General features: G+C 75.1%; 70 protein-coding genes, 2 tRNA genes, 1 pseudogene and 1 riboswitch. Of the genes and pseudogenes, 41 read left to right on the forward strand and 32 right to left on the reverse strand.

Annotated features, from left to right (window positions below):
• Positions 1–376: 376 nt before the first annotated feature.
• Positions 377–1,636, reverse strand: a pseudogene (locus AB0442_RS21785) (SpoIIE family protein phosphatase); the annotation flags it as partial.
• Between the two features lie 178 nt (positions 1,637–1,814).
• Positions 1,815–3,137 carry an FAD-dependent oxidoreductase gene (locus AB0442_RS21790; RefSeq protein ID WP_366164720.1) on the reverse strand — a complete coding sequence of 441 codons (1,323 nt, stop codon included), beginning with the start codon at positions 3,135–3,137 and terminating at the stop codon, positions 1,815–1,817.
• A 426-nt stretch (positions 3,138–3,563) separates the two neighbouring features.
• Here AB0442_RS21790 and AB0442_RS21795 point away from each other — a divergent pair, with 426 nt between their 5' ends.
• The gene (locus AB0442_RS21795; RefSeq protein WP_366164629.1) at positions 3,564–4,367 is read left to right on the forward strand and encodes a helix-turn-helix domain-containing protein; all 804 of its coding nucleotides are present in this window, start codon (positions 3,564–3,566) and stop codon (positions 4,365–4,367) included.
• A 221-nt stretch (positions 4,368–4,588) separates the two neighbouring features.
• On the forward strand, positions 4,589–6,601 hold the full coding sequence (locus tag AB0442_RS21800; protein WP_366164631.1) for a sigma-70 family RNA polymerase sigma factor: 2,013 nt from the start codon (positions 4,589–4,591) through the stop codon (positions 6,599–6,601).
• Between the two features lie 114 nt (positions 6,602–6,715).
• Here AB0442_RS21800 and AB0442_RS21805 read toward each other — a convergent pair whose 3' ends face one another.
• Positions 6,716–7,420: a DsbA family oxidoreductase gene (locus tag AB0442_RS21805; protein WP_344628196.1), complete on the reverse strand. Its 705-nt coding sequence runs from the start codon at positions 7,418–7,420 to the stop codon at positions 6,716–6,718.
• A gap of 141 nt (positions 7,421–7,561) precedes the next feature.
• Positions 7,562–8,998, reverse strand: a complete 1,437-nt coding sequence (locus tag AB0442_RS21810) for an MFS transporter (protein WP_366164633.1) — start codon at positions 8,996–8,998, stop codon at positions 7,562–7,564.
• A gap of 172 nt (positions 8,999–9,170) precedes the next feature.
• Here AB0442_RS21810 and AB0442_RS21815 point away from each other — a divergent pair, with 172 nt between their 5' ends.
• On the forward strand, positions 9,171–9,689 hold the full coding sequence (locus AB0442_RS21815) for a MarR family transcriptional regulator (RefSeq protein WP_366164634.1): 519 nt from the start codon (positions 9,171–9,173) through the stop codon (positions 9,687–9,689).
• A 78-nt stretch (positions 9,690–9,767) separates the two neighbouring features.
• On the opposite strand, the gene AB0442_RS21820 is transcribed toward AB0442_RS21815, so the two are convergent.
• Together AB0442_RS21820 and AB0442_RS21825 are read right to left on the reverse strand one after the other, a co-directional pair.
• Positions 9,768–10,271, reverse strand: a complete 504-nt coding sequence (locus AB0442_RS21820) for a universal stress protein (RefSeq protein WP_363545873.1) — start codon at positions 10,269–10,271, stop codon at positions 9,768–9,770.
• A 151-nt stretch (positions 10,272–10,422) separates the two neighbouring features.
• Positions 10,423–12,555: an asparagine synthase-related protein gene (locus AB0442_RS21825; protein WP_366164636.1), complete on the reverse strand. Its 2,133-nt coding sequence runs from the start codon at positions 12,553–12,555 to the stop codon at positions 10,423–10,425.
• A 778-nt stretch (positions 12,556–13,333) separates the two neighbouring features.
• Here AB0442_RS21825 and AB0442_RS21830 point away from each other — a divergent pair.
• The 8 genes from AB0442_RS21830 (at position 13,334) to AB0442_RS21865 (ending at position 22,553) form a co-directional block, all read left to right on the forward strand.
• Positions 13,334–14,755, forward strand: coding sequence for an MFS transporter (locus AB0442_RS21830; protein ID WP_344628482.1), 1,422 nt, complete (start codon positions 13,334–13,336; stop codon positions 14,753–14,755).
• Between the two features lie 62 nt (positions 14,756–14,817).
• Positions 14,818–14,881 (forward strand) — tRNA-OTHER (locus AB0442_RS21835).
• A gap of 370 nt (positions 14,882–15,251) precedes the next feature.
• Positions 15,252–16,829: a TROVE domain-containing protein gene (locus AB0442_RS21840; RefSeq protein ID WP_366164638.1), complete on the forward strand. Its 1,578-nt coding sequence runs from the start codon at positions 15,252–15,254 to the stop codon at positions 16,827–16,829.
• 444 nt (positions 16,830–17,273) lie between these two features.
• Complete coding sequence (lhgO, locus tag AB0442_RS21845) at positions 17,274–18,545, forward strand: L-2-hydroxyglutarate oxidase (RefSeq protein ID WP_366164639.1); 1,272 nt, start codon at positions 17,274–17,276, stop codon at positions 18,543–18,545.
• Between the two features lie 50 nt (positions 18,546–18,595).
• On the forward strand, positions 18,596–19,426 hold the full coding sequence (gene trmB, locus AB0442_RS21850; protein WP_363545862.1) for a tRNA (guanosine(46)-N7)-methyltransferase TrmB: 831 nt from the start codon (positions 18,596–18,598) through the stop codon (positions 19,424–19,426).
• Positions 19,427–19,566: 140 nt separating this feature from the next.
• The gene (locus AB0442_RS21855; RefSeq protein WP_363545859.1) at positions 19,567–20,838 is read left to right on the forward strand and encodes a PrsW family intramembrane metalloprotease; all 1,272 of its coding nucleotides are present in this window, start codon (positions 19,567–19,569) and stop codon (positions 20,836–20,838) included.
• Between the two features lie 76 nt (positions 20,839–20,914).
• Positions 20,915–20,988, forward strand: a tRNA-Met gene (locus tag AB0442_RS21860).
• 512 nt (positions 20,989–21,500) lie between these two features.
• Entirely contained in the window at positions 21,501–22,553 is a 1,053-nt protein-coding gene (locus AB0442_RS21865; protein WP_366164640.1) for a hypothetical protein, read from the forward strand.
• Here the strand turns inward: AB0442_RS21865 and AB0442_RS21870 are convergent.
• The 3 genes from AB0442_RS21870 to AB0442_RS21880 all read right to left on the reverse strand — a co-directional run bounded on the left by AB0442_RS21870 (position 22,517) and on the right by AB0442_RS21880 (position 24,693).
• Complete coding sequence (locus AB0442_RS21870; RefSeq protein ID WP_366164641.1) at positions 22,517–22,870, reverse strand: hypothetical protein; 354 nt, start codon at positions 22,868–22,870, stop codon at positions 22,517–22,519. The two genes, AB0442_RS21865 and AB0442_RS21870, sit on opposite strands and share 37 nt — an antisense overlap.
• Positions 22,871–23,284: 414 nt before the next feature.
• Entirely contained in the window at positions 23,285–23,995 is a 711-nt protein-coding gene (locus AB0442_RS21875) for a sensor domain-containing protein (protein ID WP_366164643.1), read from the reverse strand.
• An 83-nt stretch (positions 23,996–24,078) separates the two neighbouring features.
• The gene (locus AB0442_RS21880; protein ID WP_366164645.1) at positions 24,079–24,693 is read right to left on the reverse strand and encodes a GNAT family protein; all 615 of its coding nucleotides are present in this window, start codon (positions 24,691–24,693) and stop codon (positions 24,079–24,081) included.
• A gap of 96 nt (positions 24,694–24,789) precedes the next feature.
• On the opposite strand from AB0442_RS21880, the gene AB0442_RS21885 reads away from it, so the two are divergent.
• Positions 24,790–25,677 carry a hypothetical protein gene (locus AB0442_RS21885; protein ID WP_366164647.1) on the forward strand — a complete coding sequence of 296 codons (888 nt, stop codon included), beginning with the start codon at positions 24,790–24,792 and terminating at the stop codon, positions 25,675–25,677.
• A gap of 76 nt (positions 25,678–25,753) precedes the next feature.
• Here the strand turns inward: AB0442_RS21885 and AB0442_RS21890 are convergent, their stop codons facing one another.
• On the reverse strand, positions 25,754–26,524 hold the full coding sequence (locus AB0442_RS21890) for a M23 family metallopeptidase (RefSeq protein ID WP_363545841.1): 771 nt from the start codon (positions 26,522–26,524) through the stop codon (positions 25,754–25,756).
• 7 nt (positions 26,525–26,531) lie between these two features.
• Positions 26,532–26,694, reverse strand: a riboswitch (cyclic di-AMP (ydaO/yuaA leader).
• Positions 26,695–26,919: 225 nt separating this feature from the next.
• On the opposite strand from AB0442_RS21890, the gene AB0442_RS21895 reads away from it, so the two are divergent.
• The gene (locus AB0442_RS21895) at positions 26,920–27,210 is read left to right on the forward strand and encodes a YiaA/YiaB family inner membrane protein (RefSeq protein ID WP_366164648.1); all 291 of its coding nucleotides are present in this window, start codon (positions 26,920–26,922) and stop codon (positions 27,208–27,210) included.
• A gap of 26 nt (positions 27,211–27,236) precedes the next feature.
• On the opposite strand, the gene AB0442_RS21900 is transcribed toward AB0442_RS21895, so the two are convergent.
• Entirely contained in the window at positions 27,237–27,446 is a 210-nt protein-coding gene (locus AB0442_RS21900) for a 4-oxalocrotonate tautomerase family protein (RefSeq protein ID WP_366164650.1), read from the reverse strand.
• Positions 27,447–27,595: 149 nt separating this feature from the next.
• On the opposite strand from AB0442_RS21900, the gene AB0442_RS21905 reads away from it, so the two are divergent.
• The 11 genes from AB0442_RS21905 to AB0442_RS21955 all read left to right on the forward strand — a co-directional run bounded on the left by AB0442_RS21905 (position 27,596) and on the right by AB0442_RS21955 (position 35,489).
• Positions 27,596–28,432 carry an alpha/beta hydrolase gene (locus AB0442_RS21905; RefSeq protein WP_366164651.1) on the forward strand — a complete coding sequence of 279 codons (837 nt, stop codon included), beginning with the start codon at positions 27,596–27,598 and terminating at the stop codon, positions 28,430–28,432.
• The gene (locus tag AB0442_RS21910) at positions 28,432–28,998 is read left to right on the forward strand and encodes a TetR-like C-terminal domain-containing protein (protein ID WP_366164653.1); all 567 of its coding nucleotides are present in this window, start codon (positions 28,432–28,434) and stop codon (positions 28,996–28,998) included. Before AB0442_RS21905 ends, AB0442_RS21910 begins: the two co-directional genes overlap by 1 nt.
• Before the next feature lie 41 nt (positions 28,999–29,039).
• Complete coding sequence (locus AB0442_RS21915; protein ID WP_366164655.1) at positions 29,040–29,225, forward strand: hypothetical protein; 186 nt, start codon at positions 29,040–29,042, stop codon at positions 29,223–29,225.
• 196 nt (positions 29,226–29,421) lie between these two features.
• The gene (locus AB0442_RS21920) at positions 29,422–29,847 is read left to right on the forward strand and encodes a PaaI family thioesterase (RefSeq protein ID WP_366164656.1); all 426 of its coding nucleotides are present in this window, start codon (positions 29,422–29,424) and stop codon (positions 29,845–29,847) included.
• Positions 29,848–29,987: 140 nt separating this feature from the next.
• On the forward strand, positions 29,988–30,203 hold the full coding sequence (locus tag AB0442_RS21925) for a hypothetical protein (RefSeq protein ID WP_344628307.1): 216 nt from the start codon (positions 29,988–29,990) through the stop codon (positions 30,201–30,203).
• 112 nt (positions 30,204–30,315) lie between these two features.
• Positions 30,316–31,653, forward strand: a complete 1,338-nt coding sequence (locus AB0442_RS21930; RefSeq protein ID WP_366164721.1) for a sensor histidine kinase — start codon at positions 30,316–30,318, stop codon at positions 31,651–31,653.
• Complete coding sequence (locus AB0442_RS21935) at positions 31,637–32,050, forward strand: roadblock/LC7 domain-containing protein (protein ID WP_366164658.1); 414 nt, start codon at positions 31,637–31,639, stop codon at positions 32,048–32,050. The genes AB0442_RS21930 and AB0442_RS21935 overlap by 17 nt, the downstream gene beginning before the upstream one ends.
• Positions 32,047–32,415, forward strand: a complete 369-nt coding sequence (locus tag AB0442_RS21940; protein ID WP_344627444.1) for a DUF742 domain-containing protein — start codon at positions 32,047–32,049, stop codon at positions 32,413–32,415. Before AB0442_RS21935 ends, AB0442_RS21940 begins: the two co-directional genes overlap by 4 nt.
• Positions 32,393–32,995, forward strand: coding sequence for an ATP/GTP-binding protein (locus tag AB0442_RS21945; protein ID WP_344627445.1), 603 nt, complete (start codon positions 32,393–32,395; stop codon positions 32,993–32,995). Before AB0442_RS21940 ends, AB0442_RS21945 begins: the two co-directional genes overlap by 23 nt.
• A complete protein-coding gene (locus AB0442_RS21950) occupies positions 32,992–34,416 on the forward strand; it encodes a cytochrome P450 (RefSeq protein ID WP_366164661.1) in 1,425 nt (474 codons plus the stop codon). Before AB0442_RS21945 ends, AB0442_RS21950 begins: the two co-directional genes overlap by 4 nt.
• Positions 34,380–35,489 carry a cytochrome P450 gene (locus tag AB0442_RS21955; RefSeq protein WP_366164663.1) on the forward strand — a complete coding sequence of 370 codons (1,110 nt, stop codon included), beginning with the start codon at positions 34,380–34,382 and terminating at the stop codon, positions 35,487–35,489. Before AB0442_RS21950 ends, AB0442_RS21955 begins: the two co-directional genes overlap by 37 nt.
• A gap of 85 nt (positions 35,490–35,574) precedes the next feature.
• Here the strand turns inward: AB0442_RS21955 and AB0442_RS21960 are convergent, their stop codons facing one another.
• From AB0442_RS21960 to AB0442_RS21975, 4 genes are all read right to left on the reverse strand, one after another.
• Complete coding sequence (locus tag AB0442_RS21960; protein WP_030271403.1) at positions 35,575–36,159, reverse strand: TetR/AcrR family transcriptional regulator; 585 nt, start codon at positions 36,157–36,159, stop codon at positions 35,575–35,577.
• A 113-nt stretch (positions 36,160–36,272) separates the two neighbouring features.
• Positions 36,273–38,531, reverse strand: coding sequence for a YhgE/Pip domain-containing protein (locus AB0442_RS21965; protein ID WP_366164664.1), 2,259 nt, complete (start codon positions 38,529–38,531; stop codon positions 36,273–36,275).
• A complete protein-coding gene (locus AB0442_RS21970; RefSeq protein ID WP_366164666.1) occupies positions 38,518–39,276 on the reverse strand; it encodes an ATP-binding cassette domain-containing protein in 759 nt (252 codons plus the stop codon). Before AB0442_RS21970 ends, AB0442_RS21965 begins: the two co-directional genes overlap by 14 nt.
• 146 nt (positions 39,277–39,422) lie before the next feature.
• Complete coding sequence (locus tag AB0442_RS21975; protein ID WP_366164668.1) at positions 39,423–39,902, reverse strand: carboxymuconolactone decarboxylase family protein; 480 nt, start codon at positions 39,900–39,902, stop codon at positions 39,423–39,425.
• 50 nt (positions 39,903–39,952) lie between these two features.
• On the opposite strand from AB0442_RS21975, the gene AB0442_RS21980 reads away from it, so the two are divergent.
• Complete coding sequence (locus tag AB0442_RS21980; protein WP_366164670.1) at positions 39,953–41,389, forward strand: PLP-dependent aminotransferase family protein; 1,437 nt, start codon at positions 39,953–39,955, stop codon at positions 41,387–41,389.
• Between the two features lie 7 nt (positions 41,390–41,396).
• Here the strand turns inward: AB0442_RS21980 and AB0442_RS21985 are convergent, their stop codons facing one another.
• The 3 genes from AB0442_RS21985 to AB0442_RS21995 all read right to left on the reverse strand — a co-directional run bounded on the left by AB0442_RS21985 (position 41,397) and on the right by AB0442_RS21995 (position 43,755).
• Positions 41,397–41,540: a DUF6126 family protein gene (locus AB0442_RS21985; RefSeq protein WP_344627452.1), complete on the reverse strand. Its 144-nt coding sequence runs from the start codon at positions 41,538–41,540 to the stop codon at positions 41,397–41,399.
• A 38-nt stretch (positions 41,541–41,578) separates the two neighbouring features.
• Positions 41,579–42,169 carry an XRE family transcriptional regulator gene (locus AB0442_RS21990; RefSeq protein WP_344627453.1) on the reverse strand — a complete coding sequence of 197 codons (591 nt, stop codon included), beginning with the start codon at positions 42,167–42,169 and terminating at the stop codon, positions 41,579–41,581.
• 68 nt (positions 42,170–42,237) lie between these two features.
• The gene (locus tag AB0442_RS21995; protein WP_366164672.1) at positions 42,238–43,755 is read right to left on the reverse strand and encodes an MFS transporter; all 1,518 of its coding nucleotides are present in this window, start codon (positions 43,753–43,755) and stop codon (positions 42,238–42,240) included.
• 102 nt (positions 43,756–43,857) lie between these two features.
• On the opposite strand from AB0442_RS21995, the gene AB0442_RS22000 reads away from it, so the two are divergent.
• Complete coding sequence (locus AB0442_RS22000) at positions 43,858–44,823, forward strand: YafY family protein (RefSeq protein ID WP_366164674.1); 966 nt, start codon at positions 43,858–43,860, stop codon at positions 44,821–44,823.
• Positions 44,824–44,826: 3 nt separating this feature from the next.
• Here the strand turns inward: AB0442_RS22000 and AB0442_RS22005 are convergent, their stop codons facing one another.
• The 6 genes from AB0442_RS22005 to AB0442_RS22030 form a co-directional block, all read right to left on the reverse strand.
• On the reverse strand, positions 44,827–46,560 hold the full coding sequence (locus AB0442_RS22005) for a pyruvate dehydrogenase (RefSeq protein ID WP_366164676.1): 1,734 nt from the start codon (positions 46,558–46,560) through the stop codon (positions 44,827–44,829).
• Between the two features lie 112 nt (positions 46,561–46,672).
• Positions 46,673–49,069, reverse strand: a complete 2,397-nt coding sequence (locus tag AB0442_RS22010) for a glycosyl hydrolase family 65 protein (RefSeq protein ID WP_366164678.1) — start codon at positions 49,067–49,069, stop codon at positions 46,673–46,675.
• A complete protein-coding gene (locus AB0442_RS22015) occupies positions 49,066–49,824 on the reverse strand; it encodes a beta-phosphoglucomutase family hydrolase (protein ID WP_363545799.1) in 759 nt (252 codons plus the stop codon). Before AB0442_RS22015 ends, AB0442_RS22010 begins: the two co-directional genes overlap by 4 nt.
• A gap of 98 nt (positions 49,825–49,922) precedes the next feature.
• Positions 49,923–50,696, reverse strand: coding sequence for a VOC family protein (locus AB0442_RS22020; RefSeq protein WP_366164680.1), 774 nt, complete (start codon positions 50,694–50,696; stop codon positions 49,923–49,925).
• Between the two features lie 115 nt (positions 50,697–50,811).
• Positions 50,812–52,818 carry a carbamoyltransferase C-terminal domain-containing protein gene (locus AB0442_RS22025; protein WP_366164682.1) on the reverse strand — a complete coding sequence of 669 codons (2,007 nt, stop codon included), beginning with the start codon at positions 52,816–52,818 and terminating at the stop codon, positions 50,812–50,814.
• A 213-nt stretch (positions 52,819–53,031) separates the two neighbouring features.
• Positions 53,032–54,018: a helix-turn-helix transcriptional regulator gene (locus AB0442_RS22030; RefSeq protein ID WP_366164683.1), complete on the reverse strand. Its 987-nt coding sequence runs from the start codon at positions 54,016–54,018 to the stop codon at positions 53,032–53,034.
• 356 nt (positions 54,019–54,374) lie between these two features.
• Here AB0442_RS22030 and AB0442_RS22035 point away from each other — a divergent pair, with 356 nt between their 5' ends.
• The 4 genes from AB0442_RS22035 (at position 54,375) to AB0442_RS22050 (ending at position 56,521) form a co-directional block, all read left to right on the forward strand.
• Positions 54,375–54,617, forward strand: a complete 243-nt coding sequence (locus AB0442_RS22035) for a hypothetical protein (RefSeq protein ID WP_366164685.1) — start codon at positions 54,375–54,377, stop codon at positions 54,615–54,617.
• A 38-nt stretch (positions 54,618–54,655) separates the two neighbouring features.
• Complete coding sequence (locus tag AB0442_RS22040; RefSeq protein ID WP_366164687.1) at positions 54,656–54,919, forward strand: hypothetical protein; 264 nt, start codon at positions 54,656–54,658, stop codon at positions 54,917–54,919.
• A 70-nt stretch (positions 54,920–54,989) separates the two neighbouring features.
• Positions 54,990–55,868 (forward strand): hypothetical protein, encoded by an 879-nt coding sequence (locus AB0442_RS22045; protein ID WP_366164688.1) that lies wholly within the window; start codon positions 54,990–54,992, stop codon positions 55,866–55,868.
• Positions 55,802–56,521 carry a VOC family protein gene (locus tag AB0442_RS22050; protein ID WP_366164690.1) on the forward strand — a complete coding sequence of 240 codons (720 nt, stop codon included), beginning with the start codon at positions 55,802–55,804 and terminating at the stop codon, positions 56,519–56,521. The genes AB0442_RS22045 and AB0442_RS22050 overlap by 67 nt, the downstream gene beginning before the upstream one ends.
• Before the next feature lie 217 nt (positions 56,522–56,738).
• On the opposite strand, the gene AB0442_RS22055 is transcribed toward AB0442_RS22050, so the two are convergent.
• Positions 56,739–59,294 (reverse strand): AAA family ATPase, encoded by a 2,556-nt coding sequence (locus AB0442_RS22055; protein WP_366164691.1) that lies wholly within the window; start codon positions 59,292–59,294, stop codon positions 56,739–56,741.
• Positions 59,295–59,571: 277 nt separating this feature from the next.
• On the opposite strand from AB0442_RS22055, the gene AB0442_RS22060 reads away from it, so the two are divergent.
• The 6 genes from AB0442_RS22060 to AB0442_RS22085 are packed head-to-tail and all read left to right on the forward strand — an operon-like array spanning position 59,572 to position 69,838.
• Positions 59,572–61,848, forward strand: a complete 2,277-nt coding sequence (locus tag AB0442_RS22060) for a TOMM precursor leader peptide-binding protein (protein WP_366164693.1) — start codon at positions 59,572–59,574, stop codon at positions 61,846–61,848.
• Positions 61,849–61,864: 16 nt separating this feature from the next.
• On the forward strand, positions 61,865–63,373 hold the full coding sequence (locus AB0442_RS22065) for a SagB family peptide dehydrogenase (protein ID WP_366164695.1): 1,509 nt from the start codon (positions 61,865–61,867) through the stop codon (positions 63,371–63,373).
• Between the two features lie 22 nt (positions 63,374–63,395).
• Positions 63,396–64,208 (forward strand): HlyD family efflux transporter periplasmic adaptor subunit, encoded by an 813-nt coding sequence (locus AB0442_RS22070; protein ID WP_363545770.1) that lies wholly within the window; start codon positions 63,396–63,398, stop codon positions 64,206–64,208.
• Positions 64,209–64,219: 11 nt separating this feature from the next.
• Complete coding sequence (locus AB0442_RS22075) at positions 64,220–66,499, forward strand: NHLP family bacteriocin export ABC transporter peptidase/permease/ATPase subunit (RefSeq protein ID WP_366164697.1); 2,280 nt, start codon at positions 64,220–64,222, stop codon at positions 66,497–66,499.
• Entirely contained in the window at positions 66,496–69,489 is a 2,994-nt protein-coding gene (locus AB0442_RS22080) for an NHLP bacteriocin export ABC transporter permease/ATPase subunit (RefSeq protein WP_366164699.1), read from the forward strand. The genes AB0442_RS22075 and AB0442_RS22080 overlap by 4 nt, the downstream gene beginning before the upstream one ends.
• Before the next feature lie 16 nt (positions 69,490–69,505).
• The gene (locus AB0442_RS22085) at positions 69,506–69,838 is read left to right on the forward strand and encodes a YciI family protein (RefSeq protein WP_366164701.1); all 333 of its coding nucleotides are present in this window, start codon (positions 69,506–69,508) and stop codon (positions 69,836–69,838) included.
• A gap of 166 nt (positions 69,839–70,004) precedes the next feature.
• On the opposite strand, the gene AB0442_RS22090 is transcribed toward AB0442_RS22085, so the two are convergent.
• From AB0442_RS22090 to AB0442_RS22120, 7 genes are all read right to left on the reverse strand, one after another.
• Positions 70,005–70,784 carry an alpha/beta hydrolase gene (locus tag AB0442_RS22090; protein WP_366164703.1) on the reverse strand — a complete coding sequence of 260 codons (780 nt, stop codon included), beginning with the start codon at positions 70,782–70,784 and terminating at the stop codon, positions 70,005–70,007.
• A complete protein-coding gene (locus AB0442_RS22095; protein ID WP_366164705.1) occupies positions 70,781–71,743 on the reverse strand; it encodes a Rieske 2Fe-2S domain-containing protein in 963 nt (320 codons plus the stop codon). The genes AB0442_RS22090 and AB0442_RS22095 overlap by 4 nt, the downstream gene beginning before the upstream one ends.
• Before the next feature lie 2 nt (positions 71,744–71,745).
• Complete coding sequence (locus AB0442_RS22100; protein WP_366164707.1) at positions 71,746–72,993, reverse strand: FAD-dependent oxidoreductase; 1,248 nt, start codon at positions 72,991–72,993, stop codon at positions 71,746–71,748.
• Entirely contained in the window at positions 72,990–74,195 is a 1,206-nt protein-coding gene (locus tag AB0442_RS22105) for a cytochrome P450 (RefSeq protein ID WP_366164708.1), read from the reverse strand. Before AB0442_RS22105 ends, AB0442_RS22100 begins: the two co-directional genes overlap by 4 nt.
• 76 nt (positions 74,196–74,271) lie before the next feature.
• The gene (locus tag AB0442_RS22110) at positions 74,272–75,165 is read right to left on the reverse strand and encodes an ABC transporter permease (protein ID WP_366164710.1); all 894 of its coding nucleotides are present in this window, start codon (positions 75,163–75,165) and stop codon (positions 74,272–74,274) included.
• Positions 75,162–76,064, reverse strand: a complete 903-nt coding sequence (locus tag AB0442_RS22115) for an ABC transporter ATP-binding protein (protein WP_366164712.1) — start codon at positions 76,062–76,064, stop codon at positions 75,162–75,164. The genes AB0442_RS22110 and AB0442_RS22115 overlap by 4 nt, the downstream gene beginning before the upstream one ends.
• 127 nt (positions 76,065–76,191) lie before the next feature.
• The gene (locus AB0442_RS22120; RefSeq protein WP_234443622.1) at positions 76,192–76,560 is read right to left on the reverse strand and encodes a hypothetical protein; all 369 of its coding nucleotides are present in this window, start codon (positions 76,558–76,560) and stop codon (positions 76,192–76,194) included.
• A 320-nt stretch (positions 76,561–76,880) separates the two neighbouring features.
• Here AB0442_RS22120 and AB0442_RS22125 point away from each other — a divergent pair, with 320 nt between their 5' ends.
• The 5 genes from AB0442_RS22125 to AB0442_RS22145 all read left to right on the forward strand — a co-directional run bounded on the left by AB0442_RS22125 (position 76,881) and on the right by AB0442_RS22145 (position 80,924).
• On the forward strand, positions 76,881–78,290 hold the full coding sequence (locus AB0442_RS22125) for a cytochrome P450 (protein ID WP_366164714.1): 1,410 nt from the start codon (positions 76,881–76,883) through the stop codon (positions 78,288–78,290).
• Positions 78,287–79,162, forward strand: a complete 876-nt coding sequence (locus tag AB0442_RS22130) for a methyltransferase domain-containing protein (protein ID WP_366164715.1) — start codon at positions 78,287–78,289, stop codon at positions 79,160–79,162. The genes AB0442_RS22125 and AB0442_RS22130 overlap by 4 nt, the downstream gene beginning before the upstream one ends.
• Before the next feature lie 43 nt (positions 79,163–79,205).
• Positions 79,206–79,391, forward strand: coding sequence for a hypothetical protein (locus AB0442_RS22135; protein ID WP_030271341.1), 186 nt, complete (start codon positions 79,206–79,208; stop codon positions 79,389–79,391).
• A 121-nt stretch (positions 79,392–79,512) separates the two neighbouring features.
• Positions 79,513–80,235 carry a hypothetical protein gene (locus AB0442_RS22140; RefSeq protein ID WP_366164717.1) on the forward strand — a complete coding sequence of 241 codons (723 nt, stop codon included), beginning with the start codon at positions 79,513–79,515 and terminating at the stop codon, positions 80,233–80,235.
• 125 nt (positions 80,236–80,360) lie between these two features.
• Positions 80,361–80,924: a flavoprotein gene (locus tag AB0442_RS22145; protein WP_366164719.1), complete on the forward strand. Its 564-nt coding sequence runs from the start codon at positions 80,361–80,363 to the stop codon at positions 80,922–80,924.
• Positions 80,925–81,072 lie beyond the last annotated feature (148 nt).

An 81,072-nucleotide genomic window follows, 5' to 3' on the forward strand; every position in this document is an offset into this window, starting at 1 on the left:
CAGCGGACCCTCCGGGCGTTTCGCTCTTCCGTGTTTCCAGCTTATCAGATCCGAGCCTGTGCTCTTCACCGACGCGCTTTCTTCACTGCCTTGTCGGAACCGGCCTGACGGCCCGTCCGACGTTTCAAACCTTAGCCGATCCCCGCTCCGAAAAGCGAATCCGGCGCCGGCCCGAAGTGCAATTCCTATAAACGCGCACGCTGAATTCGCACGGGGACGCGACAAGACGCGACCCAGCCCGAGCCGGGAAGTGGTGTTTCAAGGGATTGGCCGCCTCGGGACCGTCCGTGCGGATCGCTCGTCCGGTGCTCCCTGTCAGGCAACTCGGAGAACATTACACGTCGGATCCGTCGGGTTCAAGTGGCAGCTGGAAGGCCAGCACGGCCACGTCGTCGTCGTGCTCCGCGGTGACGCCCATCGCCCGCAGCAGGCGGGCGCAGACGACCTCCGGGCCGCCCGCGGCGCCGGCGAGGGTCCGGGCGAGCAGGTCGAGCCCGTGGTCGATGTCCTCGTCGCGGCGTTCGACCAGGCCGTCGGTGTAGAGGACGCCGGTGGTGCCGGGCAGCAGCTTGAGGGTGTGCGAGACGTGGCTGCCGCTGCCGGTGCCGAGCGGGGGGCCGTTCTGCTCCTCGCCCTGCAGGACGCTGCCGTCGGGGCAGCGCAGCAGCAGCGGCAGGTGGCCGGCGGAGGCGTACTCCAGGGTGCCGGGGGCCGGGTCCCAGACCGCGTAGGTGCAGGTGGCGATCTGGTTGGCGTCGATCTCCATGGCGAGGCCGTCGAGCAGGCCCATCACCTCGTGCGGCGGGAGGTCGAGCCGGGCGTAGGCGCGGACGGCGGTGCGGAGCTGGCCCATGACGGCGGCGGCCCGCAGGCCGCGGCCCATCACGTCGCCGATGACCAGGGCGGTGCGACCGGCGCCGAGGCGGATGACGTCGTACCAGTCGCCGCCGACCGCGGCGTCGGCGCCGCCGGGCTGGTAGGTCGCGGCGACCCGGAGGTCGGCGGGCTGTTCGAGCTTCTGCGGGAGGAGGCTGCGCTGCAGGGTGACGGCGGCCTCGCGCTGGCGCCGCTCGGCCTCGCGGACCCGGGTGGCGGCCTGGACCTGGTCGGTGACCTCGGCGGCGTAGATGAGCAGTCCGGCGGGCGGGCGCGGACCGGGCCGGGGGTCGAGCGTGCCGAGCGGCGGGTCGGCGGGGGCGAGCGGGACGCAGGAGACGTTGTAGTAGCGGCTGCCGGCCGGGCCGAGGATGCAGCGGGCCTTGACGCTGCGGGGTCGGCCGCCGCGCAGGGCCTGGTCCATGAGGGGGAGGACGCCGAGGGCGGCGAGCTCGGGGAGGCCGTCGGCGGCGGGCAGGCCGGCGGTCCGTTCGCCGAAGAGCTCTCGGTAGGCGTTGTTCGCGTACCCGAGCTGGTGGAGCGGGCCGTAGGTGACGGCGACGGGGGCGGGCAGCCGGTCGAGGACGCCGCGCAGCTCGTAGAGCTCGTGGATCTCGCGGTGGTCGAGGGCGGCGGCCGCGGTCTCCGGGTCACGGGGGCCGGGCAGGGGCAGGGGTTCGGTGGTCGTCGAGGGCGGGGCGGACGGAACGGTGCGCCTCGGGGCTCCGGTGAGCCGGGCGCTCCAGCGCATGAGGTTCAACGTCTGCCGCTTCCTCGGGTGTGGGGTTGGGCGGTTTCTGAAGGGTCATCACATGATGTGCTCGGGGCAGCACGGGCCGTGATGATCGGCTGGGCAGATCCTGTCAGGCGGAGGTGTCGTTTCGGAAGTCGTATCGCCGGTCCGGCGCATTCGCTACAGACCGGCGTACGCGGGGGCGCTAGGGGCGCTCCAGGAAGCCCGACTCGAACTCCGCGCGCGGGTGCTCCACGGTGCCGAGCGAGACGACCTCGCGGCTGAAGAGCCCGCCGAGCAGCCAGTCGGTGAAGACCCGGACCCGGCGGTCGAGGCTGGGCAGTCGCCGCAGGTGGCGGGCCCGGTGCAGCCACCAGGCCCGGCGGCCGGTGAGGCGGCCCCGTCGGGTGTGGGCGACGGCGCGTCCGAGGCCGAGCGACGTGGAGCAGTGGATGCGCTCGGGCCGGTAGGCGGCCAGGGCGCCGTGGTCGAGGTCGGCCAGCAGGTTCTCGGCCAGGAGCCGGGCCTGCGCCAGCGCGTGCTGGGCGTTGGGGGCGCACAGCGCACCGTCGGCCGCCGGGTCGGGAACCGCCGCGCAGTCACCGGCGGCCCAGGCGCCGGCGAGCGGGGTGCCGCCGGGTCCGCGGACCTGGAGGGTGGGCAGGCAGCGGACCCGCCCGGTGGGGTCGAGCGGGAGGTCGGTGTCGCGGAGCAACGGGGCGGGCCTCACGCCGGCCGTCCACACGAGGGTGCGGGCGGCGAACCGGCTGCCGTCGGAGAGGGCCATGACCCGGTCGACGGCGGACTCCAGGGTGGTGCCGAGGTGCACGTCGATGCTGCGTTCGCGCAGTTCGGCGAGGGTGTGGGCGGCGAGGTCCGCGCTCTCCTGGGGGAGGATCCGGTCGGTGGCCTCGACGAGCACCCAGCGCAGGTCGTCGGCGGTGAGGTTGTGGTAGCCGCGGACGGCGTAGCGGGCCATGTCCTCCAGTTCGGCGAGGGCGCCGACGCCCGCGTAGCCGGCGCCGACGAAGAGGAAGGTCAGGGCGGCCTGGCGGAGTTCCGGGTCGCGGGTGGAGGAGGCGAGGTCGAGCTGTTCGAGGACGTGGTTGCGGAGGGCGACCGCCTCGCCGACGCTGCCGAAGCCGAGTCCGTGGTCGGCGAGGCCGGGGACGGGGTCGGTCCGGGAGACCGAGCCCGGGGTCAGGATCAGGTGGTCGTAGGCGAGTTCCGCGGGTTCGGCGGCGGCCCCCCGGGGGGCGGTGTCAACCTGGGCGGTCCGGCCTGCGTGGTCGATCCGGGTGATCCGGGCGGTGAGCACGCGGCAGTGCGGGAGGACCTTGCGCAGGGGCACGACGACGTGGCGGGGGTCGATGCTGCCGGCGGCGACCTCGGCGAGCAGCGGGTGGTAGGTGAGGTAGGGCTGGGGCTCGACCACGGTGATCTCGGCGTCCCCGGTGCGCAGTCGGGGGGCGAGCGCCTGTTGCAGTACGAGGGCCGCGGCCATGCCGGCGCATCCGCCGCCGACGATGAGAATCCTGATGGGGCACCCCCTGCCGTCCGTGGGCCGTGTGACCTGATTCACGTCCCGCCGGGACGCCCTCCAATGAGGCAATGCGCGGGGTGCGTTTGTCCACAGGGCGAACGTGATCGAGTGGGTCGGATGTGGCGGAGGTCGCCGCCCGGGGCGGGTGTCGGGACGGCCGGTGGCCGGACGGCGGTTGCCGGTCCGGGGGCGACCGGTGGTAGGAGGTCCGCTTCTGCCACGAACTCGCCTGAACTATGGTCGGATTGTGTCCCCTCAAGGTCGGGGTCGATCGACCCGGCGGCCGACTGGCCGGCGGGGAACTGGGGAAGGGTTAGTCCGCACCTGTTGAGTGGCGGACGGCTTGGGGCCGCACCGGGGGGTGCGGAAGGTTCGGGCGGGCGCCGTCGGTGTCCGCGGGGGAGGGTTGAAGTGACGGATCAGGAGCGTCCGGCCGGCGGCGTGGTGTCGCCGGTGCACGGACGGATCGGGGCGGGCCACGGCTCGGTACCGGAGCAGCGCGGGCCGGTCGGCTCGGAGCTGGTGGTGGCCGGCCCGGGGACGGGTCGGCCGGGTCGGCTGCGGGTGGATGCGCGGCGCAATCTGGAGAGCGTGCTGCGGGCGGCCCGGCAGGTGTTCGGCGAGCTGGGCTACGACGCGCCGATGGAGGAGGTGGCCCGCCGGGCCGGCGTCGGCGTCGGCACGGTGTACCGGCGCTTCCCCAGCAAGGAGGTCCTGGTCCGCCGGATCGCCGCGGAGGAGGTCGCCTGGCTGACGGCGCAGGCCCGCGAGTCGCTGTACGGCGGCGGCGCGGCGTGGGAGTCGCTGGCGGGTTTCCTGGGCCGGGCGGTCGCGTCGGGTGCGGGTCGGCTGTTGCCGCCGGAGGCGTTCCGGTACGCGGCGGAGCTCGGCCGGGTGCCGGAGCCGCGCGGGCCGGAGCCGCGTGGGCCGGAAGCTGAGGCGGAGCCGTCGGGCGGTGCCGGGCCGGGTGCGGCGGACGCCGATCCGCGGTTGCTGCTGCAGTTGGTGGCGGCGCTGGTGGCGCGGGCGGCCGCGGCGGGCGAGCTGCGTCCCGGGGTGACGGTCTCGGACGTGGTGCTGGTGCTGACGGCGGCCGTCCCGGTGCACGCCCTCACGGCGCTCCCGGACGGAGTGGAACCGACGGAGGGTCAACCCGGTGACGCTCCGGCGCAGCGGCTGCTGCAGATCCTGTTGCAGGGTCTGCAGTCGCGCTGAGCAAGGGATTTGGGTCGGCCGGGGTGTCGTCCGCGGTGCCCGTACGAGTGGTCGCGGCAGGTCCGGCTTCCGGCCGGCGCTGTGCTATGCAATCCTTTGCCCGTGCTTGGAGCCATTGTCCCGTTGCGCGGTGTTCCTGCAGCTCGCTGCGGCCGCGCGGCCGCCGTGGCCGCGTGTCCGGCGGCCGGTGCGGCGGCGGATGCGGCTGCCGGGGTGCGGCGGTGAGCGCCGAGGAGCTCGGTGAGCCGGGGTCCGGTGCTGGCCCGTCCGGCCAGGTGCCGGACCAGGCGGGTGCGCCGCTGCGGGAGTCGCTGGCCGGCCGGGTGCCGGGCCAGGCCGCGGCTGGTCTGGGCGGTGTGACGCCGGAGGCCTTCATCGGTGAGGAGCCGCCGGCGCGGGCCGTGGTACCGGCGCCGGCCGATCCGGTGGACAGTGAACGTCCGCCGTCGGACGCCGAGTTGACGGCGCGGGTGCGGGCCGGGGACGACTCCGCGTACGAGGAGGTCTACCGGCGGCACGCGGAGGCGGTGCGCCGCTATGCACGGACGTGCTGCCGGGACAGCTTCACCGCGGAGGACCTGGCGGGCGAGGTGTTCGCCCGTACGCTGCAGGCGCTGAAGGCGGGGCGCGGGCCGGAGTTCGCGGTGCGCGCCTACCTGCTGACGGCGGTGCGCAACGTGGCGGCGGCCTGGGCGCGGACCGAGCGGCGCGAGCAACTGGTCGACGACTTCGGGTCGTTCGCGCAGGGTACGGCGGGCGCGGCGATCGAGTACGACCTGGCGGACCCGGGTGCGGACGCCTGGGCGATGGCGCTGGCCGACCAGCGGATGGTGATGCGGGCGTACGCCGGGCTGCCGGAGGACGACCGGGTGGTGCTGTGGCACACCGAGGTCGAGCGGGAGTCGCCGAAGGCGGTCGCGGTGATGCTCGGCAAGACGGCGAACGCGACCGCGGTGCAGGCGCACCGGGCGCGGGACCGGCTGGCCGCGGCCTTCCTGCAGGCGCACGTGTCGGGCAGCCAGGAGCAGGGCTGCGCGGCGTACGCCAACCGGCTCGGGGCGTACGCGCGCGGGTCGCTGCGCAAGCGGGCCTCGGCGGAGGTCGGCCGGCACGTGCAGGGGTGCGCCCGCTGCACGGCGGCCTGCGTGGAGCTCACGGACATCAACCACAGCCTGCGGGCGGTGCTGCCCGGGGGCGTGCTGCTGTGGGTCGGCGCCGGGTCGTTCGCGAAGGCGGCCGGGGCGGTGCTCGGCGGTGCCGCGGTGGCCGGGGCGGTGGGTGCCGCCGGTGCGGCGACGTCCGGTGGGACGGCCGCGTCCGGGGCGGCCGCGGCGGGCGGTGCCTCGGCGGGTGGTTCGGGCGGTGCGATCGGGGCGGCCGCCGGTGAGGGGCTGGGGGTCGCGGCCAAGGCCGGGATCGCCGCGAGTGTGGCCCTGGCCGCGGCGGCGGTGGCGGCCTGGGCGTTGAGCGGTCCGGCGGACGTGCCGCCGGAGGCTGCGCCGCGGGCGGCCGTGGTGTCGTCGGCGCATCCCCCGGTGGTGGAGTCGCCGTTGCCGGTGCCGTCCGGGAGCCCGTCGCCGGTGGTGCCGCCGGCTCCGCCGCGGCGTTCGCCGCTCGCCGCGCCGGTCGTTCCGTCGCCGGCGGGTTCGGCGACGGAGGAGTCGCCGTCCCCGGTCCGGCCCCCGGAGCCGTCGACCCCGGCTCCCGAGCCGCCGTCCCCGGATCCGACGCCCGCTCCGACGCCCGCTCCGACGCCGACCCCGACCGCGACGCCCGCGCCGCCGCCCACCGCGTTCTGGCTGGACGACCTGCCGTTCGCCGGCTCCGGGCGCCGGGACGCGGAGGACGAGGGCCGGCCGGCGATCCGCCGCGGCGGCGGTTCGCTGGCGCGGCGGCCGGGGCTGTGGATGGCCGGGCAGTGGTACCGGCATGCGCTGAGCGTGCACGTGCCGTCCCGGGTGGCGGTGGACCTGAACCGCAGCTGCACCGCGTTCGACGCGGTGGTGGGGCCGGACGACCTGGCGGTCGGGCGCGGCAGCGTGGTGTTCGCCGTGCTGGGCGAGGACGGTTCGGTGCTGTGGGGCTCCGGCCCGGTGCGGGCGGGCGACCGTCCGGTGCGGGTGCACGCGCCGCTGGCGGGTCAGCGCTCGATCCGGCTGGTCGCGGAGCGGGCGGACGGCGGCTGGGCGCTGCTGGACGTCGCCGACTGGGCGGACGCCCGGCTCACCTGCTGACGGTCGCCGGCTGAGGGCCCGCCGGACGCGGGCGCCCGGCCGTCCGCCGAGGGAGGGCCGGGCGCTGCGGGTGGGTCGCGGAGGTGTCGTAGTGGTGCCGGGGCGGCGCCGTCGTCAGACGGCGCAGCTGCCGTCCGCGCAGGCGGCGGAGTCGTCGGGCCCCGTGCCGGGTGCGGGGACGAGCGCGCCGGTCTCCTCGGCGACCTGCTGCAGGACGCGCAGGAAGGTGTCCGCCTCCTGGCCGCCCTGCACGGCCCAGCGGCCCTCGAAGACGAAGGTCGGCACGGCGGTGATGCCGAGCGAGCGGGCCCGGTCGAGCTGGTCGCGGACCTCGTCGGCGCCCTCCTCGCCCGCGAGGTAGCCGGTGACCCGTTCGCCGTCCATGCCGGCGGCGACGGCGATCGCGGTGAGGGCCGTCCGGTCGCCGACGTCGACGCCGTCGCTGAAGTGCGCCTTGAGCAGCCGCTCCTTGACGTCGGCCTGGACGGCGGCGCCGTACTCGGTCTCGGCGAGGTGGAGCAGGCGGTGGCCGAGGAAGGTGTTGGCGTGCAGGGCGGCGTCGAAGTCGTAGGCGATGCCCTCGGCGGCGCCGAGCTCGGTGACCCGGGCGTCCATGGCGACGGACTGCGGGCCGTACCGCTCGGCGAGCCAGGCTCGGTGCGGGCTGGCCTGCTCGGGGGCGTCGGGCACCAGCTGGTAGGGCCGGTAGACCACCTCGACGCCGTCCTTGCCCGGGAAGCGGTCCAGCGCCTGCTCGAAGCGGCGCTTGCCGATGTAGCACCAGGGGCAGGCGATGTCGGAGTAGATCTCGACCTTCATGGGGGTACGGCTCCTGTTCGGGGGCGGGGCGGTGGGCGGGCGTGCGGGGCCCACCCACCAGGTTGAACGGTCAACCGTCCGTTCGGCATTCCCGTCCCGCATTCCCGCCCGGCGTCGAGCGGGTCGGCGGGCCGCCCCGGGTCAGCCGTCGTGCGAGGCCAGGGCGGTGCGCGGCAGGGCGAGGCAGAGCAGGCCGGTGGCCGCGAACAGCCCCACCACCCAGGGCAGCACCGTCGTCATCGCCGGGCCGGGGCCGTCGGCGGTGTGCTGGAAGAACAGTGTGGCGAGGGTGGCGACGCCGAGTGCCCCGCCGAACTGCTGGGCGGTGGAGAAGATGCCGGACGCGCCGCCGGCGGTGTCCGCGGGCACCGCCGACAGCACCACGTTGACCAGGGGCACCACCAGGAAGCCGAGGCCCGCGCCGGCCACCAGCAGACCGGGGACGAGCGGCCAGGCGCCGGTGTGCGCGGCGGCCGCACCGGACACCGCGTACCCGATCCAGGCGCAGCCGGCGGCCATCAGGACGGCTCCGGCCAGCAGCACCAGCCGCCCGTACCGGACGGCGAGGCCGTCGGCGACCGGCGCGGTGAGGAAGCCGCCGACCGAGAAGGCGGCGGTGACCAGGCCGGCCTGCAGCGGCGTGTAGCCCTGGCCGCCCTGCAGCCAGATCGCGAAGACCAGGAAGAAGCCCTGCATGGCGACCGAGAACAGCAGCTGCACCAGCAGGCCCACCGAGAACGCCTTCAGCCGGAACGCCCGTGCGGGCAGCAGCGGCACCGTGCCGCCGCCCCGACGGGACTGGGCCAGTGCCAGTCCCGCCACCGCGGCGACGCCGGCGGCCAGGCAGAACCAGCCCCAGAGCGGCCAGCCGTTGCTGCGGCCCTGGACGAGCGGCAGCACCACGGCGACCAGGCCGGCCGCCAGGACCAGGCTGCCCACCAGGTCGGGCCGGGCGGTCGAACGCTCCCGGTCGGCGGGGACCAGCACCGCCCCCGCCGCCAGGCAGACCGCGGCGATCGGCACGTTCACCAGGAAGACCGTCCGCCAGCCGAGGCCGAACAGGTCGGCGTCGGTCAGCACGCCGCCGAGCAGCAGGCCGATCCCGGAGGCGAAGCCGGCGACAGCGCCGTACATGCCGAAGGCGGCGCCGCGCTCCTTGCCGTGGAAGAGCGTCCGGAACGAGCCGATCACCTGCGGGGTCAGGACGGCGGCGGCCACGCCCTGCACGGCGCGGGCGGCGATCAGCTGGCCCGGGCCCTGGGCGAGGCCGCAGGCGAGGCTGGCCAGTCCGAACGCGGCGGTGCCGGCCAGGAAGAGCGCCTTCCGCCCGTACCGGTCGCCGAGGTGGCCGGCCACCACCAGGGTGGCGGCGAAGCCCAGCAGGTATGCGGAGACCAGCCACTGCAGTTCGGGCTCGGAGGCGTGCAGGTCCCGGCCGACGGACGGGATCGCGACGTTCACGATGGTCACGTCCAGCAGGTCCATCAGGGCGGCGGTCATCATCACGGCCGCGGCGGCCCAGCGGCGGGGGTGCGGCACGGCGGGGGGACTGTCGGCCGTGGGCGCGAGTGCGGTCATCTCTCCTGCCCTCCAGGAGTTCGGGGCGCAGGGCCGGGGCGTGGGTGGTCTGCGCGGTGATTATTTCGTTCGCCCAAACGAAAGACTTGCACAGGGCGCGACCGCACCACAAGCCTTTCGTTCACTCTAACTAAATATTCGTCCCGTCGAAGGACTCCGCTAGGCTGGTTCCATGCCCGAGCAGCAGCACCCCGCCACCGCGGCCCACCCCGCTCCCGGCGCCGACCACCACCGCGACGTGGTGCTGGCGCGGATCTACGAGGCCGGCCGCGAGTCGAGTGCGGTGACGGTGATGTTCCACTCCGCGATCGCCGAGAAGGCCGGCCTGGGCGCCACCGAGTCGAAGACCCTGGACCTGCTCCAGCGCAGCGGCCCGCTCACCGCGAAGGAGCTCGCCGAGCGGTCCGGGCTGGCGCCGGCCTCGGTGACCGGTCTGGTGGACCGGTTGGAGCGCAAGGGCTTCGTCCGCCGGGTGCAGCATCCGACCGACCGGCGCCGCGTCCTGGTGGAGCACCGGCCGGAGGCGATCGGGCGGCTGGCCGAGCTGTTCGAGGACTGGGGGCGCGAGGTCGGCGAGCTCTGCGACGAGTTCAGCACCGAGGAGCTGGAGGTCGTCGCGCGGTTCCTCACCGGCAGCACGGCCCGGCAGCGCGCCGCGGCCGCCCGGCTGACGGACCGGCCCACCGACTGACGGGCCGCCGACTGACGGCCGCCGGCTCGGCCACGGGCTCGGCCACCGGCTGACGGCCCGTCGGGGCGGTGCGCAGGCTCAGCCCGCCGGCGGGGCGGGCACCACCAGCACCGGGCAGTTCGCGTGGTGGACCGCGGCGGTGCTCACCGACCCGAGCAGCAGCCGGCTGAAGCCCCCGTTGCCGCGGGTGCCGATGACCAGTGTGTGCTGGCCGGCGGTGGCGGCGAGCACCACCTCGATGACGCTGCCGAGCACCACGTGCAGCGAGAGCTCCCCGCCGTACGGCCGGGGCCGGGCCGTCTGGACGGTGTCCACCGCACGGCGCAGCCCGTCCGCCATGCTGCCGGCCAGCAGTTCGATGGACGGCTGGACGAGTTCCACCATGCCCGGCGGGTAGCCGGCCGGCGAGGGGTTGACCACCGCCAGGACGTACAGCGGCAGGCCGAACAGCTCGGCCTCGGTCATCGCCCGGTCCAGCGCCCACAGCGAGCCGTCGGAGCCGTCGCAGGCGGCGAGGATGCCGGGCCGGGCCGCCGGGGGCGGCTCGTCGAGCACGGGCAGGGGGACCATCGCGGCAGCCACCCGGTCATGATGCCGGGTCGGCCGCCCTCCGGACGGAACGGACGCGCCGGGGCGGCCCCGGCAGGCCGTGCGAGCCCTCACCCGCGCCGGCGTGCCAGCACCCTCGGACCGCGCCCCCGGGCCGGACCGGCCGGCCCCTCCGGACGACCTCTCAGGCCGGCCGTCCGGCCAGGGCCTTCCGTTCGACCGGCGGCAGGCCCGTCCAGCAGGAGCCGTGCCGGCGGGCGGCGACCCGGCGCAGCCAGAGTTCGGTGGCGACCAGGTCGGCGAGGCCCGCCAGGGTGCCGGGCGGCAACTCGCGGCCGGGTTCGGCGGCCGAGGCGAGGGTCCGCCGGACGGCGGACAGGTCGATCAGCCCGGCGTCGGCGAGCAGCGGGCGGTGGAAGAGTTCGGCGAGGCCGTCCGCGGCGAGGCGCAGTCCGGCCCTGGCCTCGTCGGCACGGTCGGGGCGCGGGGTGCGGCCCCAGTCGGCGGGCAGGTCGGTCCGTCCGGCGCCGGTGAGGATCGAGCGCAGCAGGGCGGGCCGGGCGCCGGGCTGCAGCCGGGTGTCGTCGGGCAGCAGGCGGGCGGCGCGGACGACCTGGTTGTCGAGGAACGGGGCGTGCAGGCGCTGGCCGCGCTGTTCTGCGGCCTGGACGAGGGTGCGGTAGGCGGTGGCGTGCCGGTGGAGGGCGAGCCGGGCCCGGCGGGCGCCGGGGTGTTCGACCGGGACGGGGCCGCGGGCGGCGATCCGCAGCCGCTGGGCGACGGTGGTGAGCGCCTCGTCGGAGAGCCAGCGGGCGGCGGGACCGGGGACGTTCCAGGCGAGGTCGGCGGCGGAGCTGGCGCCGGCGGTGCCGGCCGGTTCGGTGAAGTGACGGACGGTCAGGCGGACGGCGAGGTCGTCGAGCGCGTCGGCGTAGTCGGCGCGGGCGAGCCGGTGGGCGGCGCGCAGCACGGTGACCGGGGTGCGGACGGTGCCGGTGAGGGCGCCTGCGGCGGCCCGGTCCGCGCCGGCCAACGCGGCTACGGGGGCGAGGAGTTCGCGGGCACGACCGGTGCGGACGAGGTCGGCGAGCCGGGCGGGGTGGCCGTCCAGGACCTGGCGGGCGCCGTAGCCGGTGAGGTGGTCGGTGCCGCCGGCCCGGAAGCGGGCGGCGAGCCGGGTGGCGGCGGTGAGGGCGGGGCCGGGTTCGTCGGTGAGCGGGCCGGCGAGCGGGTCGTCGCCGAGGCCGGTGTAGGGCAGGCCGGGCGGGACGACGACGTGGCGCAGCCGGGGGGCGTCGACGGCGAGGGCCAGCCGGTCCTCGCCGCCGTGGGTGACGGCGGTGAGGGCCTCGCCGTTCTCCTCGGCGGGTTCGGTGCTGGTTTGGCGGGCCCAGGACCCCTTGACGGCGCCGGTGCGCGCGGGGGCGGCGGGGGTACGGGCGGGCGGGCGGCCGGAGCCCGGGGCGAGCGGGACGGCGGCGGCGAGCAGGGCGACGGTCGCCGAGGCGGTGCCGTACGAGAGGTCTACGCCGAGCCGGGGCCGCTCCGGGTCGCCCAGCGGGTCGGGGGTGCCGGCGGTGGTGCGGACCCGGCAGCGGACGGCCTCCAGCAGGGCGCGGGTGAGTTCGCGGACGGCGGGGGCGTCCTCGCGGCGGCCGGGTCCGGGCTCCGGCTCGTACCCGGCGAGGTAGGGGCGTCCGCCGCGGATGCCGAGGGAGTGGCCGGGCGGCACCCGCAGCACTCCGGCGTACGGGGTGCCGTTGCCGAGCGCCTCGGAGGACTCGGGGCAGGCGAGCAGGGCGGCGAGGTGGCCGGTGTCGACCGGGGCGCCGATCAGGTCGGCGAGCGGGAGGGCGGCGGTGGCGTAGGCGGTGCCGCCGCGCCAGGGGGTGTGGAAGACGGGCTGGGCACCGGCGAGGTCGGTGAGCAGCACGGTGGAGCGGGTGCCGCTGCGCAGGACGGCGGTGTAGCTGCCGGGCCAGCGGGTGAGGTGGCGGACGGCGCCACCGCGGGCGGCGGCGAGGCCGGCGGCGAGTTCGGCGTCGGTGGCGCCGCACCGCCCGAGGACGGCGAGCCGGGTGGTCGCGGGGGTGTCCTCGGGTTCGGGGTGGCCGGGGCGGGGCGGACCGGAGGTGACGACGGGGTCGGCGCCGGGGCGCAGGCTGACGAGCCGGATCTCGTCGGGCCGCCAGTCGCCGACCGCCCAGAGCGGGTTGGGGCCGGTCCACAGCACGGTGCCGGCCAGCGGGCGGACGCCGTTCGGGGAGGGGCCGCCCGCGCCGTGGGGCTCTCCGCTCCAGCCGGTGAGCCACCGCATCGCGCCTCCGCCTGACGAGGGGTCGGGCGCACGGGGTGTCCGGAAGGGCGGTGCGCCGCAGGAGACATCGTGCCACCGGTTGTGCGGCGTGTGACCCGAGTTGCAGCAGTGGATCACGCCGGGCGCACGGCGGAGCGGAGCGCGGGGCGGGGTGCGTGACCGGCACGGCGGGGAGGGTCCGCGGGGCGCGCGGCAAGGCGGCGCAGCAGGGCGGCGGACGGCGGCGTGGGGACGGCGGACGCGGGGTGGCGCGGCTCGGCCGGCGGACGGGCCGGCCGAGCGGCGGGGTGCCCCGCGGGCGGGACCGGGCCGCCCCCTCCGTGGCCCGGGCCGTCCCCTGTCGCCTCGTGGCATGGACATCGCCGAATGGCCGAAAGGCGCCGCACTGCCCGGGAGGGCATCCGCATGCCCTCCCGGACCCACCGCTGCCCGCGGGGATGCGGCAGCGGTCTCCCCCGGCCCGCCGGGTCCTCGACGGCGGGCCGATCCACGGGGTCCAGCGAATCGCCCACCTGCCGCTGCGGCCAGGGGGCACGGGCGGGCGCACGTCGGCACGGCACCGGAGCACGGGAGTCCGGCCCGGAGCACGGTGGAGCGGGCCGTTCCGCGGCGGGGCGGACGGACCGTCGCCGACAGGCCGTTGGTGCGCGCTATCCCGCCATCCGGAATGCGGCCTCTTAACCCTCGGAACCCGTCCGACTACGCTAGGTGCAGCGGGTGGCCGCAATACGCGCGCCACCCTCCGCGCAGGACCTCGCCAGGGGGTGCCACCGCCACCATGACCGCCAGTTCACGAGGGCCGAACGAACGGCTCGGCGCACTCCTGTCCCTCGCCCAGATCAGCAACGCCGGACTGGCCCGCCGGGTCAACGACCTGGGCGCACAGCGCGGTCTGACGCTGCGCTACGACAAGACCTCGGTGGCGCGGTGGGTCACCAAGGGCATGGTGCCGCAGCGGCCGGTGCCGCACCTGATCGCGACCGCGCTCGGCAGCAAGCTGGGCCGCCCGGTGCCGTTGGAGGAGATCGGCCTCGGCGACACCCAACCGACCCCCGAACTCGGCCTGGAGTTCCCGCGCGAGGTGCCGGAGGCCGTCCGTTCGGCGACCGAGCTGTGGCGGGTCGACCTGGACCTGCGCAGAGGCCCCGGCGGCGGACGGTGGAGCGACAGCCTGGCCGGCACCTTCTCCGTCTCGGCGTACGCGACGCCGGTCTCCCGCTGGCTGATCACCCCGGCGGACGGCTCGGTCGCCCGGGAGGCCGCGGCACCGGACCGCTCCGGTCACCGGGTGGGCCACTCGGACGCGGCGAAGCTCCGCGAGGCCGCCCAGGAGGCCCGCCGCTGGGACTCCAAGTACGGCGGCGGGGACTGGCGTTCGTCGATGGTGCCGGAGTGCCTGCGGGTGGAGGCGGCCCCGCTGCTGCTCGGCTCGTACAGCGACGCGGTGGGCCGGGCGCTGTTCGGCGCCACGGCCGAACTGACCCGGCTGGCCGGCTGGATGGCCTTCGACACCGGCCAGCACGAGGCCGCGCAGCGGTACTACATCCAGGCCCTGCGCCTGGCCCGGGCGGCCGGGGACGTGCCGCTCGGCGGGTACGTGCTGGCGTCGATGAGCCTGCAGGCGGTGTACCGGAACTTCCCCGAGGAGGCGGTGGACCTCGCGCAGGCCGCGCTGGAACGCAACCGGGGGCTGGCGACGGCCCGCACGATGAGCTTCTTCCACCTGGTGGAGGCCCGGGCGCAGGCCAGGGCCGGCAACGCGGCGGCCTGCGCGACGGCCCTGGTCGCCGCGGAGGGGGCGCTGGACCGCTCGCGGCCCGGGGACGCCGACCCGACCTGGATCGACTTCTACACCTACGACCGGCTGGCCGCGGACGCCGCGGAGTGCTTCCGCGACCTCGGGATGCCGTCCAAGGTGCGGCAGTTCACCCGGGAGGCGCTGGCCCGGCCGACCGAGGGCTACGTGCGTTCGCACGCACTGCGGCTGGTGGTCTCCGCGATGGCCGAGGCCGAGGCGGGGGACCTGGACGCCGCCGTGGCGGCCGGCGAACGCGCGGTGGACGTGGCCGGGCGGATCTCCTCGCAGCGCAGCCGGGAGTACGTCCTGGAGCTGCTGCGCCGCCTGGAGCCCTACCAGGACGAGCGACGGGTGCGGGAGTTGACGGAACGGGCCCGGCTGGTGCTGACCGCCTCGACCTGAAGACCGCCGCGGATATTCGGATGCACCCCGGGCCGCCCGGTGGCTAACGTCTTCCTCGTCCGGGTGCGCAGGCAGAGGTTACTTCCACTGTTAATGGGCAGGTCGCGGGTTCGAGTCCCGTCATCGGCTTCGGGCCGGTGTAGCTCAGTCGGTAGAGCAGCACACGTCACCTCCGCCGCTTCTGTTCTCCGGACACCACACGTGCATACGACTGCCACCTCCCGGTGCGCAGGACCGGTTACTTCCTCCAAGAAATGAGCCGGCACCCACTTTTGATCTCGGGAGGCAGCGCGCCGGGGCGTCCGGTGCGCAGGCGGGGGTTACTTCATTGGGATCAGGCGGTCCCGGGTTCGAATCCCGGACGGCCGTGCGCGAGCACGACCGGTAGCTCAGCGGACAGAGCACCTGTTGTCACCTCCGCCGCGGGCCGGCCCGCGAGGCCGGCACGACCTCGGACGCCCCGGCTCCGCTCTGCCTCCCCGCAGGGGGAACCACCATGTCTCGCTTCAACATCCGCCGCCCGAAGACCGGCCCGACCTCGCCCGTGACCACGACCGGGCAGCACGCCCTCAACCACGCCGGCGGCGTGGGCCACCTGCGCGACGAGAAGTCCGAACTCTTCCTGCTCGCCGTCGCCAACCTGGTCGGCCAGGACACCTTCTACGAGCGCGGCGGCGCCCGCGACGACCGGTACACCGCCCTGGTCCGCTCCCTCGCGGTGAGCGACCCGGAGTGGACGCTCGGCCTGCTGCGCTGGCTCCGGTACGGTGCCGCGATGCGCACCGCCTCGCTGGTCGGCGCCGCCGAGTTCACCCGCGCCCGGCTCGACGCCGAGGCGCCCGGGTTCTCCCGGCAGGCCGTCGACGCGGTGCTGCAGCGTCCCGACGAGCCCGGCGAGCTGCTCGCCTACTGGACCTCCCGGTACGGCCGGGCGCTGCCGAAGCCGCTCAAGCGGGGTGTCGCCGACGCCACGCGGCGGCTGTACAACGGCCGCGCGCTGCTCAAGTACGACACCGTCTCCAAGGGCTTCCGGTTCGGCGACGTGCTGGAGCTGACCCACCCCTCGCCGCACCCCGACAAGCCGTGGCAGGGCCCGCTGTTCCGGTACGCGCTGGACCGCCGGCACCGCCCCGACGAGGCCGTCCCGCCGACCGGCGACGCCCTGCTGACCGCCAGCCGCGAACTGCTCGCGCTGCCGGTCGAACAGCGGCGCGCGGTCGTCACCGGCCCCGCCGGTGCGGAGCGGCTGGCCGCGGCCGGCATGACCTGGGAGGCGCTGGCCGGCTGGCTGCAGGGCCCGCTGGACGCGGCGGTCTGGGAGGCGATCATCCCCTCGATGGGGTCGATGGCCCTCGTCCGCAACCTGCGGAACTTCGACCAGGCCGGGGTGTCGGACGCGGTGGCCGAGCAGGTCGCGCGGCGGATCTCCGACCGGGGTGAGGTGCAGCGGTCCAAGCAGTTCCCGTTCCGCTACCTCGCCGCGCACCGGCACGCGCCCTCGCTCCGCTGGGGCCACGCGCTGGAGACCGCGCTCGGCCACTCGCTCGCCAACGTCCCGGTGCTGCCGGGCCGCACGCTCGTCCTGGTCGACCGCTCCGGCTCCATGTTCGACCGGCCGAGCGCGCAGACCCAGCTCAACCGGGCGGACTCGGCGGCGGTCTTCGGCGCGGCGCTGGCACTGCGCGCGGCCGACGCCGACCTGGTCGAGTTCGGCACCACCAGCCGCCGGATCAAGCTGCAGCGCGGCGACGCGGTGCTGAAGGTGCTGGACCGCTTCTCCAACCTCGGCGGCACCGAGACCGGCAAGGCCGTCCGGCAGCACTACCGCGGCCACGACCGGGTGGTGATCGTCACCGACGAGCAGGCGTACGGCGGTTGGCAGGGCGACCCGCTCGCCGCGGTCCCGGCGCAGGTCCCGGTCTACACCTGGAACCTGGCCGGCTACCGGGCGGGCCACGCGCCCTCCGGCGGCGCCCGCCGCCACACCTTCGGCGGCCTGACCGACGCGGCCTTCCGCCTGATCCCGCTGCTGGAGGCCGGCCGCGACGCCCACTGGCCCTGGGAGCAGGACTAGGGCTTGTCTGACGATTCCCGCCGCGCGCGCGACGCCGGGCATCCCGACCGGACGCACCGCCGCATCGCCCGAGTACGTCCAGTACGAGGCCGATACGGCGGCACGCCCGGTCGGGCGCCCGACGCCGCGCGCCGATGCGACGCGAATCGTCAGACAAGCCCTAGCGGCAGCCCCTCGCGGGGCGATCACCGTGGGGCGCGGGGAACCGCGCGATTCGGATGTGGCGCACCGTACGGACCAGGGCTCGGCCCGAATTCGTCGCGATGCCCCTTCCCGGACTGCGCAGTTCCCCGCGCCCCTGGTGGTGCCCTCCGCAGTTCTCCCCCGGCCTTCGGCCGGGAGGTGCCCCCACGCGCCCCCTGGGGGTTCCCCCGGCCGCCTTCTCGGTGGGCCCCCGTCGTGGCACGATCGCTGCGGCGGGGGCAGCCGAGCGAAGGGGCCGAGGTGCGCTACGACGTCGACGTTCTGGTGGTGGGGGGCGGCATCGTCGGCCTGTCCACGGCATACGCGCTGACCCGGGCGCAGCCCGGCGTGCGGGTCGCGGTGTTGGAGAAGGAGCAGGCCCTCGCCGCGCACCAGACCGGCCGCAACAGCGGGGTGATCCACAGCGGGGTGTACTACCGGCCGGGTTCGTTGAAGGCCCGGTACGCGACCGGCGGCGCCGCGGAGATGGTGGAGTTCTGCCGCGAACAGGGCATCCCGCACGAGGTCACCGGCAAGCTGATCGTCGCCACGTCGGCCGAGGAGCTGCCGCGGCTGGCCGCGCTGGCGGAGCGCGGCCGCGCCAACGGCATCCCGGTGGCCGAGCTGGACGCGGCGGGCATCGCCGGGTACGAGCCGGAGGTCCGCGGGGTGGCGGGCCTGCACGTCGGTACGACCGGCATCTGCGACTTCCCGGCGGTGGCCCGCCGGTACGCGGAGCTCGCCGGGGAGAAGGGCGCGGTGCTGCACACCGGGACGGAGTTGCGTGCGGTGGCCCGCCGTGCGGACGGGGTGACGGTGCAGACCTCGACGGGGGAGGTCCGCTGCGGGGTGCTGGTGAACTGCGCGGGCCTGCACGGCGACCGGGTGGCGCGGTTGGCCGGCGACGACCCGGGGGTGCGGATCGTCCCGTTCCGCGGCGAGTACTACGAGCTGGCCGAGCACCGGCGGGGCCTCGTCCGGGGCCTGGTCTACCCGGTGCCGGACCCGGCCTTCCCGTTCCTGGGCGTGCACCTCACCCGGGGTGTCCACGGGGACGTGCACGTCGGCCCGAACGCGGTGCCCGCGCTGGCCCGGGAGGGCTACGACTGGCGCACGGTGCGGCTGCGCGACCTCGCGGGGACGGCGGCCTTCCCCGGCACCTGGCGGATCGCCCGGCGGCACTGGCGGTACGAGCTCGGCGAACTGCACCGCTCGCTGTCGCGGAAGGCGTTCACCACCGCGGTGCAGCGCCTGCTGCCTGCCGTGACCGCCGGGGACCTCGTCCCCGCCGCGGCCGGGGTGCGCGCCCAGGCGGTGGCCCGGGACGGCTCGCTGCTGGACGACTTCGCCTTCGCCGGCTTCGACCCGGACGACCCGGCCTCCGCCCGCCGGGCGGTGCACGTGCTGAACGCGCCCTCGCCGGCCGCCACCGCCTCGCTGCCGATCGGCCGTGAGGTGGCCCGGCGGGCGCTGGCGGCGCTGGAGGCCGGCGGTGGGGCGCCCGGGCGGGACACGGCCGGGCCGGGGCGATGAGACGCGGGCCACGCCGGGACACCGGCGGACCCTCGTAGACTGGGGCGATTGTGACTGCCACCGCCCCCAGCCCCGAGCTGTCCCCGTCCGCCCGGCTCTCCGCCGCCCCGGCCGCGTACCCGGCGCCGATGTACCCGCACAAGGCCACCGAGGCCCAGCACCGGGAGCGGCGCATCCGCAGCTTCCAGCCGCGCCGCGGCCGGATGACCAACGCCCAGGCGGACGCCCTGGACCGGCTGTGGGAGCGGTACGGGCTGGCGATCGACGGCACCCCGCTCGACCTGCCGGCGCTCTTCGGCGACCTCCCGGTCACCCTGGAGATCGGTTTCGGCATGGGCGAGACCACGGCCGCGATGGCCGCCGCCGACCCGTCGTCCGGCATCCTGGCCGCCGACGTGCACACGCCCGGCCACGGCAACCTGCTGCAGATGCTGGAGCGCGACGGCTCCCCCAACGTGCGGCTCGCCGCGGGCGACGCGGTGATCCTGCTCCGCGACATGCTGCCGGACGCCTCGCTGGCCGGTCTGCGGGTCTACTTCGCCGACCCGTGGCCGAAGCCCAAGCACCACAAGCGCCGCCTGGTCCAGCCGCACTTCCTGGAGCTGGTGCTGCCCAAGCTCGCGCCCGGCGCGCTGGTGCACTGCGCCACCGACTGGGAGCACTACGCGGAGCAGATGCTGGACGTGCTCTCCGCCTCGGACGAGCTGGAGAACCTCCACCCCGAGGGTGACGGCAGCGGCTGGCTGGAGCCCGAGCAGCGCCCGGCGGGCAGCGTGCCCGGTTACGCGCCGCGCCCGGACTGGCGACCGCTGACGAAGTTCGAGCGGGCGGGCCTGGCCAAGGGGCACGTCGTACACGACCTGCTCTTCCGGCGCCGCTGATCCGCCCGGCGGACTCCCGCCGGACCCGGTGGCGACACCCCGCCACCGGGAGCTGACGGTACGTCACCCGCAGTGATGACGGGCACACGGATCGTCCCGGGGGCTCCCCCTCCGGCGGAGCCGTCGCCTACGCTTTCCGGGTGAGCCGTCCGCCCAGCGGCAGCCCGTCCCCCAGCACCACGGCCCGCACTGCCGCCGACGAACCGCCCGCGACCCCCGCCGGCACCCGGACCATCCCGGGGCCCCGGGCCGGCGCGGTCCGCCGTCTGCTGCCGCACTGGGCGCGGCTGGAGGCCCTGCACCGCTCGCTGCACTACCCGGCGCTCTCCTCCTCTCTGGCCGCGTTCGCGCTGGCCGGCAGCGGGGTGCTGATCCTGCACCTGGTGCAGCGGCAGACCGGCACCACCGGCCTGCTGGTCGGGCTCGGGCTCGCCCTGCTGCCACTGCCCTTCGTGCTGGGCTCGCTGGCCTGGCTCAACCAGACCGCGCGCGTCCCGCTGCGGCACACCCTCTTCTGCCTGGCCTGGGGCGCCTGCGCGGCCACCACGGTGGCCCTGCTCGCCAACGGGTGGGCCAGCGACTTCCTGATCGCCCACCAGGGCAGCAGCCGCGGCGAGACGCTCGGCGCCGAGGTCGCCACCCCGCTGATCGAGGAGCTCTGCAAGGGCGCCGCGATCCTCCTGCTGCTGCTGCCCGTCCGCAGGCGGCCCAGCTGCCGGCAGGACCACAGCTGTGCGCTGCTCGCCGAGGCCGGCCCGGAGCAGCCGCACACGGCCGGCCCGCCCGCGCCGGTGCCCGCCGTCCCCCGGCCGCGCCGCCCGCGCGGCGCGCTGCCGCGGATACGGCCCCACCTGCGGCCGCTGCCGTACTTCCGCCCGCCGGTGCTGCTCGCGCCGGGTGACCGGGCGCATCCGCGGGCCCGCTCCAGCCCGCGGACGCTGGCCGCCGGCCTCGTCCTCGGCGCGATCACGGCCTGCGGCTTCGCCTTCACCGAGAACGCCCTCTACCTGGGCCGCGCCTTCACCGACGACCAGCAGTCCCGGCTGGACTCCATCGGTCTCGGCGAGCCGCCGACCCTGCGCGACTTCGACTCCACCGTGCACACCTTCGTGCTGCGGGCGCTGCTGTCGCCCTTCGCGCACCCGCTGTTCACCGCGCTGACCGGCCTCGGGGTGGCGATCACCCTCACCACCGGGCGGCGCTGGCTCTCCCGGCTCGCCGCCCCGGTGGGCCTGGCCGCGGCGATCGGCCTGCACGGGGTGTGGAACGGCGCCGCGGGTCTAGGCACGGACGGCTTCCTGCTGATCTACGGGCTGGTCATGGTGCCCGCCTTCGCGGCCCTGGTCTGCCTGGCGGTGTGGGCCCGCGCCCGGCGCGCCCGGCAACCCGCCCGCCCTCCGCTGCCGGGGTGACCGATGCGTGGACGGCACCCCCGTGGGGAACGGATTTCCCTTCCGCGCGTCCGTCACGTAGTGTTGGGTTCACCGACGCGGGGTGGAGCAGCTCGGTAGCTCGCTGGGCTCATAACCCAGAGGTCGCAGGTTCAAATCCTGTCCCCGCTACTCAGTAGCACGAAGGCCCGGCAGATCTTCTGCCGGGCCTTCGTCGTGTCCGGGCGGCGCCCGGGGCGCACGGTCCTGCTCCGGGCCGCCCAGCCTGGTACCGGCGGTACCCGGAAAATCCATTGCCCTCCTCCGGAGCGCGTGCCTAAGGTGGCCGCACACTGAAAGGAGGTGATCCTGAGTTGAGTACCACCAGGATGCGTGAGGTGGCTGCTCGCTAGAGCCGCCCCTGCCTGTGCAGTGTGCGGGGCCCCAGGGGCCTCCGGCGGCAGGCGCAGACCCAAGCAGTCACCCGGCCCGCGGGCTCACCGGTACATCCCCGGTGCCTCGGCAGCAGGTCCCTCGGGACCGGCACCGAGGAAGCAGCCCGCGGGCCGTCTGCATGTCCGGGCCCGGTCCGGGCCTCCCACCCGGGGCCCCCGGCCCGCCGGGTGCGGCGACCTCCCGGAGTGACCGGCCCGTCCGCTACAGTCACTGCGGACCACAGGGGACCGGGGGCGGGGGTGGCTCGGGTGGAGCTGGAGCGCGGCGGACAGCCGGTGCCGGCGGTGCGGATCGGGCTGGCCGGGGTGGTCGGCGCCGGGCTGGTCGGCCTGGTGCTGTACGCCCTGGCGAGCGAGCACGGGGTGCGGGCGCTCGGCGGCGGCCTGGTGGTCGCGGCGACGTTCGCGGTCGGCGGCGGCCTGCTCGGCTTCCTCTTCGGCATCCCCAAGCTGCTGACCAGCGGGGCGGCGGCCCATCCGGACGACCAGTCCGCGACCTCGACCGCGAGCTACGCCCCCAACACCAATCTGGAGCAGGTCTCCGACTGGCTGACCAAGATCCTGCTCGGTGCCGGACTCACCCAGATCGGCACCCTGCCGCGCCGGCTGAGGGAGCTCGGCGAGGCGCTCGCCCCGGCGGTCGGCGGCGGCCCCGGCGCGGCCGGCTTCGCGGCGGCCCTCTCGGTGTACTTCACCGTCCTCGGCTTCCTCGCCGGCTGGCTGCTGACCCGGCTGCTGCTCGCCCGGGCGCTGTCCGCCGCCGACCGGCAGACCCTCGCCGACTCGGTGAACCAGACGGTGCTGGCCGCCCGGTCGCTGAACTTCAGCCCCCGGCAGGTGCGGGACCTCTTCGAGACCGGCGTCGAGGGCCTGCGGGTGCAGGCGCTCGCCCTGCTGCAGGGCAAGCCCGACCCGGAGAACCTGGACCTCGTGGTCTCGGCGATCGACCGGCACCTGTCGCCCTTCGAGCTGCTGCAGGCCCTGCTCGCCGCCAAGGCGATGCTCGGCGGCCCCGAACTCACCGCGGAGCAGCGGGCGGCACTGCGGGCGGCCGTCGCCTACAAGGTCCGCAACACCCGGAACGTGCCGCCGGACTCGCGGCGGCGGGCGGTCGCCGACGAGGTGCTGCGGCGGGTGCCCGCCCCGGCGCCCGACGGCGGCGGCAGCCCGGGCGGTTCGGACGGCCCGGACGGCCCGGACGGCGGTGGCCGGGACACCGGCACGGCCGGCGGCCCGCAGATCGCCGCGGTGCCGGCGATCCCGCCTCAGGTGCAGGCCCCCGAAGGTCCGGCCGCTCCCTGACGGCGGCGGACGGACCGCAGCCGCAGCACCCGGCGGTCCTGTCCGGCCGCACGCCGCACGGTGATCTCGCCGGCCACCCCGTGCCGGCCGAGCGCGGCCCGGAGCCCGTCGAGGTGCCGGCAGTGCCTGCCCTCCCCGTCGTGCAGCGGGTGGACGCGGACCTCGCCGGCCGGATCGGTCACCGGGACCAGTTCGAGCAGCGCCGACAGCTGGTCGTCGGGGCCGAACCGGTCCGGGTGGGCGAACAGCAGGTACGAGCCGAGGGTGAGGGCGAAGGTGCCGTCGGCGAACGGCAGCCGGGGCAGTGCGGCGGCCACGTAGCGGTGGGGGTGGGCGGCCCGGTCGGCCGTGAACAGCTCCCGGGCCGGTCCCAGCTGCGCAGGTACTTGTCGTACCGGAGGTGGCGGGGGAGGGGTAGCGCTGCGGGGTGCTGCACATCTGCGCTGCCACGGCGTCCCGGCCGGCGCGGGCCAGGTCGGCGAGCACGGCGGCGCCCCCGGGGCAGTCCAGCAGCGGACCGGACAGGCCGCGCAGCACGGCCCGGCTGAGGCCGGAGGAGGCGCAGTACTCGTCGAGCGGACGGGACGTCACCAGCACGGCGGCTCCCTCGCGGACGGGCGGTGCACCGGGGCGATGGCCCGGGCGCGGTACGGCTCATCGGACCACGGCCTCCGGAGGCCCGCATCCGGGCTGCCGGGGCCGTGGGGGCCGCACCCTGAGGGGCAGTCGGCTCAGCGGCCGCCGAGCAGGCCGCGGGCGGCGAGCCGGTTGACCGCGGTGAGCCCGCGGACCAGCTGCGGGGTGAGCAGCACCAGCACGATGCCGAGGGCGCAGACGCCCGCGATCTGGGCCGGGGTGGTGACGTAGAGCTCGTGGTGGCGCCCGGCGTCGGTGGTGAAGTCGTACACCCGGTAGCCCGGCCAGTCGGTGTACCGGGCGAAGACCCAGTGGTAGAGCGGGTACAGCGCGACCACCCAGCCGGTCACCAGGAAGGTCACGGTGACGGCGAAGCTCAGCACCGCCCAGGGGAACATCAGCACCTGGTGCAGCACCGCACGCCAGCCCGCGCCGTCGGCGATCCGGTCGGTGACGGTGCCCCAGAAACCGGTGCGCTTCGGGACGACGGGCGCGGGCGCGGCGACCGGCGTGCCGAGCAGGACGCGGGCCCGGTGCCGCTCCAGCGCGCCGAAGCCCCGTGCCTGCACGAGCAGCAGGGCCAGCACCGGCAGGCCGAGTGCGGTGACGAGCAGGCCGAGCCCGGTGCAGAACAGGGCGACGGCGACGACGAAGGCCGCGATCGCGATCGGCAGGCCGGTGAGGACGAAGCCGACCTCCCGGTAGGTGGCGGCCGCGAACGGCGCCCGCAGGAAGCCGGGCCGGCGCCCGGCGGGCACGTCGCCCGGGTACGGCGCGGCGGTCTGGTGCAGCGGTGCGGTGGTCATCTGTGGCCCCTCGGTGTCCGTTCGGACTGACGACTCCACGGTGCCGGAGCGGGGCGCCCGGGGTAATCCGGCCCACCGGCGGCTCAGGGGTGGGGTTCTCCCCACCCCCGTGCTGCGGCGGGCCGCACCCACTCGTCCTCCAGCAGCGAGAACAGCAGCGAGTCCCGCCACGCCCCGCGCACCAGCAGGTCGTGCCGGATCCGGCCCTCCGGCCGGAAACCGGCCCGGGTCAGCACCCGCACCGAGGCGGCGTTCTCCGGGGCGACCCGGGCGGCGAGCCGGTGCAGACCGAGCGTCCCGAAGCCGAACCCGCAGAGCAGCGCGAGGACTTCGCCCGCGTAACCGTTTCCCCAGGTGTCCCGGCGCAGCACGCAGCCGAGGGAGGCGGCGCGGGTGCCTTCGAGTTCGAGGACGGCCTGGCCGATCGGCGGGTCCCCGCCGTCCCGCTCGGCCGGGGCGACGGCGAGCTGGTAGACGGTGCGCGGGTCCTGCTCGGCCTCGTCGAGCGAGAGCTCGATCTGATCGGCGCACTCCTCCTCGTCGCAGACCTCGTACCCGAGGTGCCGGACGGCCTCCGGGTCGCCGAGGACGGCGTGCAGGGCGAGGACGTCCTCCGGGGCCAGCCGGAACTCGCGGATCGCCAGGCGCGGTCCCACCAGGAGGACCTGGCGGTCCGTCCGGACCTGTTCGGCTGTCATGGCCGCCGACCCTACCCCGGCCGGCCCGGCCGCACCCCCGGCCCGCGGCGGGCCCGGGTGCCGCGCGCCGGACCCCGCACCGGCTACGGTACCGGCGTGGACGACGAAGACCTGCAGCTCATCCCCCGTACCCGCGCCGGGTCCCTGCTCGCCTGGGCGGACGCCGAGGCGCTGCCCCCGGTGCCGGAGGAGGCCGCCCAGCAGGTCCTGACCCTGCTGGAACTCGGCGGCGCACCGCTCCACGACGGCTGGCCCGAACTCGGCTCCGCCGTGGTCGAACAACTGCTCCACGAACGGCTCCACCTGTACGTCCAGCCGGAGGGCGACCCCGGCGCGTACGGCGAGACCGTCCGGCTGCTGATCGACCACCAGCGGGCCGCCCGGCGGCTCAACGCCAAGCGGCAGGAACGGCTGCACGCCGAGGCGGAATGGCAGGGCGAACTGCTCGGGACGCTGCTGCGGCGGCCGCAGCTGCTGACCTGGCCCCGGCTCTACACGCTGCTGCTGCGGGCGGACGGGGTGGACACCGCGGACACCGATGCGGTGCGGGCCTGGCTGGACGGTTTCCGCGCCCTGGAACCCGAGGACCGGGCGGCGGCGTACGCGGCCCTGGTCGACGGCGGCGCACTGGACCCGATGACCGGGGCGGACGCCGCACTCGGCTGGGGCGAGGCGCATCTGCTGTCGATCGGCATGGCGACGGACGGGGCGCGGCGACTGCTGGAGTACGGGCTGATGCAGCGCAGCTACCGGAACCTGGCGGCGCTGACCGCACAGGGCGAGCCGATGCCGTACGAGCTGCGGGGGGAGTTCGAGGACTTCGAGCAGGTCGTGGCGGACGTCGCGCTGTGGCTGTGCGGGCAGTGGACCGTCCCGGGACTGCCGGCCCTGCTGCTCACCGAGTACCCCGACCTGGCCCCCGAACCCGGCACCGCCGAACTGGAGGCCTACGCGGCAGCCCGCCGGGAAGGTCACGAGGAGTAGGCGAAGCGGGGCAGCGCCCCTGAGGTGCTGCCCCTGGAGGTCGCAGCCCTTGGGGTGGCTGCCTCCGGGGTGTCGGTCAGGGCTGGACGCCGTGGGAGCGGAGCCAGCCGAGGGGGTCGACGGGGGCACCGCCGGCGGGGCGGACCTCGAGGTGGAGGCGGGGGGTGGTGACGCTGCCGGTGGCGCCGACCGTGCCGAGGACGGTGCCGCGCTCGACCGGGCCGTCGGTGACCGCGAGCCGGTTGAGGTGGCAGTACCAGACCTCGGTGCCGTCGGGCAGGGTCTCGACGATCCGGTAGCCGTAGGAGCCGGCCCAGCCGGCCGAGGTGACGGTGCCGCTGCCGACGGCGGTGACCGGGGTGCCGGTGGCGGCCTGGAAGTCGAGGCCGGTGTGCAGGTGGGCCCAGTGGCCGCTGGGGCCGTACTGGGCGCCGAGGGTGTAGCCGCTGGTCGGCAGGGCGAGGGCGGTGGCCTCGACGGCGGCCTGGGCGGCGCGGCGGGCCTCGGCCTCCTGCGCGGCGGCGAGGCGGGCGGCCTCGTCTGCGGCGGTGCGGTGGTCGGCCTGCTGCTGGATGCGGGCGAAGAGGGCGAGGCCCGGGTCGGCGGAGTCGGCGGCCTGGTCGGGCGCGCTCACGGCGGGTTCGGCCGCGGCGGCCGGGCCGGCGGCGGCCGCGGTCATGCCGGCGGCGCCGAGGGTGGCGGCCACGGTGGCGGTGACGCCCAGCAGCGGGCTGCCGCCCCTGGTCTGCCGGGGCATCCGGTGGCGGGCCTGGTCGGCCTGCTCCCAGGGGTGGTCGAGGAGCCGGGTGGCTGCGGCGGCGGAGTCCGCCGAGTGCGTCGACGCCACGGGGGCGCACTCCTTTCCTTCCCTCGCCGACCGGGTTAGCTGACGGGTTCGGAGCAGGAAGGTCTCCTACGGCTGGGCCACCGGCCCGGCCGATTCACCCCAAGGAAGGTGGTTCCCCGGCTCCCGTGACCACCGGCGAAGGCAGCCGCGGGATTGAGCGACACGCGCACGGTGCCGTGTCGGTACGGCGTTGCCGACCGCGCTGCGTTATCAAACGTTAATGCTAGGCACGCCTTGATTCCAAGCGTCTGCGACGGTGGATTCGTAAGGGCTACGCGCAGGATGGGCGATTTGCCATGGATTGTGAATCAGTCCCTGACGGAGGGTGATCGCCCCCCTCGGGGTGAGTATCCGTACTCATGCGGGCCGGTGCCCGCTCCGGGACCCTGCAAGGCATGAGCGCACCGATGCAGTCCCGCACCACGGCCGCCTACTACGTGCAGGCCGTCCTGTCCTTCGCCCTCGCCACGGCCGCCCTGGCGATCGGGATCGCCCGCCTCCCGGTGGACGCCTGGATGCGCGCCTTCCTGGCGGTCGCCCTGCTGTACGTGATCACGTCCTCGTTCACGCTGGCCAAGGTGGTCCGCGACCGCCAGGACGCCGGGGAGCTGGTGTCCCGGGTGGACCAGGCCAGGCTGGACAAGCTGCTGGCCGAGCACGACCCGTTCCGGGCCGACAGCCTCTGAACCCCCGCGGGCCCGGCCCGCGGCGGTCAGCCGGCGGAGGCGGCCCGGGCCTGCTTGGCGGCGAAGGTCTCGCCGCCGGCCGCCCAGTTCCCGGCCGGGATCTCCTCGACGACGACCCAGACCTTCTCCGGGTCCGTGCCGGTCGCCCGGGCGTAGGCGGCGGTGAGCTCGCGGGCGATCTCGGCGCGCTGCTCCTCGGTGCGGCCGGCCAGCTGCTTGACGGTGATGAGGGGCATGACGCCTCCGGTCTCTCGGTTCCCGCGGTCCGCCGAAAGCTACCGCAGCCGGCACGCGCCGCCGCGCCGCCCTTGACGGCTAAGGCTATTAGCAATAGCTTTATGGCTACGGGCAATCAGCCGCGTCAGCGAGGCCAAGGAGGCCGGCCGTGAACGACACCCAGCACGCCCCGCAGACCCGCCACCTGGACGTCCCCGGCGGCCGCCTGGCGTACGACGACACCGAGCAGGGCGCCGGCACCCCCGTCGTCCTGCTGCCCGGGATGCTCGACCTGCGGTCGGCCTACCGGCACCTGCACCCGCTGCTCACCGCCGCCGGACACCGGGTGGTCACCATGGACCTGCGCGGCATGGGCGAGTCCTCGACCGCGTGGGACGACTACTCGCCGACCGCGATCGCCGGCGACGTCCGCGCCCTGCTCGACCACCTGGGCATCGACCGCGCCGTCCTGGTGGGCAGCTCGTACACCGGCGCCACCGTCGTCCGGGTCGCCGCGGACGCACCGGAGCGGGTCGCCGGGATCGTCCTGGTCGACGCCTTCTTCGAGAACTTCCCGCCGAACCTGCTGCAGAAGGCCGTGGTCGGCCTGCTCGGCCCGGCCGTCACCTGGTTCCCCGGCCTGTGGGGCGCCGCGCAGAAGTTCTACTTCCCGACCGCGCGGCCCGCGGACTTCGACGCCCAGCGGGCCCGGCTGGTCGCCGCGCTGAAGCAGCCGGGGCGCCGCCGGGCGGTCCGCGGCTACGTCCGCGGCGACTCCGCGCCGACCGGCTGGGGCGCGGACGTGCGGTGCCCGGCGCTGGTCGTCATGGGCAGCCGGGACCCGGACTTCCCCGACCCGGCGGCGCTCGCCGAGCGGCAGGCCTCGGCGCTGCGCGGGCGTATGGTGATCATCGAGGGCGGCGGCCACTACCCGATGGCCGGGTACCCGCAGGCCACCGCCGACGCCCTGCTGCCCTTCCTGGCCGAAGTGAACGAGGTCGCCTGATGCCCCGGGCCGGACTGACCCCCGCCGCCGTCGTCGACCGCGCGCTGGAACTCGTCGACGAGCAGGGCCCGGAGGCCCTCACCCTGGCCGCGGTCGCCGGCCGGGCCGGGGTGGCCACCCCCTCGCTCTACAAGCACGTCACCGGCGGTCTCGCCGAACTGCGCCGGCTGATCGCCGTCCGGGTCACCGACGAGCTGACCGAACGGCTGTCCCGGGCGGTGCTCGGCCGCGGCGGCGACGAGGCGCTCGCGGCGCTGATCGACGCCTACGTCGACTACGCGGTGCAGTACCCGTCGCGCTACGCGGCCCTGCCGCAGGCGCCGCAGGACGACCCGGCGTCGACTGCGGCGGCCGGCCGGCTGGTCGAGGTGATCCTGGCGGTGCTGCGCGGGTACGGGCTGGCCGGCTCCGAGCTGATCCACGCCACCCGGACGGTCCGTGCCGCGGCGCACGGCTTCGCCTCGCTGAGCACCGCCGGCGGGTTCCGGCTGGCCGAGGACGTCGCGACCACCCGGCAGCGGCTCACCGGGGTGCTGGTCGCGGGCCTGCGCGACTGGCCGCGCTGAACCGCCCGTGACCCGGCGGCGTCCCGCGCGTTGTGCAGGGCATGAAGAAGCGCAGCATGCTCGCCTTTGCCTCGCTCGCCGTCGGCGTCGTCGCCTCGCTGACCGCCCCGAGCGCCCACGCCGACGGGCCGCAGCACCGCACCGGTGACGCCAGGACGGTCACCGGCACCGAGCTCCCGGACACCGCCGCCGCCGAGGAGGCCGCCGAGGACGCCGACCTCGCCTGAGCCCGGGCGGCCCGCCGCCGCCCACCCCCGCTCCCCACGGGCCCGCGCCGACCGGCGCGGGCCTCCGTGCCGTCCGGGGCGGTGCGCCGGGCCGGGCGGGCGGTGTGCCGGGCGGCACAGCCCCGACCGGGTTGACGCGGGGCGGGTCGGCGGCGGATGGTTCTGGGGCACTCCGCCCCCGCACCAGGACCGCGCCATGGACACCCTCACCGACCGCCTCCGCAGCAACCTCGACGGCCAGCCGATGCTGGCGACCCTGGGGGTGGAGATCGTCGAGCTGGCCCGCGGCCGGGTGGTGCTCGACCTGCCCGTGCGGCCCGCGGTGACCCAGCAGAACGGCTTCGTGCACGCCGGCGCCATCTCCACGCTCGCCGACGCGGCGGCCGGGGCGGCCGCGCTCTCCCTGATGCCCGAGGGCAAGGACGTGCTCAGCGTGGAGTTCAAGCTCAACCTGCTCAGCCCCGGGGTGGGCGAGCGGCTGCGGGCCATCGGCACGGTCGTCCGCAGCGGACGGACCGTCACCGTGGTCGGCGCCGAGGTCCGTTCGATCACCGGCGGCGTCCCCGGCAAGGAGGTCGCGCTGCTCCAGGGCACGATGATCGCCGTGGAGCACGCCCCGTGACCGCGGCCGGTCCGCGACGGCACGGCATCGTCACCGAATCGGGACACCGGACGCCGCCCGGCGGGGTAGGTCTGGAAGTGGACGGCCCGCACCGGCCCCGGTCCGGCGGCACCCGGCAGGAACACGGAGGACGTGGAGAGATGACCAAGACGGCCCGCAGCACCGCGCCTGCCACCCGGCTCATCCCCGGCCAGCGCCCGCCGGCCGAGCCGCCGTTCGTCCCGCCGGCGGCCGGTCCCGGCACCGGTCCGGTCTCCGCGCTGCGCCGTGCGTTCGCGGTGGCCCGCGGGCTGCGCACGCTGCGTCCCGTCCCGGCACGGGCCCAGGAGTCCTACGGCGAGGTCGACGGCCAGTGAGGATCGACGCGTCGGCGTGCGGCATTCCGCTTGATTGACGCGTTCAGATCACCGTTCCGGCGATCTGTTCACACATACGTAGGATCATCATCCTAGAATTCGCCGCGTGACGATGTCTCAGTGGTGCGCAGCGGCAGCCGTTGTCCTCGCCGTCCCCGCGGTCCTGACCGCCGCGAGGTACCGGGCCGTCACCCGCACCCTGCGCCGCCGGCTCGACGAGCAGCAGCACGAACTCGACTCCCTGCGCGGCCGGTTGGCCGGTGAGCTGGCCCGGCGCAGCGCCGAGGGCGCGGCCGTCCAGCGCGAGCAGGAGCTGACCGCCGGCACCCAGCGCGCCTTCCTCAGCGTCGCCCGCCGGATCCTGGTGATGGCCCACGACCAGCAGGCCGGGCTGGACGAGATGGAGCGCAACCACGACGACCCGGTGCTGCTGGAGGGGCTGCTCAAGGCCGACCACGCCGCCGCCCAACAGGCCCGGCTGGCCCAGACGCTGGCGGTGCTGTGCGGGGCCCGGGCCGGCCGGCACTGGCCCGAGCCGGTCGCGCTGGAGGACGTCGTCCGCGGTGCGCAGTCGCGCATCCTGCCGTTCCAGCGGGTCGTCGTCCGCAGCCGGTTGGAGACCGCGGTGGTGGGCGCCGCCGCGGAGGCGCTGATCCACGCGGTCGCCGAGCTGCTGGACAACGCCACCCGCTACTCGCCGCCCAGCACGCAGGTGTTCGTCACGCTGATGCCGGTGCACAACGGCGCCGTGATCGAGATCGACGACGCCGGTGTCGGCATGCCCGAGGGCGCGGTGGAGAAGGCCGCCGCGGCGTTGGCCGGCGGCGGCGGGCTGGAGGTGTCCCGGCTCGGCGAGGTGCCGCAGCTGGGCCTGGCCGCGGTCGGCCGGCTGGCCGAGCAGTACGGGTTCCGGGTCACGCTCAGCTCCGCGCCCTCGCCGTACGGCGGTGTGCGGGTGGTCCTGCTGCTGCCGAACGCGCTGCTCACCGAGCCGCTGCCGCACGCTCCGGCCGTCCCGGCCGCCGCGCCCGTCCCGTCCGCCGTCCCCTCGGCCCCGGCGACGCCGCTGTCGCCCGCGGCCCCCTCGGCACCGGCCGCCGCGGCACCGCAGGCCGCGCCCGCGGAGGGCGCGCTCCCGCGCCGCACCAACCGCCGCCGGGCCGCCCCCGCGCCCGGACGGCACGCCACCGAGCAGCCCGCCACCGCGGTGCCGCAGCGTTCCGCCCGGGAGGCGCAGGCCTTCATGGCGCTCTTCCAGGCCGGCACCGCCAGCGGCCGGTCGGCCACCGGCCGCACCACCCAGGACCAGCAGAACCCGCAGCACCAGCAGGACCAGCAGGACCAGCAGCACGGCACTCCGGCCGAGCCCGCCCCCGGGCCGGCCGGGACGCTTCCCGCCTCCCCCCAACACCCCCTGCGCGCAGGAGAGTTCTATGACCACCAATCCTGATCTCGGCTGGCTTCTCGCGGACATCGTCGCCGTGCCGGAGGTGCGGCACGCCGTCGTCGTCTCCAACGACGGGCTGGAGATCGGCCGCAGTGCCAAGATCGGCCGCGACGACGCCGAACGGCTCGCCGCCGCCTGCTCCGGGCTGCAGTCGCTCGCCCGCGGCGTGGCGCAGGGCTTCGGCGGACCGGGCAGTGCGACCCGGCAGATCGTCGTCGAGTACGGCGGCGGCTACCTGTTCATCGTCACCGCCGGGGCCGGCGCGCACCTCGCGGTGGTGACCGGCGAGGCGGTCGACGCCGGCCTGGTGGCCTATCAGATGCAGGTAATGGTCGAGCGGATCGGCACCCACCTGACCAGTCCGCCCCGGATCGAGCAGGCGGCCGGGGACGCGCGGTGAGCGGCCCGGTCCGGCCGTACGTGATCACGGGCGGCCGGAGCCGGCCCAGCCGGAACGTCCTGGCACTGGAGAGCCTGGTCTCCACCGTGCCCGGGGCGGACCTCGGCGAGGCCGAGCTCAACCGGGAACACCAGCGCATCCTGGCGCTCTGCGGGCGGTTGCTCGCGATCGCCGAGATCGCCGCCCACCTGCACCTGCCGCTCAGCGTGGTGAAGGTGCTGGTCGGTGATCTCTGGGACCTCGGCGCCGTCCAGGTCCTGCCCCCGGCCACCGCCGTCCACCGGTCGCCGGACGTCCCGCAGGCCGACCGCCTGCCCACGTCGCTCCTCGAGGAGGTACTCGTTGGCCTCCGCCAACTCCGCTGAGCCGTCCTATCTGCCCTCCACCGTGCAGGGCGCCGTCAAGGTCCTCGTCACCGGGCCCTTCGGCGTCGGCAAGACCACCCTCGTCGGGTCGCTCAGCGAGATCGCGCCGCTGCGCACCGAGGAGACCATGACCGCGGCCGGCGTCGGCATCGACGACCTCACCGGCCGGACGGGCAAGACCACCACCACCGTCGCCCTCGACTTCGGCCGGATCACCCTCAACCCGCAGCTCGCGCTCTACCTCTTCGGCACCCCGGGCCAGCAGCGCTTCTGGCCGCTGTGGGAGGACCTCTCGCGCGGTGCGCTCGGCGCGATCGCCCTGGTGGACACCCGCCGGATCGGCGAGAGCTTCGACGTGCTCGGCCAACTGGAGGAGCAGGGCATCCCGTTCGCGGTGGCGGTCAACGTCTTCCCGGACACCGTGCGCCACTCCGAGCAGGAGCTGCGCGACGCGCTCGACCTGCTGCCCGACGTGCCGATCCTGCACTGCGACGCCCGCGACCGGCAGGCCGCCTACGACGTGCTGATCGACTTCGTCGCCCATCTGCACGCCACCGCCGTACTGGAGCTCCAGCCATGACCAGCCCCCTGCCGGAGACCGGCCCGGTGCCGCCGCCCGGCTGCCCGATGCACCAGGCCGGCGGCGGCCGCCCCGCGCCGCTGTACGGCCCGGCGGTCTCCGACGACCCGCACGGCCTGTACGCCCGGCTCCGCGAGCAGTACGGGCCGGTCGCCCCGATCGAGCTGGAGCCGGGCGTCGAGGCCTGGCTCGTCCTCGGCTACCCCGAGCTGCTCGAACTCACCCGCAACGAGGCGCTGTTCTCCAAGGACTCGCGGCGCTGGCGGGTCGCCCGGGAGGGCCGGCTGGCCGCGGACTCCCGGCTGCTGCCGATGACCGCCTGGCGGCCCACCCTGCTCAACCTGGACGGCTCCGAGCACCAGCGGCTCCGCTCGGCCGTCGCCGACACGCTGTCGAGGATCGACCACCGGCAGCTGCGCACCACCACCGAGGCGGCGGCCAACGCGCTGATCGACGGCTGGGGCCCGGACGGCACCGCCGACCTGATCGCCCAGTACGCCCGACGGCTGCCGCTGCTGGTCTTCACCCAGCTGCTCGGCCTGCCCGCCGAGGCCGGCCCCCACCTGATCGAGCTGATCAGCCACTTCGTGGACAGCAGCGAGAAGTCGGTGCGGGCCAACGCCGAGTTCCAGGCGATCCTGGTCGACCTGGTGCGGCGCCGCCGCGAGCAGCCCGGCGCCGACCTCACCTCCTGGCTGCTGGCGCACCAGGCGGGCCTGACCGACGAGGAGGCGGTGCACCACCTGGTGGTGATCCTCGTCGCGGGCAACGAGACGACCATCAACTGGACGGGCAACGCGCTGCGGCTGCTGCTGACCGACCGTCGCTTCCGCTCCACGCTGACCGGCGGGCGCCTCAGCGTCTCGGACGCCCTGGACGAGGTGCTCTGGCGGGACCCGCCGACGCAGAACTTCCCCGGCCGGTGGGCGACCGGCGACACCGTGCTGGGCGGCCAGTACATCAGCGCCGGCGACATGCTGGTGCTCGGCCTCGCCGGGGCGAACGCGGACCCCGCGGTGCACGGCCCGGACGGCATCGGCGGCAACCGGGCGCACCTCGCCTGGGGCGCCGGCCGGCACGTCTGCCCGGCCCAGCACCCGGCCCGGCTGATCGTCGAGACCGCCGTCGAGACCCTGCTGCACCGGCTGCCGGACCTGCAGCTCGCCGTCCCGGCAGCCGAGTTGAAGTGGCGGCCGTCGCCCTGGTCGCGCGCCCTGGTCGACCTGCCGGTGCTGTACAGCGCGTTCTCCCCGCCCCGCCCCGCCGCGTCCGAAAGGCCGACATGGACACCGCCGACCGTCCCGCCCCCGTCAGACTCGACCCCTTCGGACGCGACCAGCACACCGAGAACGCCCGGCTCCGGGAGGCCGGGCCGGCGGTCCTGGTGGAACTCCCTGGCGGGGTGGTGGTCTGGGCGATAACCCACCACGACACCCTGCAGGAGCTGCTCGCGGACCCGCGGGTCGGCAAGAACGCGCAGCTGTGGACGACCTTCCGCGAGGGCCGGCTGCCCGAGGGCTGGCCGCTGCTGAACTTCGTCACGGTGCCCGGCATGGTCACCGCGGACGGCGCCGACCACCGCCGGCTGCGCGGCCTGGTCACCCAGGCGTTCACCCCGCGCCGGATCGCCGAGCTGGCGCCCGCGGTCGAGGCCCGTGCCGAGCGGCTGCTCGACGGACTGGCCAGCCTGGAGGGCGAGTTCGACCTGCGGGAGCACTTCGCCTACCCGCTGCCGATGCAGGTCATCGGTGAACTCCTCGGCCTGGACGTGACGCAGCAGGACGAACTGCACGAGCTGTCCGACACCCTGGTGTCCAGCTCGGCGACCCCGCAGGCCGCGATCGCCGCCCAGCAGGGCCTGTTCGCGCTGCTCGGCTCGGTGATCGCCGCCAAGCGGGAGAAGCCGGGCGACGACCTCACCACCGACCTCATCGCCGCCCGCGAGGAGGGCGACCGGCTCTCCGAGCAGGAGCTGGTGGGCACCCTGCTGCTGATGCTGGTCGCGGGGCACGAGACCACGCTGAACCTGATCACCAACGCGGTGCGGGCGCTGCTGGCCCACCCGGACCAGCTGCGGCTGGTGCTGGACGGGAAGGCCACCTGGTCGGCGGTGGTCGAGGAGACGTTGCGGTACGACTCGCCGGTCGGCCAGTTCCCGCTGCGCTACGCGGCCGAGGACATCGAGGTCGGCGGGGTGCTGATCCGCCGCGGCGAGGCGCTGCTGGCCTCGTACGCGGCCGCCGGGCGTGACTCGGGGCACCACCCGGAGGCGGACCGGTTCGACGTCACCCGGGCGCCGTCCCGGCACCTGTCCTTCGGGCACGGACCGCACTTCTGCCTGGGTGCCGGGCTGGCCCGGCTGGAGGCGGAGACGGCCCTGCGCGGGCTGTTCGGCCGCTACCCGACCCTGGTGGCGGCGGAGGGACCGGCCCCCGAGCCGATCGCCTCGTTCGTCTCCAACAGCGTGCGGAAGCTGCCGGTGCGGATCGGCTGACGCTCGGGCGGTCGATTCGGGGGCGCGTGGGGGGAGGTGCCCCCAGCGCCCCTGTGCGGCATCCCGTGCGCCCTCGAAGGCCGTCCTAGGCCGGGGTGATGCGGCCGTGGACGAGGCGTACCAGGGCGGCGTGCACGTCGTCGAGGCTGCGGTCGGGCTGGAAGGCCAGCCAGTCGAGGGCGACCACCAGCACCATGCCGAACAGCGCCGAGGCGATCAGCTGGGTGTCCAGGTCGTCCGAGAGCAGGCCCTCGCCGACGGCCTCGTCGAGCACCGCTGCGACCACGGCGACGGCGCTGTCGCGCATCATCCGCAGCGACTCGTGCCAGGCCCGGTTGGTGCGCCAGGTCTCGGCGACGAACAGCTGCGCGAAGGACGGGTAGGCGGCGATGAAGACCAGGCCGGCCCGGATCATCGCGTCGAGGCCCTCCATCGGAGGTCTGCCCTCGGCGGCCTCCCGCAGCGAGTCGGTGAGCAGCCCGGTGCCGTGCTTGAGCAGGCCCTCGAACAGCTCGGTCTTGCTGGCGAAGTTGTAGTAGACGGTGCCCTTGGCCACCTGGGCGCGTTCGGCGATCTCGTCGACGGTGGTGGCGGAGAAGCCCTTCTCGGCGATGAGGGTGACGGCGGCCTCGTACAGCTTCTGCCGGGTCGCGCTGCGGCGTTGGCTCATGGGTGCTTCCGGAGGGTGGGGGACGCCGGCGCCGAGGGGCGCCGGGTGGGTGGGGAACGAAGAATGCCGGGCGCGCGGATCGTACCGCGCGCCCGGCAGGGTCCTGCGGAGTGTCAGAGGGACAGCTCCGGGTGCAGCCGGGAGAGCGTCCAGACCTGGCGGCGGCGGGCGGTCAGCACGGTGAGCGCGAGCGCGCCGGCCCAGAAGGCGGCGAGCACGGCGCTGCCCGTCCACACGACGGTGAGGTCGCCGCCGCTGATCAGCCTGCGCAGTCCGGCGACCACGTAGGTCATCGGCAGGAAGGGGTGGATCGCGTTGAAGAAGCCGGGGCTGGACTCGACCGGGTAGGTGCCGCCGGCCGAGGTGAGCTGCAGCATCAGCAGGGCGAGGGCGAGCAGCCGGCCGGCCGGGCCGAACCGGGCGTTGATCCACTGCATCAGGGCGGTGAAGCAGAGCACGGTGAGCGCGAGGTAGCCGAGCAGGCCGGCCGTCCGCTCGGGCTGCAGGCCGAGGCCCCAGTGCAGCACGCCGATCAGCGCGGCGGCCTGGGCGAGGCCCATCGCGGCGGCGGGCAGCCAGCCGGCCAGTGCCACCCGCCAGGAGGGGGCGTTGCCGGCGAGGGCGCGCGGGCCGAGCGGGCGCATCAGCATGTAGGTCACCATCGCGCCGACCCACAGCGCGAGCGGCACGAAGTACGGGGCGAAGCCGGTGCCGTAGTTGGGCGCCTTGTTGAGCTCCTGGCGGGCGAGGGCGACGGGGTCGCTCATCGCGGCGGTGCGGGCGGCGCGCTGGCCGTCGGTGTAGTCGGGGATCTTCGCGGCGCCGTCCTGCAGCCCGGTGGCGAGCTTGCCGGAACCGTCGGCGAGGGTGCCGAGGCCGTCGTCGAGGCGGGCGGCGCCGTCGGCGAGCCGGCCGGTGGCGGAGTCGAGGGCGGTCATGCCGGTGGAGAGCCGGTAGATGCCGCCGGAGAGGCGGTGGGCGCCGTCGTCGAGGCGGCCGAGGCCGCTGTCGAGGCCGCGGATGCCGGTGAGGGCGGCGGCGGTGCCCTGCTTGATCTTGGCGGCGCCGTCGGCGACCTGGTGGGCGCCGTCGTCGAGGCGGTGCAGGTCGGCGACCTTGGCGTCGAACTTCGCGGCGAGGTCGGGGTCGGAGAGCTTCCGGGCGGCCGTCTGCACGTCGTCGGCGAGGGCCGCGACCTCGTCCAGCTTGGGCGTCGCCCGGTGGATCAGGGCGTCGGTGTCCTCGGCGGCGGTGACCAGGCGGTGGCCGATCTTCGAGAGCTCGGCGTCCTCCCGGCAGTCGCCGGCGTCGTGGCCCGGGGCGGGCGTGCCGCCGGGGCAGTTCCGGGCGTACCTGGCGTCGATCTCGCCGGACACCTTGCGGGCGTCGGCGAGGACGGCCGCGGAGCGGGCGGGCAGGTCCTTCAGGTCGGTGGAGAGCTTCGCGGCGGCTTCGGCGGTGAGTCGGGCGGCGGTGCGGATCTGCTCCGGGTACGTGTGCAGCACCGGGGAGATCTTGCGGGCCAGCGGGTCGACCTCGTCGGTGAGCTGCTGGGTGCCGTCGGCGACCTGCCGGGCGCCGGTGGTCAGCTTGGCCAGGCTGTCGTCGATCCGGGCGATGCCGTCGTCGAGGCTGCTGCTGCCCTGCTTGGCCTTGTCCAGGCCGTCGGCGAGGTCGGCGGCGCCGGTGCGGGCGGTGCGGCCGCCGGCGGCGAGCTGCTCGGTGCCGTCCTTGGCGCGGGCGGTGCCGTCGGCGAGCTCCGCCGAGCCGTCGTGGGCCCGGTTGGCGCCGTCGGCGAGCTGGTGGGCGCCGGTGGCGGCCTGCGCGGTGCGGTCGTGCAGGTCGGAGAAGCCGAGGAAGATCTTGTCGTAGAACCCGGCGGAGGCCTTGGCGCTGGCGGCGGCCCGGACTTCCCCGAACACCGTCTTGGAGATCGAACCGACGACGTAGTTGTTGGAGTCGTTGGTGCGCACCTGGAGGGTGCCGCGCTCCGGGTGGTCGCCGTTGCTGCTGGCGATGCCGGCGCTGAAGCCGGCGGGGACGGTGAGGGTCAGGTAGTAGCGGCCGGTGGCGAGGCCCTTCTCGGCGTCGGCGGCGGTGGTCTCCTGCCAGTCGAAGGTGTGGCTCTGCCGGAGCCCGGCGGTCAGGTCGTGTCCGGCGTCGACCCGGTTGCCCTCGACGGTGACGGCGCGGTCCTCGTTGACGAGGGCGACCGGCAGCTTGTCGAGGCGGCCGTACGGGTCCCAGAACGACCAGAGGTAGAGCGCGCCGTAGAGCAGCGGGAGCAGCAGCAGGGCGGCCATCGCGGCGCGGGGCAGCCGGCCGCGGGAGAAGCGGCCGAACTCCAGGCGGGCCAGGCTAAGCGCGCGCATCGGCGGCCTCCTCCTCGGGTGCCGCGGCGGTCCCCGCGGGATCGTCGGTGCGGATCTCGACGGGCGCGGTGCGCGCGATCAGGTCGGCGAGGCCGGCGGCGCGTCCGGCGTCGGCGGTGGTGGCCAGCACGGTGGTGCCGCGGTCGGCGACGTCGCGGAGCAGCTGCCAGGCGGCGCGGCGGGCGGTGTCGTCGAGGCGGTCGTCGATGTCGTCGACGCAGAGCAGCCGGGGCCCGCCGATCAGGGCGAGCGCGGTCGAGAGCCGCAGGCGGTCGAGCGCGCCGAGTTCCCGGGCGGGGGTGCGCAGCCCTTCGGGGAGGGTCGCGGGGTCGAGGCCGGCGGCGGCGAGCGCGTCGGCGGCCCGCCGGTCGGTGCCGCGGCGCACCAGGGGGGCGAACGGGCGTCCGTACAGGTGGAGCTGTTCGCGCAGGTGGGCGGCGACGCTGAGCGCCGGGTCGGGCTCGTTGACGCCGGGGACGGGGCCGAGGGCGGCGATCCGGCGGACCTTGGCGGCGTGCCGGGGCAGTTCGAGGCCGTCGACGGCGGCGCTGCCGCCGGTGGAGCGCATCCGTCCGGCGAGGGTCAGCAGCAGGGAGGTGCGGCCGGTGCCGGCCTCGCCCTCCAGCGCGACCAGGGCGCCGGGTGGCGCCTCGAATCCGACGTCCCGGTAGACCCAGCCCCGTGCTCCGCGCAGTGACAACGCCTCGGCGCGGACGGCGGCCCCGGTGGTGTTCCGGTCGGCCATGGCTCCCCTCCCCCGTTTTTGAACTGACCAGTCAGTTCAAATATAGGGGCACCGCGGGTCCGGTCCCCACCGGACCGGACCCGACGGACTGTGAGATGGCTTACGGCTGCCCCGCATCGGCGGCCGGACACCTCCGGGACGGGCCCTCAGGCCTGCTTCGGGGCCGGGCTCAGCCGGGAGGTGATGGCGATCCGGTTCCACGAATTGATCGCGATGATCAGGGCGATCAACTGCGCCAGCTCCTGCTGGTCGAAGTGCTTGGCGGCCTCGTCGTAGACGGCGTCCGGCACGTGCCCCTGGGTGACCAGGGTGACGGCCTCGGTGAGGGCGAGGGCGGCGCGCTCGCGGGCGGTGTACCAGGGGGCCTCGCGCCAGGCCGGCAGGGTGGCGAGCCGGTGCTCCTGCTCGCCGCCCTTGCGGGCGTCGGTGGTGTGCATGTCCAGGCAGAACGCGCAGCCGTTGATCGCCGAGGCGTGGATCTTGACCAGCTCGGCCAGCGCGGGCTCGATCCCGGCCCGGGCGGCGCGGTCCAGGTCGATCATGGCGCGGTAGAAGCCGGCGGCCTGCTCGGGCAGGGAGATCCGCTGGACGGGGGCGGGGACGTAGGCAGTCTCGTCGATGGTCATGGGTCCCACGCTAGGAGCGAAGTGGCCCGCGGGTGTGGTTCATTGGCGGCATGGAATCCTGGGCCACTTTCGGCGGCGACCTGCACCTCGACCTGACCGCGGGGCGCTCCCGGGGCCTGGGCCTGCGGGCCGCCCTGGAGGACGCGCTGCGCGAGGCCGTCCGCACCGGGCGGCTGCCCCGGGGCACCCGGCTGCCGTCCTCCCGGGAGCTCTCCCGGGACCTCGGCATCGCCCGGAACACCGTGGCGGAGGCGTACGCCCAGCTCTCGGCCGAGGGCTGGCTGGCCTCCCGGCAGGGCTCGGGCACGGTGGTGGCGGACCGCGGCACCCCGTCCGTGCCGGCCCCCGCCTCGCCGGCGCCGCGCACCCCGGCCGTCCGGCACGACCTGATGCCGGGCCGTCCGGACGTCTCGCGCTTCCCGCGCTCCGCCTGGCTGGCGGCCGCCCGGCGGGCCCTGGCCACCGCCCCGCACGAGACCTTCGGGTACACCGACCCGCGCGGCCGGATCGAGCTGCGGCGCGCCCTGGCCGGCTACCTCGCCCGGGTCCGCGGCGTGCGGACCGACCCGGAGCGGCTGCTCGTCTGCGCCGGCTACACCCAGGGCCTCGGTCTGCTCTGCGAGGTGCTGCGCGAGCAGGGGGTGGGCACCGTCGCGGTCGAGGAGTACGGGCTGCCGCCGCAGCTGGAGGTGCTGTCCGCCAAGGGCCTGGCCACCGCGGCCCTGCCGCTGGACGCCGGCGGCGCCCGGACCGACCTGCTGGCCGGCACCGGCGCCGGGGCGGCGGTGCTCACCCCGGCGCACCAGTTCCCCACCGGGGTGCCGCTGCGGGCCGCCCGGCGGGCGGCCGCCGTCGCCTGGGCGCGGGAGAGCGGCGGGCTGGTGATGGAGGACGACTACGACGGGGAGTTCCGCTACGACCGCCAGCCGGTCGGCGCGATGCAGGCGCTGGACCCGGAACGGGTGGTGCACGCGGGCACGGTGAGCAAGAGCCTGGCGCCGGGCCTGCGGATCGGCTGGCTGGCGCTGCCGGCCGCGCTGGTCGGCCCGGTGGCCCGCCGCAAGGAGCTGGCGGACGGCCAGTCCGGGGTGATGGACCAGCTGACCCTGGCCGAGCTGATCGCCTCCGGCGCCTACGACCGGCACGTGCGACGCAGCCGGCTGCAGTACCGGCGGCGGCGCGACCGGCTGGTGGCGGTGCTGGCGGAGCGGGCGCCGGAGGTCCGGGTCACCGGCATCGCGGCCGGCCTGCACGCGGTGCTGGAGCTGCCGCCCGGCTCGCTGGACGAGGAGGAGCTGCGCCGGCAGGCCGCCTGGTTGGGCCTCTCGCTGAACACCCTGGGCTGGTGCCGGGCCCCGTCCGCGGGCCCGGAGCCGGAGCGCCCGCCGGCCCTGGTGATCGGCTACGGCACCCCGTCGGACCGGGCCTTCGAGCCCGCCCTGGACGCGCTCTGCACCCTGATCCGGCTCTCGGCTCCCGGGCCGTGAGGCGCCGTCAGCCGTTCTTCCGGGAGCCGATCTCGAAGAGCAGGATGACGAAGCCGGCGAAGACGTGCGTGGCGACCATGTAGATCGAGGCGCGGATCAGCACCCGGCGGTCGGTGCGCCGCCCGGCGTCGGTGGTGGTGGGCTTGCTCATGTCCGTCCTCCTGGGGTGTCGGGCCGGTCGAACGCCGGTCAGATCCGGGGTGCGTCGCCGAGGCACAGGTCGCCGCCGGGGCTCTGCAGCAGGGTGTGCAGGAACAGCAGCTCGACCCCGCCGGGCGTGTCGGCGGCGATGCAGTGCGGGGTGAGCGAGTCGAAGTGCGCCGAGTCGCCCTCGTCGAGGTGGTGGACGTTCTCGCCGAGGGTGAGCCGCAGCCGCCCGCGCAGCACGTAGAGCCACTCCTCGCCGGGGTGCACCCGGACGACGGCGTCCTGCACGCTCGGCGGCACCTGGACGCGCAGTGCCTGCAGGGCGCGGCCGGGCGCGCCGGCCCGCCGGTAGCCCCAGCCGCCGGCCAGCCCGGGCTCGATGGCGCCGCCGCGGACCACCGGGTCGGGCTCTCCGGGCTGCTCGCCGAGCAGCCCGGAGACGGTGGTGCCGTAGGCACGGGCGAGACCGAGCAGCACGGGCAGCGAGGGCTGCCGCCGCCCGGTCTCCAACCGCGACAGATAGGCTGGGGAGAGGCCGACCCGGGCGGCAGCGCCCTCCAGGGTCAGCCGCCCGGCCGTCCGGTGCTCGCGCAGTCGCGCGCCGAGGCCCGCGACCTCCTGGTCGTCCGTCATGCGACCAGTCCACACCCGTCGTGCCTGCCGGGCAAGAAATTTGCCCCAGAGGCAAACCGCTCGACGTCTCAGCCGATCAGCGCCGGCTCCTCCGCCGTGCGGACGGTCCCGTTCCGCTCGCCGCCGCCGTTGTCCTGGGAGCCGGTCTGCCCGGCCGTCCGCGGGCGGTGCTTCGGCAGTGCCCCCATCAGCAGGAACACCAGCAGCAGGCCGCCGGCCACCCACCAGAGCGAGGCGGTGAACGCGGCCGTGAACGCCCGGCCGTCGGCGAGTTCGGCCGGCGCCGCACTGTCGACCACGCCGAAGAAGGCCACCGAGGTCAGGCCGAGGCCGAGCGCCACGCCCAGCTGGTTCACCGTGTTGACCAGGCCGGAGGCGGAGCCGGCGTGCTCCCGCGGCACCTCGGAGAGCACCGCGTCCGTCAGCGGCGCCACGATCAGGCCCATCCCGGCGCCCATCACCACGAGCGGCGCCGCCATCTGCCAGGGGGTGATGCCGGTGCCCAGCCACTCGGCGAGGACGAGGTACAGGAGGGTGCCCGCCGCCATCACCAGCGCGCCCGCCCGCAGCACCCCGCGGCCGAACCGCGGCACCAGCTTCTGCACCGAGAGCCCGGCGGCGGTGGAGACCGCCAGCGAGAACGGCAGGCCGGTCAGTCCGGCCCGCATGGGGCTCCAGCCGAGGCCGAGCTGCATGTAGAGCGTCCAGACCAGGAAGAACACGCCGCAGGCGGTGCCGTGGCCGAGCTGCACGCCGATCCCGGCGGCGAAGCTGCGCACCCGGAACAGCGAGAGCTCCACCAGCGGGGAGCCGTCCCGGCGGGACTTGGCCCGCTCGTACCGGACGAACAGCGCCAGCACGGCGAGGCCGCCCGCCATCACCGCGTAGCCCCACAGCGGCCAGCCGAGCTCCCGGCCCTGGGTCAGCGGGTAGAGCACCATCAGCAGGCCCGCGCTGGCCAGCGCCATGCCGACCAGGTCCAGCCGGAGCGCCTGCGGTGCCTTCGACTCGTCGATGAAGACCCGGCCGAGCAGCAGTCCGGCCGCGCCGACGGGCAGGTTGACCAGGAAGATCGGGCGCCAGCCGAGGCCGGCCACGTCCCACTCGGTGAGCAGCGCACCCAGCAGCGGCCCGGTCACCGCGCCCAGGCCCACCATCGCGCCGAACAGGCCGAACACCTTGCCGCGCTCCTCGGCGGGGAAGCCCGCGTGGACGATCGCCAGCACCTGCGGCACCATCAGCGCACCCGCCGCGCCCTGCAGCACCCGCGCCGCGACGAGCATGTCCGGCCCGGTCGCGAGGCCGCAGAGCGCCGAGGCGGCGGTGAAGCCGGCGATGCCCAGCAGGAAGAGCCGCTTGCGTCCGTAGATGTCGCCGAGCCGGCCGCCGGTGATGAGGCCGACCGCGAAGGCCAGCGCGTAGCCGGCGCTGATCCACTGCAGCGCGCTGAACGAGGCGCCGGTCTCCTCCCGGATGCTCGGCATCGCGATGTTCACGATGGTGACGTCCACCAGGTCCATCAGGCTGGCCGTCATCACCACGGCGAGCGCGAACCAGCGCCTGCGGTCGGGACGTTCGGGGGTCATGGTGCTCCTCGGAAGCGCGTGGGAGGTCTCGGGGGGAACGCTTCCGACGCTAGGCCGCGATTAGGCCGGATCCTGACCGCAATGTGCGCGAGACTCGGGGCCATGACCGACACACCCGCGCGGCTGCTGTCCCTGCTGTCGCTGCTGCAGACCCCGCGCGAATGGCCCGGCGGCGAACTCGCCGACCGGCTGGGCGTCAGCCCGCGCACCGTCCGGCGCGACGTCGAGCGGCTGCGCGACCTCGGCTACCCGGTGGAGGCCACCCGCGGCCCGGTCGGCGGCTACCGGCTGGTCGCCGGCACCGCGATGCCCCCGCTGCTGCTCGACGACGAGGAGGCGGTGGCGATCGCCGTCGGCCTGCGGACGGCCGCCGGGCACGCCGTGGACGGCATCGAGGAGGCGTCCGTCCGGGCCCTCGCCAAACTCGTCCAGGTGCTGCCGTCCCGGCTGCGGCACCGGGTCTCCGCGCTCGACACCGCGACCGTCCCGATGCTGCCCGGCGACGGCCCCCGGATCGACCCCGAGGACCTGGCCGTGCTCGCCTCCGCGGTCGCCGCCGGGGAGAAGGTCCGCTTCGGCTACCGCGCCCGCGACGACGCCGAGACCCGCCGCCTCGTCGAACCGCAGCGCCTGGTCTCGGCCGGCCGGCGGTGGTACCTGGTCGCCCACGACACCGACCGGGACGACTGGCGGCTCTTCCGCGTCGACCGGATCTGTGCCCCGCAGCGGACGGGGCTGCGCTGCGCCCCTCGCGAACTGCCGGGCGGGGACGCCGCGGCCTTCGTCGCGGCCCGGCTGGCCGGCCCGGCCCGCTCCTACCGCGCGGTCGCCACCCTGCACCTGTCGCACGCGGAGGCCGTGCGCCGCCTCCACCCGGGCGCCGGCGAACTGGAGCCGCTGGACGGGCGGCGCTGCCGGCTGCGCACCCGGGCCGACCCGCTGGAGTGGCTGGCCGTCCGGCTGATCACCCTGGGCTGCGAGTTCGAGGTCCACGAACCCCCGGAGCTGGTCGAGCACCTGCGCGCCCTGGCCGGCCGCGCGGCCCGCGCGGCCGGGCCGGCGGACTGAGCGTCAGGGCCGCGGGACGTTCCGCAGGTTCGACCGGGCCAGGTCGATCATCCGGCCGACGCCGCCGGAGAGCACGGTGCGGCCGGCGGCCAGGGCGAAGCCGCGGAGCTGGGCGGCGGTGATCTTGGGCGGGACGGCCAGGGCGTTGGGGTCGGTGACCACGTCGACCAGGGCCGGGCCGGGGCGTTCGAGCGCCTCGGCGAGCACCTCCCGGACCTTGGCCGGATCGGTGACCCGCTTGGCGGGGATGCCGGCCGCCCGGGCGATGGCGGCGTAGTCGACGTCGCCGTTGTCGACCTCCCACTCGGGGTAGCCGCTGACCAGCATCTCCAGTTTGATCATGCCGAGTGCGCCGTTGTTGAAGACGACGGTCTTGACCGGCAGCCGGTGCTTGGCGACGGTGAGCAGTTCGCCGAGCAGCATGCCGAGCCCGCCGTCGCCGGACATCGAGACCACCTGCCGCCCGGGGAAGGCCAGTTGGGCGCCGACGGCGTGCGGCAGGGCGTTCGCCATGGAGCCGTGCAGGAAGGAGCCGATCACCCGGCGGCGGCCGTTGGGGGTGAGGTAGCGGGCCGCCCAGACGTTGCACATCCCGGTGTCGACGGTGAAGACGGCGTCGTCGGCGGCGACCTCGTCGAGCACCGAGGCCACGTACTCGGGGTGGATCGGGGTGTGCTTCTCGATGTCCCGGGTGTAGGCGCCGACGACGGTCTCCAGGGCCTTGGCGTGCCGGGCCAGCATGCCGTCGAGGAAGCGGCGGTCGGAGCGCTGCGCGAGCAGCGGCAGCACGGCCCGCAGGGTGGCCGACACGTCGCCGTGCACGGCGAGTTCGAGCGGGACGCGGCGGCCGAGCCGGGTGGCGTCGTGGTCGACCTGGATCACCCGCCGGGTCGGCAGGAAGGAGTCGTACGGGAAGTCGGTGCCCAGCATCAGCACCAACTCGGCCTCGTGCAGCGCCTCGTGGCAGGCGCCGTAGCCGAGCAGGCCGCTCATGCCGACGTCGTAGGGGTTGTCGAACTGGATGTGCTCCTTGCCGCGCAGCGAGTGCCCGATCGGGGCCAGCAGGGTGGCGGCGAGCTTCATCACCTCCTCGTGGGCGTCGCGGCAGCCCGCGCCGCAGAAGAGCGTGACGGTGGCGGCCGACTCCAGGGCCACGGCGAGCCGCTGGACCTGGCCCCAGGGCGGGGCGGCGACGGCCTGCTCGGTCAGGAAGGACGAGCTGCCGGTGGGGCCGGCCGCGGGCAGCGCGGCGACGTCCCCGGGGAAGGCCAGCACCGCGACGCCGCGCGCCCCGAGGGCGTGCTGCACGGCCACCCGGATCAGCCGCGGCAGCTGCGCGGGGGTGGAGACCGTCTCGCAGAAGCCGCTGCAGTCGGTGAACACCCGCTCGGGATGGGTCTCCTGGAAGAAGCCGGTGCCGATCTGCCCGGACGGGATGTGCGAGGCGAGCGCGAGGACGGGGACGCCGCTGCGCTGGGCGTCGTAGAGGCCCTGGACGAGATGGGTGTTGCCGGGCCCGCAGGAGCCGGCGCAGACCGCGAGCCGGCCGGTGAGTTCGGCCTCGGCGGCGGCGGCGAAGGCACCGGCCTCCTCGTTGCGGACGTGCACCCAGGAGATCCCCTCGGCGCGCCGGATGGCGTCGACCACCGGGTTGAGGCTGTCGCCGACCACGCCGTAGACCCGCTCGACCCCGGCCTGCCGGAGCACCTCGACCATCTGTTCAGCCACACTGCCCACGGGGTCCGCCCTCCGGTCGCCGGTCGCAGGTCGCCACCACCCTGCGACGGCGGACCGCGGCGGGCACCCCGTCCGCGGCGAACGGGTGAGGGCCTCGGGCCCTCTCTTCGGGTCACTCGGCGGGCAGGTGCTCGATCGGCTGGGCGTGCACGCCGGCCTGCGGGTGCCGCCGGGCCGGTTCGCGGCCGGGCGGCTGGGTGCACCGCTCGGGCGGCACCTCGGCGACCGTGGTGGGCCGGTGCAGCGGCGAGCCGGCCTTCACCTCCAGCACCTCGCCGTCGTGCTGCACCTGGATGCTCTCGCCGCGCTTGAGCGTGTAGGTGGTGGTGGCGTGGGTGATCTCGACCCGCAGCAGGTTGTCCCGCACCCGCAGCGCGAAGGAGAGCCGGCGCAGCCCGGAGGGAAGCCGGGGCCGGAAGGAGAGCCGGCCGCCACGGTCGCGCAGCCCGCCGAAGCCCGCCACCAGGGCGATGCAGGCGCCGGCGAGGGAGGCCATGTGCAGGCCGTCGCGGGTGTTGCCGCCGAGGTCGTGCAGGTCCATCAGGGCGGCCTCGGCGGTGTAGTCGTACGCCAGGTCGAGCTGGCCGACCTCGGCGGCGATGACCGCCTGGGTGCAGGCCGAGAGCGAGGAGTCCCGGACGGTGAGGCGCTCGTAGTAGGCGAAGTTGCGGGCCTTCTGCTCGTCGGTGAAGGCGTCCCCGCGGACCTGCATGGCGAGCACCAGGTCGGCCTGCTTGACGACCTGCTTCCGGTAGAGGTCGAAGTACGGGTAGTGCAGCAGCAGCGGGTAGTTCTCGGCCGGGGTGCTCTCGAAGTCCCACAGCTGGTGGTCGGTGAAGCCGTCGGCCTGCGGGTGCACGCCGAGGTTCTCGTCGTAGGGGATGAACATCGCGGCGGCGGCGTCCCGCCAGGCGGCGGCCTCCTCGGTGTCGACGCCGAGGGTGCCGGCCTCCAGCGGGTGCCGGGTGGCGGCCTCGGCGGCGGCGCGCAGGTTGGTCTGCGCCATGAGGTTGGTGAAGACGTTGTTGTCGGCGACGGCGCTGTACTCGTCGGGGCCGGTGACGCCCTCGATGCGGAACCGGCCGGCCGGGTCGTGGTGGCCGAGCGAGCGCCACATCCGGGCGGTCTCGACCAGGAGTTCCAGGCCCCAGGTGCGCTCGAACTCGACGTCGCCGGTGGCGGCCACGTAGCGGACGACGGCGGCGGCGATGTCCGCGCCGATGTGGAAGGCCGCGGTGCCGGCCGGCCAGTAGCCGGAGCACTCCTCGCCGCGGATCGTCCGCCAGGGGAAGACCGCGCCGGCCAGGCCGAGCTGGGCGGCGCGCTCGCGGGCCATCGGCAGCGTGGTGTGCCGCCAGCGCAGCGCCTGGTCGACGGCGGTGGGCAGGCAGTAGGTCAGCACCGGGAGGACGAAGGTCTCGGTGTCCCAGAAGCTGTGGCCGTCGTAGCCGGGACCGGTGAGGCCCTTGGCGGGGATCGCCCGCTCCTCGCTGCGGGCACCGGCCTGCAGCACGTGGAAGAGCGCGAAGCGGACGGCCTGCTGCAGCTCGACGTCGCCCTCGACCTCGATGTCGTTGCCGCCCCAGAAGTCGCCGAGGAAGCCCTTCTGCTCGGCGACCAGGCCGTCCCACCCGGTGTAGCGGGCGGCGGTCAGCGCGGCCTCCACCTGGTCGCGGACGGCGGGCAGCGAGCGGGTGGCCGACCAGCCGTACGCGACGAACTTGACCAGCCGCAGCCGCTCGCCGGCCTGCAGCACGGTGGTGACGCTGATCCGGCCCTGCTGCTCGGTCGCCTCGGCGGTGGCCTCGAAGCGGTCCGGGCCCTCGATGAGGTGGTCCATGCCGGCGGCGACCCGCAGGCCGCTGTACCGGGTGCGGTGCACCAGCACGGCCTTGGTGCCGACCGCCTCGTGCGCCTCGGCGACCAGCGGCGCCTCCAGCACGGCGGCGGCCCGCGGGTCGCGCTCGCCGTCGGGGAGCTGCTCGTTGGCGACCAGTTCGGACTGCAGCACGATCCGGACGGGCCCGTCGACCGCCTCGACGGTGTAGTCGAAGGCGGCCACCGCGCGCTGGGTGAGCGAGACCAGCCGCGCGGAGGAGACCTTGACGGTCCGTCCGGCGGGCGAGGTCCACTCGGCGGTGCGGCGCAGCACGCCGTCCCGGAAGTCCAGGCTGCGCTGGTGCTGGTGCAGGTCGCCGTAGCGCAGGTCGAAGGGCTCGTCGTCGACCAGCAGCCGGATGATCTTGCCGTTGGTGACGTTGATGACGCTCTGGCCGGACTCGGGGTAGCCGTAGCCGCTCTCCGCGTAAGGCAGCGGGCGCAGCTCGAAGACGCCGTTGAGGTAGGTTCCGGGCAGGCCGTGCGGCTCGCCCTCGTCGAGATTGGCGCGCAGGCCGATGTGGCCGTTGGAGAGGGCGAAGACGGATTCGGCGCGGGCCAGTCCGGCCAGGTCGAGGCCGTGCTCGACCACGCCCCAGGGGTCGATGGCGAAGGTGTCCTGGCCGTTCACCGCACCTCCCCGGGTGCGTCGGGGAGCAGGTCGGCGAGGTCGTTGACGACGAGGTCGGCGCCGTGCGCGCGGAGCTCCTCGGCCTGGCCGACCCGGTCGATGCCGACCACCGTGCCGAAGCCGCCGGCCCGGCCGGAGGCGACGCCGGCCAGCGCGTCCTCGAAGACGGCGGCGTGCTCGGGCGCGGTGCCGAGCTCCCGGGCGGCGGCCAGGTAGGTGTCGGGGGCGGGCTTGCCGGCGAGGTGGTCGCGGTGCGCGGTGATGCCGTCGACCACCACGTCGACCAGGTCGTCGATGCGGGCGGCCCGCAGCACGTCCCGGCAGTTGGCGCTGGAGGAGACCACGGCCCGCGGCAGGCCGAGGTCGCGCAGCCGGCGCAGGTAGGCGACGGAGCCGGGGTAGGGCTCGACGCCCTGCTCGCGGATCATCTGCAGCACGGTGTCGTTCTTGGCCCGGCTGAGCCCCTGGAGGGTGCGGGTGCCGGGGGCGTCCTGTTCGTCGCCCTCGGGCAGGTGGATGCCGCGCGACTCGAGGAAGCCCCTGGTGCCGTCGAGGCGCGGCCGGCCGTCGACGTACTCGTCGTAGTCGGCGACCGGGTCGAAGGGTACGAAGGGTGCGCCGGTGCGGTCCGCCTCGGCGCGCAGGAAGGTGTCGAACATGTCCTTCCAGGCGGCGGCGTGCACGGTCGCGGTCTGCGTCAGCACGCCGTCCAGGTCGAAGAGGAAGGCGTGGATGTCGTCCGGAAGCCCCAGCATGGCTGCAAGTCTTGCCGGTTCGGCCGCCGATATGCCGCCCATTCGCGGTCCGGCGTGTTGGAGCCGTTCGGCGGGCGGCCGGCGGTGGCCGCGGCGGGTCAGGCCGGCGTGATGACGGCGAAGGCGGCACCCTGCGGGTCGGCGACCAGGGCGGAGCGGCCGGCCGGGCCGTCGGCGGGCGGGGCGAGGACGGTGCCGCCGGCCTTGACCAGGGCGTCGACCGTGCTGTCCGTGTCGTCGGCGGCGAACCAGACCCGCCAGTGCGAGGGGCAGCCCGGCGGATCCGTCTGCAGACCGGTGACCCCGCCGACCGTCCGGCCCTCGACCCGGATGCCGAGGTGGCCGGGCATGCCCGCGATCTCGGCGGTCTCCGCCCCGAAGACCGCTCCGAGGAACGCGGAGGCGGCCCCGACGTCGCTGGTGTGCAGGTCGTTCCAGGTGAGGGCGCCGGGCTCGTTGACGACGTGGGCGCCGAAGAAGTCCAGCGGTTGCCAGACCCCGAAGACGGCCCCGGTCGGGTCGCTGGCGACCAGCATCCGGCCGACGGTGCCGACGTCCACGGCCGGCATCAGCGTGGTGCCGCCGGCGGCGTCGACCGCGGCGCGGGTGGCGTCGGCGTCGTCGGTGGCCAGGTAGGTCGTCCAGACGACCGGTGGCGGCGGCTCGCCCGCGGGGACCGTCTGCGGGCCGATGCCGGCCACCGGACGGCCGTTCAGCGAGCAGATCGCGTAGCCGCCGAACTCGGCCGGCCCGACCTCGCCCTGCCAGCCGAACAGGTCGCGGTAGAAGTCGAGGGCGGCCTGCTGGTCCCCGGCCATCAGGTCGACCCAGCAGGGGGTGCCGGGCAGGTAGCGGGCGGTTACCTCGGGCATCGTGCCTCCCTGGGGACGGGTCCGGCCCCGTGCGCGCGGGGCGCCCCCTCGGACCACCCTTCCGGGTGACACCGCGGCCCGCCACCGGAGCGGGCCGCGGCATCGGCGGTGCCGGTCAGCGGCCGCGCCGCAGCGGGTTGATCACCCCGAACGCGCCGGTCAGGGTGGACGGGTCGACGAAGGAGCCGCCCGGGCCGTGGGTGCGCCGGAAGTTCTCGGCGAGGCCCGAGAAGGACGGGTCGACGGCGGCCCGGTAGGCGGCGAGCATGTTGACCCGCTCCGGGGTGGAGAGCTCGCGTTCGGCGCGCAGCTCGTGGCTGCGGGACAGGTGGTACATGCCCTCGACGGTGTAGCCGGCGTCCAGCCAGCCCTGCCAGAGCGCGTCGCGGTCGTCCTCCTGCCCGGCGAAGTGGTGCAGGGCGCGCGGGCGGGGCTCGGTCGGGGCCGCGGCGGCGGGCAGCGGCTCGGTGCGCAGGGCGACCCGGCGGCCGCACAGGTAGAGCACGGCGACGCCCTTGCGGACGCAGAAGTTCAGCGCCTCGGCGGCCTGGTCGACGACCGCCTCGCCCTTGTCGTTCAGGGAGGTGTTGCAGAGCACCGGCACGCCGGTGGCGGCCCGGAAGGCGTCGAGTGCGCGGTGCAGCAGCGGGTTGGACGCGGCGGTGACGGTCTGGTGCCGGGCGGAGCCGTCCAGGTGCACGACCGCCGGGACGAGCGCCCGCACCTCGGGCCGGACCTGCACCGCCTCCAGCATGTACGGCGACTCGCGGTCGCAGGCGAACCAGTCGGCGGCGTGCTCGGCCATCACCATCGGGGCGACCGGGCGCCACCACTGGCGGCGCTTGTACTCGTTGAGGAGGTCCTTGACCTTGGTGGAACGCGGGTCGCCGAGCAGGCTGCGGTGGCCGAGGGCGCGCGGGCCGAGCTCGGCCCGGCCGTCGACCCAGGCCACGACGCCGTCGGAGACGTCGGAGACGAACTGCTCGGGGTCGAAGTCGGTGACGGAGGCGATCCAGGGGGCGAACTCGGCGAGCGCCTCCTCGGTGTCGCGCACCTCGCGGCCGAAGTAGGCGGAGTCGATCCGCAGTTCGGCGCCGTCCAGCAGGCCCGCGCCGTACAGGCCGAGCAGGCCGAGGCCGATGCCCTGGCCGGAGTCGTTGGCGCACGGCGGGGTGATCAGGCTGCGGAAGCCGAAGCGGTCCATCAGCAGCGTGTTGGTCGGGCAGTTGAGCGCGTAGCCGCCGGTGGTGGCGAGGTGGGTGTCCTCGGCGCGGATGCCGCCGGCCTCCAGCAGGCGCTCGACGTTGCGGATCGCGACCGCCTCGCAGCAGCGCTGGACGACCTTCATCACCGCGCTGCGCAGGTTGTCCTCGGCGCTGAGCGCCGGGTCGGGCGCGGCCCCGCCGAGCTGCCGCTCGGCCTCGGCGACGATCTCGCGGACGAGGTCGTGCGCGGCCTTCCACGGCTGGGTGGCCGAGCCGCCGAAGAACGTGACGTCCCGGACGCCGGCCTCCGCGTCGAAGGCGATCGAGGTCTCGGAGGCGGAGGCCAGCGCCATCAGCGAGCCCGGCTCCAGGCCGAAGACCGTCTCGGCGGCGGTGTAGAGCGGCCCGGGCGACTCCACCGGCAGGAAGGTGACGGCACCGGCCTTCACCACGCAGCCCGCGTACCAGTAGCGGTTGGGCCGGGTCTCCTGCGCGTAGTCCGGCAGCGCGTCGATGGCGAGGCCGACGATCTGCTCCTCGCGGAACAGCCGGGTGTCGCGCAGGATGCCGCTGAAGAGGTGGGCGAGGCTGTGCACCGGGAAGTCCTCGGCGCCGGACGGCTTGGGCACCGGGCGGTCGCCGGGCAGGCCGGGCGTGCCCCAGCAGGCGGTGACCTCGGCGGGGGTGAGCCCCTCCTCGGCGAGCAGGGCGGCCAGGAAGTCGGTGGCCCGCCCCTCGGTGTACAGCGGCCAGAAGTGGTGCTTCTGGCCGCTCACGCGCTCCAGCTCCCACACCCGGACCAGGTCGACGCGGTCGCCGTCGCGGCGCCAGAGCGCGACGTTCTGGTCGTGGCGCACCGAGAAGACCGCGCCCGGGCCGGGCGGGGTGAGATAGGCGGACAGGAAATGCTCGGCCACGGTTCCCTCTTTCCTCTGGCTGCCCGGACGAGGCGATTTCCCCCGGCGCCTGCGAACGACCCGGCCATTGGAACACCGGGCCGAGCGGCCGGTCCATGCTGAATTGCCGTGTTACGTACCGGCACTGACGTCTGTACGCATGTGCGTATCCGGTGGGGGAGAGCGATTTCAACGACCGTTCCGGTCGGCTTTGCCACGGATTTGCGCGCGGGGTCAGAGCCAGCCGCGGCGACCGGCGTACAGCCCGGCCTCGAAGCGGCTGCGGGCACCGAGCCGGTCCATCAGGTCGGCCATCATCCGGCGGACGGTGCGCAGCGACAGGCCGAGGTGCTTGCCGGCCGCCTCGTCGGTGTAGCCGCGGCCGAGCAGCCGGAGCAGTTCCTGCTCCTGCCGGGTCAGGCCCTGCTCGTCGCGCTCGCGCGGGGCGCCGAAGGGGGCGGCTTCGGCCCACACCTGCTCGAAGAGCGACACCAGCGCGGTGATCACACCGGTGGAGCTGATCTGCACGGCGCCCTTGCGGGTGTTGGCCGGGTCGATCGGCACCAGCGCCACCGACCGGTCGAAGATGATCATGCGCAGCGGCAGGGCGGGCACCGTCCGCACCTGGCCGCCGAGTTCGGTGAGCCATTCGGCGTGCCGGGTGGTGGCCCGGTCCTTGCGGACGCTGTCCAGGTAGATGGTGCGCATGACCACGCCCCGGCCCAGCGCCTGGCTGTTCAGGGGGCGACTGGCCTGCAGCGAGGTCGCGGACTGGGTGCCGCCGGGGCTGAACGACAGGCACTCGGAGGAGATCGAGGAGGTCAGCTCCTCCAGCCGGGCCTGGACGGTGGTCATCCCGATCAGCCGCTCGATCCGGTTGTTCTCCTCGCTCGCCGACTCGTCGCGGTACTCGGCGAGCAGCGCGGTGATGGCGGCCTGACCCTCCTCGAAGCGGAGCTGGTTCTCCTGCTGCAGCGACTCGTTGTACTGGAGCAGCGCGGGCAGGCCCACCCTCGGGTCGACCGGCCGCAGCCCGCCCGGATCCTCGCCGGGCACCTCGTCGGATGGTCTCAGCAGGCGGATCGCGGCCAGGTGGTCCAGCGCCGCACGCACCTGACCCTCCGTCAGGCCGAGCTTGCGCATCAGCCCCTCGACCCCGATCCGATGGTCGGTCAGCATGATCCTGTAGACCGCTTGCGCCGCGCTGTCGATCTCCTGCATCGTCGAACCCCACCTGCCGCCATGTCCCCGTCCCGGCGCTCGGCCGGGCATGATGCCGGTCGATCATGCCAGGGCCGGGACAGTCCGGACAACCGAATGGTCGGGGCAGCCCGAATCGGCCGCGATCACTTCGCGCATTCGCGTGGCACCAACCTGCCAGGCAGATCTTCATGCCGTCCTGAACACCTTCCGATACCTTCCGGGCTCCCGCAGACTTCTTGTTGTCGGGGGGGCCGCCGGGCCCCTCCGCCAGGACCGGCCGTAAAGCGCGGAACGTCATCACGGTTGGATGACGGAGCGTGATCGATGAATGGCCGTGTTCCCGCTTCCGAAGCAGCAATTCGCATGGGGGAATCATGCTTTCCTGTACCAGGTACGCCGGGTCGGCCCTGCTCGCGCTGGCCGTCTCCTTCGGGGTGCTGGCCGGCTCCGCCCAGGCCGCCCCGGGTCACCGTCCGTCGCCGACCGCCGGCACGGCCGCGGTCACCGCCACCGTCTCCGCCGAGATCGACACCGCGCTCGGCACGGTGCTGCCGGCGATCGAGCACGGCGCCCGACTGCCGAAGGTCGTCCTCAACGACGACATCCGCTGGGACTGATCCACCGTCAACCGGCCGGAGGCCGAACGAACGTGCACATGGCCACCGCCACCCTGGCCGGGCCGGCCTCCGGCGACGTCGTCGACGCCGCCCTGCTCGCCGCCCTGCTCCGCGCCACCGCCGAGGAGCACAGCGGACTCGAGCACCTGACCGTCGTCCCCCGTCCGGGCCGGACCGACGTGGTGCTCTTCTACACGGGCACCAGCCCCTGCGCCGCCGACGCGGCCGGCACCGACCTCTGCCGACGCGCACTGCGCGCCGCGGCCGAACTCGGCCGCTGGAATCTCTGCCAGGACGGGTGAGACCACCCTCCCACCCCGCCGTGCCGACCGGCCGACCGTCGGTGTGCGCAACGATCCGCCAGGAGATGCTGTGACGGTTATCGAGCCGATCGTGCTGAATTTCTTCGGCATCGACGTCGTCGTCGACGGCGCCGACCGGGACGCGGTCGCCTTCCACTTCGGTCCGCACACCGTCCGTCGGCCGCCCGCCCCCGACCACCTGCGGGTCGAGTTCGGCGGCACCGCCGGAACCGGCGAATTCCTCGTCCGCCGTGGCGACGGCACACCGCTGCTGCGGCGGGCCTTCCGCGGCTGGGGCAACGTGCCGCCGCCGCTGCCGCCGTTCGCGGTGCTGGCGGACCGCTTCCACCTCGTGCAGGCGGTGGTGCTCGCCCGGGGCGCCACCACCGTCGCCCTGATCGGCGGCCCCTACGCCGAGCAGGCCAACGTGGCGGCCGCCCTCGCGCACCGCTCCTGGGAGTTCGTCTCCGGCCGGATGCTCGTCGTGGACCGCCGCACCGGCCAGGTGCTGCCGTACCTGGCACCGCTGGAGGTGCGCGGCAGACCCGCCGGCTGGCTGCGCGGCGCCGGCCTGCCCGAAGGGCTCTGGCGCACCGTCACCTCGCCGACCGGCGCCGAGATCCTGCTGGTCCGGCCCGAATGCCTCGGACCGGTCGTCCCGGTGCGGGCCAGACCCGCCCCGCCGACCCTCGTCCGGCTCTGCCGCGGCACCGACGAAGGGGTCCGGCTGACCCCGTGGCGCGGCACCGTACCCGCCTGGCCGCCGGGGTCGGCCGGACTCCCGGCCGACCTGCCCGCCCACCGCCTGGAACTGCCGGGCGTGAGCGGCGCCGAGGAGGCGGCCGGGCTGATCGATCAGGGACTGACCCAGAAGGGCGAACCATGCCTCGACGTACCCGCTATTCCCCCGGCACGCCGTGCTGGGCTGACTGCATCACTCCGGACCTGACGGGCAGCCAGTCCTTCTACGCCGAACTCTTCGGCTGGGAGTACGTCCCCGAGACCCCCGGCTACCAACTGGCCCTCCTGCGCGGCGAGATCGTCGGCGGCTTCGGCGCCGCACCGGCCGGGACACCGCCGCGCGCCGCGTGGAACGTCTACCTGGCCACCAAGGACGCCGAACACACCTGCGCACTGGTCGGCCTGGCCGGCGGCCGGGTCGTCATGCCGCCCGTACCCGCCGGCGACAACGGCCGGCTCTTCCTCGCCGTCGACCCGGCCGGCGCCGCCGTCGGCTTCTGGGAGGGCCACCGGGCCGAAGGCGTGGTCGTCGCGGACGAACCGGGCGCCGTCAGCGGACACGAACTCCGCGTGCCGGACGCCACCCGGGCCGCCGCCTTCTACGGCGACCTCTTCGGCCACCGGACGGCACCCGGCGAGGAGGAACTGCACCTCGACGGCGCCCCCGTCGCCCGGCTCACCGAGGGCGACGCGGGCCGCCCGCTCTGGCTGCCCCACTTCGGCACCGCAGCCCCCGCGGACACCGCCCGGCTGGCCGTGGAACTCGGCGCCGAACCCGTCCGCCCCGCCGACGGCCGCCCCGGCCTGCCGGCCCTCCTCCGCGACCCGTGGGGCGCCGAATTCGGCCTGGTCCAGGCATAGCCGGCCGGCGGCGCGGGGACCTGCAAGGTTCACCCCAGGGGCGCGGGGAACTGCGCAGTCCGGGAACGGGCATCGTGACGAATTAGGGCCGAGCCCTGGTTCGTTCGTGCACCACATCCGGATTGCGCAGTTCCCCGCGCCCCTGTTTTGGTTGCTCTCGACTTGCCGCGTACACCGGCCCCGGGCTGCGCAGGTCCCCGCGCCCCTGGTGATGCCCTCAGAGGGCCTTGACCGCCGCGGCGAGTTCGGGGCGGCCCTTGATGGCGAGCTTGCGGTAGATGCGGCCGAGGTGGGTGTCGACCGTCCGCTTGCTGAGGCAGAGGCGTTCGGCGACCTCCAGGTTGCTGAGGCCCTGCAGCACCAGCTCGGTCACCCGTCGCTCGCTCGGCGTCAGCCGGACCGGTCCGGCGTCGCGGGTGCCGATGGCCGGGCCGCGGCCGTCCGCGGGCCGCGGCGGCCGGGCGTCCGCCCCGGGCAGCGGGTCGGCGGCGATGGTCCGGGCGGCGGCGTGTTCGCCGAGTGCCTGGTAGGCCTGGGCGGCGTGGGTGCGCCACGGCACGCAGGCCGGGTTGGCGATGCCGCGGGCGGCCAGCTGGTGCCCGCATTCGAGGAAGAGCCGCAGTGCTTCGGCGTGGTCGCCCCGGGCGGCGGCGAGGAGTCCGCGGGCCTCCAGCACCACGGCGCGCACCAGCGGGTGGGCGTCGGCGGGCAGGGCCGTTGCGGTGAGTGCGGCCGGGTCGGTGGGGCCGCCGCGGCGCAGTTGCGCGCGGGTCTTCAGGGCCCGCGCGGCGCAGGCGAGTTCGTCGGCGCGGACGCGGACGGCGAGCTGTTCGGCGCGTTCGGCGTCGGAGGCGGCCGCGTCGAGGTGACCCTGCCGGTGGGCGATGTCGGAGCGGGCGAGCAGGGCGAGTGCGGCCTCGCCGTGGTGGTTCCAGCGCTGGGCGGAGCGGACCACCCGGCCGGCCCAGGCGGCGGCTTCGTCGAGGCGGCCGCTCCAGGCGAAGGCCATGGCGGCGCCGAGCACGGCGACCCCGGCCTCGGCGGGCGAGGTGCCGCGCACCGCGCGGGCGGCGAGCCGGACGGCCCGTCGGGGTGTCCGGCCGCCGGCGGCGGTGGCCGCGGCCAGGGCGGCCGTGAGTGCCGTGCGGTCCGCCTCGCTGCCGCCGGCGCGCAGGGCCTCGACGGCGGGCCGCAGGGCGGCGTGCCCGCCGGCGAGCAGGGCCTGTGCGGTGAGCGCGGGCAGTTCGGGGGCGGTTTCGCCCGCGGCGGCGAGGGCGGCCGCGGTCTCCGCGAACGGGATGTCGGCGCCGGCCGGTCCGAGGGCGAGCAGCGGGTTGGCGAAGGGGGCGAGCAGGGCGGCGCGTTCGGCGGCCGGGGCGACCGCGCCGAGGCCGGCCGCGTAGCGGGCGCCGGCGGCGACGTCCCGGTGGAGTTCGACGGTGCCGAGCTGGCCGGTGAGGGCGCGGACGAGGTCCTCGTCGCGGGCCTCGGCGAGGGCGCGCTGCAGGTAGCGGGCGGCGTCGTCCCAGTGGCCGGCCGAGGCGGCCTCCCGGGCTGCGGTGCGGAGCACCGGCAGTGCCCAGTCCTGGCCGGTGGCGCCGGAGGACATCAGGTGTTCGGCGGTGCGGACGGCGGGGGCGCCGAGGCGTACCAGCAGCGCGGCGGCCCGCTGGTGCAGGGCGACCAGGACGGCCGGGTCGGTGCGGGCGAGCACGGCGGTGCGGACGATCTCGTGCCGGAAGCCCTCCGGCGGGCCGGGGTCGACCAGGTCGGTGCGGCGCAGTGCCTCGCGGGCCTCGTCGGCGAGCAGGTCGCCCTGGCCCATGAGCAGCGCGGCGGTGGCGAGGTCGGCGGCGGGGCCGAGCACGGCGAGGCCGGTGAGCAGCTCCATCGCCCGCGGGTGGGTGCCGCGCAGCCAGCTGAGGGTGGTGTCGGCGAGGGTGGCGGCTCCGGTGCGCAGGACGGCGTCGAAGTCGGGCGAGCCGGGGGAGGTCCGGTCGGCGAGCAGGCGGGCGGTGAGTTCGCCGAGCACCAGGGGGTTGCCGCGGGACAGGTCGTGGCAGACGGCGGCGAGTTCGGGGTCGACCGGGCCGGCGAACTCCTCGGCGAGCCGTTCGGCGGTGCAGCTGTCGCAGAGCGGCCCGGGGGCGACCGTCCGGGCGTGGCCGAGGACGCCGAGTTCGGCGGTGAGCGGGTCGGCTGCCTCGTCGGCGGTGGTGGCCAGCAGGGCGACGGGGAGGCCGTCGAGGCGGCGGGCGAGGTAGGAGAACCACTGCCGGGAGGCGTCGTCGGCGAGGTGCAGGTCGTCGATGGCCATGACGACCGGGGTGCGGCTGGTGAGCGACCTGGCCGCGTGGAAAAGGCTGTCGAGGACCTGCCGCCGTCCGTTTCCGGCCCCCCCGTCGCCGGATGCGTCCGCCCCGCCGGCCGAACTCCCGTCGGCGGCGTCCGGAAGTGCCCCGGCGAGGATTCTGCCGGGTGATTCCGCGGCGAATTCCGGTTGCGGCACGGCACCCGATCCTGACATGAACGGGTCAAAAAGCTGGCGGACGACGCCGTACGGGAAATCGCGCTCGTTGTCGTGGCAGCGGGCACGCAGCACGACCGCCTCGCCGGGCACCCGGGCGAGGGCCGCGCGCAGCAGCGCGGTCTTGCCGATGCCGCGCGGGCCGCGGATCAGCACCACGGCCGGGCTGCCGGCCCCCGCCTGCGCCACGGCCTCGGCCAGATCTGCCAGTTCGCGTTCCCGGTGCAGCAGACTCCCCGCCGACATGCTTCCCCCCGTGCGCCGCGGCCCCGCCCGTGCCGGGCCGGTGGTCCGCAAGCACACCAGTATCCCTGCGCCCGAGGGGCTGTCAACGCGGGCGGCGGCATACGTACACGACTACGTACCGGCGGAACGGAATACGCAATCGCCGGGGATGCGTAATCCCGTACCGGACACGAATTTGCAGTATGTACAGCCGTTTTGACGACATGTTCGAATGAACCGGCAGGGTCGCCCCGGCAATGCGCGGCGGCAGGTACTCACGGGAAAACGGGGGATGCACATGGAGCGTCCGCGGCTCAAGGCGCATTTTCTGAGCGACGTGGTGGACGACAAGGTCTTCCTGATCGGCGACGGCCAGGACTACATCGTCCCGGGCGCGGCCGCGGTACGGCTGCTGCCGCTGCTGGACGGCCGGCGCACCGTCGCCGAGATCCTCGGGGAGCTCGGCGCCTCGGTGCCGCTGGGCCAGGCGCTGACCGCGCTGCGCCGCTACGAGGCCGCCGGGCACCTCGCCGAGGGCCGCCCGGACCTGCCGGAGGAGGCGCTCGCCCACTGGGACGCCCAGGGCGTCGACCCGGCCGCGGTGCTCGCCGCCGCCGCGGCCACCGAGCTGCTGGTGGTGGCGCTCGGCGCCACCGACCCGGCTCCCGTGGTGGACGCGCTCGCCGCGACCGGCCTGCGTGCCAGGGCCGCCGGCGAGGACGAGGCGGTCGCCGCCGGCGGGGACGCCCTGGTGGTCGTGCTGACCGACGACTACCTCGACCCGGCGCTCGGCCGGATCAACACCGCCCGGCTCGCCGACGGCCGGCCCTGGCTGCTGGCCCGCCCGACCGGCACCAGCCCCTGGCTCGGCCCGCTGCTGCGCCCCGGCAGCACCGGCTGCTGGACCTGCATCGCCCAGCGGATCAGCGGCAACCGGCAGGTCCAGCGGTACCTGGCCGGCAAGCGCGGCGAGTCCGCCCCGCTGCACCCGGTGCGCTCGGCGATCCCCGCCGGTCCGGCCCTGCTCGGCCAGCTGCTCGCCGCCGAGGCAGGCCGGATCCTCGCCACCGGCGGCTCCGCCGCGCTCGACGGCCGGATGGTCAGCCTCGACCTGGGGACCCTGCAGACCACCGAGCACGCCCTCGTCCGGCAGCCGCAGTGCCCGAGCTGCGGCGACCCGGGCCTGATCGCCGAGCGCAGCCCCAAGGTGGTGCTGTCGCCGAGCCCGGCCCGGCACACCACGGACGGCGGATACCGCATCCAGGCGCCGGAGTTCACCTACGACCGGCTGAAGCACCACATCAGCCCGCAGCTCGGCGCGATCACCCGGCTGGGCGCGCACGAGGACACCGGCAACGGCATCACCTACAGCTTCACCGCCGGCCACAACTTCGCCATGGTGAACGACAACATGGACCTGCTGCGCCGCAACATGCGCGGCCAGAGCGGCGGCAAGGGCCGTTCGGAGATCCAGGCCAAGGTCAGCGCCGTCTGCGAGGCCATCGAGCGCTACTCGGCGGTGTGGCGCGGCGAGGAGCCGGTCGTCCGGGCCGCCTACCGGGACCTCGACCCGGCGGTCGCCGTCCACATGGACGACCTGCTGCTGTTCTCCGAGGCCCAGTTCGCGGGCCGCGCCGAGTGGAACGCCGTCCCGACGCACCGGCTGCACCTGGTGCCGGACCCCTTCCCGGTCGACGCCGAACTCGACTGGTCGCGCGCCTGGTCGCTCACCCACGACAGCGAGCGGCTGATCCCCTCCGGCTACGCCTGGTACGGCCACCCGGACCTCGCCGAGCACTTCTACTGCGTCGGCGACTCCAACGGCTGCGCCAGCGGCAACACCCTGGAGGAGGCGATCCTGCAGGGCTTCTGCGAGGTCGTCGAGCGGGACGCCGTCGCCCTGTGGTGGTACAACCGGCTGCCGCGCCCGGAGTTCGACCTGGACTCGCTGAACGACCCGTACGTGGCGACGATGCGCGCCTTCTACGACTCCGTCGACCGCGACCTGTGGGTCCTCGACCTCACCTCCGACCTGGGGGTGCCGACCTTCGCGGCGATCTCCCGCCGCCGGCACGAGGTCGAGGACGTGATGGTCGGCTTCGGCGCCCACCCGGACGCCCGGATCGCCGCGATCCGCGCGCTCACCGAGGTCAACCAGTTCCTGCCGTTCGTCGACCGCCGGGACGAGAACGGGGCCACCCTCTACCGCACCGACGACCTGGAGACCCTGGAGTGGTGCAGGACGGCCACGGTCGCCGCCGAGCCGTGGCTGCTGCCCGGCGAGGGCCTGCGGCCCACCGCCCTCGGCGACTTCACCCCGCCGGCCGGTGACGACCTCGCCGACCACGTCCGGGACTGCGTGGAGCGGGCCCGCGCCTGCGGCATCGAGGTCATCGTGCTCGACCAGAGCCGCCCCGACCTCGACCTCAGCGTGGTCAAGGTGATCGCCCCCGGCATGCGGCACTTCTGGCGCCGCCTCGCCCCGGGCCGGCTGTACGACGTGCCGGTGCGGCAGGGCGCGCTCGCCGCCCCGCACGCCGAGGAGCAGCTCAACCCGAAGAACGTCTTCTTCTAGGCCGCGGGGGCACACCATGACCACAGTTCTCGAACCCGCCGGGCAGGTCGCCGGCGCCCGCGCCGTCCGCCGGGTGCGGCTGCGCCGCGACGCCTCGGCCGCCCCGTCCGGGGCCCGCGGTCTGCGGCTCACCGCCCCGGTGGGCGCCCTCGACCTGCCCGACCTGCTGGCCGGTGCCCGCGAGGCGGTGGCCGCGCTGGCCGCCGGCGAGCGGACGGAGGAGGAGCTGGCCGCCCTGGTGGCCGGCCGGGACGGCGACGCCGGGCTGATGCGCTGGCAGCTGACCCGGCGCCGGCTCGGCCTGGCCGGCCTGCTGGAGCACGCGGTGCACCTGGCCGCGGAGGACGGCGAGGAGCCGCTGGCCCGGCTGCGGCCGATCGGCCGCGGCGCGGCCGAGCCCGGGCCGACCCCGGACCCGACCGGGCAGGTCAAGCTCTCCCGGTTCGCGTCCGCGGCGCCCGAGGACGGCGCGCTGCTGGTCCGCTCGCCGGGCAGCCCGCTCGCCGTCGAGCTCGGTCCGCGGGCCGCCGGGCTGCTGGCCGCGCTCGCCGACTGGACGACCCCGGCCGGGCTCGCCCGGCTGCCCGGGGAACTGCCGCTGGAGGCCGTCCGGCAGACCCTGCGGCTGTTCGCCGCCGCCGGGCTGCTGGCCTACGGCGCGCCGGGGCAGGAGCCGGAGGCGGACCAGCAGCGGTTCGCCCAGTGGGCCGCCGCCGACCTCGCCTTCCACTCCCGGACCCGGCGGCCGACCGCCTCGGCCGGCTACGGCGGCACCTACCGCTTCGGCGACCGGTTCGGGCCCGAGCCGGCCTCGCCTCCGCCGTTCCCCGGCGAGAAGGTCGCACTGGCCGTCCCGGACCTGGCGGCGGCGGCCCGGGCGGACCGGCCGTTCACCGAGGTGCTGGAGGAGCGGCGTTCCGTCCGCGAGCACGACGACGGGGCGCCGCTGACCGCGGACCGGCTCGGCGAGCTGCTCTACCGGGCGATGCGCCGCCGGCAGACCTTCACCGGCGGGGACGGTCAGGAGCTCGCCGACCGGCCGTACCCGAGCGGCGGGGCCGTCCACGAGCTGGAGGTCTACCCGCTGGTGACCAACTGCGCGGGGCTGCGGCCCGGACTGTGGCACTACGCCACCGACCGGCACGAGCTGGAGCTGGTCGCCGAGCCGTCCCCGGCCACTGCGGCGCTGGTCGCGAACGCCCGCGAGGCCGCCCTGATGAAGGCGGACCCGCAGGTGGTGCTGCTGGTCACCGCCCGCTTCGGCCGGGTGATGTGGAAGTACGAGACGGTCGCCTACCCGCTGATCCTCAAGCACGTGGGTGCGCTCTACCAGACGCTCTACCTGGTCGGCACCGCCATGGACCTCGCGGTGTGCGGCCTCGGCGGCGGCGACGCCGGCGACTTCGCGACCGCGAGCGGCATCGACTTCTTCACCGAGGGCACGGTCGGCGAACTGATCCTCGGCAGCAGGCCCGGCACGCTCCGCACCGACGTCGGCGTGCCCAGGAGAGAGACCAAGAGATGACGGACACGAGGGGGGTGGGCCGGTGAAGTTCCGTTTCAAGGCCCTGCAGCGGATGCGGGAGCCGGACGAGTTGGACTCGCCGACCCTGCTGGCGGCACCGCGGGGCTGGGTCGCGCTGTTCGTCGTGCTGATCACCATGAGCGCCGCCGTCCTGTGGACCTTCGCCGGCCGGATCCCGATCACCGTGGACGCCCCCGGCCTGCTCACCCGCCCGAGCGGCACCGCGCTGATCCAGAGCCCGTTCGCCGGGATGGTCCGCTCGGTGCTGACCCGGCCCGCCGACCAGGTGCGGCTCGGCCAGACCGTGGTGCGCATCGAGGACGCCGAGGGGCACAGCCGCGAGGTGACCAGCCCGTTCGGCGGCCACGTCGTCGGCCTGTCGGTGACGGACGGCCAGGTCGTCGCGCCCGGCGCGCCGATCGCCTCGGTCGAGCGCACCGACACCGCGCAGGACCGGATGGTCGCCATGGTCTTCGTGCCGGCCGCCCGGGCCACCGCGCTCGCCCCCGGCATGGACGTCGACCTGTCGGTGTCCACCGCCCCGGCCGGTGCCTTCGGCCTGCTGCGCGGCACGGTCAGCTCGGTCAGCCCGTACGCGCTCACCCGGGAGGCCGTCTCCGGCCTGGTCGGCGGCGACCTCGCCGCGCAGCGCTACCTGGACGGCTCGCCGCCGCGGTTGGTCGTGGTCGACCTGGTGCCCGACGCGGCCACCCGGACGGGCTTCGCCTGGACCTCGCAGAGCGGCCCGCCGACCCCGCTGACCACCCAGGTCTCGGTCACCGCCACGATCAACGTCGGCCGGCAGACCCCGTTCAACCTGATCCTCGGCCGCTGAGGGGGCGCGCGATGACGACCACCGTCCCGGGGGCCGCCCCCGCACCGCCCGAGGAGCGCCGCCGCCGGCGCAGGCCCGGGCGGCGTCCGCCCCGCGCCGACCGGCAGCGCACCCCGCGCCGCTGGCGGCACGCCGTGCCCACGGTGCTGCAGATGGAGTCCGTGGAGTGCGGCGCCGCCAGCCTGGCGATGATCCTCGCGTACCACGGGCGGCACGTCCCGCTGGAGGACCTGCGCGGCGTCTGCGGCGTCTCCCGGGACGGCGCCCGGGCCTCCACGCTGCTCTCCGCCGCCCGCACCTACGGGCTCACCGCCCGCGGCTACCAGACCGAGGCCGACCGGCTGAAGGACCTCACCGGCCCGGTCATCATCTTCTGGGCCTTCCAGCACTTCATGGTCGTCGAGGGGGTGCGCACCCGCTACGGGCGCACCGTCGTCGCCGTCAACGACCCGGCCAGCGGACCGCGGCTGATGGAGTGGGAGGAGTTCGACTCCGGGTTCACCGGGATCGTGCTGTCCTTCGAGAAGGGCCCCGACTTCGTCCCCGGCGGCAGCCGCGGCGGCGTCGGCCGCGCCCTGCTGGAGCGGCGGCTGCCCTCCGGACGCGCCATGCCGCTGGTGCTGCTGGCCAGCCTGCTGCTGGTGGTGCCCGGCATCGCGGTGCCCGCGTACACCCGGGTCTTCATCGACCGGGTCCTGGCCGGCAGCGGCAGCGGCTACCTCCTGCCGCTGCTGGCCGCCATGACCACCACCGCGCTCGCCATCTTCGTGCTCACCTCCGTCCAGCGGCACTACCTGCTGCGGCTGGAGATCCGGATGGGCATGGTCAGCTCGGCCCGGTTCTTCCGCCACCTGCTGCGGCTGCCGGTGGACTTCTTCCTGCAGCGGCGGCCGGCCGAGGTCGCCAAGCGGGTGGCCGGCAACGACGTGGTCGCCGAGATCCTCTCCCGCGACGTCGCGCTGACCGTCATCAACCTCGGCCTGGTGCTGTTCTACGCCGCGGTGCTCGTCCGCTACGACGTCCTGCTGGGCGTGGTCGGCGTCGGCATGGCGCTGCTCAACGTGGTGGTGCTGCAGGCCGTGGCCCGCTCGCGCACCGACGCGGTCGCCGCGCTGCGCACCGACCGCGGCAACCTGACCGCCACCACCTTCACCACGCTCTCGCTGATCGAGACGGTCAAGGCCACCGGCGCCGAGCCGGACGCCTTCAGCCGCTGGGCGGGCTTCCTCGCCAAGGTGGACACCGCCAAGCAGAAGCTGGGCATCCCCAGCGCCGTGCTGACGGTGGTGCCGCCGATGCTGGCGGCCCTCAACAGCGGCCTGATCCTGCTGGTCGGCGGCCAGCGCGTGGTGGACGGCGCGATGAGCGTCGGCCTGCTGGTCTCCTTCCAGACCCTGCTCGCCGCGCTCAGCCGCCCGGTCGCCCAACTCACCAACCTGGGCGGCCGGCTGCAGGACGTCACCGCCGACATCAAGCGGCTCTACGACGTCGAGCGGTACCCGGTGGCGGCCTGCTTCGCCGCCCCCGAGCCGCCGCCCGGCGCCAAGCTGGAGGGCGAACTCGTCTTCGAGCACGTCACCTTCGGCTACAGCCCGCTCTCCGAGCCGGTGATCAAGGACCTGAACCTGACCGTCGTCCCCGGCCGCCGGATCGCGGTGGTCGGCGGCTCCGGCAGCGGCAAGTCCACCCTGGGACGGCTGCTCACCGGCCTCTACACCCCGTGGGAGGGCCGCGTCCTGCTGGACGGCCGCCCCCGCGAGGAGATCTCCCGGACCGTGCTCGCCGCCTCGCTCGCCTACGTCGACCAGGACATCTCGCTCTTCGAGGGCACCGTCCGCGACAACCTGACGCTGTGGAACGACGACGTCCCCGACGACGCCGTCACCGCCGCACTGCACGACGCCGCCGTCTTCGACACCGTGATGACCAGGCCCGGCGGCGTGCACAGCCCCGTCCTGGAGGGCGGCCGCAACTTCAGCGGCGGCCAGCGCCAGCGGCTGGAGCTCGCCCGCGCCCTCGCCGGCCGGCCGACCCTGCTGGTGCTGGACGAGGCCACCAGCGCGCTCGACCCGGAGACCGAGCGCGTGATCATGGACAACCTGCGGCGGCGCGGCTGCGCCTGCCTGACCATCGCGCACCGGCTCTCCACGGTCCGCGACGCCGACGAGATCATCGTGCTGGACCAGGGGGAGATCGTCGAACGCGGCACCCACGACGAGCTGTTGGCGCTCGGCGGGCACTACACCGCGCTCATCGAGTCCGCCCGGCGCGAGGAGGAGGACGAGCTGTGACCACCGCCCCGGCCCCCGCGGAACCGACCACGGCACCACGGGCCTTCGCCGACTTCTTCACCGCCGCGGCCGAACCGGTCGACCCGCGGGCCGACCGCGTCCTGGTGCTCGACGACCCGCGCCGGATGCTGCTCGTGCAGACCGGCGCCGTCGACCTGTTCGCCGTCAGGCTCACCGACCGCGGACCCGTCGGCCGCTGGCACTTCCTGTGCCGGGTCGAGGCCGGCACCCTGCTGCCCGGAGCACCCGAGGGCTCCGCCCACGGCATCGCCGCCCGGCCGGTGCTCGGCGCCGAGGTCGCCTTCCTGCCCACCGCCCGGGTCGAGGGGCTGTCCGCCCGCGGCCGGGAGTGCGGCACCGTGGCCGGCGCCGCCGTCCGGGCCCTGCCCGAGGCCGAACAGCAGCGTGCCGTCGACCAGTTCCTCGCCGGACTGGCCGGCGGCATCACCGCCCTGGCCGGCGCGCTGCGCGACACCCTGCCGCCGCGCGACTTCACCCCGCTCGCCACCGACGGCCCGACCGCCCTCAAGAAGGGCCAGGCACTGCGCTCGGTGGACGGCGTCCAGTGGGTGTGCGTCGAGGAGGGCGGCGTCGACCTGCCCGGCGACACGGCCGGCGACGACACCGCCGCGCTCGGCCCCGGCGCCTGGGTCTGCCTCACCGAACGGGACTGGCTGGTCGCCCCCGGCCCGGCCACCGTCCGCGCCCGCTCGTCGCGCGAACTGCTCGACCGGGGCGTGCTGTGGGAGCGGCTGGTGGTGCACTGCGGCCGGCTGCTCGCCGCCGTCGACCGCCGGATCGAGGCCCGGCGCACCGCCGAGACCGAACTGATCGCCGCCCGCCGGGAGCGCGACGCCGGCACCCTCGCGCACTCCGCCCGCGGCTTCGAGACGGTCGTCCGCGACACCTCCTCGCGGCTGCGGATCGCCGACGCCGCCGGCGACCCGCCGACCCTCGCCGCCACCCGGCTGGTCGCCGCCCAGCAGGGCTTCACCGTGCGCCCGCCGGTCGCCGGCAACGGCCACGACCGCAACCTCGACGACCTGCAGGCCATCGCCCTTGCCTCCGGGGTGCGCACCCGCTCCGTCCGGCTGGACGGCCGCTGGTGGCAGCAGGACCTCGGCCCGATGGTCGGCTACCGCAAGACCGGCCGGGCGGTCGCCCTGCTGCCGGTCGGCGGCCGGTACGTGCTCGCCGACCAGGGCACCGTCACCCCGCTCACCCCCGCGCTCGCCGCCGAACTGCAGAACAAGGCCACCGTGCTGTACCGGCCGCTGCCGGCGAGCGTGCGCAGCGTCGGCGGACTGCTCCGCTTCGGGCTCCGCAACAACCGCCGCGACCTGTGGATGTTCTCGCTGATGGCCGCCCTGGTCGCCGTCGTCGGCCTGCTCGTCCCGGTGATGACCGGCGAGGTGCTCGGCACCTTCGTCGCGCACGCCCAGCGCAACCTCATCACCGAGGGCGCCGTCGTGGTGATCGGCTCCGCGATGGCCGTCGCCGCGCTCTCCGTCGTCCAGAACATCGCCGTGCTGCGGATCGAGAGCCGCTCCACCGCCGCCATGCAGGTCGGCGTCTGGACGCGACTGCTGTCCCTGCCCGCCTCGTTCTTCTCCTCGTACTCCACCGGCGAACTCGGCACCACCGTCCTCGGCGTGAGCGCCGCCCAGGAGACCCTCTCCGGGATGATGACCACGGCCACCCTCGGCCTGTTCACCGGCCTCGCCAACCTCGTCCTGGTCTACTTCTACGACCTGCGGCTGGCCGGCCTCGCGACCGCCCTCGTCCTGGTCGGCGTCGGTTTCGGCCTGGTCGCCGGCCGGGTGGAGGTCCGCTGGCAGCGCAAGCTGTACGCGCACGAGCAGGCGATGTCCTCGCGGGTCTTCCAACTGCTCACCGCGGTGCCCAAACTGCGGGTCACCGCCGCCGAGGACCGGGTGTTCGGCGTCTGGGCCGGCGAGTTCGGCCGCGGCCGCGGCCTGGCCGCCTACTCGCGCCGGGTGCAGAACGCCGTCACCACCTTCAACGCAGGCTTCCCGCTGGTCTGTTCGGTGGTCGTCTTCGGCGTCATCGCCGGCCCCCTGGACGGCAGCGTGCCGGTGCCGGTCTTCCTCTCCTTCTTCACCGCCTTCAACCTGCTGATCGCCTCCAGCCTCCAGTTCACCTCCGCCGCCGTCACCGCCATGGGCGTCGTGCCGATGCTGGAACGGCTCCGGCCGATCCTGGAGGCCAGGCCCGAGGTCGACGACTCCAAGGCCGACCCCGGCGACCTGTCCGGCCGGATCGGGCTCAGCCACGTCACCTTCCGCTACGGCCAGGACGGCCCAGCCGCCCTCCAGGACGTCACCCTCGGCATCGAACCCGGCGAGTTCGTCGCCCTCGTCGGCCCGTCCGGCAGCGGCAAGTCGACCGTGCTGCGGCTCCTCCTCGGCTTCGAGAAGCCGGAGAGCGGCACCGTCCTCTACGACGGACAGGACCTCGGCGAACTCGAGGTCTCCGCCGTCCGCCGCCAGTGCGGCGTCGTCCTGCAGCACGGCGCACTGCTCGCCGGCGACATCAAGGCCAACATCGTCGGCTCCACCAACCACACCCTCGACGACGCCTGGGCCGCCGCCGAGATGGCCGGCATCGACAAGGACATCGCGGCCATGCCCATGGGCATGAACACCGTGCTCTCCGAAGGCACCAGCACCCTCAGCGGCGGCCAGCGGCAACGCCTCATGATCGCCCGCGCGCTGGTCTCGCGCCCCCGCATCGTCTTCTTCGACGAAGCCACCAGCGCCCTCGACAACCCCACCCAGCGCCTCGTCACCGAATCCACCCGCCGGCTCAACGCCACCCGCGTGGTCATCGCCCACCGGCTCTCCACCGTGGCCGAGGCCGACCGCATCATCGTCATGGACCAGGGCCGGGTCGTCCAGCAGGGCCGCTACGAAGAACTGCTCGCCGACCGGGACGGACTGTTCGCCCGCCTCGCCAGCCGCCAGATGTGAACCGGGAAGGACGGAGATGGAGTACGCACTGCTGGTCTTCGGCCAGGAGACCGACTGGGACGCCATGACGCCCGCCGAACGCGAGGAGCGGTTCACCGCCAACCGCGCCTTCGGCCGGGAACTCGCCGAAGCCGGCGTCCGGATCGTCTACGGTGCCAAACTCGCCCGCCCCACCGCCGCCGAGGGCGAGGAACGCGCAGCCGCCGGCGTCCTGGAACTCGGCGGCCTGTGGATCGTCGACGTCGCCTCCGAGGAGGATGCGCTGCACTGGGCCGCGAAGCTGCCCGTCAGCCCAGGAGCCCGCGTCGAAACCCGCCGCTGCGACCGGCCTCCGCGGCCTGCGGAATAGCGAGAAGCGAAAACAGGGGCGCGTGGGGGCACCTCCCGGCCGAAGGCCGGGGGGGAACTGCGCAGTCCGGGTGCGGCTCACCGTACGAACCAGGGCTCAGCCCGAATTCGTCACGATGCCCGATCCCGGACTGCGCAGTTCCCCGCGCCCCTACGTGGTTCTGTCCTCAGGCGAGGTGCTCGGCGAGGGTGGGGGCGAGGGTCTCGGGGCGTTCGAGGAGGGGGAGGTGGCCGGTTTCGGGGAGGGTGAGGAGGCGGGCGTCCGTGAGGGTGTCCCGGAGGAGCTCGCCGTTGCGGACGAACGCCGGCATGTCCTCGTCGCCGACGACGACCAGGGTGCGGGCGGTGATCCGCCGCAGGTCGTCCGGGGTGTGCCGGTGCGCGGTGAGGGCGTCCATGGCCCGGTTGCCGAGTTCGGCCCAGCCGTGGCGGGCGACGACGGCCCGCAGGGACGCCCGGAGGGCGGGGTGCCGCAGGGTGCCGGTGAAGATGTCGGGCGGGGACTGCATCCACAGGTCGGCGAGTTGTTCGCCGGGGCCGGTGAGCCGGTGCAACATCATCAGCTGGCGGTACCGCAGCCGGGCGGAGTCCTCGTTGGGGGTGCCGGCGAGGGTGGGTGCGGCGAGCACCAGCCTCTCGACCAGGTCCGGTTCCTGGAGGGCGAGTTGCAGGGCCGAGGTGGAGCCGAAGGAGAGTGCCACGACGCGTCGGGCGCCGGTCTCCCGGGCGATGTCGGCGAGCTGTGCGGCGAGTTCGGGCAGGGTGAGGCCGGGGGTGAGCGGTGCGGAGCGGCCGTGTCCGGGCAGGTCGACGCCGATGTGGGTGTGGCCGGGCAGCAGCTGCCAGAGCGGCTGCCAGACGGTGGAGTCCATGGTGTAGCCGTGCAGCCAGAGCACGGCGGGTCCGCTGCCCTCGGCGTGCAGGTGGAGGCCGTACGGGCCGGTCATCGGGCACCGCCCGGGGCCGTGCGGGCGGCGAAGTCGGCACAGAAGGCGCGGAAGGCGAGGACCGGTTCGTCGCGGGCGTCGTACCGGGGCACGGCGTGCGGGTCGAGGTTCTCCCAGACGACCTTGTCCTCTTCGAGGGCCTTGCGGCTGCCGCCGACGAGGGCGGGCAGGGCGGCCTGCTGGTCCGTGCGGACGCCGATGGCGACGCGGGCGGTGCAGCCGCCGCCGGGGGCGGGGACGGAGCCGGTGACGATGACGTGGAGTTCTTCCGGCGGGCCGAATTCGGTGACGACGACGGAGGGGCTGAAGGCGCGGGCGAGGAAGCGGGGCCGGTAGTCCCAGCGGACGGTGCGGGTGCGGATCGCCTCCCAGCGGATCTCTTCGAGCCGGCGGGCGTCCTGCCAGGGCGAGGTCTGCATGAGGAACTCGCCCTCGATGACGAGTTCGCCGCTGTCGCCGGTGCGGGCGGCCATGCCGCGGGTGCCGGGCACGCCGTGCACGGCCTTGAAGTGGTCGGGGTCGAAGGCGTTCTCGACGACGTACGCGGGGTGGACGTCGACCTGCAGGCCGACGGCCTCGACGAGCGGGTGGGTGTCGGCCCAGCCCTTGACGGCCTGTTCGAAGCCGCGGTCGCCGTCGGGATCGTCGGAGAGCCGGACGAAGAGGGCGTCGCCCCAGGCGAGGACGGTGTGCTCGGCGACCGACCAGTGCTTGTCGGGGTCGCCGAGGGCGATCCGCTTGCCGTGGAAGGGGCAGACCACGCAGTCGCCCTCGCGCCGGCCGCCGAAGCCCAGGTGGGCGCCGCGGTGCGGGCAGGTGGCGTCCAGGACGCGGACGCGGTCGCCCTCCTTGACGGCGATGAGGCGGTGGCCGCCGACGGCGAGCGGGGTGATGTCGTCGGTGAGTTCGGAGCGGAAGGCCAGCAGGTACCAGCCGTGGTGCGCGGTCGTCTGTTCCATGGTCATCGTTTCGCCAGTGCCTCGATCAGTTCCTCGGCGGCCCGTTCGCCGCTCGCCAGGGCGCCCTGGACCCAGGGCAGCCGGTGGCCGGTGACGGTGGCCTCGCCGGCGAAGAAGATCGCCCCGGCGAGGGGTTCGGCCCACTGCCGGGCGGCGTCGCCGGCGGTGGCCGAGGGAGCGGTGAACGCGCCGCCGGCGTAGGGGTCGCGGCCCCAGTCGGCCGTCTCGGTGTCCAGCACCGCGGCGCCGGCCGTCCAGGGCAGGGCGGTGGCGAGCAGGGCGGTGAGTGCGGCGGGGTCGGCGGCGGCGGTGCGCAGCCGGGCGGCGGCGGCGGCCTTGGCGACGAACAGCACCTCGGGGCGGCCCTCGGCGCAGCGGAGGAAGCCGCCGGTGCCGTCGGTGTCGAGGACGATCGCGGTGGCGGGCGCAGGCCGGTCCAGCACGGCGACCAGGCAGTAGCCGTCGCCGAGCGGCAGCCGGGCGGCGGCCGCGGTCCTGGCGGCGAGTTCCCCGGCGGGCAGGCCGGTGAGACGGAGTCCGCCGGCGGTGAGGACGGCCGGGGGCACGGTGACGACGGCGGCCGCGGCGGCGGTGGTGCGGCCGGCGGCGGTGCGGGCGGTCACCCGGCCGTCGGCGCAGTGGAGTTCGTGCACGGGGTCGCCGAGCCGGACGTCCAGGCCTTCGGCGAGCAGCCGGGGCAGCCGGTCGAAGCCGCCGCGGACGGCGTACTCGCCGTCGCCGACGTGCTCGCCGCGGTGGGCGGCGGCGATGCCGCGGGTGCCGATGAGGGCGGGGTCGGCGGCCCAGTTCTGCCGGAACCACTCCTCGGCGGCGCGGCGTTCGGCGCCGGTGCTGCCGCGGGCGGTGAGCCAGCCGTCGACGGACAGGCCGGCCGGGCCGGGGTCGGTGTGCAGGGCGGCTTCGAGCAGCCAGGGGGCGCGGCGGCCGCGGCCGAGGACGTCCATCGGGCGGTCGGTGCCGTCCTCGACGATCCGGGCGGTGATCCGGCGCGGGACGGCGGCGGTGTTGCCGGTGCCGACGAGGGTGTGCACGGGGTTGCGGTCGCCGTGCACCACCTGGGCGCCGAGCTCCAGCGGCGGGCCGCCGTCGGCGGGCCGGTGGGTGCGGATGCGGCCGCCGACCCGGTCGCGGGCCTCGTGGACGGTGACGGTGAGCCCGGCCCGGTGCAGTCGGCGGGCGGCGGCCAGGCCGGCGGCGCCGGCGCCGACCACGACGACGTCGGTGCTCATCGGGCCTCCCCGGCGGGGCAGAGGTCGACCGGGTAGGCGCGCAGCCGGCGCGGCACCAGGGTGAGGTCCCAAGCGGCGGGGCCGTCGGGGCCGCGCAGCGCGGGGAAGCGGCGGACCAGCCGGGGCAGCAGCAGTGCGCCGGCCTGGCGGACCAGCTGGGCGGCGAGGCAGAAGTGCGGGCCGCCGCCGAAGGCGAGGTGCGGGTTGGGGTGGCGGTCGAGCCGCAGGGTGTCGGGGTCCTCGAAGACGTCCGGGTCGCGGTTGGCGGCGGCGATGACGGCGAGCACCCGGGCGCCGGCGGGCAGGGTGCCGCCGGTCAGCGGCACGGGTGCGGTGGCGACCCGGGCGGTGAACGGGATCGGCGCCTCCAGCCGGAGCAGCTCGTCCACGGCGAGGCGGGCGAGGTCGTCGTCGGCGGCGGCGAGGCGGCGGACGGCCGCCCGGTCGGGCAGCAGCGAGTGCAGCGCGTTGCCGACGAACTCGGCGAGCGGCTGCCAGCCGCCGACCACCGCGAGGTTGAGGATGCCGAGCATCTCGGGCCGGGTGAGCCGGGTGTCCGCGGCGAGAGCGGCGAGCGGCACGTCGGCGCCCTGGGCGGTCAGCCGGACGGTGTGGGCGTCGAGGTAGCGGCCGAGGGCGGTGGCGGCGGTGCGGCCGAGGGCGGCACGCGCGGGCGGGGCCATCGGGTCGAGGTTGGCGGAGGCGGCCCGGGCGAGCGTCTCGAAGCGGGTGAGTTCGCCGTCGGGCAGGCCGAAGAGCCGGGCGAAGACGGCGGTGGCGAGCGGGCGGCCGATGTCGGCGACGGCGTCCGGCCGGCCGGGGGTCGTCGCGAGCCGGTCGAGCAGGGCGTCGGTGTCGGCGGCGATGACGTCGGCGACGGAGCGGACGGCGGCCGGGCCGAGCAGCAGCGCGCCGGGGGCCCGCAGCCGGTGGTGGTCGGGCGGGTCGGTGGTGAGCATCGACGGCGGGAGGGCGTCCTCGCGGGCGCGTTCCCGCTGTCCGCGGGCGGCGGACAGCCGGGGGTCGCGGAGCACGGTCGCGCAGTCGGCGTGCCCGGTGACCAGCCAGAAGCCGGAGGCGGTGTCGTGGTGCACCGGGTCGTTGGCCCGCAGCCACCGGTAGGCCGGGTACGGGTCGGGCCGCCCGGCGGGGGCGAACGGGTGGATCAGGTGCTCGGGCAGCCGCACCGGCGCCGTGGTCATCGGGGCGACTCCTGACTGTCGGTGGGCGTGCTCGGTGGTGCGCGGCCGGGTCCCGCGGGACCCGGCCGGCGTGCCGTCAGCGGACCCGGGGGCCGCGCCAGCGGAAGGTCATGGCGGTGAGGACGAGGCCGCCCAGCGTCCACAGCGCGAGGACGAGGGCGATGTGCCCGAGTTCCCAGTTCCCGGCGGGTTCGACGGTCTGGAAGGAGTCCGGCAGGAACACCGAACGGAAGCCCTGCGCCATCCACTTGACGGGGAAGAACGCGGCGGTGGTCTGCATCCAGTGCGGCAGCTGGCCGAACGGGAAGAACACGCCGGAGATGAACTGCAGCACCATGAAGACCGGGGTGACCACGGCGGCCGCGGAGCGGCTGTTGGGGATGGCCGCGGAGTAGGCGGCGCCGGCCATCGCGCAGGCGACCGTGCCCAGGGCGAGGTCCCAGCCGAGGGTGGCCCAGCGCTCGGCGGTGCTCGGCAGCGGCAGCCCGAACAGGGTGAGCGCGATGCCGAGCAGCAGCGCCGTCTCCAGCACGGTGGTGACCACGACCCGGACGAGCTTGCCGACGAAGTACGCGGACTTGGGCATCGGGGTCATGGCGAGCCGGCGGACGGTGCCGGTGTCCCGCTCGATGGCGACGTTGATGGCGAGGCCCGAGAAGGAGGTGCTCATCACGCCGGCGGCGATGATGCCGGCCATGAACACCTGCTTGAGGTCGGTGTCGGTGCCGGCCACCTTGCCGGAGAAGATCGAGCCGAAGACGACCAGCAGGATCACCGGGAACATCAGGGTGAAGACCAGGGACTGCTTGTTGCGGAAGAACGCCCGCAGTTCGACCCGGGAGCGGGCCGTGCCGGCCCGCCAGACGCCCGGCATCGGCGCGGTGCGGCGCGGCTCGCGGGCCGCGCCGTCGGCCGGGGCGGCCTGGTCGGTCCGGGCCGGGGAGTTCGGGGAGGCCTCTGCGAGAGTCATCGGGTGCCCTCCTCGGCGCCGTCGACGGGGTCGGTACCGCGGTCGGTGCCGCCGATGTTCTGCCGGATGAGGTCCAGGTAGACGTCCTCCAGGGTGGGGCGGTGCACCCGTAGTTCGGGCAGTTCGGCGACGCCCGCCTCGCGGGCCCACGGCACCAGCACCGACAGCAGTGCGGTGGGGGTGTGGGTGCGGATCCGCAGCAGGCCGTCGGCGGTGGCCGGTTCGGCCTCGGCGCCGTGCGGCAGGTGCGGCAGCAGGTGGTGCGCGAGCTCCGGCGGTGTCCGGAAGGAGACCGTGGTCGGAGTCTTCGCGCGGTCGCCGAAGTCGGCGAGCGGCCCGTACTGGACCACCCGTCCGGCGACGATCACCGCGGCGCGCTGGGCGAGCGCCTCGGCCTCGTCGAGGTAGTGCGTGGTGAGCACGGTGGTGCGGCCGCGCTCGGAGAACCAGCGGACCAGGTCCCATGCCTCCCGGCGGGCCACCGGGTCCAACCCGGTGGTGGGTTCGTCCAGGAAGATCAGGTCGGGGTCGCCGACGATGCCGACGGCGACGTCGAGCCGGCGGGCCTGGCCTCCGGAGAGGTCGGTGCTCTGCTTCTTCTCGTGCTTGCCCAGTCCGACCATGTCGATGACCTGGCCGACCGGGAGCGGCGCCGGGTAGAACGCCGCGAAGTGCTCCACGACCTCGCGCACCGTCAGGTCGTTGTACGCGCCGGTGGTCTGGGGGACGACCCCGATCCTGGCGCGCCACTCGCGCCGGTCCTCGGCCGGGTCGTGGCCGAGGACCCGCACGTCACCGCCGGTTCGCTGCCGGACACCCTCCAGGATCTCGACGGTCGTCGTCTTGCCCGCGCCGTTCGGCCCGAGCAGGGCGAAGACCTCGCCTGCGTGAATGTCCAAATCCAGACCCTGTACCGCGTGCCAGTCGCCGTAACTCTTGCGAAGGCCGCGGACGGAGACGGGGTTCTCCCCGACGGCGGTAGCCACTTGGATCGCTCCTAGGTGGTGATCAGGTTGATCGGTGGGATCAGGTGCAGCAGCAGCACGGGCAGCAGCAGGAGTTGCCGCCGGCCGCGATGTCCGACAGGTCGCCCTCGCTGAGCTCGGCGGTGTCGATCTGCGGGGTCTCCGGGATGTGGAACTCGTAACGACCGGTCGCGAGGCCGATCTCGAAGAGCTCGACCTGGACCTCCAGGTTGCCCTCCTGCTCGCCCTCGGCGGCGGTGTTGACGATCACGATCTCGGCGTCGGCCGGGAGCTCCAGGCCGGCCTCGGCGAGCGCGGCACGGGCGTCCGTCCGAAGACGGGCCGCGTACTCCTCGCTCGACCAGGCGCTGATCAGGGCGCGGGTGTAGCCGTTGACGAACTCGGCCCGCTTCCGCTGGTCCAAAGCCATAGGACTTTTCCTTTTCTCGGTTCCGGACTTCACCGGCGGCGCCTTGCTGCGCTGCCGACAAATGAACGATGACATGCCGGGAAATGGCCTGCCAAGACGTCAGTTCCGGTGCCGAGAGTAAGTATTGAGCACGTCGGGGGCGTGCGGTAGATTTCGGGCGGCGAGATGACAGGAATGCGTATGGGAATACGCATCGGAATACGCATCCGAATACGTACGACGGCAGGATGCGTACGCGTTCGGCGAATTCCTTCTGCGTATCGCGCCGGGCCTACGCATCCGCGTACGCCGCCGCAGCCGACCCGAAGGGACACACGGACGTGGTCCGAACCGCGCCTACGCACCCGGGCCCGCGCACCCCGGGCTCCGACCGCTCCGGGCTGCCGCTGCCGCCCGGTCCGCCGGAGGAGATCGACATGGCGGTGATGCGCGAGGCACCGCTCGCCTTCATCACCGACCTGGCCCGCACCCACGGCGACATCACCCGCCACCGGGCCGGCGGGGACACCGTCTACCTGCTGAACCGGCCCGAGTACGCCCGGCACGTCCTCAAGGACAACGGCGCCAACTACACCAAGCAGGACACCCCGGACGACGCCATGCTGCGTCCGCTGCTCGGCAACGGCCTGCTCACCAGCAACGGCGCCGACTGGGCCCGCCAGCGCCGGCTCACCGCGCCCGCCTTCCGCCCCAGCTCGGTGCGGAGCTTCGACGGCATCGTCACCGAGGCCACCGCGGCGTTGCTGGAGCGCTGGCGCCCGTCCGTCGAGGCGGGCAGCCCGATCGCCGTGGACGACCACCTCACCGCGCTGACCCTCGGCATCCTCACGCACGCGATCCTCGGCGCCGACATCGACGGGATCGGCGAGGGCTTCGGCCGCGCCGTCGACGCCGTCAACCGGTGCATCGGCCACTACGTGCCCGACCCGGACCCGGACCCGGCCGACACCGCGCAGCGGTACGCCGCCTTCAGCCGGGCGCGGGTCTTCCTCAACACGGTGACCCGCACCCTGATCGCCTCCCGGCGGGCGGCCGGCTGCCCGGTCTCCGGCGGCGGCGCCGTCGGGGGCACCGACGGCGGGGCGGGGAACCTGCTCGACACCATGATGTCCGGCGACCACCTGGTCTCCGACGAGGACCTCCGCGACCAGGTGCTGACCATCGTCATGGCCGGCCACGAGACCACCGCCAAGTCGCTCAGCTGGACGCTCTACCTCCTCGACCGCCACCCGGAGGAGGCGGCCAAGGTCCGCGAGGAGATCGACCGGGTGCTCGGCGGCCGCCCGCCGACCGCCGCCGACCTGCCCGACCTGCCGGCCTGCCGGCGGGCCGTCCAGGAGGCGATGCGGCTCTACCCGCCGGTGTGGCTGATCTCGCGGCGTGCGATCGGCCCCGACGTGATCGGCGGCTACCGGGTGGAGCCCGGCACGCTCGTCTGCGTCAGCCAGTGGGTGCTGCACCGGCACCCCGACCACTGGGACGCGCCCGAGGAGTTCCGCCCGGACCGCTTCGACGGCGCGTCCTTCCCCAGCCACCTCTACCTGCCGTTCGGCGGCGGCGACCGGATCTGCGTCGGCCAGCACTTCGCGCTGCTGGAGGCCGTCCTGGTGCTGGCCACCCTGCTGCAGTCCATCCGCCTGGAGGTCGTCGACGGCCTCGCGGTCGAGCCGGAGGCCCTGGTGACGCTCCGCCCGAAGAACGGCATGACGATGATCGCGAGGCCCCGATGACCGCCCCCACCGCTCCTTCCGACGCACCCGCCCCGGACCGCCCGGTCGGCGGCTCCTACGACCCGGCCCGCACCACCGGCGGCGGCCTGGCCGCCGAACTCGACCGGCTGGAGGCGCAGGCCGCGCTCTCCTTCGCCGAGGAGCTGCACCTGCTGCGCGAGCTCGGCATCGCCGTCCCCGGCGGCACCGTGCTCGAACTCGGCGCCGGCCCCGGCGCGGTCACCCGTCGGCTGCGGGCCGCCCTGCCCGCCGACACCGCCCTGGTCGCCGCCGACATCGACGGCGAGCTGCTGGCCCGGGCGGCCGGCCCCGGCGTCACCCTGCTCGTCGCGGACGGCGCCGACCTGCCGCTGGAGGACGGCAGCGTGGACTTCGTGCTGCTCCGGTACGTCCTCCAGCACGTGCCCGACCCGGCGGCGGTGCTCGCCGAGGTCCGGCGGGTGCTCCGGCCCGGCGGGCGGGTCGCCTGCACCGAGGTCGACTCCGCCTGCTGGGGCGCCGCCGACCCGTCCTACCCCGAACTCGCGGGCGTGCACGCCAAGATGGCCGCCGCCCAGCGGACGGCGGGCGGCGACCGCGCGATCGGCCGGCGGCTGCCCCGGCTGCTGCGCGCCGCCGGTTTCGAGGACGTCGTGCTGCGGCCCTTCGCCACCACCAACGACGACCACCCCACGGACGCCTTCGCCCCGCAGCTCGGCCCGCAGCGGCTGGAGCCGCTGGTGGCCCGGGGCGTCCTCTCGCTGGCCGAACTCGCCCTCGCGGCGGACCGCTGGAACCGCTTCCGGTCGGACCCCGACGCCTGGGTGATGCTGCTCGGCCTCACCGCCGCCGCGACCGCACCCGCGGGCCGCGGACCGCGGGCCGCCCGCTGAGGGCCCCGCACCACCACCCGCACCGCTCGACGAAAGGCATCGGATGAACCCCAACCTGAAGATCTTCATCACGATCTTCTGCTACATCAGCGCCGTGGCCGGTCTGGTCACCGCGGTCATGGACGCCAGCCACAAGCCCGCGCAGACCACCGACGCCGTCATCGCCGGCGTGCTCGGTGTGGCCTTCCTGCTCGGCGGCATCGCCCTGACCCGCAAGCCGCGCTACTGACCGGGTCAGGTGGCCGGGGCAGCGCTGCCCCGGCCACCGCCCGGCCGTTCGCCCCCGCACCTGGGCGCGGACATGACCGCGCGTCAGATCGGGAACCGGTTCCATCCCGGTGGTGTCAGTGGTGGACGGTACGTTCCTGCTGCGGCCCCGGGCCGCAGCGGAACTCCGCCGCCCCGGGCACCGGCAGCAGGTGCGGGCGGCCACCCCGATCAGGAGAGTCATGAAGGCCATGTTCCGGAAGGCGCGCATCGCCACTTCCGCCCTCGCCGCAGCCGCCGTCGTCGGCCTGCTGGCCGCCCCGGCCGCGCAGGCCGCACCGGCCGGCGTCGCCAACCCCGACTTCGAGGCCGGAGCCAGCGGGTGGAACACGTTCTCGTTGCCGTTCGGCACCGGGATCATCACCGACGACCCGGCGCTGCCCGCACACTCGGGCACCTGGAAGGCCGAGCTCGGCGGCCACGGCCGGCCCGGCATGGACCGGATCACCCAGCAGGTGACGATCCCGGCCCTGCGGGTGCCGGTGCTGACCTTCTGGGTGCACATCGGCACCCCGACCCCGGCCACCTTCGGCTACCACGAGCTCACCGTCGAGGCCACCGCGCCGGACGGCACCCCGTACACCCTGGCGAGCCGGACGAACAAGGACAGCGGCAGCGGCTACCAGCAGGTCACCGTGACCCTGCCGAACGCCTTCTACTCCTCCACCGAGCAGAAGGCCGTGATCTCCTTCTTCTCCGTGGACGACGCCGCCAACAAGGTGCCGTTCCTGATCGACGACGTCTCGATGGCCTACCGGCTGAAGATGTCCAGGCCGTTCTTCCCGCCGGTGCTGCTGAAGCCCTGATGCGACGTCCGTTCCGGTCCGCCGCCACGGGCCGGGACGGCGGGCGGCCGGCCGGCCGGCCGGCCGGCGGGGCAGGATGTCCCGGTACCCGCCACACACCGCCGACCGCACCGGGGAGTCCAGGTTTGACCGAGCAGTCGACCGAGCGGCGCCGGCCGTTCCTCTACGTCATCGTCTGCGCCGCGGGCATCGCGGCGGACGTGGGCACCCTGATCGGCGCCGCCCAGGACGAGGGCTGGGGCGTCGGCGTCATCGCCACCCCGACCGCACTCGGCTTCATCGACCGGGAGGCCGTCGAGGCGCGGACCGGCCACGCCGTCCGCTCGGCCTGGCGCACCCCGGGCAGCCCGCAGCCGCTGCCCTGGGCCGACGCGATCGCGGTCGCCCCCGCCACCTTCAACACCGTCAACAAGTGGGCCGCCGGCATCTCCGACACCCTGGCCCTGGGCATCCTCTGCGAGGCCCACGGCCTCGGCACGCCGACCGCCGTCCAGCCGTACGTCAACGCGGCGCAGGCCGCCCACCCCGCCTACGGGGCGAGCCTGGAGCGGCTGCGGTCGATGGGCGTGCTGTTCGGCGACGCCGTCCCGCACCGGGCCCGCACCGACGAGGGCCGCGCCGCCTACCGCTGGACGGCCGTCCTCGACCTGCTCCGCCCCGTCCTCACCGGCACGGGCGGCAACGACTGAAACCGCCCCGGAACGCCGAAGTCCGGCACCGGGGAGCCGGTGCCGGGCGTGGGCCGGGCGGTGGGGCGCCCCGGGGGCGGACCCCGTACCGACCGGTTTAAATTCCCCAGCGCAGCCCAATGAGCGAGCGGCCGGCCCACCCGCCCCC

Source organism: Kitasatospora sp. NPDC085895 (assembly GCF_040702125.1).
In the GTDB taxonomy this organism is placed as follows: Bacteria; Actinomycetota; Actinomycetes; order Streptomycetales; family Streptomycetaceae; genus Kitasatospora; species Kitasatospora arboriphila.

Coding starts and splice junctions, on each gene's coding strand:
- AB0442_RS21895 (WP_366164648.1), top strand. CDS start 26,920: ATGAGCGCACCGATGCAGTCCCGCACCACGGCCGCCTACTACGTGCAG.
- AB0442_RS21925 (WP_344628307.1), top strand. CDS start 29,988: ATGACCAAGACGGCCCGCAGCACCGCGCCTGCCACCCGGCTCATCCCC.
- AB0442_RS21930 (WP_366164721.1), top strand. CDS start 30,316: ATGTCTCAGTGGTGCGCAGCGGCAGCCGTTGTCCTCGCCGTCCCCGCG.
- AB0442_RS22020 (WP_366164680.1), bottom strand. CDS start 50,696: ATGCCCGAGGTAACCGCCCGCTACCTGCCCGGCACCCCCTGCTGGGTC.
- AB0442_RS21995 (WP_366164672.1), bottom strand. CDS start 43,755: ATGACCCCCGAACGTCCCGACCGCAGGCGCTGGTTCGCGCTCGCCGTG.
- AB0442_RS22120 (WP_234443622.1), bottom strand. CDS start 76,560: ATGGCTTTGGACCAGCGGAAGCGGGCCGAGTTCGTCAACGGCTACACC.
- AB0442_RS22035 (WP_366164685.1), top strand. CDS start 54,375: ATGCTTTCCTGTACCAGGTACGCCGGGTCGGCCCTGCTCGCGCTGGCC.
- AB0442_RS21815 (WP_366164634.1), top strand. CDS start 9,171: ATGCCCGAGCAGCAGCACCCCGCCACCGCGGCCCACCCCGCTCCCGGC.
- AB0442_RS22015 (WP_363545799.1), bottom strand. CDS start 49,824: ATGCTGGGGCTTCCGGACGACATCCACGCCTTCCTCTTCGACCTGGAC.
- AB0442_RS21990 (WP_344627453.1), bottom strand. CDS start 42,169: ATGACGGACGACCAGGAGGTCGCGGGCCTCGGCGCGCGACTGCGCGAG.
- AB0442_RS22060 (WP_366164693.1), top strand. CDS start 59,572: ATGGAGCGTCCGCGGCTCAAGGCGCATTTTCTGAGCGACGTGGTGGAC.
- AB0442_RS21980 (WP_366164670.1), top strand. CDS start 39,953: ATGGAATCCTGGGCCACTTTCGGCGGCGACCTGCACCTCGACCTGACC.
- AB0442_RS21970 (WP_366164666.1), bottom strand. CDS start 39,276: ATGGCCGACCGGAACACCACCGGGGCCGCCGTCCGCGCCGAGGCGTTG.
- AB0442_RS21920 (WP_366164656.1), top strand. CDS start 29,422: ATGGACACCCTCACCGACCGCCTCCGCAGCAACCTCGACGGCCAGCCG.
- AB0442_RS21965 (WP_366164664.1), bottom strand. CDS start 38,531: ATGCGCGCGCTTAGCCTGGCCCGCCTGGAGTTCGGCCGCTTCTCCCGC.
- AB0442_RS21900 (WP_366164650.1), bottom strand. CDS start 27,446: ATGCCCCTCATCACCGTCAAGCAGCTGGCCGGCCGCACCGAGGAGCAG.
- AB0442_RS21935 (WP_366164658.1), top strand. CDS start 31,637: ATGACCACCAATCCTGATCTCGGCTGGCTTCTCGCGGACATCGTCGCC.
- AB0442_RS22085 (WP_366164701.1), top strand. CDS start 69,506: ATGGAGTACGCACTGCTGGTCTTCGGCCAGGAGACCGACTGGGACGCC.
- AB0442_RS21975 (WP_366164668.1), bottom strand. CDS start 39,902: ATGACCATCGACGAGACTGCCTACGTCCCCGCCCCCGTCCAGCGGATC.
- AB0442_RS22000 (WP_366164674.1), top strand. CDS start 43,858: ATGACCGACACACCCGCGCGGCTGCTGTCCCTGCTGTCGCTGCTGCAG.
- AB0442_RS21950 (WP_366164661.1), top strand. CDS start 32,992: ATGACCAGCCCCCTGCCGGAGACCGGCCCGGTGCCGCCGCCCGGCTGC.
- AB0442_RS22050 (WP_366164690.1), top strand. CDS start 55,802: ATGCCTCGACGTACCCGCTATTCCCCCGGCACGCCGTGCTGGGCTGAC.
- AB0442_RS22110 (WP_366164710.1), bottom strand. CDS start 75,165: ATGACTCTCGCAGAGGCCTCCCCGAACTCCCCGGCCCGGACCGACCAG.
- AB0442_RS21830 (WP_344628482.1), top strand. CDS start 13,334: ATGACCGCCAGTTCACGAGGGCCGAACGAACGGCTCGGCGCACTCCTG.
- AB0442_RS21910 (WP_366164653.1), top strand. CDS start 28,432: ATGCCCCGGGCCGGACTGACCCCCGCCGCCGTCGTCGACCGCGCGCTG.
- AB0442_RS22090 (WP_366164703.1), bottom strand. CDS start 70,784: ATGACCGGCCCGTACGGCCTCCACCTGCACGCCGAGGGCAGCGGACCC.
- AB0442_RS22100 (WP_366164707.1), bottom strand. CDS start 72,993: ATGAGCACCGACGTCGTCGTGGTCGGCGCCGGCGCCGCCGGCCTGGCC.
- AB0442_RS22030 (WP_366164683.1), bottom strand. CDS start 54,018: ATGCAGGAGATCGACAGCGCGGCGCAAGCGGTCTACAGGATCATGCTG.
- AB0442_RS21840 (WP_366164638.1), top strand. CDS start 15,252: ATGTCTCGCTTCAACATCCGCCGCCCGAAGACCGGCCCGACCTCGCCC.
- AB0442_RS22075 (WP_366164697.1), top strand. CDS start 64,220: ATGACGACCACCGTCCCGGGGGCCGCCCCCGCACCGCCCGAGGAGCGC.
- AB0442_RS21825 (WP_366164636.1), bottom strand. CDS start 12,555: ATGCGGTGGCTCACCGGCTGGAGCGGAGAGCCCCACGGCGCGGGCGGC.
- AB0442_RS22055 (WP_366164691.1), bottom strand. CDS start 59,294: ATGTCGGCGGGGAGTCTGCTGCACCGGGAACGCGAACTGGCAGATCTG.
- AB0442_RS21805 (WP_344628196.1), bottom strand. CDS start 7,420: ATGAAGGTCGAGATCTACTCCGACATCGCCTGCCCCTGGTGCTACATC.
- AB0442_RS21880 (WP_366164645.1), bottom strand. CDS start 24,693: ATGACAGCCGAACAGGTCCGGACGGACCGCCAGGTCCTCCTGGTGGGA.
- AB0442_RS22105 (WP_366164708.1), bottom strand. CDS start 74,195: ATGACCACGGCGCCGGTGCGGCTGCCCGAGCACCTGATCCACCCGTTC.
- AB0442_RS22135 (WP_030271341.1), top strand. CDS start 79,206: ATGAACCCCAACCTGAAGATCTTCATCACGATCTTCTGCTACATCAGC.
- AB0442_RS21985 (WP_344627452.1), bottom strand. CDS start 41,540: ATGAGCAAGCCCACCACCACCGACGCCGGGCGGCGCACCGACCGCCGG.
- AB0442_RS22095 (WP_366164705.1), bottom strand. CDS start 71,743: ATGGAACAGACGACCGCGCACCACGGCTGGTACCTGCTGGCCTTCCGC.
- AB0442_RS21915 (WP_366164655.1), top strand. CDS start 29,040: ATGAAGAAGCGCAGCATGCTCGCCTTTGCCTCGCTCGCCGTCGGCGTC.
- AB0442_RS21810 (WP_366164633.1), bottom strand. CDS start 8,998: ATGACCGCACTCGCGCCCACGGCCGACAGTCCCCCCGCCGTGCCGCAC.
- AB0442_RS22040 (WP_366164687.1), top strand. CDS start 54,656: ATGGCCACCGCCACCCTGGCCGGGCCGGCCTCCGGCGACGTCGTCGAC.
- AB0442_RS21875 (WP_366164643.1), bottom strand. CDS start 23,995: ATGACCACCGCACCGCTGCACCAGACCGCCGCGCCGTACCCGGGCGAC.
- AB0442_RS22130 (WP_366164715.1), top strand. CDS start 78,287: ATGACCGCCCCCACCGCTCCTTCCGACGCACCCGCCCCGGACCGCCCG.
- AB0442_RS22065 (WP_366164695.1), top strand. CDS start 61,865: ATGACCACAGTTCTCGAACCCGCCGGGCAGGTCGCCGGCGCCCGCGCC.
- AB0442_RS21960 (WP_030271403.1), bottom strand. CDS start 36,159: ATGAGCCAACGCCGCAGCGCGACCCGGCAGAAGCTGTACGAGGCCGCC.